The sequence below is a fragment of the Paenalcaligenes sp. DL 463 genome, assembly GCF_057475185.1.
Genome location: NZ_JBYBKX010000003.1, coordinates 55944 through 170117 on the forward strand (window position 1 = coordinate 55944; position 114174 = coordinate 170117).

At 50.5% G+C, this 114174-nt stretch carries 112 protein-coding genes (2 of these 112 running past the window's edge); 54 read left to right on the plus strand and 58 right to left on the minus strand.

Annotation, left to right across the window (positions count from 1 at the left end; genetic code table 11):
- On the plus strand, nucleotides 1–299 hold the 3' portion of the coding sequence (locus AC2UZI_RS11810) for a ferritin family protein (protein WP_486944075.1). 553 nt of this gene lie to the left of the window's left edge; the window shows 299 of its 852 coding nt (coding positions 554–852); its start codon lies beyond the left edge, outside the window; it ends in the stop codon at nucleotides 297–299.
- Between the two features lie 4 nt (nucleotides 300–303).
- Nucleotides 304–786 (plus strand): adenylyltransferase/cytidyltransferase family protein, encoded by a 483-nt coding sequence (locus tag AC2UZI_RS11815; protein ID WP_486944076.1) that lies wholly within the window; start codon nucleotides 304–306, stop codon nucleotides 784–786.
- On the opposite strand, the gene AC2UZI_RS11820 is transcribed toward AC2UZI_RS11815, so the two are convergent.
- The 7 genes from AC2UZI_RS11820 to AC2UZI_RS11850 all read right to left on the minus strand — a co-directional run bounded on the left by AC2UZI_RS11820 (nucleotide 787) and on the right by AC2UZI_RS11850 (nucleotide 8305).
- Nucleotides 787–2145 carry a TolC family outer membrane protein gene (locus AC2UZI_RS11820; RefSeq protein ID WP_486944077.1) on the minus strand — a complete coding sequence of 453 codons (1359 nt, stop codon included), beginning with the start codon at nucleotides 2143–2145 and terminating at the stop codon, nucleotides 787–789.
- Nucleotides 2146–2147: 2 nt separating this feature from the next.
- The gene (locus AC2UZI_RS11825; protein WP_486944078.1) at nucleotides 2148–2828 is read right to left on the minus strand and encodes a protein-L-isoaspartate O-methyltransferase family protein; all 681 of its coding nucleotides are present in this window, start codon (nucleotides 2826–2828) and stop codon (nucleotides 2148–2150) included.
- 106 nt (nucleotides 2829–2934) lie between these two features.
- Nucleotides 2935–3663 carry a 5'-methylthioadenosine/adenosylhomocysteine nucleosidase gene (locus AC2UZI_RS11830; protein ID WP_486944079.1) on the minus strand — a complete coding sequence of 243 codons (729 nt, stop codon included), beginning with the start codon at nucleotides 3661–3663 and terminating at the stop codon, nucleotides 2935–2937.
- Nucleotides 3664–3675: 12 nt separating this feature from the next.
- On the minus strand, nucleotides 3676–4515 hold the full coding sequence (thiD, locus tag AC2UZI_RS11835; RefSeq protein WP_486944080.1) for a bifunctional hydroxymethylpyrimidine kinase/phosphomethylpyrimidine kinase: 840 nt from the start codon (nucleotides 4513–4515) through the stop codon (nucleotides 3676–3678).
- Between the two features lie 8 nt (nucleotides 4516–4523).
- Entirely contained in the window at nucleotides 4524–5330 is an 807-nt protein-coding gene (locus tag AC2UZI_RS11840; protein ID WP_486944081.1) for a thiazole synthase, read from the minus strand.
- Nucleotides 5331–5417: 87 nt separating this feature from the next.
- Entirely contained in the window at nucleotides 5418–6347 is a 930-nt protein-coding gene (locus AC2UZI_RS11845; protein WP_486944082.1) for a helical backbone metal receptor, read from the minus strand.
- A gap of 107 nt (nucleotides 6348–6454) precedes the next feature.
- The gene (locus tag AC2UZI_RS11850; protein ID WP_486944083.1) at nucleotides 6455–8305 is read right to left on the minus strand and encodes a TonB-dependent receptor domain-containing protein; all 1851 of its coding nucleotides are present in this window, start codon (nucleotides 8303–8305) and stop codon (nucleotides 6455–6457) included.
- 416 nt (nucleotides 8306–8721) lie between these two features.
- On the opposite strand from AC2UZI_RS11850, the gene metH reads away from it, so the two are divergent.
- Entirely contained in the window at nucleotides 8722–12498 is a 3777-nt protein-coding gene (metH, locus tag AC2UZI_RS11855; protein WP_486944084.1) for a methionine synthase, read from the plus strand.
- Nucleotides 12499–12502: 4 nt separating this feature from the next.
- Entirely contained in the window at nucleotides 12503–13318 is an 816-nt protein-coding gene (locus tag AC2UZI_RS11860) for a helix-turn-helix transcriptional regulator (RefSeq protein ID WP_486944085.1), read from the plus strand.
- Here the strand turns inward: AC2UZI_RS11860 and AC2UZI_RS11865 are convergent.
- Nucleotides 13315–13656, minus strand: coding sequence for a zinc ribbon domain-containing protein YjdM (locus AC2UZI_RS11865; protein ID WP_486944086.1), 342 nt, complete (start codon nucleotides 13654–13656; stop codon nucleotides 13315–13317). The genes AC2UZI_RS11860 and AC2UZI_RS11865 overlap by 4 nt on opposite strands.
- A 120-nt stretch (nucleotides 13657–13776) precedes the next feature.
- Nucleotides 13777–15147: a DHA2 family efflux MFS transporter permease subunit gene (locus tag AC2UZI_RS11870; protein ID WP_486944273.1), complete on the minus strand. Its 1371-nt coding sequence runs from the start codon at nucleotides 15145–15147 to the stop codon at nucleotides 13777–13779.
- Between the two features lie 154 nt (nucleotides 15148–15301).
- Here AC2UZI_RS11870 and AC2UZI_RS11875 point away from each other — a divergent pair, with 154 nt between their 5' ends.
- The 4 genes from AC2UZI_RS11875 to AC2UZI_RS11890 all read left to right on the plus strand — a co-directional run bounded on the left by AC2UZI_RS11875 (nucleotide 15302) and on the right by AC2UZI_RS11890 (nucleotide 17745).
- Nucleotides 15302–15493 carry a DUF3460 family protein gene (locus AC2UZI_RS11875; protein ID WP_486944087.1) on the plus strand — a complete coding sequence of 64 codons (192 nt, stop codon included), beginning with the start codon at nucleotides 15302–15304 and terminating at the stop codon, nucleotides 15491–15493.
- Between the two features lie 9 nt (nucleotides 15494–15502).
- Entirely contained in the window at nucleotides 15503–16384 is an 882-nt protein-coding gene (locus AC2UZI_RS11880) for a segregation and condensation protein A (RefSeq protein ID WP_486944088.1), read from the plus strand.
- Between the two features lie 25 nt (nucleotides 16385–16409).
- Complete coding sequence (gene panC / locus AC2UZI_RS11885; protein ID WP_486944089.1) at nucleotides 16410–17252, plus strand: pantoate--beta-alanine ligase; 843 nt, start codon at nucleotides 16410–16412, stop codon at nucleotides 17250–17252.
- Between the two features lie 136 nt (nucleotides 17253–17388).
- Complete coding sequence (locus tag AC2UZI_RS11890) at nucleotides 17389–17745, plus strand: response regulator transcription factor (protein WP_486944090.1); 357 nt, start codon at nucleotides 17389–17391, stop codon at nucleotides 17743–17745.
- Between the two features lie 30 nt (nucleotides 17746–17775).
- Here the strand turns inward: AC2UZI_RS11890 and AC2UZI_RS11895 are convergent, their stop codons facing one another.
- Entirely contained in the window at nucleotides 17776–18438 is a 663-nt protein-coding gene (locus AC2UZI_RS11895) for a hypothetical protein (RefSeq protein ID WP_486944091.1), read from the minus strand.
- A 225-nt stretch (nucleotides 18439–18663) separates the two neighbouring features.
- On the opposite strand from AC2UZI_RS11895, the gene AC2UZI_RS11900 reads away from it, so the two are divergent.
- The 7 genes from AC2UZI_RS11900 to AC2UZI_RS11930 all read left to right on the plus strand — a co-directional run bounded on the left by AC2UZI_RS11900 (nucleotide 18664) and on the right by AC2UZI_RS11930 (nucleotide 29854).
- Nucleotides 18664–19284: a prepilin peptidase gene (locus AC2UZI_RS11900; RefSeq protein WP_486944092.1), complete on the plus strand. Its 621-nt coding sequence runs from the start codon at nucleotides 18664–18666 to the stop codon at nucleotides 19282–19284.
- Between the two features lie 35 nt (nucleotides 19285–19319).
- The gene (coaE, locus tag AC2UZI_RS11905) at nucleotides 19320–19931 is read left to right on the plus strand and encodes a dephospho-CoA kinase (protein ID WP_486944093.1); all 612 of its coding nucleotides are present in this window, start codon (nucleotides 19320–19322) and stop codon (nucleotides 19929–19931) included.
- Between the two features lie 47 nt (nucleotides 19932–19978).
- On the plus strand, nucleotides 19979–20734 hold the full coding sequence (gene zapD / locus AC2UZI_RS11910; protein WP_486944094.1) for a cell division protein ZapD: 756 nt from the start codon (nucleotides 19979–19981) through the stop codon (nucleotides 20732–20734).
- Nucleotides 20735–20889: 155 nt separating this feature from the next.
- Entirely contained in the window at nucleotides 20890–22086 is a 1197-nt protein-coding gene (locus AC2UZI_RS11915) for an efflux RND transporter periplasmic adaptor subunit (protein WP_486944095.1), read from the plus strand.
- Nucleotides 22087–22095: 9 nt separating this feature from the next.
- Nucleotides 22096–25227 (plus strand): efflux RND transporter permease subunit, encoded by a 3132-nt coding sequence (locus AC2UZI_RS11920; protein ID WP_486944096.1) that lies wholly within the window; start codon nucleotides 22096–22098, stop codon nucleotides 25225–25227.
- Nucleotides 25224–28328 (plus strand): efflux RND transporter permease subunit, encoded by a 3105-nt coding sequence (locus AC2UZI_RS11925; RefSeq protein WP_486944097.1) that lies wholly within the window; start codon nucleotides 25224–25226, stop codon nucleotides 28326–28328. Before AC2UZI_RS11920 ends, AC2UZI_RS11925 begins: the two co-directional genes overlap by 4 nt.
- A gap of 38 nt (nucleotides 28329–28366) precedes the next feature.
- A complete protein-coding gene (locus tag AC2UZI_RS11930; RefSeq protein WP_486944098.1) occupies nucleotides 28367–29854 on the plus strand; it encodes an efflux transporter outer membrane subunit in 1488 nt (495 codons plus the stop codon).
- Nucleotides 29855–29866: 12 nt separating this feature from the next.
- Here AC2UZI_RS11930 and AC2UZI_RS11935 read toward each other — a convergent pair whose 3' ends face one another.
- The 3 genes from AC2UZI_RS11935 to AC2UZI_RS11945 are packed head-to-tail and all read right to left on the minus strand — an operon-like array spanning nucleotide 29867 to nucleotide 32476.
- Entirely contained in the window at nucleotides 29867–30592 is a 726-nt protein-coding gene (locus tag AC2UZI_RS11935) for a spermine/spermidine synthase domain-containing protein (protein WP_486944099.1), read from the minus strand.
- Nucleotides 30589–31617 carry a Nudix family hydrolase gene (locus AC2UZI_RS11940; protein ID WP_486944100.1) on the minus strand — a complete coding sequence of 343 codons (1029 nt, stop codon included), beginning with the start codon at nucleotides 31615–31617 and terminating at the stop codon, nucleotides 30589–30591. Before AC2UZI_RS11940 ends, AC2UZI_RS11935 begins: the two co-directional genes overlap by 4 nt.
- On the minus strand, nucleotides 31610–32476 hold the full coding sequence (locus AC2UZI_RS11945; protein ID WP_486944101.1) for an ATP-binding protein: 867 nt from the start codon (nucleotides 32474–32476) through the stop codon (nucleotides 31610–31612). Before AC2UZI_RS11945 ends, AC2UZI_RS11940 begins: the two co-directional genes overlap by 8 nt.
- A gap of 178 nt (nucleotides 32477–32654) precedes the next feature.
- On the opposite strand from AC2UZI_RS11945, the gene ispB reads away from it, so the two are divergent.
- Together ispB and mobB are read left to right on the plus strand one after the other, a co-directional pair.
- The gene (ispB, locus tag AC2UZI_RS11950; RefSeq protein WP_486944102.1) at nucleotides 32655–33620 is read left to right on the plus strand and encodes an octaprenyl diphosphate synthase; all 966 of its coding nucleotides are present in this window, start codon (nucleotides 32655–32657) and stop codon (nucleotides 33618–33620) included.
- Between the two features lie 24 nt (nucleotides 33621–33644).
- On the plus strand, nucleotides 33645–34160 hold the full coding sequence (gene mobB / locus AC2UZI_RS11955; RefSeq protein ID WP_486944103.1) for a molybdopterin-guanine dinucleotide biosynthesis protein B: 516 nt from the start codon (nucleotides 33645–33647) through the stop codon (nucleotides 34158–34160).
- On the opposite strand, the gene AC2UZI_RS11960 is transcribed toward mobB, so the two are convergent.
- The gene (locus AC2UZI_RS11960; RefSeq protein ID WP_486944104.1) at nucleotides 34149–34949 is read right to left on the minus strand and encodes an exodeoxyribonuclease III; all 801 of its coding nucleotides are present in this window, start codon (nucleotides 34947–34949) and stop codon (nucleotides 34149–34151) included. The genes mobB and AC2UZI_RS11960 overlap by 12 nt on opposite strands.
- Nucleotides 34950–35105: 156 nt before the next feature.
- On the opposite strand from AC2UZI_RS11960, the gene pyrE reads away from it, so the two are divergent.
- On the plus strand, nucleotides 35106–35780 hold the full coding sequence (gene pyrE, locus AC2UZI_RS11965) for an orotate phosphoribosyltransferase (RefSeq protein ID WP_486944105.1): 675 nt from the start codon (nucleotides 35106–35108) through the stop codon (nucleotides 35778–35780).
- A 58-nt stretch (nucleotides 35781–35838) separates the two neighbouring features.
- Here the strand turns inward: pyrE and AC2UZI_RS11970 are convergent, their stop codons facing one another.
- The 8 genes from AC2UZI_RS11970 to gatC form a co-directional block, all read right to left on the minus strand.
- On the minus strand, nucleotides 35839–37146 hold the full coding sequence (locus AC2UZI_RS11970) for an NAD(P)/FAD-dependent oxidoreductase (RefSeq protein ID WP_486944106.1): 1308 nt from the start codon (nucleotides 37144–37146) through the stop codon (nucleotides 35839–35841).
- Between the two features lie 31 nt (nucleotides 37147–37177).
- Nucleotides 37178–37942, minus strand: a complete 765-nt coding sequence (locus AC2UZI_RS11975) for an ABC transporter ATP-binding protein (RefSeq protein WP_486944107.1) — start codon at nucleotides 37940–37942, stop codon at nucleotides 37178–37180.
- A gap of 13 nt (nucleotides 37943–37955) precedes the next feature.
- Complete coding sequence (locus tag AC2UZI_RS11980) at nucleotides 37956–38726, minus strand: ABC transporter permease (protein WP_486944274.1); 771 nt, start codon at nucleotides 38724–38726, stop codon at nucleotides 37956–37958.
- Nucleotides 38727–38809: 83 nt separating this feature from the next.
- Complete coding sequence (locus AC2UZI_RS11985) at nucleotides 38810–39814, minus strand: ABC transporter substrate-binding protein (protein ID WP_486944108.1); 1005 nt, start codon at nucleotides 39812–39814, stop codon at nucleotides 38810–38812.
- Between the two features lie 35 nt (nucleotides 39815–39849).
- Nucleotides 39850–40794 (minus strand): LysR family transcriptional regulator, encoded by a 945-nt coding sequence (locus tag AC2UZI_RS11990; protein WP_486944109.1) that lies wholly within the window; start codon nucleotides 40792–40794, stop codon nucleotides 39850–39852.
- Between the two features lie 199 nt (nucleotides 40795–40993).
- Nucleotides 40994–42448, minus strand: a complete 1455-nt coding sequence (gene gatB / locus AC2UZI_RS11995) for an Asp-tRNA(Asn)/Glu-tRNA(Gln) amidotransferase subunit GatB (RefSeq protein WP_486944110.1) — start codon at nucleotides 42446–42448, stop codon at nucleotides 40994–40996.
- Complete coding sequence (gene gatA / locus AC2UZI_RS12000) at nucleotides 42448–43968, minus strand: Asp-tRNA(Asn)/Glu-tRNA(Gln) amidotransferase subunit GatA (protein WP_486944111.1); 1521 nt, start codon at nucleotides 43966–43968, stop codon at nucleotides 42448–42450. The genes gatB and gatA overlap by 1 nt, the downstream gene beginning before the upstream one ends.
- Nucleotides 43969–43976: 8 nt before the next feature.
- Complete coding sequence (gene gatC / locus AC2UZI_RS12005; protein WP_486944112.1) at nucleotides 43977–44285, minus strand: Asp-tRNA(Asn)/Glu-tRNA(Gln) amidotransferase subunit GatC; 309 nt, start codon at nucleotides 44283–44285, stop codon at nucleotides 43977–43979.
- 263 nt (nucleotides 44286–44548) lie between these two features.
- Between gatC and AC2UZI_RS12010 the strand changes: the two genes are divergently transcribed.
- From AC2UZI_RS12010 to rodA, 5 genes are read left to right on the plus strand one after another with little or no spacing between them, the layout of a single operon-like run.
- Nucleotides 44549–45592 (plus strand): rod shape-determining protein, encoded by a 1044-nt coding sequence (locus tag AC2UZI_RS12010; RefSeq protein WP_486944113.1) that lies wholly within the window; start codon nucleotides 44549–44551, stop codon nucleotides 45590–45592.
- A gap of 60 nt (nucleotides 45593–45652) precedes the next feature.
- Nucleotides 45653–46531 carry a rod shape-determining protein MreC gene (mreC, locus tag AC2UZI_RS12015; protein ID WP_486944114.1) on the plus strand — a complete coding sequence of 293 codons (879 nt, stop codon included), beginning with the start codon at nucleotides 45653–45655 and terminating at the stop codon, nucleotides 46529–46531.
- A complete protein-coding gene (mreD, locus tag AC2UZI_RS12020) occupies nucleotides 46521–47099 on the plus strand; it encodes a rod shape-determining protein MreD (RefSeq protein WP_486944115.1) in 579 nt (192 codons plus the stop codon). Before mreC ends, mreD begins: the two co-directional genes overlap by 11 nt.
- 14 nt (nucleotides 47100–47113) lie before the next feature.
- Nucleotides 47114–48973, plus strand: a complete 1860-nt coding sequence (gene mrdA / locus AC2UZI_RS12025; RefSeq protein WP_486944116.1) for a penicillin-binding protein 2 — start codon at nucleotides 47114–47116, stop codon at nucleotides 48971–48973.
- Nucleotides 48970–50109: a rod shape-determining protein RodA gene (rodA, locus tag AC2UZI_RS12030; protein ID WP_486944117.1), complete on the plus strand. Its 1140-nt coding sequence runs from the start codon at nucleotides 48970–48972 to the stop codon at nucleotides 50107–50109. The genes mrdA and rodA overlap by 4 nt, the downstream gene beginning before the upstream one ends.
- Here the strand turns inward: rodA and mutY are convergent.
- Genes mutY through AC2UZI_RS12045 form a run of 3 tightly spaced genes read right to left on the minus strand, consistent with a single transcriptional unit; the run spans nucleotide 50090 to nucleotide 52767 of the window.
- Complete coding sequence (gene mutY, locus AC2UZI_RS12035) at nucleotides 50090–51184, minus strand: A/G-specific adenine glycosylase (RefSeq protein WP_486944118.1); 1095 nt, start codon at nucleotides 51182–51184, stop codon at nucleotides 50090–50092. The genes rodA and mutY overlap by 20 nt on opposite strands.
- Nucleotides 51185–51190: 6 nt before the next feature.
- Nucleotides 51191–52099 (minus strand): cell division protein FtsX, encoded by a 909-nt coding sequence (locus tag AC2UZI_RS12040; protein ID WP_486944119.1) that lies wholly within the window; start codon nucleotides 52097–52099, stop codon nucleotides 51191–51193.
- Nucleotides 52096–52767, minus strand: a complete 672-nt coding sequence (locus AC2UZI_RS12045; protein ID WP_486944120.1) for a cell division ATP-binding protein FtsE — start codon at nucleotides 52765–52767, stop codon at nucleotides 52096–52098. Before AC2UZI_RS12045 ends, AC2UZI_RS12040 begins: the two co-directional genes overlap by 4 nt.
- Before the next feature lie 233 nt (nucleotides 52768–53000).
- Between AC2UZI_RS12045 and AC2UZI_RS12050 the strand changes: the two genes are divergently transcribed.
- From AC2UZI_RS12050 to AC2UZI_RS12065, 4 genes are all read left to right on the plus strand, one after another.
- Complete coding sequence (locus AC2UZI_RS12050) at nucleotides 53001–54182, plus strand: amino acid ABC transporter permease (protein ID WP_486944121.1); 1182 nt, start codon at nucleotides 53001–53003, stop codon at nucleotides 54180–54182.
- Between the two features lies 1 nt (nucleotide 54183).
- A complete protein-coding gene (locus AC2UZI_RS12055) occupies nucleotides 54184–55275 on the plus strand; it encodes an amino acid ABC transporter permease (RefSeq protein WP_486944122.1) in 1092 nt (363 codons plus the stop codon).
- A gap of 50 nt (nucleotides 55276–55325) precedes the next feature.
- Complete coding sequence (locus AC2UZI_RS12060; protein ID WP_486944123.1) at nucleotides 55326–56063, plus strand: amino acid ABC transporter ATP-binding protein; 738 nt, start codon at nucleotides 55326–55328, stop codon at nucleotides 56061–56063.
- Nucleotides 56064–56231: 168 nt separating this feature from the next.
- The gene (locus AC2UZI_RS12065; RefSeq protein WP_486944124.1) at nucleotides 56232–56888 is read left to right on the plus strand and encodes a YiaD family glycine zipper/OmpA-like lipoprotein; all 657 of its coding nucleotides are present in this window, start codon (nucleotides 56232–56234) and stop codon (nucleotides 56886–56888) included.
- 61 nt (nucleotides 56889–56949) lie between these two features.
- Here the strand turns inward: AC2UZI_RS12065 and AC2UZI_RS12070 are convergent, their stop codons facing one another.
- Nucleotides 56950–57204: a hypothetical protein gene (locus AC2UZI_RS12070; RefSeq protein WP_486944125.1), complete on the minus strand. Its 255-nt coding sequence runs from the start codon at nucleotides 57202–57204 to the stop codon at nucleotides 56950–56952.
- Between the two features lie 127 nt (nucleotides 57205–57331).
- A complete protein-coding gene (locus tag AC2UZI_RS12075) occupies nucleotides 57332–57706 on the minus strand; it encodes a helix-turn-helix domain-containing protein (protein WP_486944126.1) in 375 nt (124 codons plus the stop codon).
- 114 nt (nucleotides 57707–57820) lie between these two features.
- On the opposite strand from AC2UZI_RS12075, the gene AC2UZI_RS12080 reads away from it, so the two are divergent.
- Nucleotides 57821–58558: a winged helix-turn-helix domain-containing protein gene (locus tag AC2UZI_RS12080; RefSeq protein WP_486944127.1), complete on the plus strand. Its 738-nt coding sequence runs from the start codon at nucleotides 57821–57823 to the stop codon at nucleotides 58556–58558.
- Here the strand turns inward: AC2UZI_RS12080 and proB are convergent.
- The 4 genes from proB to rplU all read right to left on the minus strand — a co-directional run bounded on the left by proB (nucleotide 58555) and on the right by rplU (nucleotide 61617).
- On the minus strand, nucleotides 58555–59700 hold the full coding sequence (gene proB / locus AC2UZI_RS12085; protein ID WP_486944128.1) for a glutamate 5-kinase: 1146 nt from the start codon (nucleotides 59698–59700) through the stop codon (nucleotides 58555–58557). The two genes, AC2UZI_RS12080 and proB, sit on opposite strands and share 4 nt — an antisense overlap.
- A 38-nt stretch (nucleotides 59701–59738) precedes the next feature.
- Complete coding sequence (obgE, locus tag AC2UZI_RS12090; RefSeq protein ID WP_486944129.1) at nucleotides 59739–60851, minus strand: GTPase ObgE; 1113 nt, start codon at nucleotides 60849–60851, stop codon at nucleotides 59739–59741.
- A 142-nt stretch (nucleotides 60852–60993) separates the two neighbouring features.
- A complete protein-coding gene (rpmA, locus tag AC2UZI_RS12095) occupies nucleotides 60994–61254 on the minus strand; it encodes a 50S ribosomal protein L27 (RefSeq protein WP_486944130.1) in 261 nt (86 codons plus the stop codon).
- A 51-nt stretch (nucleotides 61255–61305) separates the two neighbouring features.
- A complete protein-coding gene (gene rplU, locus AC2UZI_RS12100; protein WP_486944131.1) occupies nucleotides 61306–61617 on the minus strand; it encodes a 50S ribosomal protein L21 in 312 nt (103 codons plus the stop codon).
- A gap of 407 nt (nucleotides 61618–62024) precedes the next feature.
- On the opposite strand from rplU, the gene AC2UZI_RS12105 reads away from it, so the two are divergent.
- Together AC2UZI_RS12105 and AC2UZI_RS12110 are read left to right on the plus strand one after the other, a co-directional pair.
- On the plus strand, nucleotides 62025–62225 hold the full coding sequence (locus tag AC2UZI_RS12105) for a CsbD family protein (RefSeq protein ID WP_486944132.1): 201 nt from the start codon (nucleotides 62025–62027) through the stop codon (nucleotides 62223–62225).
- A 90-nt stretch (nucleotides 62226–62315) separates the two neighbouring features.
- Entirely contained in the window at nucleotides 62316–62474 is a 159-nt protein-coding gene (locus AC2UZI_RS12110) for a DUF1328 domain-containing protein (protein WP_486944133.1), read from the plus strand.
- A 110-nt stretch (nucleotides 62475–62584) separates the two neighbouring features.
- On the opposite strand, the gene AC2UZI_RS12115 is transcribed toward AC2UZI_RS12110, so the two are convergent.
- The 10 genes from AC2UZI_RS12115 to thiD (AC2UZI_RS12160) all read right to left on the minus strand — a co-directional run bounded on the left by AC2UZI_RS12115 (nucleotide 62585) and on the right by thiD (AC2UZI_RS12160) (nucleotide 73303).
- On the minus strand, nucleotides 62585–63601 hold the full coding sequence (locus AC2UZI_RS12115) for a TRAP transporter substrate-binding protein (RefSeq protein WP_486944134.1): 1017 nt from the start codon (nucleotides 63599–63601) through the stop codon (nucleotides 62585–62587).
- A 52-nt stretch (nucleotides 63602–63653) separates the two neighbouring features.
- On the minus strand, nucleotides 63654–64934 hold the full coding sequence (locus AC2UZI_RS12120; protein WP_486944135.1) for a TRAP transporter large permease subunit: 1281 nt from the start codon (nucleotides 64932–64934) through the stop codon (nucleotides 63654–63656).
- Between the two features lie 8 nt (nucleotides 64935–64942).
- Nucleotides 64943–65542, minus strand: a complete 600-nt coding sequence (locus tag AC2UZI_RS12125; protein ID WP_486944136.1) for a TRAP transporter small permease — start codon at nucleotides 65540–65542, stop codon at nucleotides 64943–64945.
- A 356-nt stretch (nucleotides 65543–65898) separates the two neighbouring features.
- The gene (locus AC2UZI_RS12130) at nucleotides 65899–66819 is read right to left on the minus strand and encodes a LysR family transcriptional regulator (protein WP_486944137.1); all 921 of its coding nucleotides are present in this window, start codon (nucleotides 66817–66819) and stop codon (nucleotides 65899–65901) included.
- A 131-nt stretch (nucleotides 66820–66950) separates the two neighbouring features.
- Nucleotides 66951–68018 carry an AMP-binding protein gene (locus AC2UZI_RS12135; protein WP_486944138.1) on the minus strand — a complete coding sequence of 356 codons (1068 nt, stop codon included), beginning with the start codon at nucleotides 68016–68018 and terminating at the stop codon, nucleotides 66951–66953.
- 114 nt (nucleotides 68019–68132) lie between these two features.
- The gene (gene argJ / locus AC2UZI_RS12140) at nucleotides 68133–69359 is read right to left on the minus strand and encodes a bifunctional glutamate N-acetyltransferase/amino-acid acetyltransferase ArgJ (RefSeq protein WP_486944139.1); all 1227 of its coding nucleotides are present in this window, start codon (nucleotides 69357–69359) and stop codon (nucleotides 68133–68135) included.
- Between the two features lie 120 nt (nucleotides 69360–69479).
- A complete protein-coding gene (locus tag AC2UZI_RS12145; protein WP_486944140.1) occupies nucleotides 69480–70004 on the minus strand; it encodes a MarR family winged helix-turn-helix transcriptional regulator in 525 nt (174 codons plus the stop codon).
- Nucleotides 70005–70486: 482 nt separating this feature from the next.
- Nucleotides 70487–71764, minus strand: coding sequence for a glutamate-1-semialdehyde 2,1-aminomutase (hemL, locus tag AC2UZI_RS12150; protein WP_486944141.1), 1278 nt, complete (start codon nucleotides 71762–71764; stop codon nucleotides 70487–70489).
- 73 nt (nucleotides 71765–71837) lie between these two features.
- Nucleotides 71838–72497 carry a thiamine phosphate synthase gene (thiE, locus tag AC2UZI_RS12155; RefSeq protein WP_486944142.1) on the minus strand — a complete coding sequence of 220 codons (660 nt, stop codon included), beginning with the start codon at nucleotides 72495–72497 and terminating at the stop codon, nucleotides 71838–71840.
- Complete coding sequence (gene thiD, locus AC2UZI_RS12160) at nucleotides 72494–73303, minus strand: bifunctional hydroxymethylpyrimidine kinase/phosphomethylpyrimidine kinase (RefSeq protein WP_486944143.1); 810 nt, start codon at nucleotides 73301–73303, stop codon at nucleotides 72494–72496. The genes thiE and thiD (AC2UZI_RS12160) overlap by 4 nt, the downstream gene beginning before the upstream one ends.
- A gap of 132 nt (nucleotides 73304–73435) precedes the next feature.
- Here thiD (AC2UZI_RS12160) and AC2UZI_RS12165 point away from each other — a divergent pair, with 132 nt between their 5' ends.
- Genes AC2UZI_RS12165 through AC2UZI_RS12180 form a run of 4 tightly spaced genes read left to right on the plus strand, consistent with a single transcriptional unit; the run spans nucleotide 73436 to nucleotide 75413 of the window.
- The gene (locus AC2UZI_RS12165; RefSeq protein ID WP_073102607.1) at nucleotides 73436–73600 is read left to right on the plus strand and encodes a rubredoxin; all 165 of its coding nucleotides are present in this window, start codon (nucleotides 73436–73438) and stop codon (nucleotides 73598–73600) included.
- Nucleotides 73601–73644: 44 nt separating this feature from the next.
- Nucleotides 73645–74238 (plus strand): YqgE/AlgH family protein, encoded by a 594-nt coding sequence (locus AC2UZI_RS12170; RefSeq protein WP_486944144.1) that lies wholly within the window; start codon nucleotides 73645–73647, stop codon nucleotides 74236–74238.
- Nucleotides 74231–74644 (plus strand): Holliday junction resolvase RuvX, encoded by a 414-nt coding sequence (ruvX, locus tag AC2UZI_RS12175; RefSeq protein ID WP_486944145.1) that lies wholly within the window; start codon nucleotides 74231–74233, stop codon nucleotides 74642–74644. Before AC2UZI_RS12170 ends, ruvX begins: the two co-directional genes overlap by 8 nt.
- A gap of 22 nt (nucleotides 74645–74666) precedes the next feature.
- Complete coding sequence (locus AC2UZI_RS12180) at nucleotides 74667–75413, plus strand: lysophospholipid acyltransferase family protein (RefSeq protein WP_486944146.1); 747 nt, start codon at nucleotides 74667–74669, stop codon at nucleotides 75411–75413.
- On the opposite strand, the gene AC2UZI_RS12185 is transcribed toward AC2UZI_RS12180, so the two are convergent.
- From AC2UZI_RS12185 to mpl, 8 genes are all read right to left on the minus strand, one after another.
- Entirely contained in the window at nucleotides 75410–76270 is an 861-nt protein-coding gene (locus tag AC2UZI_RS12185; protein ID WP_486944147.1) for a symmetrical bis(5'-nucleosyl)-tetraphosphatase, read from the minus strand. The genes AC2UZI_RS12180 and AC2UZI_RS12185 overlap by 4 nt on opposite strands.
- The gene (gene lptG, locus AC2UZI_RS12190) at nucleotides 76271–77437 is read right to left on the minus strand and encodes an LPS export ABC transporter permease LptG (protein WP_486944148.1); all 1167 of its coding nucleotides are present in this window, start codon (nucleotides 77435–77437) and stop codon (nucleotides 76271–76273) included.
- 72 nt (nucleotides 77438–77509) lie between these two features.
- The gene (gene mtgA, locus AC2UZI_RS12195; RefSeq protein ID WP_486944149.1) at nucleotides 77510–78241 is read right to left on the minus strand and encodes a monofunctional biosynthetic peptidoglycan transglycosylase; all 732 of its coding nucleotides are present in this window, start codon (nucleotides 78239–78241) and stop codon (nucleotides 77510–77512) included.
- Nucleotides 78241–79089 carry a shikimate dehydrogenase gene (gene aroE / locus AC2UZI_RS12200; protein WP_486944150.1) on the minus strand — a complete coding sequence of 283 codons (849 nt, stop codon included), beginning with the start codon at nucleotides 79087–79089 and terminating at the stop codon, nucleotides 78241–78243. The genes mtgA and aroE overlap by 1 nt, the downstream gene beginning before the upstream one ends.
- The gene (locus AC2UZI_RS12205) at nucleotides 79086–79958 is read right to left on the minus strand and encodes an energy transducer TonB (protein WP_486944151.1); all 873 of its coding nucleotides are present in this window, start codon (nucleotides 79956–79958) and stop codon (nucleotides 79086–79088) included. Before AC2UZI_RS12205 ends, aroE begins: the two co-directional genes overlap by 4 nt.
- A gap of 2 nt (nucleotides 79959–79960) precedes the next feature.
- Entirely contained in the window at nucleotides 79961–81856 is a 1896-nt protein-coding gene (locus AC2UZI_RS12210) for an RNB domain-containing ribonuclease (protein WP_486944152.1), read from the minus strand.
- Between the two features lie 64 nt (nucleotides 81857–81920).
- Nucleotides 81921–82517 carry a YqiA/YcfP family alpha/beta fold hydrolase gene (locus AC2UZI_RS12215; protein WP_486944153.1) on the minus strand — a complete coding sequence of 199 codons (597 nt, stop codon included), beginning with the start codon at nucleotides 82515–82517 and terminating at the stop codon, nucleotides 81921–81923.
- Between the two features lie 10 nt (nucleotides 82518–82527).
- A complete protein-coding gene (gene mpl / locus AC2UZI_RS12220; RefSeq protein ID WP_486944154.1) occupies nucleotides 82528–83901 on the minus strand; it encodes a UDP-N-acetylmuramate:L-alanyl-gamma-D-glutamyl-meso-diaminopimelate ligase in 1374 nt (457 codons plus the stop codon).
- Between the two features lie 117 nt (nucleotides 83902–84018).
- Between mpl and AC2UZI_RS12225 the strand changes: the two genes are divergently transcribed.
- The 8 genes from AC2UZI_RS12225 to AC2UZI_RS12260 all read left to right on the plus strand — a co-directional run bounded on the left by AC2UZI_RS12225 (nucleotide 84019) and on the right by AC2UZI_RS12260 (nucleotide 90664).
- Nucleotides 84019–84522, plus strand: a complete 504-nt coding sequence (locus AC2UZI_RS12225; protein WP_486944155.1) for a TlpA family protein disulfide reductase — start codon at nucleotides 84019–84021, stop codon at nucleotides 84520–84522.
- A 165-nt stretch (nucleotides 84523–84687) separates the two neighbouring features.
- Complete coding sequence (aroQ, locus tag AC2UZI_RS12230; protein WP_486944156.1) at nucleotides 84688–85122, plus strand: type II 3-dehydroquinate dehydratase; 435 nt, start codon at nucleotides 84688–84690, stop codon at nucleotides 85120–85122.
- 86 nt (nucleotides 85123–85208) lie between these two features.
- Nucleotides 85209–85667 carry an acetyl-CoA carboxylase biotin carboxyl carrier protein gene (gene accB / locus AC2UZI_RS12235; protein WP_486944157.1) on the plus strand — a complete coding sequence of 153 codons (459 nt, stop codon included), beginning with the start codon at nucleotides 85209–85211 and terminating at the stop codon, nucleotides 85665–85667.
- A 4-nt stretch (nucleotides 85668–85671) separates the two neighbouring features.
- A complete protein-coding gene (accC, locus tag AC2UZI_RS12240; RefSeq protein WP_486944158.1) occupies nucleotides 85672–87018 on the plus strand; it encodes an acetyl-CoA carboxylase biotin carboxylase subunit in 1347 nt (448 codons plus the stop codon).
- A gap of 64 nt (nucleotides 87019–87082) precedes the next feature.
- Nucleotides 87083–88012: a 50S ribosomal protein L11 methyltransferase gene (gene prmA / locus AC2UZI_RS12245; protein WP_486944159.1), complete on the plus strand. Its 930-nt coding sequence runs from the start codon at nucleotides 87083–87085 to the stop codon at nucleotides 88010–88012.
- A 20-nt stretch (nucleotides 88013–88032) separates the two neighbouring features.
- Complete coding sequence (locus tag AC2UZI_RS12250; protein WP_486944160.1) at nucleotides 88033–89160, plus strand: zinc-ribbon and DUF3426 domain-containing protein; 1128 nt, start codon at nucleotides 88033–88035, stop codon at nucleotides 89158–89160.
- An 8-nt stretch (nucleotides 89161–89168) separates the two neighbouring features.
- Nucleotides 89169–90110: a carbohydrate kinase family protein gene (locus AC2UZI_RS12255; RefSeq protein WP_486944161.1), complete on the plus strand. Its 942-nt coding sequence runs from the start codon at nucleotides 89169–89171 to the stop codon at nucleotides 90108–90110.
- A 59-nt stretch (nucleotides 90111–90169) separates the two neighbouring features.
- On the plus strand, nucleotides 90170–90664 hold the full coding sequence (locus tag AC2UZI_RS12260) for an outer membrane lipoprotein (protein ID WP_486944162.1): 495 nt from the start codon (nucleotides 90170–90172) through the stop codon (nucleotides 90662–90664).
- A 155-nt stretch (nucleotides 90665–90819) separates the two neighbouring features.
- Here AC2UZI_RS12260 and AC2UZI_RS12265 read toward each other — a convergent pair whose 3' ends face one another.
- The 4 genes from AC2UZI_RS12265 to AC2UZI_RS12280 form a co-directional block, all read right to left on the minus strand.
- Nucleotides 90820–91383, minus strand: coding sequence for a YggT family protein (locus tag AC2UZI_RS12265; RefSeq protein WP_486944163.1), 564 nt, complete (start codon nucleotides 91381–91383; stop codon nucleotides 90820–90822).
- A gap of 119 nt (nucleotides 91384–91502) precedes the next feature.
- On the minus strand, nucleotides 91503–91892 hold the full coding sequence (locus AC2UZI_RS12270; protein WP_486944164.1) for a histone: 390 nt from the start codon (nucleotides 91890–91892) through the stop codon (nucleotides 91503–91505).
- A gap of 149 nt (nucleotides 91893–92041) precedes the next feature.
- Nucleotides 92042–93169 carry a ribonucleotide-diphosphate reductase subunit beta gene (locus tag AC2UZI_RS12275; RefSeq protein ID WP_486944165.1) on the minus strand — a complete coding sequence of 376 codons (1128 nt, stop codon included), beginning with the start codon at nucleotides 93167–93169 and terminating at the stop codon, nucleotides 92042–92044.
- A gap of 21 nt (nucleotides 93170–93190) precedes the next feature.
- The gene (locus AC2UZI_RS12280) at nucleotides 93191–96130 is read right to left on the minus strand and encodes a ribonucleoside-diphosphate reductase subunit alpha (protein ID WP_486944166.1); all 2940 of its coding nucleotides are present in this window, start codon (nucleotides 96128–96130) and stop codon (nucleotides 93191–93193) included.
- A 431-nt stretch (nucleotides 96131–96561) separates the two neighbouring features.
- On the opposite strand from AC2UZI_RS12280, the gene AC2UZI_RS12285 reads away from it, so the two are divergent.
- Entirely contained in the window at nucleotides 96562–97062 is a 501-nt protein-coding gene (locus AC2UZI_RS12285; protein ID WP_486944167.1) for a hypothetical protein, read from the plus strand.
- A 61-nt stretch (nucleotides 97063–97123) separates the two neighbouring features.
- Here the strand turns inward: AC2UZI_RS12285 and gltX are convergent, their stop codons facing one another.
- Complete coding sequence (gene gltX / locus AC2UZI_RS12290) at nucleotides 97124–98527, minus strand: glutamate--tRNA ligase (RefSeq protein ID WP_486944168.1); 1404 nt, start codon at nucleotides 98525–98527, stop codon at nucleotides 97124–97126.
- A gap of 130 nt (nucleotides 98528–98657) precedes the next feature.
- Between gltX and AC2UZI_RS12295 the strand changes: the two genes are divergently transcribed.
- Entirely contained in the window at nucleotides 98658–101141 is a 2484-nt protein-coding gene (locus tag AC2UZI_RS12295; protein ID WP_486944169.1) for a bifunctional acetate--CoA ligase family protein/GNAT family N-acetyltransferase, read from the plus strand.
- A 12-nt stretch (nucleotides 101142–101153) separates the two neighbouring features.
- Here the strand turns inward: AC2UZI_RS12295 and AC2UZI_RS12300 are convergent, their stop codons facing one another.
- Both AC2UZI_RS12300 and yjgA read right to left on the minus strand, forming a co-directional pair.
- A complete protein-coding gene (locus tag AC2UZI_RS12300; RefSeq protein ID WP_486944170.1) occupies nucleotides 101154–101825 on the minus strand; it encodes an alpha/beta hydrolase in 672 nt (223 codons plus the stop codon).
- 11 nt (nucleotides 101826–101836) lie between these two features.
- Entirely contained in the window at nucleotides 101837–102370 is a 534-nt protein-coding gene (gene yjgA / locus AC2UZI_RS12305) for a ribosome biogenesis factor YjgA (RefSeq protein ID WP_486944171.1), read from the minus strand.
- Nucleotides 102371–102431: 61 nt separating this feature from the next.
- Here yjgA and pmbA point away from each other — a divergent pair, with 61 nt between their 5' ends.
- The 7 genes from pmbA to erpA all read left to right on the plus strand — a co-directional run bounded on the left by pmbA (nucleotide 102432) and on the right by erpA (nucleotide 108576).
- A complete protein-coding gene (gene pmbA, locus AC2UZI_RS12310; protein ID WP_486944172.1) occupies nucleotides 102432–103799 on the plus strand; it encodes a metalloprotease PmbA in 1368 nt (455 codons plus the stop codon).
- Between the two features lie 141 nt (nucleotides 103800–103940).
- Entirely contained in the window at nucleotides 103941–105044 is a 1104-nt protein-coding gene (locus AC2UZI_RS12315) for a TRAP transporter substrate-binding protein (RefSeq protein WP_486944173.1), read from the plus strand.
- 242 nt (nucleotides 105045–105286) lie between these two features.
- Nucleotides 105287–105715, plus strand: coding sequence for a 50S ribosomal protein L13 (gene rplM, locus AC2UZI_RS12320; RefSeq protein WP_486944174.1), 429 nt, complete (start codon nucleotides 105287–105289; stop codon nucleotides 105713–105715).
- A 9-nt stretch (nucleotides 105716–105724) separates the two neighbouring features.
- Complete coding sequence (gene rpsI / locus AC2UZI_RS12325) at nucleotides 105725–106117, plus strand: 30S ribosomal protein S9 (RefSeq protein WP_486944175.1); 393 nt, start codon at nucleotides 105725–105727, stop codon at nucleotides 106115–106117.
- Between the two features lie 165 nt (nucleotides 106118–106282).
- On the plus strand, nucleotides 106283–107347 hold the full coding sequence (gene argC, locus AC2UZI_RS12330; protein WP_486944176.1) for an N-acetyl-gamma-glutamyl-phosphate reductase: 1065 nt from the start codon (nucleotides 106283–106285) through the stop codon (nucleotides 107345–107347).
- Nucleotides 107348–107404: 57 nt separating this feature from the next.
- Nucleotides 107405–108148: a DUF6776 family protein gene (locus AC2UZI_RS12335; RefSeq protein WP_486944177.1), complete on the plus strand. Its 744-nt coding sequence runs from the start codon at nucleotides 107405–107407 to the stop codon at nucleotides 108146–108148.
- A 59-nt stretch (nucleotides 108149–108207) separates the two neighbouring features.
- Nucleotides 108208–108576, plus strand: a complete 369-nt coding sequence (gene erpA, locus AC2UZI_RS12340; RefSeq protein WP_486944178.1) for an iron-sulfur cluster insertion protein ErpA — start codon at nucleotides 108208–108210, stop codon at nucleotides 108574–108576.
- Here the strand turns inward: erpA and AC2UZI_RS12345 are convergent.
- A complete protein-coding gene (locus tag AC2UZI_RS12345; RefSeq protein WP_486944179.1) occupies nucleotides 108573–109673 on the minus strand; it encodes an anhydro-N-acetylmuramic acid kinase in 1101 nt (366 codons plus the stop codon). The two genes, erpA and AC2UZI_RS12345, sit on opposite strands and share 4 nt — an antisense overlap.
- 46 nt (nucleotides 109674–109719) lie before the next feature.
- Nucleotides 109720–111090 carry a peptidoglycan DD-metalloendopeptidase family protein gene (locus AC2UZI_RS12350; RefSeq protein ID WP_486944180.1) on the minus strand — a complete coding sequence of 457 codons (1371 nt, stop codon included), beginning with the start codon at nucleotides 111088–111090 and terminating at the stop codon, nucleotides 109720–109722.
- A gap of 253 nt (nucleotides 111091–111343) precedes the next feature.
- Here AC2UZI_RS12350 and tyrS point away from each other — a divergent pair, with 253 nt between their 5' ends.
- From tyrS to glyA, 3 genes are all read left to right on the plus strand, one after another.
- Entirely contained in the window at nucleotides 111344–112570 is a 1227-nt protein-coding gene (gene tyrS / locus AC2UZI_RS12355) for a tyrosine--tRNA ligase (protein WP_486944181.1), read from the plus strand.
- 14 nt (nucleotides 112571–112584) lie between these two features.
- Nucleotides 112585–113220 (plus strand): YbhB/YbcL family Raf kinase inhibitor-like protein, encoded by a 636-nt coding sequence (locus AC2UZI_RS12360; RefSeq protein WP_486944182.1) that lies wholly within the window; start codon nucleotides 112585–112587, stop codon nucleotides 113218–113220.
- Nucleotides 113221–113384: 164 nt separating this feature from the next.
- Nucleotides 113385–114174 carry the 5' portion of a serine hydroxymethyltransferase gene (glyA, locus tag AC2UZI_RS12365; RefSeq protein WP_486944183.1) on the plus strand. The gene runs 455 nt beyond the window's last position, so only the first 790 of its 1245 coding nucleotides appear in the window; its start codon is at nucleotides 113385–113387; its stop codon lies beyond the right edge, outside the window.

Sequence of the window (114174 nt, forward strand, 5' to 3'; positions counted from 1 at the left end):
TTGCCAAAATTGGCGTGTTAATGGCGTCAGCTCACCGTACCGCCCAAGCCTTGCACCCTACCAATTTGCACGTGAATAAAGACATGTACCCGCAAGATACCGTGCAATCTAAACTGCCTTCACCCGGTTGGTTAGAGCACTGGTTAGACGAGCAAATTCGTTTCGATAAAGAGTGGGAAGGTAAAGTTTCCAGCCGTATCTTGCATAATATGTCGTTATTAATGGGCGAAGAGTTCAAATCACCCCAAGAACTCAACCGCTATCGCCGTGACCTTAACAAACAGTTAATCGTTGCCTAATTTCATGCGGCCTGTTTTCGAGCAAAAAATTCACAGCCCTGAGCAGCTTGTTTCCGCCATCGCAAGCGGCAAGCTGCCACGTCCACTCGTGTTTACGAATGGTGTCTTTGATATTTTGCATCGAGGGCACGTCAGTTATTTGGCCGAGGCAGCCGCGTTAGGGGCCAGCCTCGTTGTGGCGGTCAATACTGATGATTCAGTACGTCGGCTGGGGAAGGGGGATGATCGCCCTTTAAATAGCACCGAGGATAGGGCTGCGTTGTTAGCCGCCTTGGCATCAACCTCTGCGGTGACGTATTTCGCCGAGGATACGCCTGAGGCCCTGATTGCGATCTTAAAACCCGACTTGATCGTCAAAGGCGGGGATTACGATATGGAAGTCTTACCCGAAACAGCGTTAGTGCGCAGTTGGGGCGGCGATGCCGTGGCGATTCCTTTCGAATTCAACCGTTCGACCACTGCTTTAGTGCGCAAAATACGAGAATAATTAATATTGCTGTGTGGGTGGCGCTTCGGGCTGTGGGCTAAGTAACTGGTTTAGCGCAGCCAGATCAGCTTCACTTACGTTGCCAGCGGCCGCTTTAAGGCGCAAGCTATTTAGCAGGGTGTCGTATCGTGCTTTCGAGAGAGCGCGCTGAGTTTCGTATAACTGTTGTTGGGCGTTTAACACGTCGATGTTAATGCGCACGCCCACTTCATAAGCCAAGGTGTTGGCATCTAAAGCGGCTTGGCTTGATCGCTCCGCCGCGGCTAAGGCGCTTACCTGCGACAGCCCTGAACTGACCCCACCAAAGTAGCGTTGTGTGGCCTCAATGGCCGAACGACGTGCGTTTTCACGTTCGTAAAGGTGTTGTTGTAGCCGTGAGCTTTGTTCACGCACCCTTGAAGAAATCTCCCCGCCTGAATAAAGCGGTATTTCTAGCTCTAGGCCGATGCTGTTGTCCATCGACCGAGGGGCCGAGTTAGGACCATAAATACCGGTATTACTGGCGCTGCCCGAGCGGGCCCGAACTGAAAGCGTGGGGCTGTGCTCGCGTTTGTTTGCTTCAAGTAAAGACCGAGTGGCCTCGACGACTAAATCAGAATGCAATACGTTGAGATTACCAATGGCAGCTTGGGTGGTCCAGGCTTCAACACGAGCGGGTTCGGGCGCTGGTAATTGTGTATTCTGAAGTGGGTTTAAATCAGGTGCTGGCTGAGCAATAATTTGCTGCAAGCGTTGGCGTTGGGTTTGAAGCGCATTTTCAGCAATAACAATATTGGCGTGTAGTAGGTCAAGCCGCGCTTGCGCTTCGTGAGCGTCAGTGACGGTTGTGCCGCCAAGCTCAAACGAACGTTGTGCCGCTTGCAGTTGGTGTTCTACGGCGTGTCGTTGCGCTTGTAGCGAGCGTAGGCTGTCTTGTTCGGCCAGCACATCAAAATAGGCTTGTGCGACCCGAAGAACGAGATCTTGGCGCGCTTGTGCCTCGGCAATGACGGCCATGCCAGCTTGCTGTTGCGAGCGCTCGTAGAGTTTGAAGGCGTTGAGATCAATAATGGGCTGTCGTAATTCGACGGCCCATTGGTTGATGTTGCTGCTACGGTGGTGCCGCAGGTTACTGGCTTGGCGCTCGGCGGTGTTCGCGATAGCCGCATTAGCGCTAAGCTGAGGCAAGAGTTTGGCTCTGGCTTGATTAACCCATTCGCTATCTGCAACCGTGGCAGATTGTGCCGCTGCGTAAAGGGGATCATGCTGTAGGGCTAACGACCAAATGTCGAGCAAGTCAGCGCTGGATGCGCTATGACTGGTTAGCACCAGAGCAAGCGTCGTGAGCCAGTGCTGTATGTGGCGAGACGCTGATTTCATTGTTAAAACTTGAAGTGCGACACTGCTGTGCCATGCAAGGGCTTAATAATAGTATCGAACAAGGGCTCGGTCTCGAAGCTTGCTGCACTGGTACGTGTAATACGTATGGCTGTCATGACGGGGTTTTGACCCACTACCGCGACGAGGCGTCCGCCTACGGCTAATTGGTATTTGAGCGCATCGGGAATGGCGGGGACAGAGCCAGTAAGCAAGATGGCATCGTATTCGGTGGTTCCCCAACCTTCGTGGGCGTCCCCTGTTTCTACGGTGACATTGTCGACGTTATTGCGTAGCAGGTTGTCTTTGGCAAAAGCGGCAAGCGTACTGTTCACTTCGATGGATGTGACATATTGGCATAAGCTAGCCATTAACGCGGCTTGATAGCCCGAGCCCGTACCTATCTCTAATACGCCATCAGTGGGCTTAAGTTGTAGCTCTTGAGTTAAGCGGGCTTCGATCACCGGCTTGAGCATGGTTTCGTTCGTGTCGATGGAGTTAACGATTAAGGGTAACTCGGTGTCGGAGAACGCCATGCCCTCCATAGAGGGAGGAACGAAACGTTCACGCTTAACGTCGAGTAACGACTGTAGTACGTTTTCATCGTACAGATGCCATGGGCGGATTTGTTGCTCGATCATGTAATAGCGAGCGCGTTCGAGTTCTGACAGTGCGTGAATGTTCATAACTTCCAAAAAACAAAGGCCTTTCGATTTTCCAGTTTTTCGATTATAGGTCAGGATAGCCGAAGGTGCGTCTAAAAGTATCTGTTTAAACTGTATTAGTCTGTTTTCAGCCTGAACAGGCTGGGATCATCTGGCTAAGTAGTGTGCTTGCGTTTTGTACGGCAATGGGCATGAACTGATTAAAGTCCATATGAGCCCCCGTGTTGGCATTATCGGATATCGAACGAATACAAACAAAGGGCAATTGGTTCAAATAACACACGTGCGCAATGCTGGCACTTTCCATTTCGCAGGCCAAGGCCGAGAACTCGTGCGCTAACCATCGGCTTTTGTCTGCACAGGCAATAAATTGATCGCCACTGACAATTCGTCCGGTATAGCTGTTGTGTTCTGAGACGTGCTTTGCGGCCTGTTGGGCGAACTCAACCAGTAGGGGGTCACTTTTAAAGTCAAAGGTGTTAAGCCTAAAGACTTGTCCCGGCGCTAAGCCAAGAGCAGTGACATCCATGTCGTGCTGAACAAGACTATCAGCGATCACGATGTCACCCGGCTCAATTGATTGTCCTATGCCTCCGGCGATACCGATATTGATAAGCTGTGTGACCTTGAACTCAGAGATTAGCAGCTGTGTGCAGGCCGCTGCGTTGACCTTGCCTACGCCACAGATCACAGCGACAACGTTTGCTCCGGAAAAAAGCCCCAGATGAAAACGCATACCTGCGCGCTCGACCACGTAAGATTGTTCAAGCTGTTGCAGAACGATCTCAAGTTCCTCATGCATGGCAACAATGATGCCGGTTAAGGCCGCCGATGGGGCCGGACAGTTACGAGTCATTATCGTCAGCCATTAGGAAGAGGTAGGCTGCTGTGTTTGAGGCTGCCACCATTGATGAAAATGGTGAACGGGGCCATGACCGCTACCAATGTGCAGTTCGTGTGAACGCGCGATGGCTTTATAAAGATATTGTTTAGCCGCTTTGGCCGCAACCACCGTATCGCTGGATTGGGGCAGTAGGGCGGCTAAGGCGGCTGAAAGGGTACAGCCGGTGCCATGTGTGTTTTTTGTGTCGATACGTAGGGCGGGCATTTCTATCATCTTGTCGCCGTTGTACAAAATATCGGTACAGTCTTTATCGGGCAGGTGGCCACCTTTTAACAGTACCCAGCGCTCATCGTTGTGGTTGAATAAACCGTGCAGCTTTTCGGCGATGCGGTACATCTCTTTGACGGACTCGGCGGCACGCTGTTCGATCAGTACCCCCGCTTCCGGTAGATTGGGCGTGATCACCGTCGATTGCGGAATAAGGGATTCGCGCATCTCGTTAACCGCAGCGGTTTCCAGTAGATGGTCGCCACTTTTTGCCACCATCACTGGATCCAGCACGACGTGTTTAGGTTTCCACTTGGCAAGGCTGTCACTGACTACACGAATTACTGGCTGCTGGCCCAGCATGCCAATTTTGACGGCGTCTATCCGTACATCGTCAAATAAGGTGTCGATTTGCTGGGTGATAAAGGCAGGATCCACCGGAAAGATGCCGGTTAGTCCTTGGGTGTTTTGAGCAGTCAGTGCGGCAACGACCGCGTTGGCATAAGCGCCCAGAGCGCTCATCGCTTTGACATCGGCCAAAACGCCGGCGCCACCAGAGGGGTCGATGCCCGCAATAGTCAGAGTACTAGGTATCATAATATCGATTAAGAACGAGAGTGGATGAGGCCTTCGGTAGGAGAGCTGGGGTCAGCGTCGTAATACTTGCGAGGGACTCGCCCAGCCAAATAGGCATTGCGGCCAGCTTTTACCGCTTGGTTCATGGCGGTTGCCATGCGTATAGGGTGTGCTGCACCTGCTATGGCGGTATTCATCAGCACACCATCGCAGCCCAGTTCCATCGCAATGGCGGCGTCGGATGCGGTGCCTACACCCGCGTCGACTAATACTGGGACCGTGGCCTGATCGATGATTAAGCGCAAATTCCAAGGGTTAATAATACCCATGCCGGAGCCAATAAGCGACGCTAATGGCATGATGGCTACACAACCAATGTCTTCAAGCATCTTGCATTGAATGGGGTCGTCAGCGCAGTACACCATGACATCAAAACCATCATCCACTAAGGTTTTTGCAGCAATGAGGGTTTCGGGCATGTTGGGAAACAGGTTGTTGGCGTCCCCCAGTACCTCAAGTTTTACGAGTTTATGGCCGTCTAATAATTCACGTGCTAATCGTAAGGTGCGTACAGCGTCGTCGGCTGTAAAACAACCTGCCGTGTTGGGTAGCAAGGTGAATTGAGAGGGTGGCAGGTAATCAAGCAAACTAGGCTGATTGGGGTCTTGGCCAATATTCGTGCGACGAATAGCAACGGTAATGATCTCGGCGCCGCTGGCGTCGATCGCCTCACGCGTTTCATCAAAATCTTTGTATTTGCCCGTGCCCACAAGAAGGCGTGATTGATACGTTTTTCCCGCGATGACAAAAGGGTCTGACGGTGTCTGAAAGGTCATGATAGGTGCTGTGCAGCAAGAGGCACGCATGAAGCTGAGCAATGCGCGCGGTAAATAATACGAAAAACCGGTAAAGGATCATCCATTCTAACGTAGTGCTTCGGCAATGTGGCAGAGCTGGGTAGCGGCGTCGACCAAACGTGGCCCGGGACGGTAGAGGATATCAGGATCAATATTATAAACGCGTTGCGACAACGCAGCAGGAAGATGCAGACCTTGCCAGTAACGCTGGCGTGACTCGATCTCGACGGGGTCTCGCAAGGTGAGCAACACCATCGTCGGGTTCTTGATGAGTAGCGCTTCGGCATTGACTTGCGGAGCCCCAGCTAGGCGACGGCCGTACACATTATGGATACCGCAGGTGGCCAATACATCGTTAATCAGCGTATCGCCACCAATGGTGTATAGGGGCTCGCTACCCACCTCGATAAAAACAGAAATCGTCTTGGCGTGGCGATAGCGCTTATCAAGGTCTTGAATACGCCTCTCTAAGACTTCAGCGCTAGCAATGGCCACGTGTTCGGTTTGGAATAAACGACCGAAACGGCGTATTTCAGAAGGGATGTCTGCTAAGCGTTGTGGAGCAGAATAAGCCTGCGTGATGTTTAAGCTTTGCAGGCTGGGTGACAACGCAATCGCAGCAGCCGATGGTTGCCATGCCAGCACGATGTCAGGCTTTAAGCTAATAAGGTGTTCGTTATCCAGAGTAATGCCCGTGCCTACGCGTGGCAACGATTGAGCCGATTCAGGAAAGTCGCTGGCGGCAACCGTCGCAACAAGGTAATCGCCAGCACCTGCTGCATACAGTAGCTCCGTCACATGGGGGGCGAGGCTAACAGCACGAGTAAAGGGGCCGAGAGAGGAAGGTGCCACAACACCCGAGACGTGCCTTTCTTGAACTGGGTCTTCGGAAGCGCTTAGCACCTGGGTGGTGTGGCCGAACGCTAACGCAGCCAACAACGCCACCACGGTGTAGCGCATACCGCTTTTGACTTGTGAAGCTCGAAAGAAACTCATGGATGCCTCTCGCTCATCGGGTTGTTTCGTATCGGGTAGCAAAGCAAAAAGGGCGCGGCCCCTTTTACTTTGGAATGCAACGGTTTCACAAACGGAAGTTGTGTTGATTAGAGGCGCCAAGCCAGATTCACAAATACGGTGGATCCGAGCGTGTTGTAGCCATGTGCTAACTCGTAGTCGTTATTGAATACGTTATTCCACCGCACTTGGGCTGTCATGGATTTGCTTAATGGGTACTCGGCCGTGAGGTTCAGTAGATGATAGTGCTTCAGGACGGCTCCACCGAAATCAGTGCGCTGACCCGTCCATGAGAACTCGGCACCCAAGCGCAGTTGTTGGTGGGTGTAGTCGGCCCCCAGTTTGTAGTTTTGGGCGGCACGACGTAGTAAGCGCTCATCCGTTGTACGGTTACGCGGGTTAGTGAAGTCAGCGCTGGCCCAGAGGTTTAGCTTGTTGAAGCGCTGGTCCATGGTTAGCGAGAGGCCCTGAATACGCGCTTTTCCTACGTTTTGGTATTGGCTTTCGTATGTGATGGGGTTTAGCGTCACGTACTGTATTAAATTTTTGATGCGGTTCTCATAAACTACCGCTCGAATGCTTCCCGTGCTGTGCTGATAGCTTATACGAGCTTCTGCGTTTTGAGAGGTCTCGGGTTTCAGGTCAGGGTTAGGCCCCCATGGTCCATACAGTGCAGTGAAATCTGCCACTTTGAAGCCGGTGTTGTAGGAAGCACCCACGCTCCAAGCGTCGGAAATATCGAAGTCGTATCCAATCCCTCCTGTTGTGCGGTTGGCTTGCGACGATAAATGATCATGACGCAGGCTAAGCTGCGCGCGATGGGCTCCGCTATTCACGTTGTAGATTAAGGCGGCTGAATTAGTGTGGCGTTTATCCACAGCTAAGTCTTGCCCGTCTTCTACGCGCTCTTCAGTGTGTTCAATTAACGCCGTTAGTTGTTGGTTAGCACCGATTTTGAAATCGTTTTGCCACGCATAGTTCCGTAGGGTGCTTTGGTAACGATTAAAGTAAAAAGAATTAGGAGACCGTGACTCGACGGACTCTCGAGTTTGGTTCACGCTAAGTCGACTTGTCCAGAAATCGGTTAATCGGTTTGTGCTGGAAATGCCATAAGCTTGCTGGTGGGTGATGGCATTATCTTGCAGAATGTGGATGCCACCGGCATCGTAATCGCCGTCTATTTGCGAGCTAAACACGTGGGCGTCAAGGCGATGGTCGTCGTTAAACGCGTAACCGATATTCCCGTTTAAACTATGGCTGCGGTAGCCATCGGTATCGGCGTTTCGGGTGTGGCTGTCTGCTTTGGGGTTCGTGGCGTCAAAGCCGTCGCTGTCAGCGAGTGTGCCACTTAAGCTGTAGTTAAACCCCTTGGCTGAGCCAGAAAAACCCGCGCTAGATCTAAACGTATCTTGCGAGCCCATTCCGATGTTTGCCCACAAGGTGGTGGCGTCGTCGGCGCTGCCTTTTTTAGTAATGATGTTGATGACGCCGCCAATGGCTTCGGCACCATATAAACTACTTCCCGCGCCTCGTACAATTTCGATACGTTCAATCTGCGCTGGATCGATCGCATTTAGGTTAACGGAATTTTGGATGCTGCTGTTGATGCGCACGCCATCGATCAATACCAAGGTGTGCTTGCTTTCGTTACCGCGTATAAAAAGGCTGGTCTGCGTTTGCGGCCCGCCATTGTTTGATATCTCAATACCGTGTTGGCGAGACAGTAACTCGGCCACACTGCTTTGACCTGCTCGTTGAATGGTGGCCGCGTCAATCACACTGACGTCACCGATCACATGGCTTTGTAATTGCGCCGTTCGGCTAGCGGTTACGACCACATTATCGAGTTGAGAAACGGAAGCGCTTGTTTGGGCAGAAATAGACCAAGGAAGCAAACAGGCCAAAGCGGCGGCTGTGTGCCGAGTAGAAAATGACAACATATTGAACCCTGTAAGGTGCGCGTCCCCGCACACCGTTAATAAAAAGCATCCACGCCCAAGAGGGGCTGCGGATCAGTCAGGTGGCAAAAAGGTTCGGTGTCGGGCTTTCATGCCATAAGCATGAGTACCGTTGCGGGGGCAGCACGATTTAGGGCTATATAGGGAATACATAGCCTGACGTTTCCCGGTGCAGAGATGGTGTTAACCTTAGATTTGGCTAAAAGACCATACAACTAGAAAGAATGCACCTTATTGCGCAAGGGGAATGTAGCACGTGCAAGGTCAAAGGTTACAATACAGGCCGTTATTTGTGCTTTCTTCGCTTGATTCTTGTGGTTTGTGTGGTGAATGCACCGAGCTCTGGTGCTTTTGCTTTTATTTTACCGTCTTGTCTTTGCGATCTTTAGGATTTTTCCGTGTCTTATCCCGCCATTCCTTACCCCATTTCTTCGTATACCCGTGCTGGCGATTTTGTGCGCCTGCTTTCCGAGCGCATTGTCATTCTTGATGGCGCGATGGGCACGATGATTCAGCGATATAAGCTCAGCGAGGATGACTTTCGTGGCGAGCGTTTTAAAGATCATCACAAAGACGTACGTGGCGATAACGAGTTGTTGTCGATTGTGCGCCCCGACATTATCGAGGAAATCCATCGCCAGTATCTTGAGGCAGGGGCGGATGTCATTTGTACCAACACCTTTGGGGCCACCGAAGTGGCTCAGGGTGACTACGAATTATTCGGCATTGGTTACGAGCTGAATCGGGCTTCGGCTGAGATCGCTCGTAAAGTGTGTGACGAGTTCCAGTCAAATGGTAGTAAGCGCTATGTGGCGGGAGTTTTAGGCCCGCAACCTAAAACCGCCTCCATCTCGCCCGATGTGAATGATCCGTCAGTGCGTAATATTACGTTCGAACAATTGCGCGAAGCCTATACCGAACAGTTAAACGGGCTTATCGATGGTCAGGTCGACATCATTTTGATTGAAACGATTTTCGATACGCTGAATGCAAAAGCGGCTATTTTTGCGGTAGAGAGCGTATTTGAAGAGCGTGGTATCCGCTTGCCGGTTATGGTGTCGGGCACGGTGACTGATGCGTCGGGTCGTATTTTGTCGGGGCAAACCGTCGAGGCCTTCTGGAACTCTGTTCGCCATGCCCGCCCGGTAACGATTGGATTGAACTGTGCCTTAGGGGCCGCGTTAATGCGCCCGTACATTGCCGAGCTTTCGAAAATTTGTGATACCTATTTGTGTGTCTATCCCAATGCGGGGCTGCCGAACCCCATGGCGGAAACGGGCTTTGATGAAACCCCAACCGATACCTCTAGCCTGCTTGAAGAGTTTGCGCGTTCTGGTCTCGTCAATATGGTGGGAGGTTGCTGCGGCACCACGCCAGATCACATTGCTGCCATTGTTAAGCAGGTCAAAGACCTGCCTTTGCGTACGGTTCCGACCATTCCGGTACAAACTCGCTTATCGGGTTTAGAAGCCCTGAATATTGACGAGCAAAGTTTGTTTGTGAACGTTGGTGAACGAACCAACGTAACGGGCAGTAAAGCGTTCCTACGCCTCATTCGTGAAGAGAAGTTTGAAGAGGCGTTATCTGTAGCCCGTCAGCAGGTAGAAAATGGCGCGCAAGTTATCGATATCAACATGGATGAAGGCATGTTGGATTCGGTGGCGAACATGCATAAGTTTTTAAACTTAATTGCTTCCGAGCCGGATATCTCTCGCGTCCCTATTATGATCGATAGCTCTAAATGGGAGGTCATCGAAACCGGACTGCGCTGCATTCAGGGTAAGGCCATTGTTAACTCGATCTCGATGAAAGAGGGCGAGGAAGAGTTCATTAAGCATGCTCAGCTTTGCCGTAAATACGGGGCGGCCGCCGTCGTGATGGCGTTTGATGAAGACGGTCAGGCCGATAACCTTGAACGTCGCATCGAAATATGTAAACGAGCTTACGATATTCTGGTGAATCAGGTGGGCTTTCCGCCTGAAGATATTATCTTCGATGCGAACGTCTTTGCGATTGCTACCGGTATCGACGAGCACAACAATTATGCGGTTGATTTTATCGAAAGCGTAAAGTGGATACGGGCTAACCTTCCATACGCACGCTTATCTGGTGGTATTTCTAACGTTAGTTTTTCCTTCCGTGGCAATGAGGCCATGCGCGAAGCGATCCATACTGTGTTCTTGTATCACACCATTCGTGAAGGGCTCACGATGGGGATTGTGAATGCCGGTCAGTTAGGCGTTTACGCAGACATCGATCCCGTACTGCGCGACATGGTCGAAGACGTGGTGTTAAACCGTGAGGTACCCCTCGGTAAAACAGACCCCGATGACGAGCGTACATCGACCGAGCGTTTGGTTGAGTTTGCCGAGCAAGTAAAAGGCTCGGGGGCGAAGCGCGAAGAAGACTTGCGTTGGCGTGAGGGTAGCGTCGAAGAGCGCATTACTCACGCCTTAGTTAACGGCATCACCGCTTTTATTGTGGAAGACACCGAAGAGGTACGTCAAAAAATCGCAGAGACAGGCGGACGTCCGATTCAGGTTATTGAAGGTCCGCTAATGGACGGCATGAACGTGGTGGGCGACTTATTTGGCGCGGGGAAAATGTTCCTGCCCCAAGTGGTGAAATCAGCCCGGGTCATGAAGCAAGCTGTTTCGCACTTGGTGCCCTTCATTGAAGAGGAAAAGCGTCAAATTGAGGCGGCGGGTGGCGATGTCCGCTCTAAAGGCAAGATCGTGATTGCTACCGTTAAGGGTGACGTGCACGACATCGGGAAAAACATCGTGACCGTGGTGTTGCAGTGTAATAACTTCGATGTTGTGAACATGGGGGTCATGGTGCCGTGTGCCCAAATTCTTGAGAAAGCGAAAGAAGAAGGCGCTGACATGGTTGGGCTGTCGGGTCTGATCACACCTAGCTTAGAAGAGATGAGGTATGTGGCCTCAGAAATGCAGCGCGACTCTTACTTCCGCGACAAAAAAATGCCATTGTTGATTGGCGGCGCCACAACCAGTCGCGTTCATACCGCGGTAAAAATCGCACCGAATTACGACGGTCCGGTCATTTATGTGCCTGACGCCAGCCGTTCGGTAGGCGTGGCGACGCAGTTAATGTCCGACTCTCGTGAGCGCTACTTGGCAGAGTTGGCAGACGAGTACGAGTTGGTTCGTACGCGTCATGCTAATCGCAAAGAGACGCCTTTGGTGTCGCTCGAACAGGCCCGTGCCGACGCACCCCAAATTGATTGGACGGGCTATACGCCACCACGTCCGAAATTCATTGGTCGCCGAACTTTTATCAATTACGACTTAGCCGAGATTGCCAAGTACATTGATTGGACGCCTTTCTTCCAAACATGGAGCCTATTTGGCCGTTATCCGCGTATTCTTGATGATGAGGTGGTCGGAGAGCAGGCTAGAACGCTTTTTGCAGAAAGTCAGGAAATGCTCAAGAAGATTATCGATGGGCGCTGGTTACAAGCAAACGGTGTGATTGCGTTTTATCCGGCGAACTCGGTCAATGGCGAAGACATCGAGGTGTATAGCGATGAAAGCCGCTCTGAGGTGTTGTTCACTTGGCGTAATTTGCGTCAGCAAACCGTGAAACGTGAAGGGGTAGACAGCAAATGTTTAGCCGACTACATCGCGCCTAAAGAAACAGGCATTATCGATTACATCGGTATGTTTGCTGTGACCGGTGGCTTGAATATCGAAAAGCACTCTGAACGCTTTCAGGCGCAGGGTGATGATTATTCTGACATTATGCTTAAAGCCTTAGGAGATCGTTTCGCTGAAGGTTTTGCCGAATGCTTGCACGCACGGGTACGAACTGACTTGTGGGGTTATGTGCCTGAAGAAAGTCTGGACAACGAAGCGCTTATCGACGAGAAGTATCAAGGCATACGACCAGCACCGGGCTACCCAGCATGCCCAGAGCACGTGGTGAAAGGCGATATGTTCGACGTTTTGCAATGCGAAGACATCGACATGCAATTAACTGACGGTTTTGCCATGTACCCCGCTTCTAGCGTTTCTGGTTTTTATTTTAGCCACCCTAAATCTCAGTACTTTAATGTTGGGCACATCGGAGCTGATCAGCTGCAAGACTATATTGAGCGATCAGGAAGAGACGAAGCAGAAGTGAAACGCTCGTTGGCGAGTGTATTGCGAGGCTAAGCGTATGCCCAGTGCAAAGTCCACGTCTTCCAGCAGCGACTCCGCGTCGTCTCGACGGCGAGCATTGGGCGATTTTCTACGCAGTGCCCGAGAGCGCACCACCCCTCAAAGTGTGGGGCTGCCGGCGGGCGGGCGTCGGCGTACGCCGGGCTTGCGCCGAGAGGAAGTCGCGCAACTGTGTGACATTAGCGTTACGTGGTACACCTGGATAGAGCAGGGACGTGATATTGCGATTTCACCTACGGTATGTGCGCGGTTAGCATCCACCTTAAGGTTGGGGCGCGCTGAACGACACTATATGTTTGAACTGGCAGAGGTCACCGATCCCGAGCATGCGGAAGCCAGTGCTGAGCTGCCGTTGGGGTTAGCTAACTGTGTGCACAGCATCGTGGCGCCCGCTTATATTCTTGATCGCACATGGAATGTACTGGCGCGTAATAGGGCGTTGCTGCGTTTGTTTGATGGGTGGCCTGACCGCTCGCCTGAGCCCAACCTATTGCGTTATATCTTTCTTGACCCTGCCGCTCGCTCTCTTGTTGTAGATTGGGATGAGCGAGCAACACGAGTGGTCAGTGAGTTTCGAGCCGATGTCGGTGCGCACGCGGGTGAGCCTGAGTTGAATGCGTTACTCGACGAGCTATTGAGCGAAAGTGAGGTTTTTGCACAGTGGTGGGGGCGCCAAACCGTTATTGAACGAGAGGGTGGTCTACGTAGTTTTAACCACCCTCAAGACGGCGTGCTGCACTTTCAGCAGTTTACCTTCAGGTTGGCAGTCCGGGCAGATTGTAAATTAGTGATGTTAATACCCGGTGCTTCTTAGCCTTTTTTCATGAACTCTGCTTTGAGCTCGTAACTGATGCCATCCACTTTACAGCTGATTTCATGATCGCTGGGAATAATACGAATGCCGCGAATTTTGGTGCCTTTCTTTAGTGTGGTTGAGGAACCTTTGACGCGTAAGTCTTTAATTAAATAGACATCGTCGCCGTCCACTAAGACGTTGCCGTGGGCGTCTTTAATGGCGGGGCTATCGTCTTCGTCTGTGGTGTCGACAGCAACGGTGGGCCATTCGTGTGCGCAGTCAGGGCAAATATAGAGTTCGCCGTCCTGATAGGTATTTTCCATTGTACAGGTAGGACAAGCTGGGGGCATTGACATAAAAGTTCCTAATTAATCGTTATTAATGGGTTAATTACGCAATTTTAAGCCAAGTTAGCGACAAAAGCAGGAAGCTGCTTCCGGGTGTGCGGGCGCGTCGCGTTGCGCCACAATCCGCCACTAGTTGGAAGGCGTTTGCAACGAGTCGCCGTCATTGCCGTGCAGCCGCAAAAATGACAAGCTGGATAATGCCGTGACAAGTCCGATCACCATGAAGCCCCAAAACAGGTCGGTGGTGGTCACGGCTGTGCCACCACGCCAGTGCATACTCAAATTTAAGGTGACCGCAGCGCAGGCAACGCCAATACTGATACCCAGTTGCTGAGCCATGGAAGCAAAGGTACTGGCTCGGCTCATGGAAACGGCGTCGATGTCTGCATAGGTTAGGGTGTTCACGGCAGTGAATTGTAATGATCTAAAAATTCCGCCTATGCCCAGAATCACCGACATCCACCAAAGGGGGGTGTTCATATCAAACCAAGCGCAGAGAATAATAAATAAGCCTGTTAACAAGGCGTTATAGACTAAAACGTGCTTGTAGCCGAAGCGTCGAATAATAAAAGGGGCAATGGGCTTCATAATTAGTGCACCCACGGCGCTGGTGAAGGTGACCATTCCTGCGGCAAAAGCCGACATGCCAAAGCCGACCTGAAGCAAGATAGCTAACATGTAGGGCACGGCCCCTAAGGAGAAGCGACACAGGTTTCCGCCTAGAACCGAAATGGCAAAGCTGCGGCTTTTTAATAAAGACAAATCAATAATGGGGTTAAGCGCTCTGCGTGCGTACCAGATATAGCTCAGGCCGCTAAGCAGTCCGACCGTAAACAGTATTCCTAATAGGTTCAATGGCATGGTGGGGTGGCCAATGGATTCGAAACTGATTACCAAGGTGGACAGAGCAATGCTGCTGAGTAGAAAACCCACCCAATCTAAACGTTGGGCACTAATAGGGTAGTCGTTACGAATAAATTTTAAGACCAAAATAATCCCAAGAATACCCACGGGAATATTCATTAAAAATATCCAGTGCCAGGTGGTGTAGGTCACCAGAAAGCCACCCACGGGCGGGCCCAGTATGGGACCAAATAGCGCGGGTAAGGTTAATACCGACATGGCACGTAGTAGTTCAGTTTTGGGTACGCGTCGTAGTAAAATAATACGGCCTACAGGTACCATCATGGCACCGGCTAGGCCCTGTACGACACGGGCAGCAACCAGTTGCTCTAGGCTTTGTGATGCTGCACACGCAACCGAGCTTAAGGTGAACAACAGGATGGCAGCCAAAAAAATGCGGCGGGCGCCGAATCGGTCCGCAGCCCAACCACTGACCGGAACAAACACCGCTACGGCAAGTAAGTAGCTGGTAATAATGGCATTCATGCGGATGACGCTGGTGTTAAGGTCGGCCGCCATGGTGGGTAAGGCTGTGGCCACGACGGTTGCGTCCAGCATTTGCATAAATAATGCGCATCCCACGATATATGGGATCATTCGAATAGCGCGTTGTTCGGTTTTTGATAAAGTGGGGTCTGCAGCTACGGTGTCACGTTTATGGTCTGTTTGCATGCCTTACTCTATTTATGAGCCGGTTTGAAGTACACTCGAAGCTTAATCGTGTAACCCATCACTAAACTTTATAGTCATTATGGCAAAAAATTTCGAATCTGAGATCACTCAGTTTCTCAACACCTATAAAAAGCAAAATCCAGAAACTGAAGTACGCCAGCGAGAAGGGCGTGGTCGACTATGGGATAAACACATCGATCCCGAGCTGCAAGAAGGGTATCGAGCCGGCCGCGTCGCTCAACCTGCCTATGTGTATTACGAAAACAAGTAAGATGGTTTGATGTCTGAGACGACAGGGGATGGTTTAGCTTCTGGCCTGATGGCTTCGGAATCTACAACTCACGACGTCGATCATGTGGCCTTGGCTCGCCTATATGGCGAGCCTTTGTTTGCGATTCCCCAAGATCTCTACATACCACCTGATGCCCTTGAGATTTTTTTAGAGTCTTTTGAAGGGCCTCTGGACTTACTGCTGTATTTAATACGCAAGCAAAACTTCAACGTACTTGATATTCCCATGGCCCAAGTAACGGGGCAATATCTGGCGTACGTAGAAGAAATCCGTCGCACTAATCTCGAGCTTGCGGGCGAATACTTATTGATGGCTGCTGTTCTGATCGAGATTAAATCCAGAATGCTGCTTCCCGTCAAAAAGGCAGACTCCGGCGAAGAGGTCGATGATCCACGGGCCGAATTAGTGCGACGTCTGCTGGAATACGAAAAAATGAAGCTGGCTGCACAGCAGCTTGACGCCGTGCCCAGACTTGACCGTGATTTTAAGCGTGCGCAGGCTTATTTAGATGTGTATGTCGAGAAACTGTTGCCCGACGTCGATCCTGATGAGCTTCGTGATGCGTGGCAAGGCATTATGCGACGGGCTCAGCTTAATCGTAATCACATGATTACGCGCGAGCAGTTATCGGTGCGTGATCACATGAGTCAAATCCTTCGTCGTTTACATGACGTTCAGTTTTTAGAATTTAATGAGCTGTTTAGCGAGCGTATTGCTGAAGGTGACACGGTAGCGATTATCGTGGTGCATTTTCTTGCCATGCTCGAGTTGGTCCGAGAATCGCTAGTGCAGATTACTCAGGCTGCGCCTTATGACCCTATTTATGTACGACTTGCTTTTGTCCGCACGGCAGACGAAGTGATTCAATAGTCGTAGTTAGGTATCGGAGTTTTTTGTGAAAGTTGTACATACTATTCAAGAGTTACGAGATCATTTGCAAGGCCAAACACGTGTCGCCTTTGTGCCCACCATGGGGAATTTACACGAGGGCCATCTTTCATTGATGCGCCTGGCACGTCAGCATGGTGATCCAGTGGTGGCCAGCATTTTTGTGAATCCCTTACAGTTCGGTCCTAATGAGGACTTTGATCTTTACCCCCGTACGCTGCAAAACGATATCGATAAGCTCGAAGCTGCGCGTGATGTGTATGTGCTGTTTGCTCCCACCGAAAAAGAAATGTACCCAGAGCCGCAAAGTTTCAGGGTGCAACCCCCTGATGATTTAGGCGACATACTCGAGGGTGAATTTCGCCCTGGTTTCTTTGAAGGGGTCAGCACCGTTGTCTTAAAACTGTTCTCCTGTGTGCAGCCCAGAGTGGCGGTGTTCGGGAAAAAAGACTACCAGCAATTGATGGTGGTGCGTAATATGTGCAGGCAGTTTCAGTTGCCGGTCGAGGTCTTGGCCCATGAAACGGTGCGGGAAGATAATGGTTTGGCCCTGTCCTCGCGTAACCGCTATTTAAGCGACGAGCAACGCGTTCAAGCCCCACAACTCTATGCTTGTTTGACTGCGGTGAAGCAGCAAATTTTAGGGGGCGCAACGAATGTGGCAGAGATCGAGCAAGAGGCCGCTCGACGCTTACAGGCCGAAGGGTGGGAAGTTGATTATTTCGCTTTGCGCCGTCAACGAGACCTATTGATTCCCAACAATGAAGAGCTTGTCTCTGGCGAGCCCTTAGTGGCCTTAGCCGCTGCGAAATTAGGTGATACCCGCCTCATTGATAACTTAGAAATATAAAAGATAAGGCGACGCCTCGATCTGCTTTCGCTACGTGTTTTTGCATGTGGACAAATTTGTCCTACTTAAATTAGCGGATAGACGTAACAAAACGTTTCTGAAAAAATACAGCTTCTACTACTTCAGAGAGGTTTGTATGTCGTTAGACCGTCATTTTTGTTTAAATCGAGCGTTTGCGTTGTTAACGATACGTGAGCGCGATGTTAAGGCACTGCTGATCAAAGGGTGGGCGAATAAAGTGATCGCGGCCGAACTCGGTATTTCGCAACGCACCGTAGAAACCTACCGTGCGCGTATCTTTAAAAAATTTGAAGTACGAAATGCGGTAGAGCTAACGGGTTTGTTGCTGTCGTCCTCGCCAAACTATGCCGACTCAGGTAGGACGGATTCCCCCAGTGTGGCTGAGCCAATGGCTCAGGTCGAGGATGATGACGACGACTCGCTCACTTTAAAAAACGGTGACCTATCCGATAAAAAAAAGGCCCCTAAATAAAAGGGGCGTTGACGTGCACGTAGCCAAATTTTATTGTGCGCTATGGCACTGTGGGGCAGGGGTGTTATCAAGTTCGGGAATGGGCTCAATATTCGCCTGACGACGTAAGAACGTTTCTAGCGTAGGGCGCACTTGATTGAATGAATGTACACGTAACTGTTGGTCGTTCAGGAAGCTAAGCTCGGCGATGCTGACCTCATCACTGGTTTGCAAAATAATACGAGTGGGCGCCGTACCGACAGGATACCAGCAGCCGGTAAGGTGATGCGCTTGCGCCGAGTCATCCACTGCTTCGAGCTTCATTCTCCATACGCCTGAGGGTGCTGTCGTCAATGTCGTACGTTGTGGTGTGCAATGTACGTTGGTGCTGGGGCAACTAATCGTGCCGAGAAAAGTGCGGGCTTCAAGCAACTCACGAATTTGACGCGCTTCGATCACGGCCTGATCGGCCGTTTGCGCAACCTCTGCTTTCGCATTATCACCAAACCCCATTTGAATCTGTGACGCGGCTTTGGCTTGCTCACGGCCGCGGGCTTTGTTTTGCGCATCGGTAATGGTGCTGTCACGAGCGATGTTGGCATCGTTATAGTCTGGCGCCATTGGGTTTTGAGCACAACCAACCATGAGCATTCCCGCCAGCAAGGTACTCACTGTTGTGATTGAGCGGTGTTTTTTGAGTATGGCGATAGGCATCGTGATTTCCTAAACGAAGAGGCTAATGAAGAGTGCATGCTACATGCAGGGTTGGGTAAGAGAATTATAAGCGCTTAATGAGGAGCAAGCGTAACGATGCTGTATATGGTGTGTTTGGCCTATTTTTGTGCCGTGTTTTGGGTAGCATATCGCTGCGCGTGTTGTTATCAGGCTTTAGTTATAGCGGGGTTTGAGCCTAATCGGCGTACCTTTGTTCACTCGATCATGCAGGCATTAAAACCCAGCCAGTTGCTATCGATGCAATACGGTTGGGCCTTAGCGCGCTATCACCGCTACGTATGCTGTGTGGCCGTAGCCCTTGTTTTGGTGGTGTTAAGCACTTTTATGTATCGTTGGGCTTTCCTGGCGTCAACGTTAAATGCCTCCTTTATCGTCCTGCTAGGTTGGCATGCGTGGGTCGTAACGCTATTGATCTTTTTATCGTGTATTGATCTCAAATCATACCTGCTTCCCGATGTGTTGTGCCTGCCCTTATTGCTATCGGCCGTATTGATGGGGTGGTTTTTTCCCACAATAATGGACGTGAATTCAGTGTTAAGTGTGTTGTGGGTGGCCGTGTTGGCTTATGGCGCGTACGTTGTAGGTCGATACGTGGCCGACGCGCCGTTAATAGGCTTGGGTGATGTAAAGCTTTATATTGCCTTAGTCGCTTGCTTGCCTACGCTGAAGGCAGCGTTATTTAGTTATTTGTTTGCCTGCTTAAGTTGTTGGTTGGTGCAGTTAATTTGGCAGCGACGATGGTTACCGCAGGGCAGTTGTGCGTTTGGCCCTTATCTATGCATTGGTTATTTAATCAGCATTTTGGGGCTGCCTGCGTTACAGTAATGGCTTCTAAGAATGCATTAAACTTGCACATATCTATGCTTAAAATTGGCTTAACAGGTGGTATTGGGTCCGGTAAAACAAAGGTTGCTCAGTTTTTTGAGCAATGGGGTGCTACCGTGGTTGATACTGATCTTATTGCGCATTCATTGACCATAGCGCAGGGCCAGGCCATCGAGGCCATACGAAGCCAGTTTGGTGCCGAATTTATAACCCCAGAGGGCGCCATGGACAGGGCTAAAATGCGTGAGTACGTATTTTCAGAGCCTCAACGTAGGCGTCGCCTTGAAGCAATCTTACATCCTTTGATTCGCGACGTTACAAATCGCCAAATTATTCAGGCGCAAGGGTGTTATGTTGTGGTGGTAGTGCCTTTGCTCGTCGAAAATGGGACATGGAGAGATCGGGTCGATAGGATCTGTGTTGTGGATTGCGATCCCGCCACACAAATTCAGCGCGTACAGGCGCGTAGTCAGCTGACGATACCCGCCATTGAGCGTATCATGAAGGTGCAAGCCACACGTGAGCAGCGCTTGCAAGCAGCTGACGATATTATTCTTAATGATGCTGCCACAAGCCTGTCCACGCTGAAAGATCGAGCATGGCAACTGCACACGTTTTGGAAAGGCTTAGCGACTACACTATCCTGAGCCAACTGGTTTTTATAGCTATTCGTCAAATTTAAGGTTTATATCGCGTGATTCTTTACGAATACCCATGCAATGAACGCGTACGTGCCTTTTTGCGAGTCGAGCATTTGTTTGATCGTCTATTTTATTTTTCGGCAGGTAGCGATCCCTTATTGCATCAAGTCGCGGTAAGCACGTTGTTTGAGTTATTGGAAATTTGTGAGCGCTCAGATATACGTGGAATGGTTCTACAAGATATAGAACGTCAACGTGTGGCGCTGACCGCCTTGCGTGAGCACCCCGGTGTCGCCGGACAACGTCTGGATTCCATGCTTCAAGAGATGCAAGATGTGGCGGCTAATTTAGCGGCACAGGGTCGAATTGGTCAAACGCTTCGTGATAACGATTGGCTATCCAGTCTCAGGGGTCGAATTGCTATTCCAGGCGGTACCTCGCAAGCTGATATACCCTCCTACTTTTCGTGGCAGCTAAAACCAGAGCACACGCGTCGAGCTGACCTTGAGCATTGGACTGAGGCGTTCGCACCTTTGCATCAAGCACTAAAATTGATATTAGCGATGCTGCGTAGCGCAGGTGATGTGGTGGATCATGTTGCTCACGAGGGCAGCTATCAGGAAATGCTAAGTGGAAAGTCTTTTCAGTTGCTTAGGGTATGGGTCGATGCTAGCACCGGCGCCTTTCCCGAGATGAGTGCGAACAAATACGTGATTTGGGTGCGCTTTGCTCTTCAGGATAATGAAAATAAGCCTCTGGCCATCACACGCGACATTCCTTTTAAGCTTGCTCGCTGCAATATTGGTTGAGCGGAACTTTATAATACGACGTATGTCCGATGTGAGGCGGTAGTAAGCACTCAGATGAAGGCTTACCGCTTATCGTACTTATGTAGACAAAATAATAAATTGTTTTTTTGGCTTTCACCTTGTGAGAGCGCGCCCTTATTGCCGGAGAGCACTGCATGTTTGTATCTAAACCTCGCGCTGGATTGAGGTCTAAAAAAGCCATTTGGTGCATCATTATTTTGGTAGTGCTAGTGGGTTTAGGGTATGGGTGGTTTACCCGTGATACGGATAATGGCTCTTCTTCCCCAAGTGGGCCAGGTCGAGCCAACGGCATGCCTAGTATAAAAACGCCGGTTCGGGTTGAGGCTGTGGTGGCTGGAAGCGTGCCACAGCGTATTAATGCTATTGGTACCGTGCAGGCATTTAACACGGTGACGGTGCGTAGCCGCGTTGAAGGCGAACTAATCAGTATTAACTTTAAAGAGGGCCAGCTTGTTCAAGCGGGTGACGTTTTGGCGCAAGTTGACCCGCGAGCCTTTCAGGTTCAGCTTGACCAAGCATTAGGACAGTTACGGCAAACCGAGGCTCAATTAAAAATTGCTGAAACCGATTTACAGCGTTATCGACGCCTGCGTGATCAAAACTCCATCGCAACCCAGCAAGTGGAAACCCAAGCGTCGTTAGTGGAACAGCTTAAGGGCAGTGCACAGACCCATAAAGCAGCGGTGGATGATGCGCGCTTACAGTTAGACTACACCAAGATCACGGCACCCATAACGGGGCGCCTTGGGTTACGCAGCCTCGATGTGGGCAATCTGGTTTCGGCCTCAAATACTGATGGTTTGGTGGTTATTACGCAGACGCAGCCTATTGCCGTCAGCTTTTCGTTACCCCAGCACGATTTGTATGAAGTATTCGAGCGCATGCAGGTAGAGACGGCCTTATCGGTGTCTGTGAGCGATCGAAATGGAAACTCGATCGCGGCTGGCGAATTGCTTGCCGTTGATAACCAAATTGATATTGAGACTGGCACGGTGCGCATGAAAGCCAGTTTCCCAAATACCAATAATCGCCTTTTCCCTAATCAGTTTGTGAGCGCGAGCGTATTGCTTGGCGAGCAGCAAGGCATGGTGGTGCCTTCACATGCCGTGCAAAACGGCTCAATTGGTACCTACGTGTATGTGGTTGACGATCGTGAACATGTTGAAGTTCGTCAAGTTACGGTAGGAACGGTCAGCGGTATGTCTACGGTCATTATCGAGGGTTTGACCGAGGGCGAGCGTGTGGTGATCGAAGGGACTGACCGGTTACGCGAGGGAGCACCGGTAGAGGTACTGCCCGCTCCGGCGGCCTCTACGAATGCACTACCCTAGGGGATAAGCGTGAGCTTCTCTCGCATTTTTATCTTTCGCCCCGTCGCTACGACCCTAGCCATGGTGGCGCTTTTGCTATCGGGGCTGCTGGGCTATAAGTGGTTGCCGGTTGCGGCGCTACCGCAGGTTGATTACCCAACTATTCAAGTGGTCACCTTATATCCAGGTGCCAGTCCTGAAGTGATGGCGGCTTTGGTTACGTCGCCACTTGAACGTCAGTTCGGGCAGATGGCGGGTCTGGTGCAAATGAGCTCTACCAGCTCGGGTGGTGCGTCCAGAATTACCTTGCAGTTTGATTTAACCTTGGCTCTCGACGTCGCAGAGCAAGAGGTGCAGGCGGCGATCAATGCGGCATCGACTATGCTGCCTTCCGACTTGCCGTCCCCACCTCTTTATAGCAAGGTGAACCCGGCAGACACGCCTGTGATTAGTCTCGCCGTCAGTTCACCCACCTTGGCGTTGACTGAGGTCAGAGATCTAATCGATTTGCGTGTGGCGCAAAAGTTGTCGCAAATTAATGGGGTGGGCTTAGTCAGCATTTCCGGAGGGCAACGTCCGGCCGTACGCATACAAGTCAATCCTGATGCCTTAGCTGTTTATCAGATGAGCATGGCGGATATTCGCCAGGCTGTGGCGGCAGCTAATGTGAATCAACCCAAGGGAAACCTCGACGGTCCGGTGCGCTCCACGACGATCAGCGCCAACGAGCAGTTACGTTCGGTGGCGGATTACGAACGGCTAATTATTCGTAGCTCCGACGATGCGGTATTGCGGTTAAGCGATGTGGCCACGGTTGTGCACGATGCCGAGGATATTCGGCAAGCCGCATGGTTTGACGGCTCGGCAGCGATCCTGTTGAATGTACAGCGTCAGCCTGGTGCGAATGTGATTGCCGTGGTGGATCGCATTATTGCCGAACTGCCCGAGCTGCAAAGCTCTTTACCCGTCGGTGTGGACATCAAGGTGGCCACCGATCGAACGCACACGATTCGAGACTCCATCGATCATGTGCAACAAGAAATGTTTCTTGCCATCGCTCTGGTGGTACTTGTTACCTTCGTGTTTTTGCGGACATGGACTGCTACCCTGATCCCTAGCGTGGTGGTGCCGCTGTCGCTAGCGGGGACTTTCGGCGTTATGTTCCTGATGGGCTTTAGCGTTAATAATTTGACGCTCATGGCATTAACCATTGCGACGGGTTTTGTGGTGGATGACGCGATTGTGATGATTGAGAACATCGCTCGTCATATTGAGAAAGGCGAGAAGCCTTTTGCGGCGGCCTTAAAAGGGGCCGCCCAGATCAGTTTTACCTTAGTGTCATTGACGCTTTCGCTTATTGCCGTATTGATTCCACTGCTTTTTATGAGCGACGTCATTGGGCGCTTATTTAGGGAGTTCGCTGTCACGCTTGCGGTGGCAATCTTGTTGTCGCTATTTATCTCGCTAACCTTAACGCCGATGATGTGCGCACGGTTATTGCGGGCGCCCGATGACCAAGATAAGACCGCCCCGACAACGGGCATCCGAGGCGTTCAGGCACGCTTTACCGCGCTGATGGACCGTTGGATGCAGCGGGTGATTCACGCTTATGACACCAGTTTGCAATGGGTGTTGAGACGTCAGTTTTTGACCTTGCTGGTGGCTCTGGCCACCTTGGTATTAACCGCATTGTTGTATGTGATGGTACCTAAAGGGTTTTTCCCGCCGCAGGATACGGGCATCGTTCAGGTCATCATTGAAGGGCCTCAACGTGCTTCTTTTGCCGCAATGAGTCGGCTGCAAGAACAGGCGGCAGAGCAAATCTTGCAAGATCCTGATGTCCAAAGTGTGAGTGCATTTATCGGGGTAGACGGTAGCAACCCCACGTTAAATACCGGACGGATGCAGGTTTCGTTACTGAGCCAAGATCAGCGTAGCCGTAGCGCGGCAGACATCATCACTGATTTGCAGTCGCAGTTAAGCTCCATCCCGAATTTGTCGGCTTACTTTCAATCAGTGCAAGAGTTAACGGTTGACGATCAGGTCAGTCGGCATCCGTATCAGATGGCGTTGTCCGATCCGGATCCGGTGACGTTGTTGACGTGGTTGCCACAATGGTTGGACCAGTTGCGAAGCATCGAAGCAATCGAGGACGTCGCCTCTGATCAACAGCAACAAGGGCAGCAGCTCGTGTTGGATATCGACCGCGATATGGCGGCTCGCTTAGGAATCAGCAAAGCCACCATTGACGATGTGCTCTATGACGCCTTTGGTCAGCGCTTAATTTCAACCATTTACACACAGTCTGCCCAATATCGGGTGGTGTTAGAGGTGGCCGAGCGTTTTAGGGCAGAGCCGCAAAGCGTGGCGCAGTTGCACGTACCGACACAGTCTGGCGATACGATTGTCTTAGGAGGCATTGCATCGATTTCCCTGCAGCCCATGGCCTTAACCATTGATCGTCTGGATCAGTTTCCTTCGGTCAACGTGTCATTTAGCTTAGCGAAAGGCGCCTCCCTATCTGATGCCATTTCGCAAATCGAGCAAGCCAGACTGGACATCGCTTTACCCGAATCGATCGAGTTACGCTTTTTGGGGGCCGCCCACGCGTTTGAGGCCTCGTTATCCAGCACGTTATGGTTAATGCTAGCCGCTGTACTGACCATGTATATCGTATTGGGCATCTTATATGAAAGCTACGTGCATCCGATTACGATTCTTTCCACCCTGCCTTCGGCGACGATTGGTGCTTTGGCTGCGCTGCTTTTGTTAGGAAAAGACCTCGACATGGTAGGGGTGATAGGCATCATTCTGCTTATTGGTATTGTTAAGAAAAATGCCATTATGATGATCGATTTCGCGTTGGTGGCGCAACGCGAGCAAGGCGTTGCGGCGCAAAAGGCCATTCATGATGCCGCGTTGCTTCGTTTTAGACCCATATTAATGACCACCTTTGCGGCCATGTTCAGTGCCGTGCCGCTAATGCTCGCCACCGGCTCGGGTGCTGAAATGCGTCAACCCTTAGGGCTTGTGATGGTGGGTGGGCTGCTGTGTAGTCAGGTACTTACGCTCTACACCACACCGGTTATTTATTTGTATTTTGATCGGTTGGCCGTGCGTTGGGGCCGACGTCGTGCCACGTCTGGTGAGGCACTACCATGAAATGGTTGACCGCCTTCATTGTGCGACCGGTGGCCACCACGCTGCTGTGTATTGCAATGGTGGGGGCAGGGGTGCTGTCGATGTTCTTTTTGCCGGTAGCGCCACTACCGCAAATGGATTTTCCCATGATTTCAGTTAGTGCTAGCTTGCCCGGAGCCAGCCCTGAAACCATGGCATCCAGTGTGGCAACACCGTTAGAGCAGGCGTTGGGGGCCATCTCTGGCGTCACGGAAATGAGCTCAAGAAGCTCTGAAGGCTCAACACGAATCACCTTGATGTTTGACCTGAGCCGTGATGTGAATAACGCCGCGCGTGATGTTCAAGCGGCGATCAATCAAGCTCGGCCTATGTTGCCATCGGGCATGCGCAGTGTGCCCTCGTATCACAAAGTAAACCCTTCATCGTCTCCGATCATGGTGTTAGCCATGACATCACCAACGGCGACCCAGCCCCAGCTTTATGATCTAGCGACCACGATCGTGGCGCAGAAACTAGCTCAAGTTAAAGGGGTGGGCGAGGTGACCGTAGGAGGGGCGTCTTTGCCGGCTGTGCGTATTGGTTTGCACCCACACGCTTTGGCCAGTGCAGGCGTGTCCTTAGATGAAGTACGTAATGCGCTGAGTCGTGAAAACGCCATTGGGCCCAATGGTTACATTGAAAACTCCACGCATCAGTGGTACCTAAGCTCGGGCCGGCAAATGAATACGGCTGAGCAGTTCAAGCCTTTAGTGGTGGCCTGGCGTAACGGGAACCCAATTCGTTTACGTGATATCGCAACCGTTGAGGACGCCTCTGAAGATCAGTTTAACGTGGGCTATGTTAACGATCAGCCCGGTGTGTTGTTGCTGGTGCGTCGACAGGCGGATGCCAATATTATTGAAACGGTTGATGCCATACGCGAGCGCATTCCTTCATTCGAAGCCATGATGCCGGCTGATGTTCGGCTCTCTGTGGCTCAGGACCGAACCCCCAGCATACGAGCCTCCATGCACGAGGCGCGCAATACGCTTTTGATTGCGGTGGCGTTGGTCGTATTGGTGGTGTTGGCATTTTTGCGCGATTGGCGAGCAGCCCTGATTCCCGCCGTAGCAGTGCCGGCGTCGTTGCTCAGCACGTTTTCATTGATGTATTTTTTTGGCTTTACGCTGAATACGATTTCGCTCATGGCACTTATCGTTGCTACGGGCTTTGTGGTCGATGATGCCATCGTGGTGTTAGAGAGCGTGATGCGTTATATCGAAAAAGGGCTCAGCCCTTTTCGTGCGGCCATACGCGGTGTGCGCGAGGTGGGCTTTACCGTGACGGCGATGAGCCTTTCTCTGGTTGCGGTATTTATACCCATGTGGCTGGTGGGGGGGCTGGTGGGACGGTTATTTAAAGAGTTTGCCGTAACCCTTTCCGTCGCGGTCATGTTCTCGTTGGTGATCTCAATCATGTTGACGCCGATGATGGCGTCTAAATTGTTGCGCAGCCGTACGCGCCAAGCTCGTAACGAGACGGGTGTTTTTGCGTTGTTGGCATGGGGCGGTAACCATTGCGCACGAGCCTATCAACGCAGTTTACGTTGGGCGTTGAAATATAAGCGGTTGATGCTACTTTCCTTGTTTCTGACCGTGGGCCTAAATGTCTATTTATATACGGCGGTACCAAAGGGGTTGTTTCCTCAACAAGATACGGGTCAGTTGATGGGGTTTTTCCGTGTGGATAGGGGTACCTCCTTTCATGCCATGCAACCTAAGTTGGATAAATTTCGCCACATTTTAATGGCGGACCCCGCTGTGCAAAACGTTGCCGTTTTTGCTGGTGGACGCGGGGGAAGTAGCTCATCGATGATATTGGTTGAACTGGCGCCCCTAGAAGAACGCCAAGTGGGGGCGAATGATGTTGTGAATCGTCTGCGTGCCCAGCTTCAGTCTGAGCCGGGCGCACGTTTGTTCCTAACCCCACAACAAGACATTTTTGTCGGAGGCGGTTTAGGTAGAGCGGGATCCTATCAATACAGTTTGCTGGGTAGCGACTTGGATTTGCTCAAAGAGTGGTTACCCAAAGTGCGCCGAGCCATGGCTGACCTTCCTGAATTAACAGATGTGGATACGGACTCAGATGACCCAGGTAGTCGCATCGAGTTGCGTATTGACCGCGATAAGGCAACGCGTTTGGGTGTGGACATGGCGTTGGTGGCGTCCACCTTAAATAGTTCGTTCAGCCAGCGACAAGTGTCTGTGGTGTATGGACGTTTAAACCAATACCACGTGGTGCTGGGCGTAGAAGACCGTTTCGCTCAAGATATTGAGTCGCTCAGGCAGGTCGAAGTGATTAGCCGAGATGGACGTCGCGTGCCTCTTGCGGCCTTCACCGAGTTCGTCCCCGGCACAGCGCCGTTAAGCGTCAGTCATCAAGGCCTGTTCGTGGCTGAAAGCGTATCGTTCGGTCTCGCAGAGGGGGTGTCGTTGGAGGAAGCCACGCGGGCCATTGAAAATGCCTTGGCACGTATTAGTTTGCCCACCCATCAGATCCAAGCTGGCTTTGAAGGGTCGGCTCGGCTTATGCAAGATGCCCTGACGCAGCAGCCTTGGTTGATTTTGGCGGCATTGCTCACGATGTACATCGTCTTAGGTATGCTTTATGAAAGTTATATTCATCCGATCACGATTTTATCGACCTTGCCTTCTGCTGGTATAGGCGCCTTGTTAGCGCTGCTTGCGGTAGGTGAAGAGTTTTCGGTCATTGCCATGATTGGGGTGTTTTTATTGATTGGCATCGTGAAGAAAAATGCCATCATGATGGTGGATTACGCCCTTATTGCCGAACGTCGGGATGGATTGCCCCCCACCGAGGCCATTTATCAAGCGTGTATCGTGCGGTTTAGGCCCATCATGATGACCACGATTTCTGCCATTCTGGGTGCGTTGCCATTAATCTTGGCGACAGGTGCTGGCGTGGAAATGCGCCAGCCACTAGGGCTAACCATTGTGGGTGGGCTCATTGTGAGTCAAGTGCTTACGCTTTACACCACTCCGGTGGTGTATCTTTACTTAGATGGTTTTCGTCAGCGCTATTTGGCATCACGCGCCCCAAAAGGACTGAAGCGTGAATCCTAAGGCATTTTTGATTGATTAACGAGAGACGGTTTCAGAGTATGTTCGCTACCTTTAAAAGGCGCTTAATAGCGGTATCCATGATCTCGGTACTGACGGGTTGTGCCATGGGCCCTGATTACCAGCGCCCTATTTTTAATGTAGGCGAACACTTTCTCAATGCCCAAGATGAAGCGGTTGATCAGCAATTGTGGTCCAGAGCGCAACCCGCCGATGAGGCAGGAGCAGGACAATGGTGGTTAAGGTTTGACGATCCGTTACTGGCGACGTTGATTGCCGACCTTCATGCGCACAACGCGGACTTGGCCCAAGCGGAAGCCCGTTACCGTCAAGCAACGGCAGCACTGGAAGGGGCAAGGGCTGGGTTTTTTCCTACCTTAGATAGCGATGCAGGCGCTACGCGCAGTGGTTCCGGCACGACATCGGCAGTATCGAATTACAACCTTGGCCTTAGCGCTGGCTGGGAGCCAGATGTGTGGGGGCGCGTACGGCGCAGCAGTGAGGCGGCTATGGCAAACGTCGAAGCCAGCCAAGCGGATTTTGCTGCCACGCGCTTAAGCTTAGAATCCACCTTAGCGAAAACCTATTTTCAGGCTAAGAATGGGTTTAGCTCGCAACAACTCTTGGATGAGACCCTTCAAACGTATGAACAGGTTTTAACCATTACTCAGAACCGCCTGGCCGTGGGGATGGCTGCACAAAGCGATGTGGCAGCGGCTCGGGCACAGTTAGAAAATGCACGCCTCCAGCGCTTAGCGCTGAATCGTCAGCAGGCACAACTGCATAATGCCATGGCAGTGTTGGTGGGCAAACCGCCTTCTCAGCTTGAAGCCTTAAACCTTGAAGGATGGCCTACTTTACCCGCCGTACCCTTGTCCTTGCCATCGCAGCTACTTGAGCGTCGTCCCGATGTGGCCAGTGCCGAACGTAGGGTCATGGCCGCCAATGCACAAATTGGCGTCGCGAAAACCGCGTGGTTTCCGAACTTGCGCTTAAGCGCTCAAGGGGGTTATCGCGCCGGAGAGTGGGCGCAATGGTTAAGTGCTCCCGCTCGTTTCTGGAGCTTAGGACCGGCGTTGGCATTGAGTCTGTTTGATGGGGGCGCGCGTACAGCCCAGATGAATGAGGCGATTGCCAATTACGATTTGCAGGCCAATGGTTATAAGCAAACGGTGTTGACGGCATTACAAGAGGTGGAAGACAGCTTAGCCACTTGGTACGGGCTGGCAGACGAGACGCAGGTCCAACAGCGTGCCCTTGCCGCTGCACGTGAATCGCTGGAATTAATAAGCAATCAGTACGAGGCCGGTTTGGTGGACTTTTTAAGTTTGGCACAGGTGGCAACGAGCACGCTGAACGTAGAGCGAGCGGCGATTTCGTTATTGTCCGAACAGTATATCGCAGCGGTAAGCGTCATCGCAGGGCTAGGAGGGGGCTGGGACAGTGTAGAAGGCTTGGCCCCGACGGCAATTCCTCAGGCACCAAACCCGCTACCCTTGCCGCCAGAGCCACAGCCACAGCCTAATTAAGCTGCTTAAGCACTATTCTTCGGCCATCCACGCATAAAGGCCATCTACCCAATTGCGAGCGGGCAGTTGATATCGTTGCGCAATGTCGGTCGCCGTTTGATACAGCGTATCGAAGTCAATTTGTGGTGGGTCTTTAAAAGCAATGGCGACGATATTCCCATCGTGCGTTTCGGGTAACCATGCCACGGCTCCGAAGTACGTTTGTAAATGATGCAGATTGGTGGCGTGCACGAATTCATTACCTAGAATATTGACCGTTAGCAAGCCGTTTTTGCTAAGACTGCGCGCACAAGCTTGATAGAACTCGGGGCTTTGTAATGCTGGACTGTGCGCTTCCTGACTGTAGATATCGACTTGTAATACGTCTAGGCTTTCCTGGGCAACGTCTTGCAGATATTGGTCTGCACATTGAATTCTTACCTTAAGGCGCTCGTCGTTGGGTGGTAAGTGAAATAGCGTTTGGCAAGCCCGAACCACATCGGGGTTCAGTTCCACGGCAGTAATGTGGCTGTTAGGAAAGTTCTCGTAGCAAAAGCGCGTTAACGCACCAGCACCTAAGCCTAATTGCACAATGTGCTTAGGTTCAGCCATAAATAGACGCCACATCATCATTTGTTGGGCGTACTCAAGCTCAATTTGGTGTGGGTTATCGATTCGCATCGCACCTTGCACCCAAGCAGAGCCTAAATGCAGGTAGCGTACGCCTTCGTGCTCAGAAATAGACACTTGTGGGTTCATGATGCGTGACCTAATTGACGAATACCGGCAATGCCATGGGCTGAAGCGCGTTTAGCTTGTTCAAGCGTGGCGTTGGATTGTCCACCTATGGCATAAGCCGGACGCCCCGCACGTTGCGCAAGCTCAAAAAATCGTTCCCAGCCCAGAGGTGGCTGGTGCGGGTGAGAGGGGGTGGTGAGAACGTGACCAATCACCACAAAGGTGGCATTAAGCTGGATGGCTGCATCAATATCCTGCTGATCATGCACAGAAACCCCTACAAGGGCTTGTTCAGCCACGTTGATGATGGGATCAGCGTGCGCGGTGTAGGGTGTTAAGGGCGAGTTAACTTGCGAAGCCAGCCGGCGCGCATCCTCTGCTCGTAGATGGACACCGTCGGCAAGCGCCCACCACGTCTGGTCATGCACACTATTAATCAGGCACGTTGCTTGGTACTCGTGACATAAGGCCACGGTTTTTAGTAATGCGTCTTTCAATTCGTGCGAGTTATTGGTTGAAGATGCCGCTTCCCATTGAGGCTCACGGAATTGCACCAGTTTAATACCCGACACTAAGGCCTGACGTAATCGCTCAAGCCAGTTTGTGACGTGCTCGGCGCTACCAATGTGGCTTAGTAGGTATTGAGAAGGCAGCGTTAACCATCGTAGGGGCGCTTCGGTAGCGGGTAAAACCTTGGTCACTGGAACGGGAGCGTGGGGGTCGATCCATTTCAATTGTTGCCCTTCGCGTCCAGTGGGTTGCCCCTCCCATTGGGTCACCTTGCAGAACGACAACTGCACCAGATTTTTTGGGTATTCATGTGTGTAATTGACCCACAGGGTGGCGTCAGTGATGTGAATTCCCAGCTCTTCATCCAGTTCGCGGGCGAGGGCTTCCAGCACACTTTCACCCGCCTCGATTTTGCCTCCAGGAAGCTCCCACCAGCCCGGCCAAGGCTTGTCTTCTGGGCGATTTCCCAGAAGAAGTTGGCCCTGATTGTTGATGATCATGCCTACGGCCACCTGAATGACGGGCTTTTTAGACATAGCGGGCAGCCCAATCTCGTGCAAATTGTCGTGCGACGCGCCCCGAGCGCGAGCCTCGGTGCAACGCCCATTGCAAGGCCTCAGTGCGAGACTGTTCAATCTGTGCGTCGCTACACCCTGCTTGTCGTAGCCAGTAGTAGACGATGTCTAAATATTTATCTTGGCTAAATGGGTAGAAAGACAACCACAAGCCAAACCGCTCCGAAAGCGACACTTTTTCTTCCACTGCCTCGCCAGGATGGATTTCACCATCGCTATGGGGGCGAGCGGCCAGATTTTCGCTGTGGTATTCGGGCATTAAATGACGACGGTTCGAGGTCGCGTAAATGAGTACGTTGTCACCGGGCGAGGCGACAGAGCCATCCAGTACAGATTTTAGTGCTTTATATCCCGGTTCGCCATCTTCAAAAGACAGGTCGTCACAGAAAATGATGAAACGTTCGGGGCGCTCACTAATGATGTCGATAATGTCGCCTAAATCGCCCATGTCGTCTTTGTCGACTTCGACAAGGCGTAGCCCCTGTTCGCTCAGGCTGGCCAGCATAGCTTTAACCAATGAGCTTTTCCCTGTGCCTCGGGCGCCGGTCATCAATACGTTGTTAGCCGGCTTACCCGCTAAAAACTGACGGGTATTGCGTTCGATGGTTTCTTTTTGTTGTTCGACGTGTTTAAGATCGTCAGGGTGGATGCTAGCAAAGTGCTTTACGCCCTCTAGCCAGCCTTGCGTACCACGGCGACGCCATCTGAATGCAAGTGAGTCCCAGTCAGTGCTTGGCGGAACAGGTGGCAACCACGCTTCAAGTTGCACTAATACGCGCTCGGCGCGTTCAATTAAGGTTGATAGGTTGGGCGAAGACAAGGGTTTTCTCCACTAAGAATTCTAAAGAGGTCTATTATCGCTAATTTAGTCGGACTGCTGCTGATATATGTACACAACGTTTATAAGTACAGTTCGGCTAATGGCGTACAAAAACGTATAATTGCAGTCTTATGCAGGGTATGCTGATTGCCCATAACCTTTTAGTCCGGAAATTGTTTTGAATCTCCCAGATCTGATGACCCCAATCACCGACGACATGCAAGAGCTTGATGCTGTGATTCGGGGCCGCCTTAACTCAGAAGTTGTCTTAATACGTACGATAGGGGAATACATTGTGGGGGCGGGCGGTAAGCGCATGCGCCCTGCCATGGTATTACTCGTGGCAAATGCTTTAGGCTACCAAGGTACCAATCACCACCTGTTGGCAGCCGTGGTTGAATTTATTCATACCGCTACGTTATTGCACGACGATGTTGTGGACGAATCTGATTTGCGCCGTGGTCGTAGCACAGCCAATGCGGTCTTTGGTAATGCGGCCAGTGTATTAGTCGGCGATTACCTTTATTCACGCTCGTTCGAGATGATGGTTGAATGTGGTTCGATGCGAGCTATGTCCGTCTTATCGGGTGCTACGACGATTATCGCCGAAGGCGAAGTCTTGCAACTGCTGAACGTGCATGACCCTGACGTCTCGCGCGAGCGTTACTTACAAGTGGTGCGTTACAAAACGGCCAAACTCTTCGAGGCCGCAGCACAAGTGGGGGCTATTTTAGCGGGTGCATCGGCCGAGCTCGAAGAGGCCGCCGCGGCATACGGCCGCCATATCGGCACAGCGTTTCAGTTAATTGACGATGTGCTCGATTACAGCGGTGATGCCGAAGCATTGGGTAAAAACGTAGGCGATGACCTGCGTGAAGGAAAACCCACGTTGCCGCTTATTCGTGTCATGGAAGTGGGCACCGAAACCGAACAACAACTGATCAAAACAGCGATCGAGACCGGTGATGCTGATTTCACGGCAGTTGCGCAGGCCATTCATAATACGGACGCCATTCGCTACACACGAGAAGCTGCCGAGGCTGAAGTCAAAATGGCCTTACAGGCTGTTAGTGTCTTTCCAGACTCTGCCTTTAAGCAAACATTGGTTGAGTTTTGTGATTTCGCTGTTGCTCGCGACCGCTAAGCGCAATTATTGACGAGGCAGATCATGCAGCAACCGGTGTTTGGTGTAATTGGTAAGTCGGGCAGTGGCAAGACAACGTTAATTGAATCGATGCTGACGTGGTTTGCGCAACAAAAATTAGAAGTTGCGGTCATCAAGCATAGCCATCATCAACTCAGCTTCGAGCCACCCCATAAAGATAGCGCGCGCTTTAGAACGGCTGGCGCGCGTGAGGTGATTGTGGCGTCGCCCTATCAATACGCGGTGTTTCATGCTTTGCATGAACAGCCCGAGCCCACCTTAGCTGAACTGGTGCAGCGCTTAGCACCAGTCGATCTCGTGCTGGTAGAAGGTTACCGACAAGCCGATATTTCTCGTATAGAGGTTCATCGTCCGTCGCGAGGCATTCCTGCGGTTTACAGCGAGAACCAAGGCGTGGTGGCGGTTGCTACCGACGAGCCTTTGCCCGATTGCCCCCTGCCTTTGCTGAATTTGAATGCCCCGCATGAGGTGGCCGAGTTTATTGTGCAGCACTTAGCACTTAAAGGCTTAGCTTCCTAAACGCCAGTCGTAATCAATGGTTAGGGGGGCGTGGTCGCTGAAGCGCTCGTCTTTATAGACTTCAGCGTTCTGAGCTGTGGCGGCTACACCCGGCGTGGCAATTTGGTAATCAATGCGCCACCCTACGTTATTGGCCCAAGCCTGACCGCGATTACTCCACCAGGTATAGCACTCAGCGGTGGTGTCAGGGTGTAGACGTCGATAAACATCCACCCAGCCCATATCCGTTTGTACTTTGGTCATCCACGCACGCTCTTCAGGCAAAAATCCCGAATTTTTCAAGTTGCCTTTCCAGTTTTTCAAGTCAATTTCTTGATGAGCGATGTTCCAATCCCCGCAAATAATGAATTCTTGTCCGGTATCGCGGTGCTCTTGCATGAGCGCATCCATCCATTGCTCGTAGTGCGCTAAAAATCGATATTTAGCCTCTTGGCGCGGATCGCCGCTTGAGCCCGACGGTAGGTAGGCACTGACGACACTGAGCCCCTCGTAATCTGCACGGATAATTCGACCCTCGGGATCAAACTCATTACATCCCATGCCCGAACGCACCGTGTTGGCATCGTGTGAGAGATAAAAGCCGACTCCGCTGTAGCCTTTGCGCTCGGCAAGATTGAAGTAGCCGGTATAGCCTTCTGGGTGTCGCATGGCATCGGTTAAATCGCTATCTTGAATGCGTACTTCCTGCATCGCAACGATGTGTGGCCCATAGCTGCTTAGCCAAGGTTGCAGGCCCTTACGAAAAGCGGCGCGAATTCCATTAACATTTAAACTAGTAACTTTTAACAAGGTGATTTCTCCGTCATTACGCAGAGCACTGTACCTTATTCATCCTATTGTTGCAGCCATTCTGCCGAAGATAGGGTTTGAATTGAGGACGAAGTGACGCGCCAGCGGCATCAATGTGAAATAATAAGACTTTTATTCTTTATTTTTAAGACGATTATGGGTGACATATCAACTCAACGCAGCGAGTTTGTTCGGTTCGCGTTAGACCAAGGCGTGTTGCGTTTTGGTGAATTCAAAGTGAAGTCAGGACGCTTAAGCCCCTACTTTTTTAACGCGGGCCTGTTTAACAGCGGTGCATCTGTGGGTAAGTTAGCCCAATTTTATGCACAGGCACTGATCGACTCGGGTTTGAGTTTCGATATGTTATTTGGACCTGCTTATAAAGGCATCCCCTTATCCACCGCCACCGCGTGTGCCTTGGTGAATCACCCAAGCTTAGAAGGGCGTGATGTGCCGTTTGCCTTTAATCGCAAAGAGGCCAAAGCCCATGGCGAGGGCGGAACCCTAGTGGGCGCACCGTTGGAAGGGAAGGTGGTGATCATTGATGACGTGATCACAGCAGGCACATCGGTAGGCGAGTCCGTCGATATTATCCGTGCAGCGGGCGCCGAACCGGCAGCGGTATTGATTGCTCTTGATCGTATGGAGCGTGCCGGGGCTGACGATGCCTTATCACCACATTCAGCGGTACAAGAGGTTGAGCAGCGCTTTGGCATTCCGGTGGTCAGTATCGCGTCGTTAAGCGACATCATGGCATTTTTAGCGGGTAACGCCGAGTTAGCCGAGCACCAACAACGGGTTGCAGCGTACAGACAGCGCTACGGCGTATAAAACACCCCTGTGGATAACGCGGCACATAAGTTATCCACAGAGGCTTGCTTGAACGTGTTTAGCGCTCAGCGCCTGCAATACGTTTTTGCAGTTGTATGGTGCTTAGTACGGCAAGGCCGCGTAGGGGCTCAGGCGGTAACCAAGTGGGTTTATCTAGCGTTAGCACATCTTGCAGTTCAGTAGAGACTTGGCCCATGATCATCTCTGCCAGCAATTTCCCGTAAATAGTGCCTTTTAATACTCCCGCACCATTGCATCCCACCGACGTGTATAAATTGGGTTTTATTTCACCAAAATAACTGGCTCCGTTACGGGTTAGTGCAGTGACTCCGCCCCATACATGCTCTAGCTCGTGACGAGGCAGGTTGGGGTATCGGCGACGATAGCAGTCCAGAAGCATGGCTTTTACGACTGAATCGGGTTGCGAATGTTCGTACGAGTACGAACTGCGCACCATGAAGCGGCCTTCTTCGGTTTTTCTTAAGGTTGAGCCTAAGCGGTTTGCAGGGATTAGCCCCCAATGTTTATCGTGTCCAAACCATTGCTGTTCGGTTTCATCGAGTTGCGGCGTAAAACCGGCGTAGGTATAGATGGTGATCAGTCTATCTTTTAAATACCCCAGTTTTTTTGCAAAACCATTATTGGTTAAAAATAGCTTAGGTGTTTTAACGCGTGTGCCCCCAACGTGAACGATGAAATGGTCGCTTATCTCTTCAACTTTTTGCACTGGTGAGTTCTCAGCCAGCACCACATTTTTTGCTAAGCTATCGGCCAAGCCCCGCACGAGTGCAGCAGGCTGTACAAACACGTTGTTCTGCGTTTGTAATGCATAGCGATAATAGTCGGTACCGATGTTATGCACGAGTTCACTTTGTGATAACGCGCGACACGTGATCCCCCAGTCTTGATACTGTGCCAGCATACTTACCAGACTGTCTTGTCCCTTACTGGTAGCGGCTCCGTGATACTTGCCGACAGCGGCCCAGCCGCACTCAATATGGTGGGTATCGACAATATCTTGCAACCATGACAGGCCAGAGTTATACACTCTGATCTGTTTTAATGCCGTTTCACGCGGGCTATGGTGCCCACCAATTTTGGTGTTGTGCGGTAAGCTAATTAAAAAGCCAGAGTTTCGCGCCGATGAGCCTTCGCCTAAGGTGGTGGCTTCAAGCACCAACACTTGCTTGTTCGGATTAAGTTCCGCTATACGTCGAGCAGCTGCTAAACCCGTAAAGCCAGCACCAATGATGACGAAATCGTACTCAGCCTCTATACGGGCTGGTATAACGGGCTGACGGGAAGGCAGTAACGCATTCCAGCCCGATTTGTTAGTGTAATGGGGGTAAGTGTCAGCGGTTGACACGATAGAGCTCCTTGAGGACGCTAAAAGAAGATTACTGCTTACTTTCTAAACTTTTCATTACTTCGACTTGAACCACATCCCAAATGTCGGCTTTTAGCTGTGTATAACGTTCTGACAGCTGCACGCTAGCGTTTCGTGGGTGGGGGAGGTCATTACGTATATCTTTGACGATGCGCCCAGGCTTAGAGCCCAGAATAATAATTCGCGTCGCCAGTAACAGGGCTTCGTCAATCGAGTGCGTGATAAAGGCGATCGTCTTTCCGCTGCGTTCGTAAATTTCCACGAGCTGTTCTTGAAGAACCTGTCGGGTCATCGCATCCAGCGCAGCAAACGGCTCATCCAGTAAGATCACATCCGTGTCATTGGCTAAGACTCGGGCGATGGCTACGCGTTGGCGCATACCACCGGATAAGGCCTTAGGGTACGAATCCATGAACGGTGTGAGTCCCACCATGTCCACGTATTTCTTGGCGATTTCGTGACGTTCTTTTTTACTAATACCGCGCAACTTAAGGCCAAAAGCAACGTTATCAAGCACACTTAGCCACGGAAACAACGCGTACTGTTGAAACACCATGCCGCTGTGTGGGTCGACGTCGGTCACCTCATGGCCATTCACGGATACCGTACCGTCAGTGGGCTGCTCGAACCCCGCGATCAGGTTTAATAGTGTGGATTTTCCGCAGCCAGAAGCGCCGAGTAAAACAACGAACTCACCTTTCTCTACCTCAAGGTCGATATTATTGAGTACGGTTAAATCACCAAATTTTTTGCTTACGCCTTTAATTGAAATCATGCTTGCTCTCCTCTTAGCGTTGCCACGCTAATACTTTGTTTTCGATACGACGCAAGATGACGTCAATAATAAGTACCGTGACGCTGATCATGACCATACCCAGCACAACGGTGTCGGTCTGGAAGAACTCTTTACCGTTCATAATCATGAAGCCCAAGCCTTCTTTAGCGGCAATAAGCTCAGCGGAAATGACACAAGTCCACGCCAAACCTAGAATGATTTTGAAGCCACTAATAATTTGAGCTAGGCTTGCCGGTAGAATCACTTCGCGCATCACCTGAATACGTGACGCTCCCATATTTCGGGCAGCGAGGATCAGTACTTTATCGACGTTACGGGTCGCTTCGATGACGTAAAGCAATGCCGGAGCAATGGTACCCATAAAGACAATGCTGTATTTTTGAGTTTCTGTAATACCAAACCAGAGTAATGACAGTGGTATCCAGCTCATTGAAGGCAAGGGGCGTAGCAGAGAAATCAATGGGTCAAAGATCGCGCAGGCTCGACGTGAGGAGCCTAGCACCAGACCTAAAGGAATAGAGACGATAACGGCCATAAGGAAGCCGATCATCACGCGACGGGTTGATGCTAAAACGTTCGCGATGAGGGTGCCGTTATTGAGTGTGGTGTACGCACGAGCTAACACCTCTGAGGGTGCTGGTAAGAAGATGGGGTCGACCAGACCTGTGCGACATGCGGTTTCCCATATGGCGATAAAGGCAATGACCGATAACGTGCTAATGAATAAAAGAGAACGTTGTTCTGGTTTATGGTTGGGCATAATAAGGCTTTATTAAAGCAGTAGTAGGACAGGCCCCTTCTCAAGCTAGGGGCCTTTTACTACGTAGTAACTCAAAGGGCTTGGGCTTAAACGAAATCCGCTTTAATCCATTGGGCAACGTCGGGTGATTTGTCGATTTGTCCGAAGTCCACCAACATGTCTGAGAGTCGCTGCAAGCCTTCCACAAACTTAGCTCCAGGCGCTAGCATGGACTGTTGCATAGCAAGGTCATACCAGTCAGCATCATTAATGGTTTGTAGCTGCTCTTCGCTATCGAGCTGAGTTAACTCGCTGAGAATATCGACTGCTTTTTCAGGGTTAGCGCCGAGTAGTGCGCATGTCTCGAAATAGGCTTTGGTAAAGCGTTTGATCAGTTCTGGGTTTTTATCTGCAAACGACTTACTGACGACCAACACATCGGGGCCGGGGGTGACGCCAAACTCTTTATACAGGCTGAACTCGGTATCGTCCGCAAACAGCTTGATGTCGGGCATCCGTGCTATTTGGTTAAAGTAGGGTGTCCAGGTGGCACATGCATCAATTTGTTTTGATTGCATGGCGGCGGGCAGTTCAGGGGCGGGCACGTTAATTACATTAACATCGCTATCCACCTTTAGGTTGTGCTGTGCCAGAAGATCTAACACCAGCATGTGACTGCTGGAGGCAAAGGTGGTGCCGATGGTTTTACCACGCAGGTCTTCCAGTGAGTTCACATCGTTATGTGTGAATAAGCCCTCAACACGACCAAAGTTTTCCGGTACGCCGATAACGTAGAAGCGGTTAACGCCGCGCGCCATTAAGGCAATAGCAGACACAACGCCTGTGCCGGCCACATCAATATTACCGGCCATTAACGCGCTCATGCGTCCAGAGGAGGTGCCGAACGAGTCCCAGCCCAGCTTAATATTATTGGCTTCAAAAGTGCCGTTTTGCATGGCGACATAAGCGGGATAGTGTCCAAGCCACTGTGAGCCACCATAATTAATGGTTTGCATCTCGGCTGCAAAAGCCAAACGACTACTTAACGGTAAGCTCGCTAATGCCGCGCTTACTGCTACACCTTTCATAAAATTCCGACGGTCGATAGACATCTTGTCTCCTCAAGTTGATAGTGACGCCAAGTGCTTCATTCAAGCCACGGTATCTTTTGTTTCAATACCGGAAGAACCTGTTCATCAAGGGCTTTTTGACAGCTCTTGTATAGGTCTGCACTGATATCTTCGTTCTCGCCCAAGCGAGAGATCAGATAAATAGTGCGAGAAAAATTGGGTCCTGGTAACGGCAAAACTGAAATCTTGTCCCAGTACCCTATTCCTTGTAAAACGCATAAAGGTGAGGCAATTGACCAGCCCAAACGGGACGCAACCATTGCTAACACCACGTCAGCGGTATCGATCTCTAGGTAATGCGGGATACTGACGTTCCGTCTTCGTAAATGACGTTCAATCATTGATCCGTAATGAGATCGTTCGCTAAACCTGATAAACGGCGCTAATTGAGCGCAATCCAACAGGTCTTTATTTTTGAATTTTGTTTCTAATCCTTTAGGAACCACCAGCAAAAAGGGTTCACGGTATAAGGGGGTACGAACTAGACCGTCTATCTCATCACAGGGATCAGAAGAGACAATCAAATCCAATTGCCGGCTTAATAACCCGTTGGCATGGACGTTTGCTAACCCTGACCACGCTAGAATACGACTGGTATTCTGCAACGTTGTATTAAGTACATGCGGTCCCACCGTTGCGGAAAAAGAATCAATCATTCCCAGACGTACCTCTTTACGACTGAGTTGTGCAGCCTCACGAGTTTGGGCAATGAGTTTGTCCATCTCTAACACTAAATGCTGTGCGCTACGATGGAGTGACAGCCCTGCAGCGGTTAGTTTTAATGGCCGCTTTGAGCGATCAAGCATCGGAACCCCAACAATGGTTTCGATCTGGGCAATCACTTGTGACACAGCGGATTGGGTTAAGCCCAATTCGTTTGCGGCTTGGGTCAAACTGCCGGTCGCCGCCACGGTCACAAACGTTCGTAAGGCCCGAATATCGAGAGCCTTGTTTGTTTTCATGATTTCTCTCCCACTATTAGAAAGGCTATCATTTTGACAGTAAAAATGGGCTAATCAAGGGTCATCATTAGAGAAATTAATGATGACCCTGATTTGGGCTTATATGTTGAGGTGTTTTGGCGTGGAAAACAAAGGTAGTGTGCAAAAAAAACCGCAGCGCTAGGGCTGCGGTTGGCACGTATTAAGCAGAGAGGCAGACCTAGCCCAGCTTCTCTTTTAATAGGTCTGTGACTTGCTTAGGGTTCGCCTTTCCGCGGGCGGCCTTCATCACTTGTCCGACGAGCGAGTTAAAGGCTTTGTCACGTCCACTACGGTACTCTTCTACCGTTGCAGGGTTGGCAGCAATGACCTCGTCGACCATGGCTGCGATAGCGCCGACGTCGCTAATTTGCTTTAAGCCCTTGCTGTCAATGATGCGGTCAGCATCGCCTTGCTCTTCGCCTGCCCACATGGCTTGAAACACATCCCGTGCAATTTTGTTGGAAATGGTGTTGTCAGCGATGCGAGAAATAAGCTTAGCAAGTTGCTCTGGACTGACTTTGGATGCACTGAGTTCGATCTCTTCGCGATTCAGGGCAGCTGCTAACTCGCCAAGTACCCAGTTAGCCGCCAATTTGGCCTGCGCGTTATTCAGCGCGGCGTTGGTTTGCTCGAAGAACTGCGCTGTGTCGCGACTCATTGTGAGTTGAGCGGCATCGTAGGCGCTTAAGTCGAACTCTTGCTGATAGCGTTCGCGTTTTGTGGCAGGCAGCTCAGGCATTTGCGCACGCACAGCGTTGATCTTATCGTCAGAGATCAGTAGTGGCGGTAAATCAGGGTCGGGGAAGTAACGATAATCGTCAGCATCACCCTTTGTGCGCATACTGCGTGTTTCGTCGAGATCGGCATCGTAAAGGCGTGTTTCTTGTAAGACGGTGCCACCGTCTTCGATCAGTTCGATCTGACGTCGTGCCTCGTAATTAATAGCACGTTCTAAAAAGCGGAAAGAGTTGATGTTCTTTAGCTCACAGCGTGTGCCGAGTTCTTTCTGGCCTTTAGGGCGTACCGAAACGTTGGCGTCGACGCGGAACGAGCCTTCTTGCATGTTCCCGTCACACATACCTAGCCAGACCACCAAACTATGTAGTGCTCGGGCGTATCCCACGGCTTGGGCCGCCGAGCGCATTTCAGGCTCGGACACGATTTCAAGCAACGGTGTGCCAGCGCGGTTTAAGTCAATGCCGGTAGATGATTCGCCGTAAGGGCCGGTAAAGTTCTCGTGCAAAGACTTCCCTGCATCCTCTTCAAGGTGGGCACGCGTTAGGTTAACGCTGAGCTCGTCTTCGCCTACAAAGAAACTGACCTTTCCACCTTGTACGATCGGGTGTTCAAACTGACTAATTTGATAGTTTTTAGGTAGGTCGGGGTAAAAATAGTTTTTACGCGCGAAAATCGAAAAAGGCGCGATATGGCCGCCAACGGCTAATCCAAAACTAATCGCTTTGTCGACAGCGCCAGCATTAAAAACCGGTAAAGTGCCGGGAAGCGCCATGTCGGTCGCACTGGCTTGCGTATTAGGGGCCGCCCCAAAACGCGTGCTACTGCTAGAGAATATTTTCGATGCGGTTGAGAGTTGGGCGTGCGTTTCTAGCCCAATAACAATTTCCCATTCCATTATTTTGCTTCCGGTTTACGTTGGTGCCAGTCGGTGTCTTGTTGGTAACGGTCTGCTAAGGCCAGAAGTTGGCCTTCGCTGAAGTAATTACCAATAAGTTGTAGCCCAATCGGCAAAGGTTGGGTGTCGTCGCTAAAGCCACAAGGTATAGACATGGCGGGTAGGCCAGCCAGACTAACACCCAAGGTGTATATGTCAGAGAGCCACTCGGTGGTGGGGTCACTGGACGGTTCACCTAATGGGCGCGCCAGCGTCGGCGTAACGGGCCCCATCAAGATGTCACACTCGGCGAAGGCTTGTTGAAAGTCGTTAACGATCATGCGGCGTACGCGTTGAGCTTGTAAGTAATAGGCGTCGTAGTATCCCTCTGATAGCACGTAGGTGCCCACCAAGATACGGCGTATGACTTCGTCGCCAAATCCCTCGGCACGCGAACGACTGATCATTTCTTCAAGGTTGCCATAACGATCTGAGCGATGACCAAATCGTACGCCATCAAAGCGAGACAGGTTGCTTGAGGCTTCGGCTGGCGTGATCACGTAATAGGCGGGAATCGCCTCGCGAGTGCGAGGAAGCGAAACGTCAACACGGGTAGCGCCTAGCTTTTCGAAATGAGCGATGGCCGATTCGATTGGGGCAGCCAAGGTGTTATCGAGCTCGCCTTCAAAGTATTCCTTCGGTACGCCAATGCGCAATCCCGCTAAAGGCTGGGCGGGGTTCTGTTCGAAGCGCTGTTGCCACGTATTGAAGTGTTGGCGAATGCGTTCGCCGGTGTTGGCGTCGTTTAAGCACACTTCAAGGCTCGTGGGGTCGTGCTCATCAAAGCCGCTAATGGTGCTTAGAACTTCCAATAGGTCTTTAGCATTGCGTGCGATGGGCCCTGCTTGATCCAGACTAGAGCCATAGGCAATCATGCCGTAGCGTGACATGGTACCGTAGGTGGGCTTGATGCCACTGACACCGCACAAAGCGGCGGGCTGGCGAATCGAACCTCCGGTATCGCTACCTGTTGCGCATAACACCAAATTTGCAGCAACGGCGGCAGCAGAACCACCCGATGAGCCACCGGGTGATTTACGCGTGTCCCACGGGTTTTGTACAGCACCAAAGAACGAGCTTTGATTATCTGAGCCCATGGCAAACTCGTCACAGTTGAGCTTACCTAACGACACCGTGCCGGCAGCGTTCAGGCGCGAGACGATGGTCGCGTCGAAAGGGCTGCGGTAGTTTTCCAGCATTTTGCTGCCAGCGGTTGTGCGCCAACCTTGGGTCACGAACACGTCTTTGTGTGCAATGGGGATGCCCGTTAAGGCGCCACCTTGATTGTTAGCAAGTAACGCATCCGCAGCATCGGCTTGGCGTAGCGTCAGGTCGGCGTCTACGTGTATAAAAGCATTCAACGCAGAGCGTGCCGCCACGGTGTTTAACGCGTCTTGTGCAAGTTCGCGCGCACTGAATTTTTTTTCACGCAACGCGGAGCTAAGTGCGTGAATAGAAGGGTATTCATTTAATAGTGACATAGTGAGTATTATTCGATAACAGTGGGCACAAGGAACAGGCCTTCGTCTTGAGCCGGCGCGTTCGCCATAAGGGTGTCGCGCTCAGCTTCGCTTGCCGTGGGTGCGGCCTCATCAGCACGTAAACGTAAGGAAATCTCTTGAATTGCCGACAGGGGGTGGGTCATGGGCTCTACACCACTGGTGTCCACCGATTGCAAGGCTTCAATGAGATGAATAATACGCGCAAAGTCTTGCTCTGCTTGTGCGGTCTGCTCTGGCGAAAGCTCAATGTGGGCCAGCTGTGCGATGCGAGCTACATCCTGCTGTGAAATTGCCATAAATAATTCCGGTATGTCGATAAATAGTTTAAATGCCTGCCGACCTTATGCCGCAAAACAGGCTTTTACCTGAAAAGAGGGTTACAGGGTTTAACTAGGCGTTAATTCTGTCTTATGAGGTACAAATTATAAGTTATCATTGACCCTTTATTTCTCAGGTGTTTTGTGTGTTCGTTGGTGAATAGGTTTTTATAACCCATTACACTGATGGCGATGGCGTCGAACATACCTATTTTCCCATCATTTATCTACATTGCACGCCCATGTTCGGATTCCTACGCAGTTATTTCTCCAGCGATATGGCGATCGATCTCGGTACAGCCAATACCCTAATCTATGTACGGGGCAAGGGGATTGTGCTGGACGAGCCTTCCGTTGTTGCGATTCGTCACGATGGTGGCCCTAACGGAAAAAAAATTATTCAAGCAGTTGGCCAAGAGGCCAAACAAATGTTGGGACGCGTTCCTGGTAATATTGAAGCCATACGCCCCATGAAAGACGGGGTCATTGCCGACTTTACTGTTACCGAGCAAATGCTCAAACAGTTTATACGTATGGTGCACCCTCGCAGTATGTTTGCGCCCAGTCCACGCATTATCGTGTGTGTTCCTTGCGGTTCTACGCAGGTTGAACGTCGTGCTATTCGTGAGTCCGCACTGGGTGCGGGGGCAAGTCAGGTGTATTTAATTGAAGAGCCCATGGCCGCGGCCATCGGTGCTGGTCTAGCCGTATCGGATGCCAGCGGTTCAATGGTGGTTGATATTGGTGGTGGTACTACCGAGGTTGCCGTTATTTCCTTAGGCGGCATGGTTTATAAAGGCTCGGTACGCGTTGGCGGCGATAAGTTCGACGAGGCAATCATTAATTACATCCGTCGTAATTACGGTATGTTAATTGGTGAGCCCACAGCAGAACGTATTAAAAAAGAAATCGGCTCGGCGTTCCCGGGTACGGAGATTCGTGAAATCGAAGTCAAAGGGCGAAATTTGTCTGAAGGGGTACCACGCAGTTTCACGGTGTCTTCCAACGAAATTCTTGAGTCGCTAACCGATCCTTTGAATCAAATTGTCTCTGCCGTGAAAACCGGCTTAGAACAAACGCCTCCTGAATTAGGCGCCGATATTACCGAAAAAGGGATTGCCTTAACCGGAGGCGGAGCCTTAGTACACGACCTCGATCGTTTACTTCAAGAAGAAACGGGCTTGCCTGTGGTGGTCGCTGACGATCCGCTTACCTGCGTGGTCCGAGGCTGCGGTGAAGCGCTAGAGCACCTTGAAAAGCTCGGGGCGGTATTTATCTACGATTAACCGGTTTGACCACAGTTTTGTTTGTGTTTCAAGCACGGCCAGATCGTTATTGGTTTATGCATGCAAGAACAAAGCACAATCCGGCTTTTTAAGCGCGGGCCCTCTGCCGAGGTTCGTTTAGCGGTTTTTGTGATTTTAGCAATGACGTTATTGGTGGTGGATGCTCGCAGTAAATTGCTGGAGCCTGCTCGGCAGGCAATTTCTGTCGTGTTGTACCCCTTCCAACGGGCTGCCATGGCACCTGGAGACCTCGCCAGCTACTTAAGTAGCTGGACAGACTCTGCTGCCTTGGTGCGTTCGGAAAAAGAAGCCCTGCAGCGTCAACGTATCGAATTAGCACAGTTGTCCACTCATGCCGCGCAGTTATCTGCCGAGAATGAGCAGCTACGTCGCTTACTGCAGGTGGCGGATCGCGTGTCACAGCCGTCCGTCGCCGTTGAGGTTTTTTACGAGCCTTCTAATGCCTTTAATCGACATCTTATTTTCAATAAGGGCTCCACGCACGGTATTCGTGCAGGCATGCCCGTCATTGACGATGGCGGTGTGGTGGGGCAAGTCGTGCGTGTTACGCCCTACACGTCTGAAGCGGCGCTGATTACCGACGAGAAAGTATCCGTGCCCGTACAAGTGTTACGTAATGGGCTTAGGCTTATTGCTTTTGGTGGAGCAGCGGCCTCTAAGGTAGAGGCGCGTTATTTGACCTCTGATGTTGACCTTGAGGTGGGTGACACCTTGATTACTAGCGGGATTGGTGGCTTGTTTCCAGCAGGACTGCCGGTGGCGCGTGTTGACAGCGTAGAACGAGATAACGCCACGGGTTTTGCGGTAGCGGTTGGTACTCCTTTATCGTTTCCCGAGCGTTATCGGCATTTTTTGATTTTATTAGTACCCGAGCCTGTGATTAATCCAGATAACGAGGAATTCGACCATGAGCAATAAGCCGGAGCGCTCAAGCTTACCGGTGAAACGCTCGTCGTCCTCGTTAAGCTCTCTTCAACCCATTGATTCTTCACCATTTAAAAATAGATCGGGCTCCTGGATAGTATGGGGCTCGATTTTCTTAACCTGGCTTGTGATGCTGCTACCTTGGCGGCAATGGGTTCCTGCTCCTGATTTATTGATGCTGGTTCTGTCCTTTTGGATATTGCACGAACCTCGTCGCGTCAACATGCTTTGGGCCTTTTCCTTAGGCATTTTAATTGATGTTCATGATGCGAGTTTTTTGGGAGAGCACGCATTAAGTTATGTGCTCGCAGCCTATGGGGTGATCGTGTTGTCTCGGCGTTTACTGCAGTTTGAACCGACGATTCAACTGATGCATTTGATACCGATTTTCTTTGTAGCGAATGCCATACCTGATCTATTGCATGCATGGATTGCTGGCGAATCGAGCGGATGGGGATGGGTGTTGTCGGCCGTGCTTACCGCGATGCTATGGCCGTTGGTTGATTTTCTATTATTCTTACCCCACCGTCGTTTAGATGATGACGACGATGGCTCGGCCTAGAGTTGTCGACGCCGATGTTTGAGTTTAAAAGAACCTCTCATTTGCACCGTAGACGTACCTTGATACGTGCTTGGGTCGCTGGGTTAGCCGTCGTGTTGCTATTGGCGTTGCTAGGGTCTAGGTTGTGGTACTTGCAGGTGGTTCGCTACGAGGGCTTAGCGGCTCGTGCTGACAGCAATCGTATCGCTGTCGTGCCTATTGCTCCGTTGCGTGGCGAGGTTACCGATCGTGAAGGGGTGGTATTAGCCCGTAATTATCGTGATTACACCTTAACGGTGATCCCTGCGCAGGTCGAAGGGAAAATGGATGACTTGCTCGACGCGCTGAGCGAGTTGGTTTATTTAAGCCCCAGAGATCGTCGACGTTTTACGATGTCCTTAGGACAAAATAGCCGTTACGCAGAAGTGCTACTACGCAATAGCCTGAATGAAATCGAAGCCTCCTGGTTTTCGGCTCACGCCTTTAAGTTTCCGGGGGTGAACTTACAAGCCCGTTGGGTGCGTGAGTACCCGCAAGGTGACGCTGCCGCACACGTAATGGGATATGTGGGTCGTATATCCGAAGCGGATGAAGAGCGCCTTGAAGAAGAGGGCTTGCTAGGAAACTATCGTGGCACCTCAATTATTGGCAAAAAAGGAATAGAAAAGACCTGGGAGTCCACCTTGCATGGCCGCACGGGGGTCGAAGAACGCGAGGTCACGGCATCGGGCAGGCCAGTACGCGTATTACAACGTACTGATCCCATACCCGGGGCTGATTTAACGTTATCCATCGATATCGGCCTGCAAAAACTCGCTGAAGAGCAGTTTGCTGGTCGGCGGGGGGCTTTGGTGGCCATCGAGCCTAAAACGGGTGAGATTTTGGCTTTTGTCTCAGCGCCTTCGTTTGATCCCAATCTTTTTGTGGATGGTATCGATGTAGAAAGTTGGCGTAAGCTCAACGAGTCGCCCGATCACCCTTTAATTAATCGGCCCTTATTCGGGACCTATCCCATCGGTTCTACCTATAAGCCTTTTGTGGCCTTAGCGGCGTTAGAGCTTGAAAAGCGTGATCCTACCGAGCGTTTTCCAGATCCGGGGTATTACGAATTTGGCGGGCAGCGGTTCCGTAATGCGGGTAATGTGGCTTACGGGGCTACCGATATGCATCGGGCATTAATGGTGTCTTCGGATACCTATTTTTATTCGCTGGGCCCTGAGATTGGGGTGGACGCCCTGCATGATTTTAGTAAGCAGTTTGGTTTTGGACAGGTAACTGGCATCGACTTAGATGGCGAACGTCGGGGCATTCTGCCTTCTCGGGAGTGGAAGCGTCAGGCGTTTAAAGACCCAGGCCAACAACGTTGGTATGCGGGTGAGACCATTTCAGTCGTGGTAGGGCAAGGGTATAACTCATTTACGTTATTGCAGTTAGCGCAGGCGACGGCGGTATTGGCGAATGATGGCGTCTATATGGCACCGCATATTGTTAGTCATATTACCGAACCTCAAACGGGCGAGAGCAAAGCGGCGGTGACCAGCCCGACGCACGTTATTCCATTAAAATCCGAAAACATCGACATCATAAAAAATGCGCTGGTGGATGTGGTACGCAAAGGAACGGCAAGACGAGCGTTTGCCGATGCTCCTTATCAGGCGGCCGGAAAAACGGGCACAGCCCAAGTGTTTAGTCTACGAGGAACAAAATACAATGCCTCAGCGATTGACGAGCGTTTGCGAGACCATGCGTTATTCATGTCATACGCGCCAGCCGAGAGCCCTGAAATAGCCATTGCGTTAATTGTAGAGAATGCGGGGTGGGGTGGCTCGGTGGCAGCGCCCATCGCACGTACGTTGTACGATTACTGGTTAGTAGAGAGGCCGAATAAACCATGAAGCGCGTTATGCAATGGGGCCTAAAAGCAATTACTGCCTTTGACTGGCCTTTGCTCATCTTGTTAGCCATTATGGCGGGTTGCGGGCTTGTCGTGATGCATTCCGCTGTGGGCGGAACCGACTGGCGCTTTGCTGATCAAGCTCGCCATTTTATGGTCGCCTTCGTTGTGATGTGGTTCGTGGCCCTCATTCCGCCGCCGTGGATGATGCGCTTGGTTCCGTACGTGTACGCCTTGTCCCTTTTACTGCTGCTGGGTGTGGAGTTTTATGGGGAATCAAGCAAAGGGGCCACTCGTTGGCTTAATTTTGGCTTTGCTCGTATTCAGCCGTCTGAGATGCTGAAAATTTCCGTTCCCCTTATGCTGGCGTGGTATTTTCATCGAAATCAGGGTGCGAGCCTTCGCATTGTGGACTTTCTCGCGGCAGGTGTGTTGCTCGCCATTCCCTTTATATTGATTGTGCGCCAGCCCGACCTTGGCACCGCCTTATTGGTACTGGCCGCTGGGCTAAGTGTTATTTACTTTGCGGGTTTATCCTTTAAGTTATTAGCACCCATTACCTTATTATTTGTCGTGGGTTTGGGCGGCGTGCTGTATTTTGAAGACCACTTGTGCGCGCCCGGTTTTGATTGGGTGGTACTGCACGAATATCAAAAGCACCGTGTTTGTACCTTATTAAATCCGGGTATGGATCCACTAGGACGAGGCTTTCACACGATTCAGTCCATGATCGCTGTGGGCTCGGGAGGGCTTTACGGTAAAGGTTACATGCTGGGCACACAGACGCATCTGGATTTTATCCCCGAGCGCACCACCGACTTTATCTTTGCCGTTTATGCTGAAGAGTTTGGCCTGTACGGTGGGATATTGCTGCTGGTGTTGTATGCGTTGATTATCTTACGAGGCCTAACCATTACCGTGATTGCGCCCACGCAATTTACACGACTTATCGCGGGATCAATGTCGATGATGATCTTCGTGTATGTGTTCGTCAATGTCGGTATGGTGACTGGGGTGCTGCCGGTTGTAGGTGTGCCTTTGCCGTTTATGAGCTACGGCGGAACGGCTTTACTCACCCTTGGTGTGGCTTGCGGGCTGTTGATGGCCGTGTATCGCTTTAGGCCAGATCGAGTGTAGGCTGAGACTGTTGATACAGCCCCTCTACTATTTTTTTGACGGGGGCGGGTAGTCCCACGCTATCAAGTTGATCGATTGCCACCCACTGTTGATTGGCTTCAAGGCTGACCGTTACCGAGCTAGAAACTGGCACGTACCACGGGTTGATGTGCAGTTTGAAATGGCTGAATACATGAAGCATCGCTGCCATTTTCTGCTCACTGTTGATTGTTACGCCCAAGCTTTGGCAGTATCGCTGCAATGTTTCCACCGTGTCATATTGGGGTAACACCCAAAGCCCTCCCCAAATCCCCGTGTTTGGACGTTGTTCAAACAGAATGGCGCCCTCGCGTTCTAAAATTAGCATTTCACAAAAGCGTTCGGGCTGTAGTGTCTTGGCCTTCGGTGTAGGAAGTTCGTGTGTTTTCTGGTGGGAGGCTGCGAAGCAGTCTGCTTGCAAGGGGCAGGCATGACAGGCTGGTTTACCACGGGTACAAACCATTGAGCCCAGGTCCATTTGCCCTTGGGTGTAGGCTGGCATGGGTAGCTCGGGTGGGCTGAGGTCAATGATCTGCTGGGCTAAGGCCCATAGCTTTTGGTCTACTGCCCGTTTTTGGGGATGCCCATATACGCCAAAATAGCGCGTAAAAACCCGTCGTACATTGCCATCCATAATAGGCGAGCGCTCGCCAAAGCAAAATGCAGCAATGGCTGAAGCGGTAGAGGGCCCTATTCCGGGTAGGGTGGCCAACTGCTGACTGGTGGTAGGGAAAGCGCCGTCAAACGTTTCGCAAACGACTTGAGCACAGCGATGTAGGTTTCGTGCCCGAGCGTAATAGCCCAGTCCTGCCCAATACGGCATGACCTCGTCTTGCTGTGCGCCGGCTAAGTCTTGGACGGTAGGAAAGCGCTCTAAAAAACGCTCGTAATACCCTAGTACTGTGGCGACCTGCGTTTGTTGCAGCATAATTTCTGACAGCCAAACTTTGTAGGGATCCGTGTGTTGTTGCCAGGGTAGGTGTTGTCGACCGTGTAGCCGTTGCCATTGAACAATGGTTTGAGCGAAGGCAGCAATCGATGAGGGCGTGGTTGACATAGGGTACTAGAAACGAGTGTTACGAGTGACTGACCAACGGGCAGCTAAGGCAGCAATAAGCACGACAAGACACGTGGCTAATAGCAAGCTGACCGCATCAGGCAGGTGTAACCTAACCTGCAGCTCGTACGTGGCAGCTAAACGGTTTAACGCGTCGTTTAAGGGCCGTAATGCTAACAAAGAAAGGCCAATGGCAGCCCCGCTGGCAAGCAGGCCTGTCAGTGCGCCCTGATATAAAAAAGGCCTGCGCACAAAGCTCTCGGTTGCGCCCACCAGTCGGGCGACGGCGATCTCGTCGCGCTGGCTGAGGGCTTGTAAGCGTACGGTGTTAAACACCGTAGCAACCACAATGACGATGACACTAAAACTAAGCAGTAATAACGCGACTTGGGCAAAATGCAATAAGGCCTCAAGACGACGAACCCAATCACTATCGAGCTGCACACGCTCGATGTGTGGTTGCGATTTAATCTCGTCGGCCAATCGTAAGGCAATCGATGATTGGTCTGGCGAGTCAGCCAAGCTAAGAATCAACGTGTGGGGTAGGGGGTTTTCACCCAAGGTTGTTAGGGCGTCTGCCCAGATGGGGTTGCTCTGTAACGCCTCGTACGACGTGTGTCGAGACACAAACCGGGCGGATGCGAGTTCGTCGCTGTACTGTGTTTCTAAGGTTTGGGCTAAGGCTTGCGCCTCCGTTTCATCGGTCTCCATGCTTAAGTACAGCGTAATTTCCGGATTAACAGGAAGCTGTGTGGCAAGGGGCTGGGCAGAGCTAAGAATCGCCCAGCTGATGATGGGCACGGCAAGCGTCAGCGCAATAACGAACACATTAGCCAGTGATGAAAAAGGTTGCTGTCGTAAGCGACTTAACGCAACGTGTAATGCATAGCGGTGTTGGCGTAGCCAGCGATTCATAGCTGCACCCCCATGGTGTCGCTAAACTTGCCATTATTAATGTACATCGTACGACGGGCGTACCTTGCCATTAAATGGTGGTCGTGAGAAGCAATCAGTGTTGTGACGCCGACGCGATTGAAGTCTAAAAACACATCCATAATTCGGGCTGCACTACTGGCGTCTAAGTTGGCGGTAGGCTCGTCGGCAATCACAATGGCGGGGCGGTTAACGATGGCACGTGCAATGGCTAAGCGTTGTTGCTCTCCACCAGACATTTCTACCGGATTGAAGTCTTCTTTGCCGGCTAAGCCTACTTTTTCCATGGCGGCTCGGGCACGCTTAATGGCCACGTCTCGCTCTAAACCCAGTACCTCTAACGGAAGCAGAACGTTATGAATGGCGTTACGGTCATAAAGCAGGTGGGTGTCTTGTAAGATAACGCCCACGGCTCGACGCAAGTAGGGGTGTGCGCGTGCACTGAGTTTATCGACGCGTTGGTCTTTGACAATAACCGAGCCACGGCTAGGGGGCTCTAAGCCACCGATCAACTTTAATAAGGTTGATTTTCCGGCGCCTGATGGGCCAGAGACAAAAATAAACTCGCCTGCTTGTATATCAAAGTTAATGTCCGCCAGTATGTTCTTACCGCGGCCGTAGGATTTAAACACGTGCTTAAACTTGATCATAGCTGGAACATCAAAAGCAGTTAGAGGGCATGGAAAAGAAAAGGGCTTCGCCACCGACTGAGGTAGTGTGACGTATTTTATCCTTAAAGGGAAAGCCCAAAAGAAGTAAACCAACATCGACAGGCTGCAAAGCAGGGTCAAACATTAAATAAGCCTACACTTAATGGTTTAATGTGTTTGGGCTATGTCTGGTAGCTGGCCCTATCTTTGGCTTGTCTTGAATAGAAAAAAACATGGAACAGCCCCAAAAAAAACGTTCACGTCATGCTCGGATCTCGTTAAGTGACCCCTTTATTAGGGGGCTGCTGTACCAGTTCTTGATCGTAGCCGTGATCGCCGTCGTTGTATGGTATTTGGTCAGTAATACGCTGCATAACCTGTCTGTGCGCAACATTTCAACCGGTTTTGCCTTTTTGGACCGTGAAGCGGGCTTCGCGATTGGCGAATCAGTGATCGCTTACACGCCAACAGATACCTACGGTCGAGCTATTATAGTGGGCCTGATGAATACGCTAAAGGTGTCCGCAATTGGGGTCGTGGCGGCAACCTTATTTGGCACGCTAATCGGTGTGGCTCGTTTATCGTCGAACTGGCTTATCGCTAAACTGGCCTCGGCGTATGTCGAGGTCATGCGCAATGTGCCGTTGTTGTTGCAGTTGTTTTTTTGGTATGCCCTCATCACCGAAACCATGCCGGTGCCGCGAAATGCGCATCATCTGTTGCCCGGCGTGTGGATCTCAAACAGAGGGTTAACGGTCCCGACGCTAGACGTGACTGCACTTGGTTGGTTATTGGGCGGATTGGCGATAGCAATAGGCCTATTATGGCCTCTGCTTCGTTGGGCGAAGCATCGCCATGCGCTGACGGGAAAGCCCATGCCCGTTGGACGCCTTGCTGTAATCATTATGTTTGTGGTCCCCACTGTCGTACTGATGCTCAGCGGAGCCGAGCTGCGCTTTAGCGTGCCTGAGCTGAAAGGCTTCAATTTTGTGGGGGGCGCGAACGTAACGCCCGAGTTCGCTGCATTACTGATCGGTCTAATTATTTATACCTCGGCCTTTGTTGCAGAGGTCGTGCGCTCGGGAATTCAAGCTGTAAATAAGGGGCAATGGGAGGCAGCGGCAGCTATGGGTTTGTCACGGGCCCATACCTTAAGACTGATTATTTTGCCGCAGGCGCTTCGGGTGATTGTGCCGCCAATGACAAGCCAATACCTTAATCTCACTAAAAACAGTTCGCTTGCCGTTGCCATTGGTTATCCGGATATTGTATCGGTGGTAAATACCACCTTAAATCAGACAGGGCAGGCCATTGAAGGCATTCTGATTATTATGGCGGCCTATTTAACGGTGAGCCTATCCATTTCATTGTTGATGAACTGGTACAACAAGCGCATGGCGTTGGTGGAGCGTTAGTATGCAAACTCTTCAAACGGCTCCGACCGTAGCGCCCCATTCAAGAAGCAGCGTCGGTATGTGGTTGCGTCGTAACTTATTCTCTACGCCTGCCAACATCGTATTGAGTGTAATGGTGCTGTGGCTCTTACTCATGTCGATACCCGCACTGATCGATTGGGGAGTACTCAACGCGACGTACTCGGCCCAGAATGCGCAAGAGTGCCAAGAGCACAGCGGCGCATGTTGGGCCTTTATTGTAGAGAAGCACCGGCTGATTCTTTTCGGCATTTTCCCGTATGACGAGCAATGGCGGCCGTTGTTGGCATCGTTGGTGCTAATTGCTTTGATTTATTTAAGTTGTTTACGCCGTTCTTGGCGCCCAGCGCTCGTGCTTGTATGGGTAATGGGCTTGAGCGTTTTTTGGGTGCTGATGCGCGGCGGCGTGTTGGGCTTAAGCCCGGTAGACAGCAGTCGTTGGGGCGGGTTGCCTTTAACCTTGATGCTTTCTACCTTTGGTTTGGCCTTTGCCTTTCCTTTGGGGGTGCTTTTAGCGCTAGGTCGGCGCTCACACCTACCCGCCATCAAGGCTGTTTGCGTTGTGTATATTGAGTTAATACGCGGTGTTCCGCTTATTAGCCTACTGTTCATGTCCTCAGTGATGCTGCCCTTATTTATGCCTGAGGGCTTTAATATCGACAAGCTGTTGCGCGCGCAAATCGCCATTATTTTGTTTGCCGCCGCTTACATTGCTGAAACGGTACGAGGCGGCTTACAAGCTATCCCTAAGGGACAGTACGAGGGGGCGGCTTCGATAGGAATGACATACTGGCAGACTACCCGAAAAATCGTCTTGCCTCAGGCCTTGAAAGTGGTGATCCCGCCTTTGGTGAGTATTTTTATTTCCCTCTTTAAAGACACGTCGTTGGTGGTTATTATCGGTATCTTCGATTTAACGCAGGCGGCGAAAACGGCGTTAACGGATGCGGCATGGCGCGGTTTTAGTACCGAGGCTTACTTGTTCATTGCGGCTATTTATTTTGTGTTTTGCTACAGCATTTCGCGTTATAGCCAGACCTTAGAAAAACGCTTAGATCACGACTCACGTTCGTAAGATTCTACGCATCACACTAAAACACTTGTTTCAGGACGCAAGGAGCCACGATGTCAGAGCCCATTATTCGACTCGAACATGTTAATAAATGGTTTGGTCAGTTTCAGGCATTGCGCAATATCACGATGCAAGTGGCCAAAGGCGAGCGGATTGTGATTTGTGGTCCTTCAGGTTCGGGTAAGTCCACCTTGATCCGATGTATTAATCGCTTAGAAGAACATCAAGAAGGCACCATCATTGTTGATGGAACCGAAATTACGAATAATCTAAAAGACATAGAACGCATTCGGCGCGATGTGGGAATGGTGTTTCAACACTTTAATTTATTTCCCCATTTAACGGTTCTCGAAAATCTGATGCTAGGCCCAGTGTGGGTATTGAAGCGAACTAAGGCGCAGGCCCGCGACACAGCGATGCAGTACTTAGAGCGGGTGCGCATTCCCGAGCAAGCCGATAAATACCCGGGACAGCTTTCGGGAGGGCAGCAGCAGCGTGTGGCAATTGCCCGCTCACTGTGCATGAAACCTAAAATCATGCTGTTTGATGAGCCCACCTCAGCACTCGATCCTGAAATGGTGAAAGAAGTATTGGATGTGATGCTTGGCTTGGCCGACAGTGGCATGACCATGCTGTGCGTGACCCATGAAATGGGCTTTGCGCGGCAAGCAGCAGATCGGGTGATCTTTATGGATCAGGGAGAAATTATCGAAGAAAATCCACCTTCGGTGTTTTTTGATAACCCGAGCAATCCCCGTACACAAGCATTCTTAAGTCAAATTATTAACTAAACTCTGACGCTGTTTCGCGTGTGCTTTGCTTGTTATGCGAATCGCCTTGTAAAGTTTAGTTAATATTTGGCGTTCAGAACCAATCTGTAACAGATGATAGGGCGAAGCCTTGCTAGCATAGCTTCACTCAACAAAATGTTGGGGTGTTGATTGCTAAAGGAGAAGAACATGAACATATCCCTAAAACTGAGCCGTATCGCGGCCTGCGTAGGCGCTGCGGCGGTCATGGTAGGGTGTGCCGACATGGGTACAGGAGGGCGTACGGCCACGGGTGCAGGTGCAGGAGCAGCACTAGGCGCTGGTTTAGGTGTTTTGATCGGTGATAGCAGTAAAGCGGCTGCAATCGGTGCAGGCGTAGGTGCCGTAGCGGGTGGCATCGTGGGCTATAACTGGTCCGGCATTAAAAACGACGTTCAAGAGTCCGGCGCGACGAGCCTAGGCGTGGATGTGACGGAAATGCCTGATGGTACGCTACGCGTTAACATCCCTAGCCATGTCTCTTTTGATACGGGCAAATACGCACTGAAATCCGAACTGTTGCCGGTGCTTGATAGCGTGGCGCGCGCCTTGATCCAGCATCCAGAAGTTCGTGCGAAATCAATTGGCCACACGGATAGCACAGGTTCTATGCAAGTTAACCAAACCTTATCAGTCAACCGTGCTAATGCCGTTACAAACTACTTAACCCAACAGGGCGTATCTCCCACTGTACTGACATCCGAAGGACGAGGCCCTAACGAGCCCGTTGCGGATAACGGGACAGCAGAAGGTCGCGCCATGAACCGACGTGTAGAATTATATTTGTACGCGGTACAACAGAACTAAAGCTCACGCTCCGTGTGATTATTGGGTAACGCCCCAATGCATTTCCACCCCGTCTCGTTATTTAGGCGGGGTTTTTTTCGTCTGTACCCAATTCACCTTGATGGGAAGGTAAGGGCGGAGAAGAAAACAGGGGAGCAAGGATTTGAGCGAGAAATAACATGGCCATGGTCATGGCTAAGCTAAAGAACATCTTAGAAGCACTAAGGTAGGAGAACCAACCCAAGTCAAAGCTTTTGTTAATGGCCCACGCCGAGACGACCAGTAGCATGGCACCCGCCACACCGTATAACGACGCATCGAGAACACGTTTCAACATAATAGCCTCCGTTTCAGCTGCTATGCACCAGCAAATACTGATTAATGCCTTACTAAGTAGGAGTCGTTTTTAGCGTGAAAGTTCAAGCGGGAGAGGCCTGTGCACGTAAGCGGGTGGCCTGAATACCTTAATCGTTTTGATGAAGCGTCACTAACGACTTCGCTAGGCTTTCTACCATTCTACGTTCGTCTTCTGTTAATTGGTAGTAGGCTAAAGGGCTTACGCTAGCGAAGGGCCACTCAAAACTAAAAGGAATATCGGCCATGGGCTCAGCCACGTCTGATGCCGTGTTTGTTCTTTTTTTGGGGTTATGACCACTGAGCCATTCAGGTGTGACTTTTAAGACTTCGGCAAGACGTAATAATTCACGAGCGTTTAGACGCTCTCCACGCTCGTAGCTGGAGATGGCAGATTGAGAAAGCTGGGTCAATTTGCCTAACTCTATCTGCGTTAATCCCAATGCTTCACGTGCTTTACGAAGGTTTTTGCCAAAAGTGTTCACGGACACTATTGAACGATGTATTGATATTACGTTGGTAGTGTTATAAAACTACTGATGTAGTAATTTGTAACGTAGGTTTTTACGAATAAATGAATACTTATTAAGGAAAGTGTTATGCCTGCAGAAAATGTACCGCTGGTTTACTGGTACGTAGCACAGTCGTTACAGATCCACGAGGTGAAGGCGACGTCGTTGATTGGTGATTTACAAAGTCATGGTTACACCTTACATCGTGAAAACGATCTCAATGTACTTTGTCAGCATGCGGAGCAACTGAAACAAACGCAGCAACCCAGTCTTTTTATTCTTGCAGGTAGTCCTGCTGATAGCGTGTCCGCGATCATGCGGTTACGGGCGATCAACGACGAAACAGGCATTATTTCAATGCTGCCCTCGCACAATGAAGCAGCCTTTACTCAGGCCTTGCTTTGTGGTGCCGACTATTACGTAACAAGCGATACAGGTAGCTCGTTACTGTTGGCGATCATTAATACTGTTTTACGTGGTCAACGCCAGGGGGTGTCGCAGCCACTTGATAGCACCTGTTGGCTGTTACAGGATGGCGATTGGACCATATCCAGCCCTGACGGCATCTTGGTTACCTTAACCACGAACGAGCGTGCCTTGTTTCAGCAGCTTATTGAGGCAACAGACGGTAAGGTAACGCACCAACACCTCTTAGAGACCATTGCCGTTGTTGATAAGTCATTGGCACAGACAACGCGCTTAAATCGTTTAGGTGTAATCATTAGCCGCTTACGCCGAAAATTCGATGATGCGGGCCTCGATCTTCCTATCAAGTCGGTGCATAACTGGGGTTATATGTTCGTGGCCCCGTTAGAGCGTCGCTAAGCTTTATTGATTTCGCGATTTAGCACCATATTGTCACGGTGCATAAGCTCGGAAGCCGACATGCTACCTAAGACTTCGGCTATTTTTTGACTGGGTAGACCTAGAATGCGCTGGGTGTCAGTGCTTGAATAGTTAATAAGCCCCCGAGCATACTCAACGCCATGGGTATCCACGCATGCCACCACATCGCCGCGACCAAAATGGCCTTCTACTCGGGTTACGCCAATAGGAAGAAGGCTTTTGTGTCCGGCGGTTAACGCCTTAATAGCACCTTCGTCTAATGTTACGCGACCACGCACGCGTAAATGGTTAGCTAACCAGCGTTGGCGAGCGGATTGTACAGGAAGAACCGCCCGTAGTTCGGTGCCAATGCGTTCGCCCTGCGCTAGTCGTACCAGCACGTTCGCTTCTCTACCCGATGCAATAACAGTGTGGCCTCCGCTGTTGGCGGCGCGCTTTGCTGCAAGAATTTTAGTAATCATGCCGCCCGTTCCCACCGATGAGCCCGCACCACCCGCCATTTCTTCAAGGGTGGGGTCGCCAGCTTGGGCGACCGAAATAAATTCGGCGTTGGGGTTCGAGCGAGGGTCAGCGCTATACAAACCTTGCTGATCCGTCAGGATAATAAGCGATTCCGCTTCAATTAAGTTAGTAACAAGAGCCCCTAGGGTGTCGTTATCGCCTAAGCGGATTTCATCCGTCACCACTGTGTCGTTTTCGTTAACAATGGGTACCACGCCCAAGCCGAGTAGCGTGTAGATGGTACTCCGTGCATTTAAATAGCGATGTCGATCTGCCAAGTCTTCATGGGTTAGTAAAATTTGTGCCGTGCGTATGCCGTGCCGTGCAAATGCGACCTCGTAGGCTTGCACTAAGCCCATTTGCCCCACGGCTGCTGCGGCTTGTAGCTCGTGCATCGCGTTAGGGCGGCGGGGCCAACCCAGACGTGCGATCCCTTCGGCAATGGCTCCGCTGGAGACCAACACAATTTGTTTGCCTTGCTTATGCAGCTCGGCAATTTGTTGTGACCATTCGGCAACGGCTTGCGAGTCGATTCCTCGACCATCATTAGTAACCAGTGATGAGCCTACCTTTACAACAAGGCGTTGAGCGGTGGAAACAACGGATTTGGTGTTAGACATCTCTGGCATGGTGGGCGAGGCGAATCGAAATAAAAAGGTTAGTTATCGTCAATGTTTTGACGGTTTTCATCAAAGCGGGGATCGGATTCCACATAGGTCCCCGCCGCTCGTTCTTGTTGCTCTAACTCTTCACGACGTTGAGCATCAAGCCAGCTTTGGATTTTTAATGTGATTTCCTTCGTGCCTGCACCGGTTAAGGCGGAAATCGAGAACACAGGGCCATCCCAGCCTAAACGCTCGATAATGGCCTGACGTAGCGCATCGGGCTCGTCAATCATATCCATTTTGTTTAGCACTAACCAGCGAGGTTTTTCGTTTAACTCTGGGCTGTATAAACGTAGCTCTTCAGTGATGGTATGGATTTCTTCCACGGCGGCAGTAACGGGATCAATGTCTGGATCCAGCGTGCTGACGTCTACGATGTGTAAAAGCAGGCGAGTGCGTGACAGATGGCGTAGGAAAAGATGACCCAGCCCAGCACCTTCAGAGGCACCTGAGATCAGACCAGGCAAATCAGCTACCACAAAGCTGTGAGCCGGTGAGGTGCGTACGACCCCTAAATTGGGGTGCAGTGTGGTAAAGGGGTAGTCGGCAATGCGCGGCCTAGCGTTAGACACATGGCTGATGAAGGTGGACTTGCCTGCATTGGGTAAGCCTAATAGTCCCACGTCAGCTAACACTTTAAGTTCTAGCTTGATGCGCCGTTGGGCGCCTGCCTTACCTTCGGTGAACTGACGAGGTGCGCGGTTGACACTGCTTTTAAAATGTAAATTGCCCAACCCCCCAGCGCCACCTTCAGCCAGTGTGACCTGTTGATTGTGGTGTTCAAGATCGAACAGTAACTCGCCGGTTTCGGCATCGGTAATGGTGGTTCCTACAGGCATGCGTAGTGTGATGTCTTCACCGTAGGCACCGTACTGATCCGAGCCACGACCATTTTCACCATTACGTGCGCGGTGCATACGAGCAAAGCGATAATCGACCAGCGTGTTGACGTTGCTATCGGCAATGGCGAATACGCTACCACCACGGCCCCCGTCTCCACCATCGGGCCCCCCTTTAGGGATAAATTTTTCGCGGCGAAAGCTTGCTGCGCCATTGCCGCCTTTACCACCGATAACGTCGATGGTAGCTTCGTCTACGAATTTCATATGAATGTCCGGTATTAATTGTGAAAACGTGTAATGGGGTAGTGCGCAGAGCGCAAAAGCGTACACATAGGGGTGTTAGTGTAAAGCAAAAAGCCCTGCCTTTATTAAGGGCAGGGCTTTGCAAAACATATTGAACTGAGTGTTACTCAGCAGCAATCACCGAAACGGTGCGCTTGTTCAATGCGCCTTGAATACTGAACTTAACATGGCCATCGACCAATGAGTACAGTGTGTGGTCCTTGCCGATACCTACGTTAGCGCCGGGGTGGAACTGTGTGCCACGCTGACGAACGATGATGGAACCTGCGTTGATGGCTTGGCCACCGTAGATTTTGACGCCTAGGCGTTTAGCCTGTGAGTCGCGTCCGTTTCGCGTAGAGCCGCCGCCTTTCTTCTGTGCCATGTTGAACTCCTGATATGGAATTACCCAAAGTGGTAGAGCAAATAACGCGAATTAGGCGTTAACAGCTTCGATACGAACTTCGGTGTAGTTTTGACGATGACCTTGGGTTTTGCGGTAGCCCTTGCGACGGCGCATTTTAAAGATCTTGATTTTTGGGTGGCGGCCTTGTGCAAGAACAGTAGCTGTAACCACGGCACCATCAACGAGAGGAGTACCCAATTTAAGGGATTCACCTTCGCCTACGGATAAAACCTGGTCGAGCGAGATTTCTTGTCCAATGTCTGCCGGTATCTGTTCTATTTTTAATTTCTGGCCAGGGCTAACACGATACTGTTTGCCGCCGGTTTTTATAACCGCGTACATAGGGAAAATCCTAAAAATTCGATGGTAAAGCCAAGCGTTTCGCGTGTTTTATAACGACTTGATGCCGACGATATCCATCAAAACCAATAAAAAAATGAAGCCACGCTAGTCGTGCCAACGTGAGCTTAGCCAGATATTATATAAAAGAAGCCCAAAATAGGCAATTAAAACAATGCTCTGCACAGATGGTTTACGACTCGCTCATACGGAATGTAACGAAGACGCTACAGTAAAGCGCTAGGTTTTTATGAAAAAAGTCGTAAATCCGTAGTTAGCACGGAGCAAGAGCGTTCGATGGCGTTACATTTGCTCCCAAAATGTGGCGTTGTATATATGCGAAAGCAGATAGATTAATAGCTACCACCAGTTCCTAAGTTGGTGAGTGATTCATCTTATGGAGTGTAATCATGAACAAAGATATCGCTGAAGGACAATGGAAACAGTTGAAAGGTAAAGTACGCGAAAAGTGGGGCGACATTACCGACGATGAGGTCGAAATGGTGAAAGGCGATGCGCAACGCTTAGCCGGATTGGTACAAGAGCGTTATGGTCGCACCCGAGAACAAGCGGAAAAAGAAGTGAATGACTTCTACGACCAACATCGTTAATCAAGCATGAGCCTGAGATAAGCAATAGCGAAAAGCAGTAAGGTCGGTTCTACTGATAAACGATTTAGACAAGTAACGGGGAGTATAACGATGCTGCATTATGCCTTGATATTTTTCATCGTCGCCATTATCGCTGCAGTGCTTGGCTTTGGCGGTTTAGCAGCGGGTGCTGCCTCCATCGCAAAAATTCTATTTTTTGTATTTTTGGTATTGGCCGTTCTCAGTCTATTGCGAGGGCTGATGAAGTAGGTGGATGCCGCTAGTTCGTTAGTTGGCTGAAGCGGATGGTTTACTGCTTCGAGCTGGGTACAAAAAAGCCACCAACTTAATTAGTTGGTGGCTTTTCTTTAGGCCTTGATTTACTTATTACGGATTTTTTCGATTTCAGTCATCATGGCGTTAACAGCATCTTCGCCAATCTGGGCTGTGTGTTTGGCAGTAACCGCAGCTGTGGCTTCACGCATACGGGCGATTTCCTCGTCGCTGATTTCAGTGACTTGGGTGCCCTCGGCTTTAACCTTAGCAATGGCTTCGGCTTCCATGTTGCGTGACACCTCACGTTGCTCTGCACGGGAGTCACGAGCGGCATCAAGCAAAACTTGTTGCTCATCTTTTGATAGACGATTCCAAGTGCGCTCGCTGAACGCGATGACCAAGGGGTTGTAGATATGACGGGTCATGGCTAAGTGCTTTTGCACTTCATTGAATTTATTGGTTTCAAAAGCCACTACGGGGTTGTCTTGGCCATCGACAGTACCGGTTTCCATGGCGGTATAAAGCTCTGTGAACGCTAATGGAACAGGGTTGGTGCCTAGGGCGCTAAAGGTATCAAGTACAAGAGGCGCCTCAAGTACGCGCACTTTTAAACCGTCAAAATCTTCAAGCTTATTGATAGGGCGTTTGCCATTAGACACGTTACGGAAACCGTGATCCCAATAGCCTAAACCCACTAAGCCCTGAGGCATGTTTTGTAGATATGACTCACCGACAGGGCCGTCAAGTACGGCATCGGCTTCTTCAAAGTTTTGGAATAAGAAAGGCAGATCAAAGATGCTGTATTTTGAATCCAAGCCAACCAGCAGACCTGGAGGTAAGGTGGTGATGTCTAAGGTGCCGCCTTGTAACGCTGATACAGTTTGCAAGTCGCCGCCTAATGTTCCGTTAGGAAAAAGACGGACTTGCATTTTGCCATCGCTTTTTTCTTTAACTAGCTCTGCAAATTTTTTGGCGCCAAAGCCCATATGACTTTCGATGGGTTGCACGAAAGAGAATCGTAGCGTGCGCTCTTTGATGTCAGCAGCCAAGGCTTGGGTGGCACCGACCAACATAAAAGGTACGGCAATAGAAAGTAAGGTTTTTTTAAGTGAAAATTTCATTGTCAACTCCGATGTTGTGAATACGTAATTTTTAATCAATGATCAAAAGAAATTAGCCGCCAAACCACTGTGCTGGAACGATTACTATGCTTGGAAATAGAATCATTAAGAGCAGAACAATGAGTTGGGCAGTAATAAAGGGGAGTACGCCTTTAAGCATGTCGTCCATCCCCAGTTTTGCTACGCCCCTTACTACCGTTAGCACTGAGCCAACCGGTGGGGTAATAAGGCTGATAGAGCAAGAAACAATGAACAACACACCAAAGTAAATGGGGTCAATACCTGCCTCTTTAACGACAGGCAGAAGGACGGGTGTCAGAATTAAAATGACGGGGATCATGTCCATGGCGGTGCCAACGAGAATGACAAGGCCAATGATCACGAGCATGAGTAATAACGGGTTATCCATAAATGGCTCTACCAACTGCACAATATGTCCGGGGACATCAGCAATCGTAATGAGCCACGCTGAGACCAACGCTGCAGCAATTAAAAACATAACCACAGCGCTAGTTTTTACTGTGCTATGCAGCACCTCGTAGAGGTCTTGCAAAGACAGTTCTTTGTACACAAACATGGCAACAAAAAGCGCATAGACAGCAGCAACTACAGCGGCTTCAGTTGGGGTGAAAATACCAAAACGTAAACCTACGACAATGATCACGGGCAGCATCATGGCCCATGCGCCGTTTAGTAACGCGGCTCGGATCTCAGCAGAGGATTGACGCGCAGGCAGCTCCATGTCTGAATTACGTGTTTTTAACCACCAAGCAAAGGCCAGGCCCACCCCGATTAATAAGCCAGGCACAATACCGGCTAAAAAGAGTTTGGTGATGGACAGGCCACCCGCTACACCGAAAACAATAAAACCAATGGATGGCGGGATGACCGGGGCAATACAGCCCGAGGCAGCAATAAGGCCAGCAGAGGATGCCTTGTCGTAGCCAGCTTTAACCATCATTGGTAATAGCAAGGCTGACAGGGCGGCGGCATCAGCCACCGCGGAGCCTGACAGCGCGGCCAGTAAACAGCCGGCCAAAATGGCAACATAACCCAGTCCACCCTTCACATGGCCCACTAATGCCATTGCGATATTAACGATGCGTTTTGAAAGCCCACCCGTGTTCATGATCTCACCGGCGAGAAGGAAGAAAGGTACCGCCATTAACGCGAAGTTATTCGCACCGTTAACGATATTTTGAGCAATGATTTGTGCATCAAAAAGATCCAGATGCAGCATCAACGCAGCGCCCGACAGTAATAAGGCATAGGCGATGGGCGCACCGATGGCCATGGTTCCTAGTAGGGAACCAAGAAAAACAAAAATAACCATAGTGCTTCCTATGCGGCCTTACTGGGGGTTAGGGGTTGGGCGGGCGAAGCGGGGGCAGCGCCGCTATCGTCCATACTGATACTGGCAAGTTCTTCTTGCTGAGGTGTGATCGCACCGATTGTTAGGCTGATTTCGCGGTCGTCTAACCTGCCTGCGAGTGTACGTACAATGTTCGCAATAAGTAATCCGCCGGTGGTAATGCTGAAAATCACGCCTACGCCGTATATAACGGCCATTGATAAGCCAATAACGGGTGTGCGTGTTGTCAGATTAATTACCGCTTGCTCCCAGCTTCCAGCGAGCAGCAGCCACGTTACCATTAGCATTAAGGCCTGTGAGGCCACAAGACAGTATTTTCTACCGGTAGGGCTAAGACGTGAAACCACGGAATCAATGCCCAAATGCATGTGTTCCCGTAGTGCGATGGCCGCACCGAGGAAGGTGAGATAAATAAAGAGAATGCGAGAGGCTTCTTCTGAAAACGTAATTCCTGAGTTGAAGGCATAACGCAGTACAACGTTACCAAAAACTAGCACTACCATGAGCGCCAAACAGGTGATAGCGGTTATTTTTAATAGTAGAAACCAAATATCAACGAGTTTTTTCATAATGCTTCCTTTTGCTACCGATGGAAGCTCTATGGGATGTAGACATAGACTTACCGTAATGGGGAGTGTGAAGATAGATGAGGCAAGGCTGCTATTCAAATAGCCAGATAGACACGTAATACCATCGCGGTTACTACATAAAACTCTGAAGTCGAAATAGCGTCAAGGGCTGCTAAAAAGAAGAGGCGGTCTCCGTGCTCCTCGTCAGATAGCAATCGCTGTTATCTCATTGGCTACGTATGAGTTGACGCAAACACCCTGTAAACCTTAGCCATAAATTAATCATAAAAGCGCAATAGCGGCCGAACAAGGCGCTTTAGACGATAAGACTTATTGCGGCTTGTGATGAATGGGTTTTAACTCGAGGCCCACGGGGGAGTATGAAAAAACGCTTGGAAGTAATCGATGAAAACCCTAATGCGAGGGATGAGTTGGCGTTCCGGTAAAAACACAGCGTGAATGGCATTGTCGTCATACGCTTGATAGGGAGTAAGCAACGCGACCAATTGACCCGAACGCAGTGCCGGAATGGCGATGTGTTCTGCGCAACGCATAACGCCCATACCTGCGATGCACAACTGAAATAACGCCGTCCCAGTCATGCTGGCATAGCGACCATTAGCGATAAATTCTTCGCGCTTGCCGTCCACAAGAAAAGGCCAACGGTTCAAATGGTCTTGCGGACCATGCCAACTTAAGCATTCATGCTGCTCAAGGTCTTGGGGTCGAGTGGGGCTACCATGTTGCTTAATATAGTCTGGCGACGCCACAATAATTCGATGAAGATCACACAGCTTACGACTGGCAAGCGACGAATCTTGTAAGCGCCCCATGCGTATCGCAACATCAATATTGTCTTCAATTAAATTGGCTAATGAGTCGGACAGTGAGAGCTGCAGCTCAATATCAGGATAGCTGTTGAGAAAGCCGGGTAGGTGCGGGACGATTTGGTCAGAGCCAAAGGAAAGCGGCGCACTAATGCGCAGTAATCCGCTAGGTTGAGTCGTCTTAATTCGTGTTTCCGCCGACTCAAGTTGGTTTAATAACACATTACAGACGTCTAAAAACTGCTCTCCTTCGGCGGTAAGACGTTGAGTGCGGGTCGAGCGACGCAGTAATAACACACCTAATCGATTTTCGAGATCAGTCACTTTTTGACTGACAAAAGGCTGGCTCACGCTGAGTCTATTGGCTGCGGTGGTAAAGCCGCCGGTTTCGGCTACAGCTTTAAAAACGCGCATCTCAACGAGGCGGTTATCTTTTAGTACATTGATCATGGGATTTACAGGATGACACGCGCATGAAGATAGCCCAACGGCCGTTCTTGCTTAGTGTGTCGTGGGTAGAGGCGTTAAGTGTGTAGTTTAAGCCTTAAACACCAGGAGCTGCGCATTGTGATGGCTGAATCTCATCTGGTGTAAATCCAATTTAGGGGTGGCTTTTTTGTGAGATCGGCTAAGTCGGCCGTCCCGCTTACGATTCCAAAGCGCAACGCGCTCAGATCAAAATCAGCCAATTCGGGGTGCGCCAATATTTCTTCCATGTTTTCTGACGTGCCGTATAGGCCAGTACACCGTTCGTCTTGTAATAAAGCGAGCACAGTAGAAGGGGTGGTGTAAGCACAGTCGGGGTAGACAAGTGTGCAGCCCTGACTTAAGCCGCTGGTGTTGGCGGTGAGTGGTGAGAAGTTTGCTGCAGTGGGTTGCAGCAGGAGAATTTTGTCTTGATTCGTCAGCCTAAGCTCATCATTTAGTAAATGGGCCTGATGCAATAAATCATGATGGCTGAACCGTAGGGCTTTGGGTGGATTGGCGTTGTTTGGTGTGGGAAGTTGTATGGCACAGATATCATTACTTTGCATATCTTTAGCAAACACACTGAGTAGCATGGCCTCGGCTTTAGCCCCTCTGTCGATAATCGAGTTGATGGATATGATGCTGTCGGGAAGAACCATGGCGTTTTGCTGTGTTGACCGTGCTGAAGGGCCCAGCGTTATCAGGTGTTGTAGAGCAGGTGCCTGTGGGCTGGCTAGCGACGAGAGCTTAGGGGCTAGGATTTCGGGCAAACAGTGAGTCAGCCCATCAAGGTATTGGCGGCTTGGCTCTAAAATCAAGGCTTTGGCCAAGGTTGCGTTCAGGTAATCAACCAATGTGGGTGGGCGAGTCGAGGGCGCGATGCTAACTAAAACGAAGCCCGCTTTACTGCAGGCTAGCTGTACGACTAACCATTCCGCTCGGTTTGACGCACATAAGGCAACACGGTCGCCCTTTTGTAGCCCTGTGCTGAGTAGCCCAATGGCGAGCTGATCCACGCGACTTTGTAGTTCCTGCCAGGTGTAGAGAACCCCTTCCTCATGACAGATAACGGCGACTTGGTTCGGATGTAGAGCAACGATATGGTCGAAATGGGCGCCAAGAGTGGGTGAGTCGAATGCTCCGGTGGCACGGTCTTGAACACTGTCTTGTTGACGTATCATGCGCTGTCTCCCGTTAAGGATGGTAAGGATGGAGGGGTTCTGGCGTTCGTTGTTCCTAAAAAGTGAAGGGGCGTTGAAAAGCGGCTCTAGGCGTATTGTTTATACGCCTGTGGCTTAAGAGCGATAGTCGGCGTTTATGCTCACGTATTCGTGTGAAAAATCGCAGGTGTAAACGGTTTCGGTATGTTTACCACGGCCTAAAGCGATACGCACCATGATCTCAGCCTCTTGCATTACCGCTTGGCCATCGGCCTCTTGGTAATCAGGATTACGCCCGCCATCTACACTTACCAATACGTCACCTAGCCACATGCGTAGTGCTGAGGTATCTAAATCGTCAATGCCAGCGTAGCCCACAGCGCACAAAATACGACCCAAGTTGGGATCAGAGGCAAAGAAGGCCGTTTTTACTAAGGGAGACTGGGCGACGGCATAGGCAACTTTAAGTGCCTCTTGCGCGTTAGCGGCCTCTTCGACTTGAACCGTGATGAACTTGGTTGCGCCCTCGGCGTCACGGACGATTTTTTGCGCTAAATCGCGAGCCGCATTCGCTAATGCTTCGTATAGAACAGGGTAATGTGGGCTGGCGACCGAGTCGATGTGAATGCCATTTTGTCCGGTTGCCATGATGACAAAGGAATCGTTGGTGGAGGTGTCCCCGTCTACAGTGATGCGATTAAAGGAAAGATTGGCAATAGAGCGGGTCATTTCCTTGAGTAGCTTAGGCGCTACCCCAGCATCCGTAGCCACAAAGCCGAGCATAGTAGCCATATTAGGCTTAATCATGCCAGCCCCTTTGCTAATGCCAGTAACGGTAGTAAGCGTGGTGCCCAACGTAAAGCGCTGCGAATGAATTTTTGGCTGGGTGTCGGTGGTCATGATGCTATGAGCCGCTGCAAACCAGGAATTGGCATCCAGTGTTTTGACGGCTTCGGGCAACCCTTTTACTAGCTTTTCTACCGGTAGAGGCTCAAGAATCACGCCGGTAGAGAAGGGCAGAATTTGGGAGGGACGTAAGTCGAGTAACGTCGCCAGTTCGTTGCAGCTTAAACGCGCTGCTTGTAAACCGGCTTCGCCCGTTGCGGCATTGGCATTACCTGTGTTGATCACAAGGGCTCGGGTTTCGGGCTCAGAGCTAAGGTGGCTTTCACTGACCAAGACCGGCGCGGCTCGGAAACGATTCGTCGTGAATACCGCCGCGACGGAGGTCTCTTTTGCGAGCTCGAATACGGTAAGGTCCGGGTGATTGGCCTTACGGATACCAGCAGAGGCAATTCCAATTTTTACACCAGCGACCGGAAAAACGTCAGCTTCGGCGGGGATTTGTAAATTAACAGCCATAACACACCTGTGAATGCGGAAAAAATCATAAGCTTAAGCAGTAATAATACCTGCTTTGTTCGCTGCAATGGGTAATGACGCGGGGGGTAGGTGCTAAATACGGTTAGACCATAGTGAACCTTAAGAAGCTTGTGGTGATGTCAGCGTGAAAGCGTGTGCGAGATTTTTTAATTCATCCAAATGCTTAAGGAGTTCGGAGCGAGTGGTATCGGCTAATGGGCCAAACAGGCCTTCCATCCATGCGTCATGGGCGCTTGCCATTTTTTTGTAATAACGACGACCTTTACCGGTTAGTCGTATGACTGAGCTTCGGCGATCTGTGGCGAGTTGTGTGCGTTCGATCATGCCGTCTTTTTCGAGTTGGTCGGCAATGCCAGTGATATTGCCGTTGGTTACCATCATGCGTTTAGAGAGTTCGCTCATGCTGAGCCCGCCTCGAGTGCTTTGTAGTTGGGCCATGAAATCAAAGCGCGGTAGCGTGGTATTAAATTCTGTGCGTAGGCGGCTGCGTATTTCGTTTTCAATGACGTTGCTACAGCTTAATAAGCGTAACCACAGACGCAAATGCTGTTGTTCATGGGCGTTAACACGACTTTCGAGGTCAAGGTATTCAGTCACAGTGGGGAGGGAAGCGAGTTCGTGCATTTTTACGATGCCTAAGGCCTTGTTATATGAGTTTGAATTAATATTTTAATAATATAACGTCAAGGCACGCTTAAACTTTATGTATTTCGGTTATCAATGATTAGTTATAATGATTTGTTTGGCCTAATAATTACGTGATAATCCTAATTTTTCTTGCTAAATATCATTAATAACGAGTGGGTTTTTCATAAAAACGCATAAAATCATCATCTTATTGTGTTTTTTTTGTCACCTAGACTATTCTGTTATTTAAAATTAATTGGTGATAATTGAACGTTTTGGTATGAAATTGACATGCTAATTAATAGCTGTCTAGGCATTAATTTAATGAATAGTTCAGTGGTCACAATAATATTATTCATTGCTAATTGAGATCTTTTTTATCATTTTTTTTAATAAAGATCCGAGTAACACAATTTTGTTTTTGTCATTTTCTGAGCACCCACCTTAGTACGGCACGCTAAGGTGGGGGTTAGACGGTCTTACAGTTGATTAAAGACCCGCTCGGCCGCTTGCAGCGTTTGTTCTATGACGTCATCGCTATGAGTTATCGATACAAAGCTGGCTTCGTAGGCAGACGGGGCAAAATAGATACCCTCGTTTAGCATCCCATGGAAGAAACGGTTAAATTTCTCGGTATCGCTTTGAGCAACTTCAGCGAACGACGTGGGCACGGTCGAACGGAAGTAAAAACCGAACATACCGCCTACGCTATCACTACTAAAGGTGTGGCCAGCTTCGCGTGCTCGTGTTTGTAGACCCGAAGCAAGTTTGGTGGTTTGTTCTGTTAGCTGCTCGTAAAGTTTGGGCTCTTGCAGTAAGCTTAAGGTGCATAAGCCCGCTGCTACCGCCACGGGGTTTCCAGATAGTGTGCCCGCTTGATACACCCCACCCAGCGGAGCAATGCTGTCCATAATCTCAGCTCGGCCACCAAATGCTCCGACGGGCATGCCACCCCCGATGACTTTCGCTAAGGTCGTCAGATCCGGGCGTATGCCGCTGATGCCTTGAACGCCCTGAGGGCCAGCACGAAAACCTGTCATCACCTCGTCAAAAATCAGCACGGCGCCATGCTGAGTGCATTGTTCGCGTAAAGTTTCAAGAAAACCCGCTATTGGTTTAATCAGGTTCATGTTGCCAGCGATGGGCTCGACAATGACGCAGGCAATGTCGTCGGCGTACTCGCTAAACGCCGCTTTGACGCCTTCGATGTCGTTATAGTTGAGTACCAATGTGTGTTGAATGAACTCGGCGGGCACACCTGACGAGGTCGGGTTGCCAAAAGTCAGTAGGCCTGAACCTGCTTTGACTAATAAGCTGTCGGCGTGGCCGTGATAACACCCTTCAAACTTGATGATTTTATTGCGCCCAGTGTGACCGCGGGCCAGACGGATGGCGCTCATGGTGGCTTCGGTGCCTGAGCTAACCAGTCGTACCTTTTCAATTGAAGGCAGTAAGGTGCAGATGAGTTCAGCAAGCTCGACTTCGCCTGCGGTGGGTGCGCCAAAAGACAGACCATTTACGGCCGCCTCTTGTACCGCTTTGACGACCTTGGGGTGTGCGTGGCCCAAAATAGCGGGGCCCCAAGAGCCAACGTAATCAATGTACTGTTTGTCTTCGGCATCCCAGACCCACGGGCCTTGTGCGCGACTGATAAAGCGAGGTGTGCCTCCGACTGAACCAAAAGCGCGTACGGGTGAGTTAACCCCACCAGGTATATATTGGCAGGCGCGTTCAAATAAATCAGAGTTGCTTGTCATGAGTAGAAAGATCCAATGGAAATTGAGTCGGTGGGCTAAGTAAGAATGCTAAGCCAACGTAAGTAATGGGGTATTAACCGCGATCAAATAGGCGGCTAAAGTGTTGGGCACGCTCGTAGACGTTAGGGGCGTCAAATAGGCTGCTGATGACAGCAATGCTATCGGCGCCAGCCTGGATGACATCCGCGGCGTTCTCGGGAGTGATTCCGCCAATCGCCACGACTGCTGCTCGTTTGTTCTCGATGCAGAAATCACGGCATAGCGCTAGACCTTCTTGCAAATTGGCAGGGGTGGCACGAACGGCATCAGGCTTAATGCTTGAACTATACATGGCACCAAAGGCGACGTAATCGACTCCGGCTTCCAGCGCCACACGAGCCATATCGGGTTGGTTATAACATGATGCGCCAATGTACTTAGGCTGGGCTAAGCCTGCTCGTGCTTCGGCTAAGTTACCATCGCTTTGGCCCAGATGCGCACCGTCGGCATTGATTTGGGCAGCAAGCTGCCAGTTGTCGTTGATCAGTAATGGCAGGGCAAGCTCGTTACAGAGGGCTTGCAGAGCGTGCAGTTGGTGTGTAGCCAGTTCTGCTGAGGCAAGCTTGCGTCGCCATTGCAAAACGCGCATGCCGCCGCGTTGAGCATCGGCCACAGCCTGCAGTAAACGATCGGTATCATCCCACTCTGGGGTAATGCCATACAGGCCTGAGGGAAATCGTAATGTTGTGGTCATAGCGTGCTTTGATTAAGAATACGTAAGCCCATGCCGGCTTGAAAATTGCGTTGAGCGCGTTGTTCGGTGAATTCGATGGCTTGTTCTATGGCGGTGATTAGGGGAAGTTGTTTGGCAAGCAAGGCGGCAATCGCGCAACTTAGTGTCGCTTTGGTGTCGTGTAGACGGTGCGGTACGGCAGAGGCTGGCCAGTGTCGTTGTGTGCCATCTTGTCCAAGCAATACGTAACGAGCCGCTTGGCCATCGTAAGTTAGTTCAGTGCTAAGTACCCAGTTCGCGCCAAAATTAAGCATGGCTTGATAAACATCCCCTTCGGCATCCAGATACGATTCAGCTTGCCATTGCTCAAGCAAGGTACGATCCACCACGACTAAATCGGACTGCGGTAGCACCAGTTGAAATAAGGCATCAAGCACATCGTCGGTGTCGATCTCTTCATGGGCTAATTCGCTTTCAGGTAATGCTTGCAACTGTAATACGAGTGGTACAGTAATATAATCAGCGGCGACCTGTGCTAAAACACTGGCGGCCTCAACGGTATATAAGGGCCCTGCTTTGATTGCGCTAACATGCATGTCCTCAAGTAAGCAGCGCGTTTGGTCGTGCAAGAGCTCGGGCGAGACCAAATTGATGTGTTCAATAGCAGTGGTGTCTTGGGTGTGAATGGCTGTGGTTACACTTAAGGCGTGTGTACCTAAATGGGCGCAACTGATTGCATCGGCCATTAGGTGCGTTGCGCCGGTAGGGTCCAGTGGGCCAAAAATAAGGACCAAAGGTGGTGGTGAACTCAGCAAATCATCGGCCATTTTGTTAGAAAGTAATGAAACTTCAGTAAAAAGGGCGCCAAAGTGGCGCAGGGTTTAGTAATATTGTTCCCATTTTAATGGATAGCCCTCCGCTAAGGGGGTTCCGTGTTTTTTAGTGTGAGTATTTAAGTTATGCGTACATGGATGTGTTTAATCTGTGGTTGGATTTACGATGAAGAAGCGGGCTTGCCTGAAGAAGGTATTGCCCCTGGTACATTATGGGAAGATGTCCCTCCTAACTGGGTCTGTCCAGAGTGTGGTGCTCGCAAAGAAGATTTCGAACTGATCGAAGTTTAATGACTGACGACAGTCGTATTGTTAGGGCTGACGGAGAACACGACATGACAAAAAATACGGATGTGTCTGATACACCGCTACGAGTCGATTTCTCTAAAAACCTATTAGTAGCGATGCCCGGAATGGTGTCTGGCAGTTTGGCGGACACGGTTATCTATATTTGTGAACATAACGAGAACGGTGCTTTGGGGGTGGTGATTAACCGTCCTACTGACCTTACCGTGGGCGATTTGTTTGAACGTATAGAGCTTAAGTTATCGCTAGAAATAGGGGTTCGCCAAACCGACGCCGTCTTTTTCGGCGGGCCTGTCCAAACCGATCGTGGTTTCGTATTGCATGCGCCAGTGGGACAATATACATCCAGCATTGGTTTGGGAGAGGTAGCTCTGACGACGTCACGGGATGTCTTGCAAGAGGTGGCCGCCGGCGCTGGGCCCGAACAAATCCTGATTACGTTGGGCTATGCCGGTTGGGGGGCAGGGCAATTAGAAGAGGAAATGGCGCAAAATGCTTGGCTTCATGTCGAGTCAAATAACGATATTCTCTTCACCATTCCTGCCGCCGAGCGTTATCAGGCTGCGCTTGCGCAATTAGGTATTGATCCAGTGATGTTAAGTGGGTCAATGGGCCATGCCTGAGTTAACGCTGTTGGCTTTCGATTATGGGCTAAAGAAAATCGGCGTGGCGATCGGTAATACCTTGACCCAACATGCCAGACCCTTATGTATTTTAAGGCCCGTAACGAAGCAGCAACGCTTTGAGGCCATTTCGTTGCTGATTAACGAGTGGCAGCCTGACAAGATTATTGTTGGGTTGCCGCTAACAACAGAAGGGGGCGAGCAGTATGCCTCCCTACGTTGTCGGCGTTTCGCGAATCAGTTATATGGGCGCTATGGCGTTGAGGTTGAGCTTGTCGACGAGAGGGGCTCGAGTATCGAGGCACAAGCGATTCTAGCCAATAACGACGATGACGACGCCGTTGCCGCCGCCGTGGTGTTACAGCGTTGGTTAGATGCTCAATCTAAACCAGCAGTTACTGACTGAAATTATAGAAGGCGAGTCAATCTTGAGCATATTGCGTTTTCTTTGGCGTGCCATCTGGATGACGCTATTGCTATTCGCGGGGCTGTTTTCAGTTAGCTGTTTACTTCCTTTTATGAGTACGAAGGCACGGCAATGGATGGTGAAGCACTATTCACTGGTGCTGGTGGCCTGCTGCGGGGTTAAGGCTAAGGTGTTGGGGCAGCCTGCGCTTGATCGCCCGATATTATTTGCCGCTAACCACGTTTCGTGGTTGGATATTTTTATTCTAAATCGCGTGCGAGCCACCTGCTTTGTGGCGAAAAGCGATATTCGTCATTGGCCTGTTATTGGATGGCTGGTGGCTGGAGCGGGTACCGTTTTTATCGAACGAGGCCAGCGTCAAGCCATTAAGGGCGTGATACAGCAAATGCACCAGCGCTTCGCTCAAGGGGGCGCTGTTGGTTTTTTCCCTGAAAGCACAACCTCTGATGGGCTCAGTGTGCGTCCCTTTCACGCCAGTTTGTTTGAGGCTGCGCTTAGTGCAGAGCTTAGTGTGCAGCCTGTTGCCTTACGGTTTTATCACCACGGCCAACGCACTGCACGTTTTGCCTTTATTGGCGAGCAAAGTCTTATTGCTAATCTCTGGGTTTTGCTTTCAAGCCGTGACGTCAGTGTAGAGTGCGAATTTTTACCGTGCATTTCAGCACGCGAGTGCACGGAGATGGGGCGCGCGCAGTGTGCAGAGCGCGTGCATAGCCTTGTGAAGCACGCGGTGGAGCAGTCGCGCTAGTTGGGTATACCTTTACGGCTAGGGGTCAGTGGGTGCGATTCGTGGCTGTCGACCTGCACAATTCGGCGATCAGGTAGTCGCAGTGCGGTCAGTTTTCTGCCCCATACACAACCCGTATCCAAGCAGATGGCGTCGTCCCGAAGTAACAAGCCTAAGGTAGACCAGTGACCAAACACCACGGGCAGGGTTTCTTTCCGTTGGGGTAGATCGAACCACGCGATTTCACCTTCAGTTTGACTGGGTGGGCCTTTGTGTTGAAAGTTCATGCTTCCATCGCTATAGCACGTGCGCATACGTGTTAAGGCGTTAATAATGACGCGAAGACGGTCATCGCCCATTAAGGTTTCGCTCCATTTAACAGGGGTGCTGCCAAAGACGCCACCGATTCGTTGTTGCCAGTCAGAAGCTTGCAACATGCTTTCAACTTCGGCGGATAACGCTAAGCACTGTTCAGTATCCCATTCCGGGGCCACGCCCGCGTGCACAATCAGGTGCTGGTGTCGAACTAGGCTAAGAGGGCGATGACGTAACCACTCGATTAACTCTGGGCCATCAGGCGCGTTGAGAATGCTTTGTGCGGTATCTGACTTACCCACAGTGCGAACACCTGCGGCCATTCCCAGTAAGTGAATATCGTGATTGCCCAACAGGCTAACGGCCTTGGGGCCAAGGTCACGTATGAAGCGCAGGCATTCTAGCGATTGAGGCCCCCGATTGATTAAATCACCGGCAAAGCAGAGCGTTGCGTGAGTGTCATTTTTAATATCAGGGTGCTGCAGTAACGCTTGCAAGCTGCTGAAGCAGCCCTGTACGTCACCAATTACCCAAAGCGAGCCATTCTGTTGCGAGTGAGTCATTTAATGTGTAGAGATAATGGGCTGCCGTCGCTTAAGACGATGCTGATTTTCCATAAGCAGTAGGGCAGTTAAGGCCACAAGTAGCGCAATCAGGTTAGGCCCTAACGCACTGACCCACGGGGCCCATTGGCTTAAGGTGCCGATGTTTAATGCCATTTGGTTGGCCATAAAAAAGCCCACCCCAATCAGAATACCCGCAAAAACCTTACTGCCGACTCCGCCTCGGCGTGTTTGGAGAAAGCTAATGGGCGCAGCGATAGTCATCATCACCAATAAGGTGAAGGGATACGCAACCTTGCGCCATAAGGCGACTAGTTGCCGGTCGGCTTGCAGATGATTGGCTTCTAAGTAGCCGATGTAGTCCCAAAGATCAGAAAGCGCCATTCGTTCAGGGGTAAGAATACGAGCAATAAGGCGTTCGGCGGTTAAGGAGGTGTTAATGTTTAGTGTGGCTACGTTGTCGAGAACCGTTAGAGGTTGCTCGGGGGCTTGCGCATTATCCAGCGCTTCAATCGCTTTCTGATCAATATCGATAACAGCAACGTCATTGAGCGTTAGCCCTCCCTCGTGAAAAGCGCCTGATGGCGCTTGTGTCATAGAGCTGAGTTCTTGGCCTTCACGAAATTCAAGCACGGTAATGCCCGTGACCTTGCCGCTGCCTTGAATGCTGCTAATGTTGATAATACGGGTGCCGCTGTTCTGGGTGTTTTCTTTAAACCAATAGCCGCTGTTTAATCGGCCTCCGCCAGAAGATCTTCCCAAGAGCGTTAGGCTGGCTTCACTGGCTTTAATCTCGGCGGCTGGCGTGACATACTCAGAGAGTAAGAACGCACCCACCATTAGCGGAATGGTAATAATCCATAGCATGCCTAGCATCCCCAAGCCGCTAATCCCAGAGACACGTAAAATGACCAGCTCGTTACGTTGAGCAAGCCCCGCTAAAGCCAAAATGGCACCAATCAGTAAACCAATAGGAAGAATATCGTAAAGGCGGGTGGGCAGTTGCAAGGCCTCGAGGTAGAACAAGTTGAGTAGCGTGAAGCTTTCTCCCACTTTATCCAGCTCTTCGATCAGTGCAAAAAAAGTAAAAAGCCCCAGCAGCGCCATCAGCACAACAGCGCTTGAGCGGTAAATTTCTGAGGCGAGATAGCGGCGTGCTGTGCGCATAAGTTAAAGCGGTAGGTGTGAGTCGAATGAGCTAGTGTATAGGGGCATTAACGGTAGTAGAAGTGACGAAGCTTAGGGAATCGCAACTTGGCGCATCCGTTGTTGAATTGTAGAGGTACGAGAACGTAAATAGGAGGTTGACCGGTTTTTATCGTAGAACGCGGGGTTGGGAAGCATGGCAGCCAGATTAGCGGCTTGGCGGGCGCTAAGTTGCCCTGCATTGACATTGAAATAGTGTCGTGCAGCGGCTTGGGCGCCAAATGCGCTTTCGCCCCATTGGGCCATGTTTAGGTATAGCTCCAGAATACGCTCTTTACTCATGACAAACTCAATCATGTAGCTAAGCACGAGCTCTTGACCCTTACGGAAATAGCTACGTGACTGTGACAAAAACAAGTTTTTGGCTAATTGCTGTGTAATCGTAGAGCCACCCCTACGTCGTGTAGAGCCTTTATCAGCTTGCTTGCGGTTGTACTCAAGCGCCAACCGTATGGCATCCCATTCTACACCGCCATGTGAGACGAAGTTAGCGTCCTCTGACGCAATAACGGCTCGTTTTAAATGAGTGCTAATGTCTGTGTAATCTGTCCATTGATAGGTGATGGCCGCTTTGGGGTTTTCGGTACGCAACTCGGAAATTGCTTGTCGCATAAAAGCGCTAGAGCGAGGGTTTTGCACGTTATACCAACACACCATCATAAAAAGTGCGACCTGATATACCAATACGAGTAGTAATGGAATAATAACGAGTACGGCTGCGACTTTTCGCTTATTGAGGCGTCGAGAAGGAAGCCCATTCACCATTAGCTAACCTTTAATGTTTGCCTTAGTTCAGTGAGTACTGGCGTGGTTTCAGGTAAAACACCGTGCCAAATCTCGAAACTAATGGCTGCTTGACCCACTAGCATGCCTAAACCATCAGCCTGAAAACGAGCGCCTTGGCATTGGCTTTGTAACATAAATGCGGTGGGTTCGGTGCCGTAGACCATGTCATAGGCTAAGGCATCGGGTGCAAAACGCAGGTCGTTTAAAGAAGGTGCCTGTTGGGAAAGGCTAGCTGAGGTCGCGTTAATCACGATATCCCACTGCCCGTCAATGTCGTCAAGTGAACCTGAACGTAAACGCGTCTTGTATTCCGGCCGCACGGCCAAAAGATCAGTAATTAGAGCTTGAGCTCGTTCAGGGGTTCGGTTGATGACTCGCAGTTCGCTGCAATGCGCCTCAAGTAAGGGAAGCAAACAGCCCCGAGCCGCGCCGCCAGCACCTACCATGAGAATACGGCGGTTTTTTGGGTCAAAGCCTAAGCGGATTAAGTCATTCAGTAATCCCATTCCATCGCTATTACAGCCGTGAATGACACCATCTTTTTTCCATAAGGTATTCACCGCTGCGGCAAGCCGTGCTCGTTCAGATAGGTGATTCTGAGCCAGACGATAGGCGTCTTCTTTAAAGGGCACGGTTACGTTTAAACCTAAGCCGCCCTCGTCAAAAAAGCGTTCGACATACGTTGAAAAGGCGTCGATAGGAGCCAAAAGCCGCTCGTACACCACAGAGAGACCACATTGCTTCGCAAACGCATGGTGAATAAAGGGCGAGCGACTATGTGCGATGGGGTTACCGATAACAGCGTATCGTTTGGGGGCTTGGGTCATGGGATTTCAGTACTTAAGGTTTGCTGGTGAAAATGCCACGTACGAGTGATAGCGATAATATCGCCCTGTTCGGCAAGCTCTAGTGAAAACGGGGCATAAGGTGCTGCTAAATTCACTACGCGTTGAGCGGTCAATGTGAAGATGGGGTCGTCGGCAGGTCGATGAATGACGACGCGCTCAAGCGAGCCATCGTAGCGTATATAAACGGTTAATTGTACGGTACCCGAGCGTTGGCCTCGAGCTTGCTCGGGATACAGCTCAGTGCCCAGTGCCTCGATTCTAGCGCGCCAGGTTTCAATGTAACTGGCCACTGGTGACTGTTGGGCTGAGGGGCCTTCAAAAATATAACGTGGCGATTGGTTGTAGCGTTGAACGGTAGCGCGTAGCGTATGTAACGACTGCGGCGGTGTGGGACGCTGATCAGTATGGTCAGCGTCGTCGTTTGAAGAGGTGTCAAGGTGGGGGTCAGAGATGGAAGCCTCAGCCCGCATTTCCCAACTGGATTCAAGTTGGCTTAACAGTTGCTGCTGTTGTGCTTCAAGGTCACGTTGGCGTTTCTGCAAAGCCATCAGGACCAATTGATCAGGAGAGGGCAACTCTGTGGTCGCTGTAGGAGAGCTGGCGACGGCTTGGGCTTCTGTGCCCCCGCCATCCGCTTGCCATTGGGCCAGTAAATGAGCTTGCAGAGGGGCTGATTCGGTTTTGAAGTTGACCAAAGCCACATCAACGGTGGGGCTTGGGACAGATGTACTAGAGGCGCCTGCCCACCACCAAGCGGCGAGCGCATGAAGAAGGGCTGAGACCGCCACGGCCCACCACAAATAATCGCGCTGTGGCTTAAATCGTGCTGAAGTGGGCCCAATCGACATGGCTATTCCGTTGGCGGATCGACAACCTCGTGTAAGCGGCAGTCTACGTCTAGGCTCAGCTCGTCTACACCGAGTATATCTAAGCGTACGACTTGGCCGCGGGGTAGCTCGCCCATCCCACCAACTCGGGTCACCAGCGGCGCGTTGTTAAAGCGCACCAAGTCTTCTTTGATAACGGTAGCGTCAACACGGCTAATGTCTTGCTGTTGCAGCCAGCGTAAGCACCAGTAGCGCTCAATAGCGTGTTGGAAGTCCCCCCAAGCAGAGTATTGGGCATCGAATGCACCAATAATTGCATAGAGATCAGCGTCTTTGGGCTTAAAGGGAGCGACTAAGCGGGCAGAGACACCGTGTTCGGCGGCCGATAGAATTTGCCACTGATTCACTAAATCCACATAACGACGCAACGGTGAGGTTGACCAGGCGTACTGCGGCACACCAATGCTTTCGTGGGGCGCCGCATGGGTAGACATCCGCGTACGCATGGCCTGTTGTGAGCGGTAAATGCCGGGAACACCGTGCTGGGCCAATAAACCACCCCACTGGCTGTTAGCCAGAATCATGTATTCGGCGGTGAGCAATCCCAGAGGTGCGTTCCGTACACGGGGAATTAGGTTTAATAAACTATCAGGGTCGTCGGCAGGGCCTTGTAGCTCGAAGGAGTATTCCACTCGGTTGTTATTCTCGGGTCTGCCGCGCACTTCATCACGCTTGGCCGATAAGTGACGAGAAAACTGCCAGAGCGGGCGCAGCCATTCGGCATAAGGTAATTCGACGCTAGGGTCCTCAAGCGCTTCAAGCGTGACATGCGGGTCCAGTTCGCACTGAATAAGGTTCTTTGTGACTTGAAGTTGTTCAAGCTTGGTTTCCGTGCTGTAAATCTCGCCTGTGCTTAAGCTCCCTTCCACATAAAGCGATAGAGCAGGGCGCTTTTGACCCTCAACCAATGAGAAGCGCTCAATGAAGGCGTCCGGCAACATCGGTATTTTCTGCCCCGGCATGTATACCGTTGACATGCGTTTGCGCGCTAGCTCGTCAAACTCATTGTCGCGTTGTATGGCCAAGCCGGGGGCGGCAATATGGACACCAATGCGAACGCGGTCATCGTCTACTACTGTAACGGAAAGGGCATCATCAATTTCGACGGTGTTGGCGTCGTCGACGGAATAAGCGATGACGTCGGCAACAGGAAGCTCGCTTCCGTATTCGCCTAGCGTGACAGGCGCAAAGTCAGTTCCTCGTGGAAAGTATTGCGACAGAAAACGATGGCGATGCAATGCAAGGGGGCTTGACCAGGCATTCAGCTTTAACAGCAGCTTTTCAGGGCTCATGCCTGATTGCTCTACGGCGGCATTAAAGGCTTTCCACTCAAGGGTGTTTTTGTCTGGGGCGCTTAATAAACTATTCGCTACAGCAGCGATCTCGGCAGGCAGCTCACCGGCTAGCATGGCATCGGTCCACGCTTGCTGCTGCAGTTCTTGTAGGCGTTTTTTCTCGATGGCCGCTAGCGCCGCTTTAAGAATGTCTGGCGGCGCTGGGCGATAAAGACCGCGGCCGCGACGGTGAAAATAAGCGGGAGCAGCATGTAGTGCAAAAATCATGGCGGTTTTTTCAACCGCATTAGGCGTGTGGCCGAAGTAATCTGCCGCTAAATCAGTGGCTTGGAACTCATCTTGAGGAGCACAGTCCCATAAGAAATCGATATCTAATGTTTGGGCCAGTGCCTCGGCTTGTTCCAGTAACTGAGCAGGCTCAGGTTGCTCAAACTCGAAGAAAACAGTGTTTTTCTTGATTTTGCTGCGTTTACCGCTAGCAGACTCGACTTGCATGGTGCTGTCCGAGTCGGAGAATATTTTTTCGGCTTTAAATTTACTGCTGTCTTCAAAGAGGACGTACATAAGGTTCCCGTAGGGTTCCGACAAGACAACTCATGCCTTGTTCGTGGAATACTTTGCTTAATGGTTAGAGGTGCTTAGGTTTAGCATTCAGCACAAAATCGATAATGTCGTTCTGGTATTTAGCAAAATCAGAGATGCTGTGATCGCCACCTTCTATGATTTGCCCGTGACTACCTTGGTACCAAGCGGCCATTTCTTTCCAATCTAAAACTTCGTCACCGGTGCAGGCCAATAAGTAATACCGCTGTGGGTCAGTAGGCTTACTTGTCGCTAATGCACTGAGTTCGTCGATGTAGTAATTCAGAAAATGAAACGGTGTGTCGCTGTGATAGTGCTCGTGCTCACCCACATGCTGTAATAGGTCGCGTGCGGCATACACTGCTGGATTGAGCACCACGCATCGCGCTTGGTGTTGCTCGGCTAAGTACGTAGCGTAATACCCACCCAGTGACGACCCTATCAAGACCAAGTCGGATTCTGACTGATCATTTCTATGGCGGCTGATGAATGACTCGCACAGCGCTATGGCTTCGGTTGGGCTAGCGGGAAGTTGGGGGCACACCCACCGATGTTCTAGCCCTTGCGCTTTAAAAGCGGTTGCTAACGACTGAGCTTTATACGAGGACGGTGAGGATCGAAAACCGTGCAGATAAAGAATCATGAAAACCCGTTTACGAGGTGGTGGCGGCTTCAAGAGCCGTTAAGAGTTTAAGATGGATACCGCCAAAACTGCCGTTGCTCATAACGACGATATGATCTCCGGATTGAGCCTGATCGACAATGGCGGACACCATGTCATCCAGTTCGTGCCAAACCGAGGCCTTGTTACCCAGCGGAGCCAGTACCTTCGCAGCGTCCCAGCCTAAAGCATGTTTGCCTTGTTGCTCACCAAAACAAAAACATAAATCGGCTTCGCTTAATGCATCGGGTAAGCGTTGTGCCATGGCACCAAGCTTCATTGTATTAGATCGCGGCTCTAACACGGCGACGATGCGTTGCGTACCTACGGCTTTTCGCACGCCTTCTAAGGTTAATGCAATTGCAGTGGGATGATGAGCAAAATCATCATATACCTTTACCCCGCCTACATCACCCCGCAATTCCATACGACGTTTGATGCCGTTAAATTGCGATAAGGCGGCACACGCCTGAGCAGGGTCCACACCGATGCTTTCCGCCGCAGCGATAGCCGCCAGTGCATTCTGGATATTGTGGGCTCCACTTAATGACCAATGTATTTGGCCTACGGTTTGCTGAGCATGGTGGATGTCAATTTCCCCCACTGAGACTTCAGTGGCCTGCCAGTCGCCATGGGGCCCCGTCGTGGTGATAGGGGTCCAGCAACCGCGAGCCAGTGCGCGATCAAGGTTTGCGTCGTCGGCGGGCTTGATGATGCGACCGTTATCGGGGACCGTGCGGATGAGATGATGAAATTGGGTTTCGATGGCAGCGAGATCGGGGAAGATGTCCGCATGATCAAATTCGAGGTTGTTCAAAATTGCCGTGCGAGGGCGATAGTGCACAAACTTTGAGCGCTTATCAAAAAAAGCGGTGTCGTACTCATCCGCTTCGATCACAAAATAGCGCTGGGCGGAGTCGTAGCGAGCCGAGAGGCCAAGGTCTGGCGCAATCCCACCAATCAGAAAGTTAGGAGCGAGACCGGCAAATTCAAGTATCCACGCCAACATAGAGCTGGTTGTGGTTTTGCCATGTGTGCCTGCCACGGCTAATACGTGCTGGCCTTGTAAGATATGCTCGCCTAACCACTGTGGGCCAGAGACATAAGGTAGCCCTTGGCGCAGTATCTCTTCCATCAGTGGATTCGTGCGTGACACGACATTCCCTACCACGTATAAGTCGGGTTTTAATGCCACTTGGTCAGCATCGAAACCCTCGATCAGTGTGATCCCTTGTTCTTCCAGTTGCGTACTCATGGGCGGGTAGACCCCTGCATCGCAGCCAGTAACGGTTAACCCTGCAGCGCGAGCAATTAAGGCGAGACCGCCCATAAACGTGCCGCAAATGCCTAATATATGTATGTGCATGACAATCCTCCGGCAGCCATTTTAGTCAGATATTAAGAGCAGGCATATAAAGCGACGTAAATGGCGATGTTATGATGCACTAACTATGTTTATTTATGTTTATTCTGAGTCGAAATAATGAGCCGACGTCGTTTTTTACGCCAAGGGTTCAGCACCGCTATTGTGCTGGGGACAACGGGCCTCAGTTCGGTGTCTCGTGCAAGCCTATTACCCGCTGATCCGTTTTTGGCTAGATCCTTTAATGACCTAGCGGGCGATGAGCAATCGTTATCAACGTACGCTGGAAAACCACTGGTGCTTAACTTTTGGGCAACCTGGTGTGCACCGTGTGTTGAAGAGATGCCGGATTTAGATCAACTTAGCCAACAATTTCCAGACATAGGGTTTTTAGGCTTAGCAGTCGACACAACTCGAAATGTAGAGAAGTTCTTAAAGAAGGTTCCCGTGCATTACCCTATTTTAATTGCAGGCCATGGGGGTGTTGAGCAGATGCGAGACCTAGGCAACAAAAAAGGCGGGTTACCGTTTACGGTGGTGTTTAATCGAAATGGCCGTATTGCGCATCGCATTCTAGGGCAAATTCAGCCTTCGGACTTGGAAGAAAAGATAAAAAGCCTGTAGGGCCGAGGGCATAATGTGACTGACGTTGATTAGGCGAAATTGTCCTATATAACGCTAATTGTGTGGAAAATCTGAAAAAAACAATGTGAAACATAAGACGGCTTTTATAGACAACAGCGGCTTTTTGGCGTAAAAAGGCGGTCTGACTTCACGAAATATGTAAAAATGGCGCATAACATACTGGTTCTGCATGGTCCCAATCTGAATTTGCTCGGTACTCGCGAGCCTGATGTCTATGGGCATCAGACGCTAGCCGATATCAATACGCATTTACGGACGGTGGCTGCTGCGTCCGGTGCACAATGCCAAGCCTTCCAAAGCAATCACGAAGGTGAGCTTGTCGACCAAATACAGGCCGCAGCTCAAAAACGCATTGACTATATAATTATTAACGCAGCGGCTTATACACATACCAGTGTGGCGATCCGTGATGCGTTAGCAGCAGTGCGTATCCCTTTCGTCGAAGTACACCTTTCAAATGTATATCAGCGGGAAACCTTTCGTCATCACTCTTATTTGTCGGCGACAGCAAAGGGCGTTATTGTGGGATTAGGTGCTTATGGTTACGAAGCCGCGTTGCGCTTTGTATTAGCGCAATAAATCTTGCAATATCTTTTCCAATTTGACCAATTTCTTTATCGCGTCGACTCTGTTTCTTTATTAGAGCGGCGCAGCGGGAAGCATGCATGGATCTCAGAAAACTTAAAACCCTCATTGACCTCGTAGCCGAGTCCGATATTTCAGAACTCGAAGTCACGGAAGGGGACGGCAAGGTACGCATTGTTAAATCGTCACCCGAGGCGCAACAAGTGGTTTATGCGGCAGCACCTCAACAGGTAGCACCGGCTCCTGCAGCGGCAGCCCCAGTGGCAGAAAGCGCAGCAGCGCCAGCGGCTCCGGCGGCACCAGCAGGTCACGTCATCAAGGCTCCGATGGTTGGTACTTTCTATCGAGCACCGAATCCGGGCGCGGCACCTTTTGCTGAAGTCGGGCAAACCGTCAAAGAAGGTGATGCGTTGTGTATTATCGAAGCCATGAAGCTGCTAAACGAAATCGAAGCCGATAAATCGGGCGTAATTAAAGAAGTCTTGATCGAAAACGGTGAACCAGTCGAATTCGGACAACCTCTATTTGTGATCGGTTAATTTCATGTTTGAAAAGATCCTAATCGCTAATCGGGGTGAAATCGCCCTACGTATCCAGCGTGCATGCCGCGAAATGGGCATTAAAACGGTGGTGGTTCATTCAGAAGTGGATCGGGAAGCTAAATATGTGCGGCTCGCCGACGAATCCGTTTGTATCGGTCCGGCGCCAGCGCGTGACAGTTATCTCAACATGCCGGCCATCATTTCTGCAGCGGAAGTAACGGATGCTGAAGCCATCCATCCCGGCTATGGCTTCATGGCTGAAAATGCAGACTTTGCAGAGCGCGTTGAGAAAAGTGGTTTTGTGTTTATCGGCCCGCGCCCTGAAACCATTCGCTTAATGGGTGATAAAGTAACGGCTAAGAAAACCATGATCGAAGCCGGTATTCCAGTCGTGCCGGGTTCCGCTGGGGCATTACCTGATGATTCCGACGAAATTATCCGCATTGCACGCGAAATTGGTTATCCGGTGATTGTCAAAGCATCGGGCGGTGGTGGCGGTCGTGGTATGCGCGTGGTCTTTACCGAAGGTGCGCTATTAACGGCTGTTGCGACAACTCGTTCCGAAGCCGAGGCCGCATTTGGAAACCCCGAGCTGTACATGGAAAAGTACCTCGAAAACCCACGCCATATCGAAATTCAGGTCATGGCCGACGGCGGTCGTAACGCGGTCTGGCTGGGTGAGCGCGATTGCTCCATGCAACGACGACACCAGAAAGTGATCGAAGAGGCGCCCGCGCCAGGTATTTCACGCAAACTGATCGAGCGCATTGGCGATCGTTGCGTTGAAGCCTGCCGAAAGCTGGGTTATCGCGGTGCAGGTACCTTCGAATTTCTCTATGAAAACGGCGAGTTCTTCTTCATCGAAATGAATACCCGTATTCAAGTTGAGCACACCGTTACCGAGATGATTACGGGTATCGACTTGATTCAAGAGCAAATTAAAGTGGCTGCCGGTGAAAAATTTACCCTACGTCAACGTGATATCCAGTTTAAAGGCCATTCGATCGAATGCCGTATTAATGCTGAAGATGCCTTTAATTTCACCCCCAGTCCTGGGAAAATCGTAAAATGGCATACGCCTGGTGGTCCCGGTATTCGTATGGACTCGCACGTGTACGCCGGTTATACCGTACCTCCTAATTACGACTCCATGATCGCCAAGCTCATTTCATATGGCGAAACTCGAGAGCAGGCGATTGCAAGAATGTCTATTGCTCTTTCCGAGATGATTGTCGAAGGTATTAATACCAACATACCTTTGCATCGCGAGTTGTTGCAAGACAGTCGGTTTGCTGAGGGTGGAGTCAGCATCCACTACTTAGAAGAAAAATTAGCACAGCGTCCTTAATACGATAAAGCGTTAAAATGAAAACAGGGGTTCAACCCCTGTTTTCTTTTTATGGAAATTAAACATGCGTGAACTCGTACTGCATTGTGATGAACAGCAGGCAGAAAGCCTATCAGACGCCTTACTTGAATTAGGCGTATTATCCGTTTCGGTTGAAGATGCCGATGAACACACAGAAAATGAACAACCGCTATTTGGCGAGCCAGGGCTAGAGCCTGATGTTTTCGCGTGGCGACGTAATCGTGTGGTGGCGTTGCTGCCCGATGACTCGATCCCAGAGGTGTTAATTCGTCAGTTACGCGAATGGGATGTCGCGGATATTAGCGATGGCTATTGGGAAATTCGAGATGTCCCTGACAACGACTGGGTTCGTCTTACCCAAGCGCAGTTTGGGCCGATGAAGGTAGGGGAGCGCGTATTAATTGTGCCTAGTTGGCACCGTGACGATCCTAATCTGCCATCTGTGGCCGACACCGAGAACACCGACTCTGGTTTAGTGCGAATTGAGCTTGACCCAGGATTGGCGTTTGGTACGGGAAGTCACCCTACAACGCACCTGTGCTTAAGCTGGTTGTCCGATTGCTTGCCTGAACACAGCCAGGTATTGGATTACGGGTGTGGCTCAGGCATATTGGCCATTGCAGCAAAAAAACTAGGCGCTGCGTCTGTGCGGGCCGTCGATATTGACGAGCAGGCAGTATTAGCGACGCAATACAATGCAGGCATGAATCGTACCACCCTAACCGCAACGTTGCCTGACGAGCTTGAGGACGGTAGCTTTGATGTCGTGGTTGCTAATATTCTATCGGGTCCGTTAAAAGTCATGGCGTCTATGCTATGTGGGCGCGTCAAGCCCGGTGGACACTTAGTTCTTTCGGGCATTCTCGAATGGCAAACTCAAGAAATGATCGAGGCTTATAAGCCGTGGATGACACTTGAGTTGTGGGGAGAACGAGAGGGGTGGATTTGTTTAGCGGGTCAGCGTCCAGTCTAAATTAATGCGAGCGCAACACGATGGAACTAACGACTCAGTGCCCACGCTGTAGAACAAAATTTGCCGCAAGTATGGCCGATTTACAGCGCCGAAAAGGGTTTATACGCTGTGTGCAATGCGCTCATATTTTTGATGGCTTTGAGGAAATCGTTCCTGATGAGACGCCGCAAAATAATCTAGCGGACCCGTTTTCCGTTGAGCGAATTGAGCCGCAAGTCTCAAGCGATGTGCCTGTTGTCGTCCGTACATCCAAGCCGTTGATTCATCCCGAGTCACCCCAGCGGGGGCCAGATACACCTCAGGTCATTCGCTCGGATCGGCAGCATTTCATAGCGCCTAATGACGACGTCCCGCCCAGTTTACAGCTGGCGCTAGCGCGTGAGCCCGTTCACCGCATCCCATCGCCTTTTGATCGTGAACTCACCGAAGATGAAAACACGACCTTTAAGCTAAGTGACACGGCGAATCCGATCGCATCGGATGATGGCGATCCTAACGAACAGGACGACACATTTTATGTATCTGATGCGGTTTTTGCTGATCAGACGGGTTCTGAGCCCGACCACGAGACTACTGATTTTTATGCTCACTCTGATGATGTTCAGGTCGATGAGCCGCCACCCCATCGCCACTACCCAGACACCTCGACGTCACTGACGTCGAATGTGGTTCGGCTGTTTTGGTGGGGCATGCTTGTGCTGCTATTGGTGTTGCTATCACTACAGATTCTATATGTCTTTAGAAATCAGGTAGCGAATCAATTACCGATAATGCGCCCTGTTCTAGAGTCGTTGTGTGTGCGTATAGGCTGCGAGGTGTCGTACGAGCGCCGTATTAATCAGATAAAAATTGTGTCGTCGTCGCTTCAGGTTCAGGCGGGCAAGGGCGATGTACAAGACCTTTATAATTTACGTATTCGCTTGCGAAACGATGATAAACGGCCGCAAGAGTGGCCTACCTTGATTGTCACGTTTACCGATATCTCCACAGCGGTGATCACGCGTATCGAGCTTGATCCTCAGCGCTATCTGACGCCACAGCAATTGGCTGCCCCGTTTGGCGCCTTCGATGAGGTAGAGTTCACGTTGCCCGTTAATGCGCGAGGAAAACGTATTAATGGCTACAAAATTGATAAATATTATTCGTAGGGAAGAGAATGTCTGAACGTATTCTAGTGTGTGGCTCTTTAGCTTTTGACACCATCACTGTATTTAACGGTCATTTTAAAGACCACATTTTGGCTGATGGCGTTAAGTCGCTTAGTGTCTCTTTCCTAGTACCCGATATGCGTAAAGAATACGGGGGATGTGCCGGTAACATTGCTTATAACTTAAGCTTGTTGGGTGCGCAGGCGGTTCCGGTTGGTGCAGTTGGGAATGATGCCGATGACTACGTGCAGTACTTACATGATTTGGGTGTGGATACGTCGATGATCATGCGTCGCGCGGACTCATTTTCTGCGCAGTGTTTTATTACCACCGACTTAGACGGTAATCAAATCGCATCGTTCCACCCCGGGGCGATGAACTTTTCAAGCGAGAATGATTTAACCGGTCAAGAGGCCGCCTGGGCGATTGTTGCTCCCGATGCGCGAGACGCTATGTTTGCTAATGCAAAGCGTCTTCAAGCTCAGAATATCCCTTTTGTATTCGATTTGGGTCAGGCCATGCCTTTATTCACCGGCGACGACCTTAATAGCATGCTGGACATGGCTCAAATTCTGACAGCCAATGACTACGAGGCGGAAGTGATCGAGCAGCGTACTGGTAAATCCATGGCCGATATTGCATCGACTATGCAAGCAGTTGTAATCACACGTGGTGCGCACGGTGCAACTTTATATACTGAAGGGACTCAAACACACATTGATGCTATAACGGTCTCTCACGTTGCCGATCCGACTGGATGTGGTGATTCACACCGAGCTGGTTTGTTATATGGCCTAACAAAAGGTTGGAGTCTTTACGAATCTTGTTGCCTAGGAAACGTGATGGGTAGTATTAAAATAGCATCACAAGGCCCGCAGAATCATAAACCTTCGAGATCCGAGGTTAGCGAGCGACTTAAGCAGTACTTCGCTATAGAGCGATCGCTTTAAACGCGTTGACTGCTTAGGGTGGAAATTTTACTCTTCATAGAGCTTTATCGGAGTCACCTATGTTTAATCTAGGTTTTAGCCAAACAGCAGCCCGTCGATTTGCTATTGCAGCATTAGCCATCTCTCCTCTCGTATTTATTGCAGGCTGTGCGAATAAATCGGCATCCAGTAATGTGTACAGTTACGGGCAGGCGCAGCGTGAACAAATTGTACGTATGGGTACTGTTGTCTCCACACGAGCCATTGTGATTCAGAACGAGCAGTCTTCAGGTGTGGGCACCCTAGCCGGTGGCGCACTGGGTGGCGTAGCTGGTAGCACCATTGGTGGTGGGCGTGGCCAAGTGCTAGCGACCATTGGTGGGGCTTTACTGGGTGGTATCGCTGGGAATGCGGTTGAAAACCAAACAGGTAAAACGCAGGGCTTGGAAGTAACAGTGCGTTTAGATAATGGCGAGACCCGTGTGATTGCGCAAGCGGCGGATATCCAGTTCACATCAGGTCAGCGCGTACGTCTATTAAGTGGTAATGGGCCAACCCGTGTGGTTCCCCTTTAAACGACTACACTAGCCCAAAATCAGATCAGATAATCATACTAGGATGCTGATAGCATCGTCCTGTGTACTGCCATTGTCTTAAATGAAAAAAGCCCGCTTCAACTGATTTGCTAAGTTGAAGCGGGCTTCTTTATTAATGTTGGAAGCCTACGTAGTTATATTCCAATAACGCTAAAGCTCAGTCGTTGCAAAATAAAGGTAGCGACTTGGGCCAGAAGAAGCAGCACTAACGGCGAAAAATCAAAGGCGCCTGTCTGGGGAAGAAGGCGGCGAATCGGATCAAGCAACGGTGCTGTTAAGGTTTGCAAAAAAGGCATCACGGGAGCGGCTGGATTAACCCAAGATAAAATGGCTTGAATTAAGGTGACCCAGAGCGTGATATTGGCGGCCCATTTGGCCACAGTGATGAAGGCCGCTAGTATGGCCCGTAAAAGTAAATCAACGGGTACCATGACGGATATATACAGCATATAGCCTAGGATCACATGTAGGTACGCCACGATGAAGGCGGCTACCAGACTGGGCCAGTCCAGTAGCCGCTTATTGGGCACGACGCGACTGATGGGTAGAATTGCCCAGTCGGTGACTTTAAAAAGGGCCTGAGAGTAAGGGTTGAAAGGGTGCATTCGTATGGCATAAAGCCAGGCACGAATAATAAAAGCGATCCCTAACAGGCTAAGAATGATGTTCAGTACAAAGTAGAGGGTGTCATTCAACATAAAAAAGGCGAGATAAAAAAGTCAATAATACATTGTCGCATGCTCAGAAATAATTATGGGTCAAACGTTAACGTTTGACCCATAATTATTTCTGACTTGGCCAGGCTACTTGATAAGGCTTAGGGGCGTTTTCCTGTTGGAAAAGGCCATGAGCCAGCTGGGTTAGTATCCGTCTTTGTGGCGGGGGCTTTCGTTGCCGTTTTGGACGCTTTGGTGGCTTTTTTGCTTTGTGCCTTCGTGCTGGTGCTGGACTCTGCTTTGACGGTACTGGCTTTGGTGCTAGCCGCACTGACTTTCGCTGCCGCTTTTTTAGCTACCTTTTTGCTTGCTGCTTTTTTAGCGGTGGCTGTGGTTTTCTTAGCGGCGGTCTTAGCGCTTGTTTTAGCTACTTTTTTAGCTGCAGAAGATTTTGCTTTGGTTTTGGCGGTATCGTCAGTTGTCGCCGTTTTTTTGGGGCTCGTGGTTTTCGTTGTAGCGGCTTTGGAAGCACCTTTTTTGGCAGTTGCCATGGTCAAGCTCCTTGAGTACAGGTCGAAAGGAATATACTCATTTGGTGTGGCCCTCGCTGGAGCGTGGCGCCTCGCAAATGACGGAGGCGTACACCACGAAGAGCAGTGTACGCCTAGAAGTCTAACGTAAGTCGTTATACAGTCAAGTGTTAATCCCAGCTAAGGGCACCACCTGTTTGATATTCAATGACTCGTGTCTCAAAAAAGTTGCGTTCTTTTTTAAGATCAATCATCTCTGCCATCCAAGGGAAAGGGTTTTCTTCTTGCGGGAACAAAGGCTCTAGGCCGATTTGTTGGCAACGACGGTTTGCAATAAAACGCAAGTAGGTCTTAAACATCGTGGCGTTGAGACCGAGTACGCCACGTGGCATGGTGTCTTCCGCATACGCGTATTCAAGCTCTACAGCCTGTACGAACAAGCCACGAATTTTCTCGCGGAACTCTTCTGTCCACAAGTGCGGGTTTTCAAGCTTAATGGTGTTAATTAAGTCGATACCAAAGTTGCAGTGCATGGACTCGTCGCGAAGAATGTACATGTACTGCTCGGCAGCACCGGTCATTTTATTTTGACGGCCTAGGGCAAGAATTTGTGTAAAGCCTACGTAGAAAAACAAGCCTTCCATTAGGCAAGCAAACACAATCAGCGACTCAAGCAGTTTCTGGTCGTTTTCGACGGTGCCGGTTTTGAAGTCTGGATGAGAAATTTGATCAATAAAGGGGATCAAGAACTCGTCTTTATTTCGAATGGAGGGCACTTCATGGTAAGCGTTGAAAATCTCAGACTCGTCTAAGTCTAAGCTTTCAACGATGTACTGATAAGCATGCGTATGAATCGCTTCTTCAAAGGCTTGACGCAATAAGAACTGGCGGCACTCGGGGGCTGTGATGTGTCGGTAGGTACCCAGCACAATGTTATTGGCCGCCAATGAGTCGGCGGTCACAAAGAAGCCAAGGTTACGCTTAACGATACGACGCTCGTCTTCGGTTAGACCGTTAGGGTCTTTCCAAAGCGCAATATCACGCGACATATTCACTTCTTGTGGCATCCAGTGGTTGGCACACGTCGCTAAGTATTTTTCCCAAGCCCATTTGTACTTAAAAGGTACAAGTTGGTTGACGTCAGTTTCACCATTAATGATGCGTTTGTCAGCGGCGCGAACGCGGCTACCTGTACCCGTATTCAGGCCTTGAGCCGTAGACGTAACGGGTGTGTCAGTACCGCCTTCGGTGACGGTCTGCTCTTTAACGGTTTCGGGGTTAGAGTCCCAATTCAACATAGTAGTAATCCTGTCAGAAAGTTATTGGCAGGCTTCGCATTCTTCGAAACCATCGTCACCGGGGCGCATTGTGCAAACCTCGCCAACGATTTCGGCTTCGGGCAAAGAGGGTGATGGTGAAACGCTTGAAGCACCAACTGCTGAAGCTGCACCATTCACTGCACTGCCTGAAGACACCGCATTAAGCTCACCAATACGACCAGTGGATTTTTCACTGCTGGTGGCGCTGCTAGAGCGTAGGTAGTAGGTGGTTTTTAAGCCACGAATCCACGCTAATTTATACGTGTCGTCCAGTTTTTTACCGGAGACGCCAGCCATGAAAATATTTAATGACTGGGCTTGGTCAATCCACTTTTGGCGACGAGCCGCACACTCGATGACCCAGCTTGGATCGATTTCAAATGCGGTGGCGTAAAGCTCTTGTAAGTGGGCTGGGATACGGTCAATGCGTTGTAAGCTACCGTCGAAGTACTTAAGGTCGGCAACCATGACTTCGTCCCAGAGGTCGTGCTTTTTCAGTTCATTAACTAAGTGTTCGTTAACGACAGTAAATTCGCCTGAGAGGTTCGATTTTACATACAAGTTGCGGTAGGTGGGCTCGATACACGGCGATACACCAATGATATTCGCGATCGTTGCGGTCGGTGCAATGGCCACGCAGTTCGAGTTGCGCATACCGTTCTTTTGAATCTGCGCACGCAATGCGTCCCAATCCATGGTTTGATCTTCGTTGATTTCAACGTAACCACCACGCTCTTCGCGCAATTTACGTAGCGAGTCGAGGGGCAGAATGCCTTGATCCCACAATGAGCCCTTGAATGTCTGGTAAGTGCCGCGCTCGACGGCCAGTTCGCTGGAGGCTTTGTACGCGTAATAGCAAACCGCTTCGGCAGACACATCCGAGAACTCAACGGCTTCTTGCGATGCAAAGGGCACGCGCATTTTATGCAAGCAGTCTTGGAAACCCATCATACCTAGACCGACAGGGCGATGGCGTGCATTCGAGTTGCGCGCTTTGTCTACGGCATAGAAGTTAATGTCAATGACGTTATCAAGCATACGCATCGCGATGCGAATAGTGCGCTCGAGCTTTTCGTGATCCAGTACAAATTTGCCATCAGCGTCTTGCTTAAGGTGTGCAGATAGGTTCACTGAGCCTAAGTTACATACCGCAATTTCGTCGTCATTTGTATTAAGGGTGATCTCTGTACATAGGTTCGAGCTATGGACCACGCCCACATGCTGCTGAGGAGAGCGGATGTTGCAAGGGTCTTTAAAAGTGATCCAAGGGTGGCCTGTTTCGAACAACATGGACAACATCTTGCGCCAGAGTGTTAAGGCGGGAAGACGTTTGTGAAGCGTGATTTCACCTTGGTCGGCACGACGCTCGTATTCGACGTAGGCAGCCTCGAAATCACGGCCGTACTTGTCGTGTAGATCCGGTGTATCGGAGGGAGAAAATAGCGTCCAGTCGCCACCTTCCATGACGCGTTTCATGAACAGGTCAGGAATCCAGTTGGCGGTGTTCATGTCGTGAGTGCGACGACGCTCGTCTCCGGTGTTTTTACGTAACTCGAGGAACTCTTCGATGTCCAAATGCCACGTTTCTAGGTAGGCACACACGGCACCTTTACGCTTTCCGCCCTGATTAACGGCCACAGCAGTGTCGTTAACCACTTTTAGGAAAGGCACAACACCTTGGCTTTCGCCGTTGGTGCCTTTGATGTGGCTGCGCAGCGCACGAACGGGTGTCCAGTCGTTACCGAGGCCGCCTGCAAACTTGGACAGCAAGGCGTTGTCTTTAATAGCGTCGTAAATGCCAGCCAAATCGTCAGGAACCGTCGTGAGATAGCACGAAGAGAGCTGCGAATGGATGGTGCCCGAGTTAAACAGAGTGGGCGTTGAGCTCATAAAGTTAAAGGACGAGATCATGTCGTAGAACTCGATGGCTCGCTCTTCGCGTTGTTCTTCACGCAGGGCAAGGCCCATGGCAACACGCATGAAGAATACTTGCGGTAATTCAATACGACGACCACGAATATGTAGGAAGTAGCGGTCGTACAGTGTTTGCAGCCCAAGGTAATCAAACTGTTGATCGCGTTCGGCCTTAATGGCTTGGGCTAAGCGTGGCAGGTCAAAGCTAGCGAGCTCGGGGTTGAGAAGCTCGGCTTCTACCCCTTGGCGAATCATCTCGGGGAAGTAGCTAACGTAGCGCTCGACCATGGCTGATTGCGCGACTTCTTCGCCTAAGACTTCTTGGCGTACGGTGTGCAGCAATAAGCGAGCGGTAACCTGACTGTAGTTGGGGTCGGTTTCAACGCGTGTTCGAGCCGCTAAGATTAGGGACTTAAATACCTCTTCGACCGGAACGCCGTCGTAGAGGTTAATGATGGTTTCGTTAAGCAAACCATCGACATCAATTTCAATAGGAAGGTTGACGCCTGCCTCTACGATGGTGTTTCTTAACTGTTCAATATTCAAGGGGCGTTTTACGCCGTTTTCGCTAACGTGCAATGCGGGCGTATGAGCGGCCTCGTTAGCTGCTTGTTTTTGTGCGGCTCGTTCTTGGTTTCGTTTTTCGCGGTACAGCACATAGGCACGAGCGGTATCGTGCTCGCCAGAGCGCATTAACGATAGCTCAACTTGGTCTTGAATTTCTTCGATGTGGAAGGTGCCTCCACTGGGGCGGTGACGTACCAAGCCATTAACGACTTGCTCGGTAAGTTGGTCTACAAGTTCGCGAATGCGTGCAGAGGCAGCGCTTTGGTCTCCGTTAACGGCTAAAAATGCTTTCGTCATGGCGACAGAGATTTTGCTGGGCTCGAAATTAACGACAGCACCGTTTCGGCGTATAACATTGAAGTCTACCCACTGGCTGGCATCGTGATTGGATGCTGGCGCGGCGGAGCTAGTAGACGTGACCGTGGCTGACGAAGTTGCAGCAGTCGACGTGGTTTGCATGTGGATGTCCTTGAGCTGGGGTCAGCGCGGCAGTGTAGGGGCCAGCGCGACAGTTTATTAAGAATATTTGGTGGAACAACGAGCGCAAACGCGCATTCTTGTTACTGTGGCGCTGCTTCCTTTCAACCACAAGATGTAGTGGTGTAGCAGCTGCCTGACACTAATTGTAGTGGTGTAAGTCGTTGTGATCAAGCCGATTTTGCGCTTGACTTTTTGCAATTCGCAAACCGGCATGATGCGATTGTACGCGTGATTGCGCAAAACCTTTATTGGTGTGCCTTTGGCCTAAATGTTAGTAAATATTAAGCACGAATTTTGTAATGAGTGCTCACGATATTACCGCGCGAGCTGAGTTAGAATCATGGCTGGTTCTAGGTGGCTGCGTTGTCAGCACCGGTTTTTGTCTTCCAACACTTAGAAGAGGTTGTTCTATGTTTTTTCGCCACAAAATCACAAGCTCGTTTACCTTGAGTTTATTGGTGGGGGTGTTTTTAGCGGGTTGCGCGCAACAACAACCGGCTCAGGGTGGTGCAGAGCAGCCGGTGGCGCTCAAGGCATGTCAGCCTGCCGATGCCACGGATCAGCTCGTGGGCAATTGGCTAAGTAAGCGGCAAGAAGAGGGTGTGGCGGGCGAGTTACGTACGTTATTTACGTTGCAAGCAAGTGGGCAAATGGCCTACACCGAACAATTAAAAAGGCCAAACCAGCCTTCTCAGGGCTTAGCCGAAGCCGGTTGCTGGTGGCGTGAGGGGGATGTGTTGGTGTTAGAAACACGCGAATCAAATGGTCTTGAGGTTGATACCTCAGATCCGATCTTTACCAATCGCTTCACCGTAATACGTTTGGAAGCCGAAAAACTGCTGCTTTCAAACCCAATGGGCAGCAACTACGAATTAACACGTACGTCTCAGGGCTATCGTTTACCGTTTTAGTAGGGTACCTAACATTAAGCCACCGTATTAGGGTGGCTTAATGTGGGTCGATATGGCTACCTTATAAGGCCGCTAAACGTTCTAGCACTTTTTCTCTACCCAGTATGGCCAGTACGGCATCAATGGCAGGTGTTTGCTTGCGTCCGGTAACGGCCACTCGTAATGGAATTCCGAGCTTTGGCATTTTGATGTTGTTGGCGGCCAAGGTGTCGCGTATGGCTTGTGCTAAGGATTCAACCGTCCATTCTTGAAGCGCCTCGGCGTGTTGTTTGAAGCTGTGTAAAAGCTGTTTGGCTTCATCGGTAAGCACGTCGTCTTGCAGCTCCGAAGGTGCCGGCGTAAAAGGGGCACAAAACAGCAATGCGCTTTCTGCTAGATCATTAAGGGTTTCAGCGCGATCTTTAAGCAAACCCATCACAACATCCAGATCAGTGGCAGTAGGGTCGGCGCCCAGTGCGCGGATGCGTGGCGCAACCTGCTGAGAAAGCGAGGCATTATCACTTTGCTTGATGTAGTGGGCATTGACCCAATTTAATTTTTTTGGATCCCATTGCGAAGCGGATTTACTTAAATTACGGGTATCGAACCATTCTACAAACTGTTCTCTACTAAACAACTCACTGTCGCCGTGACTCCAGCCTAGACGAGCTAAGTAGTTCACCATGGCATCGGGCAGATAACCGTCGGTGTGATAGTCCATAATGCTCACAGCCCCGTGGCGTTTCGACAGTTTTTCACCATCGGGCCCTAAAATCATGGGTACGTGACCGTATTCTGGGACGGTGGCGCCCAGCGCTTGCAAAATAGTGATTTGGCGTGGGGTGTTGTTCACATGGTCATCACCACGAATAACGTGGGTAATGTTCATCTCCCAGTCGTCAATGACCACACAGAAGTTGTAGGTAGGGGTGCCGTCAGCGCGAGCGATAATTAAATCGTCCAGCTCGCTGTTATCAAAGCTGATGCGGCCTTTCACCATGTCATCCCAACTGGTTATGCCATCTTGAGGGCACTTAAAGCGCACCACGGGTGATCGCCCCTCGGGTATGGGGCCTAAGGTCTTTCCCGGTTCCGGGCGCCATGTGCCATCGTATCGTGGTTTTAAACCACGCTCGCGAGCGAGTTCGCGCATGGCATCCACTTCTTCGGGCGTGCTATAGCAGTAATAGGCAGTGCCTTCTTTTAGCATTTGTTCAATGACCGCACGGTAGCGTTCAATGCGTTGCATCTGATAAAAAGGACCTTCGTCGGTCTCCATTCCTAACCAGTTCATGCCGTCGATAATGGCTTGAACTGCCTCGGGGGTAGAGCGCTCTACGTCCGTGTCTTCAACGCGTAGAATAAAACTGCCTTGATGATGACGCGCAAATGCCCAAGAGAACAGGGCGGTGCGTGCTCCGCCCAGATGTAAATAGCCCGTAGGAGAAGGGGCGAAGCGAGTACGTACAGGTGTGGATATTGTCATAGTTTGGTGTAATAAGACCTAGGCTGTCGATTGTTAGCCATGCATAGGTATAGTCTGCGATGTTTGTATTTTAAGATAGTAAACAGAGTCTGGCCCTTTCTGTCGTGGTTTTTCTTTTTTAGGGAAGTGAATGTTCTCTTATCGCCATCGCTTAGCGGCCTTTTTTGAACCTCGTTCATTGGTGGTCATTGCGGATCGCGAGATGCCGCACGTGTTAACCGAGACCTCGGCTTTGGCTGGGCGTTATGCTTTTTTTAAGTACGATGACTCACCAGAATGGGCTTTACCAAAGACCTTAGCGTTTCTTGAGCCGAGCCATCGTTTGGATTTGGTGGTTTTGAGTCTTAAGCAGAGTGCTTTAGCAACAGTTTTAGAGCGTTTAGCATCTTGGCAGCCGCGGGCCTTGTTGCTTTTGGCGAATTCTGAGGGCATTGAGCACCAAGCGCAAACGATGGCGTTAGTGCGGCAATGGGCCAGCGCGCATCGTTGCTATGTCATCGGGCCGAACGCTTTTGGGATACAGCGGCCTGCTTTGGGGCTGAATGCCAGCTTGACACCAACCTTGGCTGCCAATGCAAAAGTGGCGTTGTTGTCTCAGTCTCGCAGCTTAAGTGCGGCGGTACTGGATTGGGCTGATGATGTGGGCGCTGGTTTTTCTTGTGTGGTGTCTTTAGGCGCAGAAATCGATATTTCTTTGGTGGACGTGCTTGGTTTTTTTGCCGTTGACCCTCGCACCAATAGCATCGCCGTGATCGCCGATGACACCGTTTCAGCTCGTAAGTTTAGCAGTGCTTTGCATGCCGCTGCCGCTGTGAAACCCGTGGTCATACTGCCTATTGATGCGGTGAATACCAATGATTCGCCTGAGCGCCATGCGGTGTTCGAGGCCTTGGTACGGCGGGTAGGGGCGGTGCGCATACATTATTTTGTGCAGTTGTTTTCGGCATTAAAAGTGTTGGTGTATGCGCGACGACCTAAAGGCGGTCGATTGGCGCTGTTGAGTAACGGCGAGGGCGCAGCGGGGCTTGCTGCCGAGGTCATTCGACGCGGAAAGACCTCTCATTTAGCTACCCTGCAGCCACACACCATCAAAGCATTATCGGAACAGTTGGGCAGCGGGGATAAATTAACCAATCCGGTCATCACTTATGCCGCATTGAATGGGGAACGGCTTCGTGACGTGTTGCTAAGCTTAAACGCTGATGAGAATGTTGATGGCATATTGGTGTTGTTGGCCCCTGATCCATTATCTGACTTGGCTTCTGTGACCCAAGTGTTGGTTGAGTTGACACAACAGTTACGTAAACCCATCTTAAGTTGCTTAACCGGCGAGCGCAGTATGCGACCTCTTCGCTACCGTTTAGATGATGCCGGCGTGCCTGCTTTCCGTACCCCCGATACGGCTGCCAATGCCTTTGATTTACTGGCTTCTTATCATTATGGACAGGTTGTTGCTCAGCAGGTGTTGCCTGCTGACCCCCTCAGTATGGCGCCTCAGTTAGCGGAGGCGCGTGCGTTGGTCGAAGCACGCATTCATCAAGCGCAGCGCCAATTAGGCGAGGCTGATATCCGTTCGTTGCTGTCCTATTTTCATATTCCTATACAGCTTGTAGGGGCGAAACAATACGAAGATAAACGTGTTGAGGCAGAGTTAAGCCCCTTATCAATACGTGTGCGTAGGCAGGCTCAATTGGGGCCGTATTTCAGTGTTAGCCCAGGAGGGCCCGACTCAGGAGCCGCCACTAATTATCGTAATCTCGAGCTGCCGCCTTTAAATCGGGTGTTAGCACGTCAATTATTAGAGCGCTGTTCAGGATGGGCCGCCGTGTATGAAAAGCAACTTAGCCCTACAGTGCTGGAGGCATTGAAAGACAGCTTAGAGCGAATCTCCGAGTTAGTGAGCGAGCTTCCCGATATCGAGTCGGTGACCATCGACCCCCTAACCGCTGATGGCCGCAACTTATATTCAACTCACATACGTATAGGCTTGGCAGAGAGCTCAAGCGGTAACATGGCCCCAGCGACGGGATACGCGCACTTGGCAATTCACCCTTATCCTCGGCACTTGGTTCAAGAGCAACATAACGCTGACGGAACCACGTGGCTAATGCGGCCCATACGGCCAGAAGATGCTCAAGCCTTACAAGAGTTTGTGCGGGCGTTGTCGTTTGAGTCGCGTTATATGCGGTTCGTATCGATGATGCGCGAGCTAAGTCCTAAAATGCTGTCGCGCTATACCCGTATTGATTACGATCGAGAGCTTGCGCTTGTAGCCACAGTCATGACGCCAAACCCTAAAGACCGAGGGCGCTTACACGAAAGCGTGGTGGGGTTTGCGCATTACCTGCGTAATAACGACGGCTTAGGCGCAGAGTACGCCTTGGTGATCGCCGACGATTGGCAGCGGTGTGGCTTGGGAACGCGGCTGATGCAGGGTTTAATTCTTGCCGCCAAGCATCAAGGTTTGCACTACATCAATGGCTACGTATTAGCAAAGAACACGGCCATGCTTAGGTTGATGCAAAGCTTGTCGTTCACCGTAGAGCGAGACCGAGAAGATCCCACTCTACGTCAAGTGTGGTTGCGGCTGCGTGATGAAACCGTTGATCATTAGCCGCTTAAGCTGCTATTTCACTAAGACTTTTCTTAAGAAATCAGAGATGTCGGCAATTTCTTCAGCGCACACCGCGTGCGGCATTGGGTAGGTGTGCCATTGGACGTTGTAGCCTAATTCATCCAATAGTTGTTTAGAGTCTTCGGCGCGAGCTAAGGGCACCACCGTGTCTTGTGTGCCGTGAGCCATAAAGATAGGCGTGTCTTGATTGGCTTTATGGCGTTCGCTTTCCGCTTTTTTAGCTAGCGGTAAATAGCCGGACAGGCAAATCATGCCAGCCAGTGATTCTTCCAGTCGTAGGCCGGTTTGCAAGGTCATTGCACAGCCCTGTGAGAAGCCAGCAAGCACAATGCGTTCGGTGGGAATATCGCGGGCATTCTCACGGGCAATTAAGTCTTGTACAGCGAGCTGAGAGGCACGCAGGCCGCTTTCGTCTTCTTGACGCACGAGGTCGGCCATGTAGATGTCGTACCATGAGCGCATTGCCATTCCGCCGTTAATGGTCACGGGCTGCACAGGAGCATGGGGGAAAACAAAACGGATAGCGGTATCTTGAGGCAGAGTTAGCTCAGGAACGATGGGTGCAAAATCATTCCCGTCGGCACCGAGACCGTGAAGCCAAATGACTGAGAATTCAGGGTTGGCTGCGGTTTCTATTTCTACGCATTCAAGTAGTGGGGTCATGAATACTCCGGTTAAGCTACGATGGTTTTAATGGCTTGAAACAGGCTTCGATAGTGTTTACGGACGGGCTCTCGACCTTCTGGCAGGGCTTCATTCTGCTGTGCCTCGCGTCGGGCCGAGCGGACTAATGTGCGAAACTCTTGCACATTCACTTGCTCGTAGGTATCGAAAAATTCGGTCAGGGCGTCATCGCTACGCATGAGTAGATCGCGTAATGCTTCAAGGCGATGCATGGCGCGCGCTTGCTCTTTAGAGCCATTCTCCCAGATGTCGAGCTGATGCGTTATCGCTGCAGCGTCTTCATTGCGTAACAGCTTGCCCACATAATGCACTTGGCGTCGTTTGGCTTCACGTGCAGTTATACTTCGGGCGTCTTTAATAGCCGTGTACAGTTTGTCTTCGAGTTTAAGTTGGCGTAACTTGTCATCTGACAAGTCGATGAGCTGTTTGCCTAAGTCAACTAAAGCCAGCATTTCACGCTTGACTTGTGACTTGCTTGGGCCGAAATAGCCGTTTTCATCGGGTTCTAAATTACGTTCGGACATAAAAGAATAAAAAAATTGTCGCCAATTGGCTATCATAACCGCCTAACCTTAAAGAGTATCAATGAGCGAACCATTCATTTCTAATTTACCTATCTCTGAGAACCAATTTCGCTTCTGCGAGTTGGTCAGCGACGCCTTGGCACACGCTAAAAAACTGGGCGCTTCCGATGCGGCCGTGGAAGTCTCTGAAAATCGTGGACTATCGGTGTCGGTGCGAAATCTTGATTTGGAAACGGTTGAGCAAACGCGTGATCGCGGCTTAGCCATCACCGTGTTTGATGGCTTAAAACGAGGTACAGCATCGACCTCTGATTTTGCCCCCAAAGCGCTAAAAGAAACGGTTGCAGCCGCATGGCACATCGCAAAGCACACGGCTGAAGACTCGGCTGCGGGGCTTCCGGAAGCAGAGTTTCTCGCTCTTGATTACCCCGACTTACAGCTCTATCACCCGTGGCAGCTTAATGCAAACACAGCGCAGCAATTGGCCTTACGGGCAGAGCGCGCCGCCTTGGACTATAGCGATGCCATTGAGAATAGTGAGGGGGCTTCGCTCGATAGTTATGAAGGTCATTTTGTGTTGGGAAATAGTCGCGGTTTTTTAGGTGGCTACCCGTATAGCCGTCATTCCCTTTCGGTTTCGCCCATCGCTGGGTCGGCAGAAGCCATGCAGCGAGACTATTGGTATAGCGCTGCGCGCCAAGCTTCGCAGTTGGCTGCGCCGGAGTCTATCGGAGCCTATGCGGCCAAACGCACGTTGGCTCGCCTATCGGCGCGTCGTATTAAAACGGGTAACTACCCTGTGCTCTTCGAGGCGCCATTGGCTGTAGGGCTACTTGGTTCGCTGGTGCAGGCTACGAGCGGTGGAGCGCTTTATCGTAAAAGCACTTTTTTACTCGATAGCTTGGGTAAACGTGTTTTAGCAAAACATCTTAGTGTGTTCGAAAACCCACACGTAAAAGCAGGCATGGGCAGCGTGCCTTTCGATAGCGAAGGCGTGCGCACTCAGGCCCGTACCGTTGTAGAGAATGGCACGCTTGAAGGGTATTTCTTATCCAGCTACACCGCACGGAAATTGGGAATGACCAGCACAGGTAACGCCGGCGGGTCACATAATTTGCGATTGGTGTCGAAGCTAACTAAGGCTGAGGATGATTTCGAGGCGATGCTGCAGAAGCTGGGGACAGGCCTATTGGTTACCGAATTGATTGGACAGGGCGTCAACTACGTGACGGGAGACTACTCCCGCGGTGCCTTTGGGTACTGGGTAGAAAATGGTGAAATCCAACACGCTGTGGAAGAAATAACAATCGCTGGAAATTTAGCAGACATGTTCCAGCGTATCGTGGCCGTTGGTGCGGATACCCAAACGCGGGGCTCTAAAAGCGCTGGCTCTATTCTTATCGAGCAAATGGCCATTGCCGGTAGTTAAGCATTTAAAAACACGACGCCGTTAAGTGAGCACAAAAACTTAGGTTTATCCTTATTACACCCATGGTTTAGCCGGTGTATGATTCAGCCTCAGTCGCCACCTATTCGGCGTACGCTATTGAACCCAAGGAGATTCAGCACTATGGAGCGCCGTTCATTTTTGAAGAAGGCGGGTGTGGGTGCGGTAGCAGGTACAGCGGCCTTTGCCGCTCCTGCTATTGCGCAAGGCAACCCTAAAGTTAACTGGAAGATGACTTCCACCTACGGGCCAACAACGCCTGCCTTATATGGTACCGCGCAGTTGTTTGTGAAAATGGTTGAAGAGGCCACTGATGGCAACTTCTCCATCCGTCTATATCCTGCAGGTGAAATCGTTCCTGGTTTCGAGGTGATGGATGCCGTCGGTAATGGCACCGTTGAAGCAGGGCAAACCGCTTCATATTATTTCTACGGTAAAGATCCCTCTTTTAGTTTTGATACAGCCGTTCCTTTCGGTCTGAACTCGCGCCAGCTTGATGCGTGGATGTACGAGGGCGAGGGCTTAACATTGCTACGCGAGCTTTTTGCTACCCGCAACATTGTGAACTTTCCCTTTGGAAATACCGGTACGCAAATGGGCGGTTGGTACCGTAAAGAAATCAACTCCATTGAAGACCTTAAAGGTTTGAAAATGCGTACAGCGGGCTTCGCTGGCGAGGTGCTTGCGCGCTTGGGTGTTGTGCCCCAACAAGTACCACCCGGTGATATTTACCCATCGCTAGAAAAGGGCACCTTGGACGCTGTAGAGTTCGTTGGTCCGGTGGACGACGAGAAGCTCGGCTTCCAGAAAGTCGCTAAATATTATTACTACCCAGGGTGGTGGGAAGGTTCTGCGCAGGTTTCGCTCTATATTAATGACGAAGCGTATGCGAATTTGCCGAAACAGTATCAGTCCGTGGTGTCGACATGTGCTCGCGCTGCAGCCAATAAAATGCTGACCACTTACGATACGCAAAGCCCTGGAGCGTTACGTCGTCTCATTGCAGGCGGAGCCTTGCTCAAAGCGTTCCCGCGTGACGTTATGGACGCGTCTTTTGAAGCATCAAACGAGCTCTACCAAGAGTTCTGCGATAAAGACCCCATGTTCAAAAAGATTCACGATAGCTATATGTCTTTCCGTGACGAGCTTGTGCCATGGTTCCGTGTGGCAGAGGGCTCATTTGATAACTATCTGGGCATGGCTTTGGCGAATCGCCGCCGCTCCTAAGTTGTTGTGATTCAACCCCTATGTGTAAAATACATAGGGATTTTTTCTCGCCAGCCTGCAATTAACATGGTAGAATTATCCGGTTTTAGCCAACGTTTGTCTCTTTGGGGTGGTTTGTAAATCACATAGCACAAGGGCACACAGACTGCACGGGCGATTCATAACGTCTTGGCAATTATGGTTAAAGCAACCCAGCCGTACATCATTGTGATGTAGGCGTTTTTATATTATTAGGAACCATCATGAAGACCTTTGTGGCCAAGCCGCATGAAGTCCGGCGTGAGTGGTTTGTGATCGATGCCAAGGACAAAGTCCTGGGTCGTGTGGCCAGCGAAGTCGCACGTCGCCTACGTGGCAAGCACAAACCTGAATTTACTCCGCACGTGGATACCGGCGATTACATTATCATCATCAATGCAGCTGATATTCGCGTTACGGGTAATAAAACCCAAGACAAAATTTACTACCGTCATACTGGTTATGTAGGTGGTATTCGCGAAATCAACTTCGAGCGCATGCAAGAGCGCTTCCCCGGTCGTGCTATCGAGAAAGCCGTTAAGGGCATGCTGCCTAAGGGCCCACTGGGTTATGCCATGGCCAAGAAACTTAAGGTTTATGCTGGCGCCGAGCACCCTCACTCAGCACAGCAGCCCAAACCGCTGGAAATCTAAGGACAGGTCATGATCGGTAATTGGAATTACGGCACCGGACGACGCAAATCGTCAGTTGCTCGCGTATTTATCAAAAAAGGTACAGGCGCTATCGTTGTTAACGGTAAGCCTGTAGATGAGTATTTTGCTCGTGAAACGGGTCGCATGATTGTGCGTCAACCGCTTGCCCTGACAGAACACCTAGAGTCATTTGATATCAAGGTTAATGTACACGGTGGTGGTGAAAGCGGACAGGCTGGTGCGGTTCGTCACGGTATTACACGTGCGTTGATCGACTTCGACGAAACACTTAAAACAGCATTGAAACAAGCTGGTTTAGTGACTCGCGATGCTCGTAGCGTTGAACGTAAAAAAGTGGGTTTCCACAAAGCACGTCGTCGCAAACAGTTCAGCAAGCGCTAATACTGTTGGGGTGGCGCTGGTCGCCATTCATCGACAACAAAACCCCGGCCTTGCCGGGGTTTTGTTGTATGGGCCTAAGCTTGCGTTGAAAATATCCCTCTTTACGCTTAGCCCGTTTTTATTTATTGCATAATAGGTGCATGCTTGCACAAATGGGGATTCACTATGGCTACAACGGTTTCAGATCCAATCAACATTGGTATTGTGGGTGCTACAGGTTACACGGGGGTAGAGTTACTACGTCTTTTGGCGCAACACCCGAATGCAAATATCGTCGCAGTAACGTCTCGCCAAGAAAGTGGTCTACCAGTGGCAGATATGTTTCCCAATCTGCGCGGGCATATCAATATCAGTTTTCAATCGCCCGACGAAGCGAAGCTTGAGGAGTGTGATGTGGTGTTTTTTGCTACGCCACATGGCGTGGCCATGAGCGAAACCAAAAACTTACTCAAGCACGGCGTTAAAATTATTGATTTGGCGGCTGATTTCCGACTGCAAGACACGCAGGTATTTCAGCAGTGGTACAAAATGCCTCATGCTTGCCCCGATGTTCTGAAAGAGTCCGTATATGGTTTGGTCGAGGTAAATCGCGAGCGAATTCGTGATGCCAAAGTAGTGGGCAATCCGGGTTGTTATCCTGTTACGGTTATCACGGGCTTATTGCCTCTTATCGAGAATGGGCAAAAGCTCATCGATACGAATCATATTATCGCTGACTGTAAATCCGGTGTTTCAGGGGCGGGCCGTACAGCAGCGCAGGCTATCTTGTTCTCCGAAACCAGCGATAGTTTCCGTGCCTACAATGTGGGTGGGCATCGTCATTTACCTGAAATTAAAGAGCAGTTAAAAGCGTTGCATGGCGACGAGGTAGGCTTGACCTTTGTGCCGCATCTCGTGCCGATGGTGCGCGGTATGTTTGCCACGATCTACGCGCGCATACAGCCCGAGGCCTTAGAGGCTGATTTTCAAGCGTTATTCGAGAAGCGCTACGCAAACGAACGCTTTATTGACGTTTTGCCAGCAGGTGTTTTGCCGGAAACGCGTTCGGTACGAGCAACGAATAATGTGCGTATTGCGGTGCAGCGTCCGGGCAACGGCGATCAGCTCGTTATTTTAGTGGTACAAGATAATCTGGTGAAAGGCGCGGCGGGGCAGGCGGTACAAAACATGAATTTAATGTTTGGCTTGGCTGAGCATACGGGATTAGAGCACGTAGCCATCGTCCCGTAATGTTGTGTTAATACCCTTGGGTCGGGAACTGATTCCCTTAGCTACGGTCTTTAAGCTATGACGAAACATTCCTCCGACTCTTCCGCAACCAACGCCAGCCCCTCTGTGTGGCGTGGCATGGGTGCGTTGCTGGCATTTATCATCGGGGCGGGCGTAGGTGCAATACTAGTGTGGTTGTTTACCACCACATCTACCCCTATGCCCGAGTATCCGCATGAAGAAATTCAAAAATTAAACGAGCGTATCGTTGTTGAGCAAGCAGAAAGTGATACTCTGAGAGGTCAGCTTGTTATCGAGCAAAGCACGATCAAAGGCTTAGAGTCCAGTCTGCAGCAGGGGCAAAAAGAAATTGGCCGTCTGCAAGAGCAGCTCGCTTTTTATCAAAAGCTACTGCCACCGGGTCCGCAAGGCGCCATAAGTATTAGGGCTTTCGATGTGGAAGTCGTGGGTCATCTGTTACGCTATCGGTTATTGTTACAGCGAAACGCAGCGGGTGATAAGCCATTTGAGGGTACGCTTAGCTTTACGGCTAAAGGTATTCAAGACGGTAAGGCGGTCACGCTCACCTTGCGCGCCGCTAAAGAATTATCCGAGCAGGCAAATGCCATCGACCCAACGCTGTTAGAGGAAGATGGTGCTGCCGCAGGAGATAGTAGTTTCGAGCTGAGCTTTGACCAGTTCAACCGTAGCGGGGGCTGGTTAGCGATCCCCGATAACGTTATTCCACAGTCACTCACGGTTCATATTTACGAAGGTACTACATTGCGTGCCTCACGTGATATCGACATTACGATGCCCTAGGCGACAAGTGATTGTGAAAAGCTTAAAATAGTTGCAGTGTTCCACTGTTGGAGTATCTTATGAGCACATTAACCGAATCTGTAGATCTACAAGCGCCTCCTGCCCCGTTACTTTTTAGTGATGCAGCAGTCGAGAAAGTGCGTGATTTATTGTTAGAAGAAGGTAATCCTGATTTGAAACTGCGTGTATTCGTCCAAGGTGGCGGTTGCTCGGGGTTTCAGTACGGTTTTACCTTTGATGATGTCGTTAACGACGATGACACCACTATTGATAAAAGCGGGGTTCACTTATTGGTAGACCCAATGAGCTTTCAGTATTTGGTGGGCGCAGAAATCGACTATAAAGACGATTTAGACGGCGCGCAGTTTGTTATTCGCAACCCTAACGCGAGCACAACATGTGGTTGCGGTTCGTCGTTTACGATTTAAGCCGGATAGCAAGCGCCTAACAGCGACGCATGACGCGCTCCCGTTACTTCCGGAGCGCTCGCTTTAATTTTGTTTTTATGGGCATAGGCCAGCCAGGCAAAGGCGAGGGCCTCAACCTCTTGAGGAGGTATGCCCACCGCTTGCGTGCTTTGTACGGGTATGTTTAAGCTGTCTTCCAGCTTCTGCAGCAAGGTCGTATTCAAAGCACCTCCCCCACAAACTAACACTTCTGATGCTTCGGCTGCGTAGCGCTTAATGGCGTCACTGGTGCTGTGTATCGTCAGAGCCATCAGGGTCGCTTGCACGTCTTGTGCGGCGGCGTGCTGTGCGTGTTGTTCAAGTTGTTCGTGTAACCACACCGCGTTAAAAAGATCGCGTCCTGTTGATTTGGGCGGGGGTAACGTAAACCAAGGCTCATTTAGCATGCCAGCTAATAAGTTAGGTAGGATTTTACCGCCTTTTGCCCAATCACCATTGGCATCGTAATGCAGCCCTAGGTGTTGTTGAGCCCAGTAATCCATCAGCATGTTAGCGGGCCCTGTATCAAAGCCTACTAAGGGCTTATTAGGACTTAAGATGCTGATGTTGGCAATACCCCCTAGGTTTAGAATGACCCGCTCGTGTGCCACCTGAAATAGGCCTTGGTGCACCACAGGTACTAATGGGGCGCCTTGGCCTCCGGCGGCAATGTCACGACTTCTAAAATCAGCGATGACATCAATTTGGCTAAGCTCAGCAAGTAGCGCTGGCGAATTCAGTTGAACGCTATAACCTAATTCGGGGCGGTGCCGAACGGTTTGGCCATGGGCGCCAATGGCTTGAATGTTTTGAGGCTCTAGTTGGTGTTGTGCAAGAAGACGTTGGCAGGTCTGCGCATAAAGTACGGCCAGCTCGTTGGCCGCCAAGTAAGCGAGCTCTAGTTCGTTCTCGCTAGCTTGATTTAACCTTAGCAGCTGTTCGCGTAGATCGTCGGGTATGGAAAGGGAAACCGAGCCTAAGACTTCAGGTTGATGTGAGGAACTAAAGTCGGCAAGTACAGCGTCAACGCCGTCCATGCTGGTTCCAGACATTAATCCTATGTACAAATTTTGATTCATAGCGACGAATAAAAACGCCGTGCAAGCACGGCGTTTTATTATTTATTTATTGAGCAGCCGCCAATAGAGCACTGTCTTGATAGCCTTTAAGTAAGGCAAGTTGCGTTTTATACTTGCTCACCTCGACGTTAAGGGCTTTTTGCTGAGTCGGCTCTAGCGTTCGAGCAACGGGTAGGTCCACAGACAGTGGATCAATGGGCTTGCCGGCAACTCTGAACTCGTAGTGCAAATGAGGTCCAGTGGCCCATCCTGTGGAACCCACGTAGCCAATTAACTGGCCTTGCTCTACGCGGTCTCCTTTGCGTAAGCCTTTAGCGAAGCGGCTTTGGTGAGCGTACAGGGTGGTGTAGCTACCGTGATGCTTCAGAACGATGGTTTTACCGTACCCACGCTGATTACCAATGGACTCAACAACGCCGTCAGCAGTGGCGTGAATGGGTGTGCCTGTGGGCGCGGCGTAATCCACACCATTGTGGCTGCGCCAATTGCCATGTATAGGGTGACGTCGCCCGCCAAAGGTAGAGCTAATGCGTGTGAACTTTAAGGCGGTGCGTAAAAAAGCACCTTGCAAACTTTGACCGTCAAAATCGTAATAGCTACCTTTACCGCTATCGTCAGTAAACCATAAGGCTTCGTGTACTGTGCCTTGATTTTCAAACTCTAAAGCCAGTAGTCGGCCTGAACCCACTTGCTGTCCGTCTTGACTGTAAGTCTCGTAAACCACCCGCAAGCGATCTCCTTTGCGTAGGTCGCGCAAGAAATCCACTTTACTGCTTAGGACCTCGGGGATTTGCATAGCAATGCCGTCGGGTATTCCGGCGCCATCGGTAGCGCCAAATAACGAAGAGCTGATAACGGCTTCAGCCATTTGTATATGGGGCGCCGCGGCGACGTAATCTTCGGTGGCGACGTAAGAGCCTTCGCCATTAGGACGAACCTCAAGCCAACGAGAGACAGGTCTGCCATTTTCGGTGGCCGAGGGAGTGTGGTGATAGCGTAGCCACTGCAACTGATTGTTATCGTCTAATGCCGCTTGGATAGCTCGACCTGGGTACAGTTTGTAAATGGATCGGGCATCTTCATGATGCGTTAAAAACTGTTGTAACCCCTCGGCTCGAATGTCTAAACGTTGCAATAGGGCGGCCAAGGTGTCACCGCGACGAATACGAGTCTCGCTGATGAAGGGCTCGGAAAAGCTATTGCTTAGACTATCGAAAGAGTGGGGAAGATCGAGCGTGGTGCGCGCTTGGAAAATAACTGGTTCGTTGCTAGGGGCGGGAGGCTTGACCGCGACTGCTGCGGCACCTGCAAATAAACCGAGAGCCACAAAAAGTAGGCCTTTTTGTACGAGGCGAGTTGCTCTGCTAGTGGTACGCTGGGGGGTGGCTGAGGCGCCGGTAGACCCTTTATTAAGCATGTAACCAAAACCTAGGTGTGCGTTTTTATCAGAAAAATTGCGTAACGGGCAAGGCCCGAGGCAACGCGGAGCTTTAAAACTGAAAACGGAATGACCCTACACTTCACTGAGGTGTATGGCGTCATTCTGTTAAAATTGAAAGATTGAACTCAACTTGCTGCAGGTAACGTGCAAATTAGTCAATCGCACGTTATCCTAGCGCATTCAGCGCGATTAATCGAGTATTTTAAAGCAATAGTTTTTTAGGTCAATCATGTCTAGCACCGAAGTCTCCATCCCATCTGAAGTTCAGGCAGCATTAGATATCGTCAAACGTGGTTGCGACGAACTTATCGTCGAGGCGGAGTTTGTGAAAAAGCTGGCTCGTAGCCAGTCTACTGGTACGCCGCTGCGTATTAAATTAGGGCTAGATCCAACAGCACCTGATATACATCTGGGCCATACGGTGGTGCTCAATAAGATGCGTCAACTTCAAGATTTGGGTCATACCGTAATCTTTTTGATTGGCGACTTTACATCGACTATTGGTGACCCAAGTGGGCGCAATAGTACTCGCCCACCGCTGACGCCCGAACAGGTGAAAGCGAATGCTGAAACGTATTATCAACAAGCCAGTTTAGTGCTTGATCCAGAAAGAACGGAAGTTCGTTATAACTCCGAGTGGTGTGATCAACTTGGCGCTCGAGGCATTATTCAATTGGCTTCGCGCTATACCGTTGCTCGTATGATGGAGCGCGACGACTTTACCAAACGCTTTGCTTCTCATACGCCGATATCCGTACATGAATTTCTTTACCCGCTTTTACAGGGCTACGATTCGGTTCAGTTAAAAGCCGACCTAGAGCTAGGGGGTACGGATCAGAAATTTAACGTGTTGGTAGGTCGTGAGTTACAGAAAGAGTACGGACAAGAGCAACAGTGCGTGTTAACCATGCCGCTATTGGTGGGTTTGGATGGCGTTGAGAAAATGTCTAAATCCAAGAATAACTACATTGGAATCACAGAGGCGCCAGACTCTATGTTTGGTAAGTTGATGTCCATTTCTGATAGCTTGATGTGGGATTACTACGAGCTACTCTCCTTCAAGTCTATCGCGCAGATTCAAGATTATCGTGATAGCGTTACCCAAGGTGCCAATCCACGTGATATTAAGGTGGCGTTAGCGCAAGAGATTATTACTCGCTTCCACTCGGAAAACGACGCCGAGCAAGCGTTACGTAATTTTGAAGCGCGTTTTCGTCACGGCGAGATTCCGGAGAACATGCCTGAGGTGAGCATTGCTGAAGCTCCTATCGGTATTGTTAAGTTATTACGCGAAGCCGGTCTGGTTTCATCGGGCAGTGAAGCCCACCGTAATATCGAACAAGGCGGCGTTCGACTAGACGGTAACCGTATTGAGGACAAGGCTCTGCAAGTACAATCAGGTACCTACGTTTTGCAAGTGGGCAAACGTCGTTTTGCCCGAGTCACTATTCATTGATATCGGAGCTGATCATGCAACTTCGCAGCGACTCTTTTCAGAATGCTAGCCCTCTACCCGAGCGTCTTGCTTTTGGACGTATCGATGACGTTAAGCATGTGGCGCTAGCCGAAAACCGTAACCCCCATTTGCATTGGTCAGGGGCGCCAGAAGGCACACGTTCTTTTGTTGTGATGTGTGTGGATCTCGATGCCCCCACGAGTTTTGATGATGTGAATCAACCCGGGCGTGAGATCTCTGTCTCGGTGCCTCGTGGCGATTTTTATCATTGGGTGCTTATTGATTTGCCTGCCGAGACAACCGCAATACAAGAAGGGGCTTATTCCAGCGGGATTACGCCTAAAGGTAAAGCGGGGCCCTTGGCTCTTGATGATACCCGGCAGGGGCTTAATGACTTCAGCTCGTTTTTTGCCCAAGACCACGACATGAATGGCGATTACTTCGGCTACGATGGGCCATGTCCACCTTGGAACGATGCCTTAATTCATCGCTACTATTTTACGGTTTACGCCTTAGATATTGATGAGGTGCCGTTGCAAGGTCGCTTTACTGGCCCGCAACTTAACGAGGCAATTAGGCCCCATGTGTTGGCTCAAGCCAGTGTCTACGGAACCTATACGCTTAATCCCAAGTGCGTCGAAGCCCTGTAGTATGAATAAACTTCATCTTAGCGTGTTAGGCACTTCACTCAACTGTAGGATTTACGTTTTTCGACGCATTAAATAGCGTTACGCCTTTCTTTATGTCACGTTTGTTGTGCTTAAGCGCTAGAATGCGTACTTATCTTTGCTTCTTTATTTAGTTAGGATCTCTCATGTTTGACCGTTCACGTACGCTGAATATTGCTGACCCAGACCTTTGGGATGCAATCCAAAAAGAAGATATACGCCAAGAGCAACATATCGAACTTATCGCTTCAGAAAACTATGCCAGCCCTGCCGTCATGCAAGCGCAAGGTACCCAGCTGACTAATAAGTATGCTGAAGGCTATCCAGGGCGACGCTACTATGGCGGTTGCGAACACGTAGATGTGGTCGAGCAGTTAGCAATTGATCGCTTGAAGAAGCTCTTTGGTGCAGAAGCCGCTAACGTACAGCCCAACTCAGGCTCTCAGGCCAACCAAGGGGTATACATGGCTGTGCTAAAGCCGGGCGATACTGTGCTTGGTATGAGTTTGGCCGAGGGTGGTCACTTAACTCACGGCTCGCCGGTTAATGCTTCAGGTAAGCTTTATAATTTTATTTCCTATGGTTTGGATGCCAACGAAGTGCTGGATTACGATCAGCTTGAGGCCCTTGCTAAAGAGCATAAGCCTAAGCTAATTGTAGGTGGGGCCTCTGCCTATTCCTTGCATATCGATTTCGAGCGTATGGCTCGTATTGCACACGAAAACGGCGCCTTGTTTATGGTTGATATTGCACACTACGCGGGTCTTGTCGCAGGTGGTGCTTATCCTAACCCCGTCCCGCATGCTGATTTTGTCACCTCAACGACCCATAAATCATTGCGCGGCCCACGTGGCGGCGTCATTATGATGAAAGCCGAGCACGAGAAAGCCATTAACTCTGCTATTTTCCCCGGTATTCAGGGCGGTCCACTTATGC

Bases quoted from the DNA above. Each gene is read 5' to 3' on its own strand.
- AC2UZI_RS11815 (WP_486944076.1), top strand. From the start codon at position 304: ATGCGGCCTGTTTTCGAGCAAAAAATTCACAGCCCTGAGCAGCTTGTT.
- AC2UZI_RS11820 (WP_486944077.1), bottom strand. From the start codon at position 2,145: ATGAAATCAGCGTCTCGCCACATACAGCACTGGCTCACGACGCTTGCT.
- AC2UZI_RS11825 (WP_486944078.1), bottom strand. From the start codon at position 2,828: ATGAACATTCACGCACTGTCAGAACTCGAACGCGCTCGCTATTACATG.
- AC2UZI_RS11830 (WP_486944079.1), bottom strand. From the start codon at position 3,663: ATGACTCGTAACTGTCCGGCCCCATCGGCGGCCTTAACCGGCATCATT.
- thiD (WP_486944080.1), bottom strand. From the start codon at position 4,515: ATGATACCTAGTACTCTGACTATTGCGGGCATCGACCCCTCTGGTGGC.
- AC2UZI_RS11840 (WP_486944081.1), bottom strand. From the start codon at position 5,330: ATGACCTTTCAGACACCGTCAGACCCTTTTGTCATCGCGGGAAAAACG.
- AC2UZI_RS11845 (WP_486944082.1), bottom strand. From the start codon at position 6,347: ATGAGTTTCTTTCGAGCTTCACAAGTCAAAAGCGGTATGCGCTACACC.
- AC2UZI_RS11850 (WP_486944083.1), bottom strand. From the start codon at position 8,305: ATGTTGTCATTTTCTACTCGGCACACAGCCGCCGCTTTGGCCTGTTTG.
- AC2UZI_RS11860 (WP_486944085.1), top strand. From the start codon at position 12,503: ATGCCCAGTGCAAAGTCCACGTCTTCCAGCAGCGACTCCGCGTCGTCT.
- AC2UZI_RS11865 (WP_486944086.1), bottom strand. From the start codon at position 13,656: ATGTCAATGCCCCCAGCTTGTCCTACCTGTACAATGGAAAATACCTAT.
- AC2UZI_RS11870 (WP_486944273.1), bottom strand. From the start codon at position 15,147: ATGATCCCATATATCGTGGGATGCGCATTATTTATGCAAATGCTGGAC.
- AC2UZI_RS11875 (WP_486944087.1), top strand. From the start codon at position 15,302: ATGGCAAAAAATTTCGAATCTGAGATCACTCAGTTTCTCAACACCTAT.
- AC2UZI_RS11880 (WP_486944088.1), top strand. From the start codon at position 15,503: ATGTCTGAGACGACAGGGGATGGTTTAGCTTCTGGCCTGATGGCTTCG.
- AC2UZI_RS11890 (WP_486944090.1), top strand. From the start codon at position 17,389: ATGTCGTTAGACCGTCATTTTTGTTTAAATCGAGCGTTTGCGTTGTTA.
- AC2UZI_RS11895 (WP_486944091.1), bottom strand. From the start codon at position 18,438: ATGCCTATCGCCATACTCAAAAAACACCGCTCAATCACAACAGTGAGT.
- AC2UZI_RS11900 (WP_486944092.1), top strand. From the start codon at position 18,664: ATGCAGGCATTAAAACCCAGCCAGTTGCTATCGATGCAATACGGTTGG.
- coaE (WP_486944093.1), top strand. From the start codon at position 19,320: ATGCTTAAAATTGGCTTAACAGGTGGTATTGGGTCCGGTAAAACAAAG.
- AC2UZI_RS11915 (WP_486944095.1), top strand. From the start codon at position 20,890: ATGTTTGTATCTAAACCTCGCGCTGGATTGAGGTCTAAAAAAGCCATT.
- AC2UZI_RS11925 (WP_486944097.1), top strand. From the start codon at position 25,224: ATGAAATGGTTGACCGCCTTCATTGTGCGACCGGTGGCCACCACGCTG.
- AC2UZI_RS11930 (WP_486944098.1), top strand. From the start codon at position 28,367: ATGTTCGCTACCTTTAAAAGGCGCTTAATAGCGGTATCCATGATCTCG.
- AC2UZI_RS11935 (WP_486944099.1), bottom strand. From the start codon at position 30,592: ATGAACCCACAAGTGTCTATTTCTGAGCACGAAGGCGTACGCTACCTG.
- AC2UZI_RS11940 (WP_486944100.1), bottom strand. From the start codon at position 31,617: ATGTCTAAAAAGCCCGTCATTCAGGTGGCCGTAGGCATGATCATCAAC.
- mobB (WP_486944103.1), top strand. From the start codon at position 33,645: ATGCAGCAACCGGTGTTTGGTGTAATTGGTAAGTCGGGCAGTGGCAAG.
- pyrE (WP_486944105.1), top strand. From the start codon at position 35,106: ATGGGTGACATATCAACTCAACGCAGCGAGTTTGTTCGGTTCGCGTTA.
- AC2UZI_RS11975 (WP_486944107.1), bottom strand. From the start codon at position 37,942: ATGATTTCAATTAAAGGCGTAAGCAAAAAATTTGGTGATTTAACCGTA.
- AC2UZI_RS11985 (WP_486944108.1), bottom strand. From the start codon at position 39,814: ATGTCTATCGACCGTCGGAATTTTATGAAAGGTGTAGCAGTAAGCGCG.
- AC2UZI_RS11990 (WP_486944109.1), bottom strand. From the start codon at position 40,794: ATGAAAACAAACAAGGCTCTCGATATTCGGGCCTTACGAACGTTTGTG.
- gatB (WP_486944110.1), bottom strand. From the start codon at position 42,448: ATGGAATGGGAAATTGTTATTGGGCTAGAAACGCACGCCCAACTCTCA.
- gatA (WP_486944111.1), bottom strand. From the start codon at position 43,968: ATGTCACTATTAAATGAATACCCTTCTATTCACGCACTTAGCTCCGCG.
- gatC (WP_486944112.1), bottom strand. From the start codon at position 44,285: ATGGCAATTTCACAGCAGGATGTAGCTCGCATCGCACAGCTGGCCCAC.
- AC2UZI_RS12010 (WP_486944113.1), top strand. From the start codon at position 44,549: ATGTTCGGATTCCTACGCAGTTATTTCTCCAGCGATATGGCGATCGAT.
- mreC (WP_486944114.1), top strand. From the start codon at position 45,653: ATGCAAGAACAAAGCACAATCCGGCTTTTTAAGCGCGGGCCCTCTGCC.
- mreD (WP_486944115.1), top strand. From the start codon at position 46,521: ATGAGCAATAAGCCGGAGCGCTCAAGCTTACCGGTGAAACGCTCGTCG.
- mrdA (WP_486944116.1), top strand. From the start codon at position 47,114: ATGTTTGAGTTTAAAAGAACCTCTCATTTGCACCGTAGACGTACCTTG.
- rodA (WP_486944117.1), top strand. From the start codon at position 48,970: ATGAAGCGCGTTATGCAATGGGGCCTAAAAGCAATTACTGCCTTTGAC.
- mutY (WP_486944118.1), bottom strand. From the start codon at position 51,184: ATGTCAACCACGCCCTCATCGATTGCTGCCTTCGCTCAAACCATTGTT.
- AC2UZI_RS12040 (WP_486944119.1), bottom strand. From the start codon at position 52,099: ATGAATCGCTGGCTACGCCAACACCGCTATGCATTACACGTTGCGTTA.
- AC2UZI_RS12045 (WP_486944120.1), bottom strand. From the start codon at position 52,767: ATGATCAAGTTTAAGCACGTGTTTAAATCCTACGGCCGCGGTAAGAAC.
- AC2UZI_RS12050 (WP_486944121.1), top strand. From the start codon at position 53,001: ATGGAACAGCCCCAAAAAAAACGTTCACGTCATGCTCGGATCTCGTTA.
- AC2UZI_RS12055 (WP_486944122.1), top strand. From the start codon at position 54,184: ATGCAAACTCTTCAAACGGCTCCGACCGTAGCGCCCCATTCAAGAAGC.
- AC2UZI_RS12060 (WP_486944123.1), top strand. From the start codon at position 55,326: ATGTCAGAGCCCATTATTCGACTCGAACATGTTAATAAATGGTTTGGT.
- AC2UZI_RS12065 (WP_486944124.1), top strand. From the start codon at position 56,232: ATGAACATATCCCTAAAACTGAGCCGTATCGCGGCCTGCGTAGGCGCT.
- AC2UZI_RS12070 (WP_486944125.1), bottom strand. From the start codon at position 57,204: ATGTTGAAACGTGTTCTCGATGCGTCGTTATACGGTGTGGCGGGTGCC.
- AC2UZI_RS12080 (WP_486944127.1), top strand. From the start codon at position 57,821: ATGCCTGCAGAAAATGTACCGCTGGTTTACTGGTACGTAGCACAGTCG.
- proB (WP_486944128.1), bottom strand. From the start codon at position 59,700: ATGTCTAACACCAAATCCGTTGTTTCCACCGCTCAACGCCTTGTTGTA.
- obgE (WP_486944129.1), bottom strand. From the start codon at position 60,851: ATGAAATTCGTAGACGAAGCTACCATCGACGTTATCGGTGGTAAAGGC.
- rpmA (WP_486944130.1), bottom strand. From the start codon at position 61,254: ATGGCACAGAAGAAAGGCGGCGGCTCTACGCGAAACGGACGCGACTCA.
- rplU (WP_486944131.1), bottom strand. From the start codon at position 61,617: ATGTACGCGGTTATAAAAACCGGCGGCAAACAGTATCGTGTTAGCCCT.
- AC2UZI_RS12105 (WP_486944132.1), top strand. From the start codon at position 62,025: ATGAACAAAGATATCGCTGAAGGACAATGGAAACAGTTGAAAGGTAAA.
- AC2UZI_RS12110 (WP_486944133.1), top strand. From the start codon at position 62,316: ATGCTGCATTATGCCTTGATATTTTTCATCGTCGCCATTATCGCTGCA.
- AC2UZI_RS12115 (WP_486944134.1), bottom strand. From the start codon at position 63,601: ATGAAATTTTCACTTAAAAAAACCTTACTTTCTATTGCCGTACCTTTT.
- AC2UZI_RS12120 (WP_486944135.1), bottom strand. From the start codon at position 64,934: ATGGTTATTTTTGTTTTTCTTGGTTCCCTACTAGGAACCATGGCCATC.
- AC2UZI_RS12125 (WP_486944136.1), bottom strand. From the start codon at position 65,542: ATGAAAAAACTCGTTGATATTTGGTTTCTACTATTAAAAATAACCGCT.
- AC2UZI_RS12130 (WP_486944137.1), bottom strand. From the start codon at position 66,819: ATGATCAATGTACTAAAAGATAACCGCCTCGTTGAGATGCGCGTTTTT.
- AC2UZI_RS12135 (WP_486944138.1), bottom strand. From the start codon at position 68,018: ATGATACGTCAACAAGACAGTGTTCAAGACCGTGCCACCGGAGCATTC.
- argJ (WP_486944139.1), bottom strand. From the start codon at position 69,359: ATGGCTGTTAATTTACAAATCCCCGCCGAAGCTGACGTTTTTCCGGTC.
- AC2UZI_RS12145 (WP_486944140.1), bottom strand. From the start codon at position 70,004: ATGCACGAACTCGCTTCCCTCCCCACTGTGACTGAATACCTTGACCTC.
- hemL (WP_486944141.1), bottom strand. From the start codon at position 71,764: ATGACAAGCAACTCTGATTTATTTGAACGCGCCTGCCAATATATACCT.
- thiE (WP_486944142.1), bottom strand. From the start codon at position 72,497: ATGACCACAACATTACGATTTCCCTCAGGCCTGTATGGCATTACCCCA.
- thiD (WP_486944143.1), bottom strand. From the start codon at position 73,303: ATGGCCGATGATTTGCTGAGTTCACCACCACCTTTGGTCCTTATTTTT.
- AC2UZI_RS12165 (WP_073102607.1), top strand. From the start codon at position 73,436: ATGCGTACATGGATGTGTTTAATCTGTGGTTGGATTTACGATGAAGAA.
- AC2UZI_RS12170 (WP_486944144.1), top strand. From the start codon at position 73,645: ATGACAAAAAATACGGATGTGTCTGATACACCGCTACGAGTCGATTTC.
- ruvX (WP_486944145.1), top strand. From the start codon at position 74,231: ATGCCTGAGTTAACGCTGTTGGCTTTCGATTATGGGCTAAAGAAAATC.
- AC2UZI_RS12185 (WP_486944147.1), bottom strand. From the start codon at position 76,270: ATGACTCACTCGCAACAGAATGGCTCGCTTTGGGTAATTGGTGACGTA.
- lptG (WP_486944148.1), bottom strand. From the start codon at position 77,437: ATGCGCACAGCACGCCGCTATCTCGCCTCAGAAATTTACCGCTCAAGC.
- mtgA (WP_486944149.1), bottom strand. From the start codon at position 78,241: ATGGTGAATGGGCTTCCTTCTCGACGCCTCAATAAGCGAAAAGTCGCA.
- aroE (WP_486944150.1), bottom strand. From the start codon at position 79,089: ATGACCCAAGCCCCCAAACGATACGCTGTTATCGGTAACCCCATCGCA.
- AC2UZI_RS12205 (WP_486944151.1), bottom strand. From the start codon at position 79,958: ATGTCGATTGGGCCCACTTCAGCACGATTTAAGCCACAGCGCGATTAT.
- AC2UZI_RS12210 (WP_486944152.1), bottom strand. From the start codon at position 81,856: ATGTACGTCCTCTTTGAAGACAGCAGTAAATTTAAAGCCGAAAAAATA.
- AC2UZI_RS12215 (WP_486944153.1), bottom strand. From the start codon at position 82,517: ATGATTCTTTATCTGCACGGTTTTCGATCCTCACCGTCCTCGTATAAA.
- mpl (WP_486944154.1), bottom strand. From the start codon at position 83,901: ATGCACATACATATATTAGGCATTTGCGGCACGTTTATGGGCGGTCTC.
- AC2UZI_RS12225 (WP_486944155.1), top strand. From the start codon at position 84,019: ATGAGCCGACGTCGTTTTTTACGCCAAGGGTTCAGCACCGCTATTGTG.
- aroQ (WP_486944156.1), top strand. From the start codon at position 84,688: ATGGCGCATAACATACTGGTTCTGCATGGTCCCAATCTGAATTTGCTC.
- accB (WP_486944157.1), top strand. From the start codon at position 85,209: ATGGATCTCAGAAAACTTAAAACCCTCATTGACCTCGTAGCCGAGTCC.
- accC (WP_486944158.1), top strand. From the start codon at position 85,672: ATGTTTGAAAAGATCCTAATCGCTAATCGGGGTGAAATCGCCCTACGT.
- prmA (WP_486944159.1), top strand. From the start codon at position 87,083: ATGCGTGAACTCGTACTGCATTGTGATGAACAGCAGGCAGAAAGCCTA.
- AC2UZI_RS12250 (WP_486944160.1), top strand. From the start codon at position 88,033: ATGGAACTAACGACTCAGTGCCCACGCTGTAGAACAAAATTTGCCGCA.
- AC2UZI_RS12255 (WP_486944161.1), top strand. From the start codon at position 89,169: ATGTCTGAACGTATTCTAGTGTGTGGCTCTTTAGCTTTTGACACCATC.
- AC2UZI_RS12260 (WP_486944162.1), top strand. From the start codon at position 90,170: ATGTTTAATCTAGGTTTTAGCCAAACAGCAGCCCGTCGATTTGCTATT.
- AC2UZI_RS12265 (WP_486944163.1), bottom strand. From the start codon at position 91,383: ATGTTGAATGACACCCTCTACTTTGTACTGAACATCATTCTTAGCCTG.
- AC2UZI_RS12270 (WP_486944164.1), bottom strand. From the start codon at position 91,892: ATGGCAACTGCCAAAAAAGGTGCTTCCAAAGCCGCTACAACGAAAACC.
- AC2UZI_RS12275 (WP_486944165.1), bottom strand. From the start codon at position 93,169: ATGTTGAATTGGGACTCTAACCCCGAAACCGTTAAAGAGCAGACCGTC.
- AC2UZI_RS12280 (WP_486944166.1), bottom strand. From the start codon at position 96,130: ATGCAAACCACGTCGACTGCTGCAACTTCGTCAGCCACGGTCACGTCT.
- AC2UZI_RS12285 (WP_486944167.1), top strand. From the start codon at position 96,562: ATGTTTTTTCGCCACAAAATCACAAGCTCGTTTACCTTGAGTTTATTG.
- gltX (WP_486944168.1), bottom strand. From the start codon at position 98,527: ATGACAATATCCACACCTGTACGTACTCGCTTCGCCCCTTCTCCTACG.
- AC2UZI_RS12295 (WP_486944169.1), top strand. From the start codon at position 98,658: ATGTTCTCTTATCGCCATCGCTTAGCGGCCTTTTTTGAACCTCGTTCA.
- AC2UZI_RS12300 (WP_486944170.1), bottom strand. From the start codon at position 101,825: ATGACCCCACTACTTGAATGCGTAGAAATAGAAACCGCAGCCAACCCT.
- yjgA (WP_486944171.1), bottom strand. From the start codon at position 102,370: ATGTCCGAACGTAATTTAGAACCCGATGAAAACGGCTATTTCGGCCCA.
- pmbA (WP_486944172.1), top strand. From the start codon at position 102,432: ATGAGCGAACCATTCATTTCTAATTTACCTATCTCTGAGAACCAATTT.
- AC2UZI_RS12315 (WP_486944173.1), top strand. From the start codon at position 103,941: ATGGAGCGCCGTTCATTTTTGAAGAAGGCGGGTGTGGGTGCGGTAGCA.
- rplM (WP_486944174.1), top strand. From the start codon at position 105,287: ATGAAGACCTTTGTGGCCAAGCCGCATGAAGTCCGGCGTGAGTGGTTT.
- rpsI (WP_486944175.1), top strand. From the start codon at position 105,725: ATGATCGGTAATTGGAATTACGGCACCGGACGACGCAAATCGTCAGTT.
- argC (WP_486944176.1), top strand. From the start codon at position 106,283: ATGGCTACAACGGTTTCAGATCCAATCAACATTGGTATTGTGGGTGCT.
- AC2UZI_RS12335 (WP_486944177.1), top strand. From the start codon at position 107,405: ATGACGAAACATTCCTCCGACTCTTCCGCAACCAACGCCAGCCCCTCT.
- erpA (WP_486944178.1), top strand. From the start codon at position 108,208: ATGAGCACATTAACCGAATCTGTAGATCTACAAGCGCCTCCTGCCCCG.
- AC2UZI_RS12345 (WP_486944179.1), bottom strand. From the start codon at position 109,673: ATGAATCAAAATTTGTACATAGGATTAATGTCTGGAACCAGCATGGAC.
- AC2UZI_RS12350 (WP_486944180.1), bottom strand. From the start codon at position 111,090: ATGCTTAATAAAGGGTCTACCGGCGCCTCAGCCACCCCCCAGCGTACC.
- tyrS (WP_486944181.1), top strand. From the start codon at position 111,344: ATGTCTAGCACCGAAGTCTCCATCCCATCTGAAGTTCAGGCAGCATTA.
- AC2UZI_RS12360 (WP_486944182.1), top strand. From the start codon at position 112,585: ATGCAACTTCGCAGCGACTCTTTTCAGAATGCTAGCCCTCTACCCGAG.